88 protein-coding genes and 6 pseudogenes (1 of these 94 cut by a window edge) are annotated in these 114,340 nt (G+C 72.7%); 41 read left to right on the top strand and 53 right to left on the bottom strand.

Going from position 1 to position 114,340, the window contains the following annotated elements; genetic code table 11:
• A protein-coding gene (locus ACFZDI_RS07525; RefSeq protein WP_391248460.1) for a right-handed parallel beta-helix repeat-containing protein crosses the window boundary here: on the top strand, positions 1-1,333 show its 3' portion. Its footprint begins 1,103 nt before the window's first position; only the last 1,333 of its 2,436 coding nucleotides appear in the window; the start codon falls outside the window, past its left edge; its stop codon occupies positions 1,331-1,333.
• Positions 1,334-1,345: 12 nt separating this feature from the next.
• Here ACFZDI_RS07525 and ACFZDI_RS07520 read toward each other — a convergent pair whose 3' ends face one another.
• Positions 1,346-3,733 (bottom strand): hypothetical protein, encoded by a 2,388-nt coding sequence (locus ACFZDI_RS07520; protein ID WP_391248458.1) that lies wholly within the window; start codon positions 3,731-3,733, stop codon positions 1,346-1,348.
• 291 nt (positions 3,734-4,024) lie between these two features.
• Between ACFZDI_RS07520 and ACFZDI_RS07515 the strand changes: the two genes are divergently transcribed.
• A complete protein-coding gene (locus ACFZDI_RS07515) occupies positions 4,025-4,855 on the top strand; it encodes a DeoR/GlpR family DNA-binding transcription regulator (protein WP_234848770.1) in 831 nt (276 codons plus the stop codon).
• A gap of 39 nt (positions 4,856-4,894) precedes the next feature.
• Here ACFZDI_RS07515 and ACFZDI_RS07510 read toward each other — a convergent pair whose 3' ends face one another.
• A complete protein-coding gene (locus ACFZDI_RS07510) occupies positions 4,895-6,019 on the bottom strand; it encodes a pyridoxal-phosphate dependent enzyme (protein ID WP_391248457.1) in 1,125 nt (374 codons plus the stop codon).
• 506 nt (positions 6,020-6,525) lie between these two features.
• Between ACFZDI_RS07510 and ACFZDI_RS07505 the strand changes: the two genes are divergently transcribed.
• Both ACFZDI_RS07505 and ACFZDI_RS07500 read left to right on the top strand, forming a co-directional pair.
• Positions 6,526-6,849 carry a hypothetical protein gene (locus ACFZDI_RS07505; protein WP_391248456.1) on the top strand — a complete coding sequence of 108 codons (324 nt, stop codon included), beginning with the start codon at positions 6,526-6,528 and terminating at the stop codon, positions 6,847-6,849.
• A gap of 183 nt (positions 6,850-7,032) precedes the next feature.
• Positions 7,033-7,566, top strand: coding sequence for an ATP-binding protein (locus ACFZDI_RS07500; protein WP_391248454.1), 534 nt, complete (start codon positions 7,033-7,035; stop codon positions 7,564-7,566).
• Positions 7,567-7,729: 163 nt separating this feature from the next.
• Here the strand turns inward: ACFZDI_RS07500 and ACFZDI_RS07495 are convergent, their stop codons facing one another.
• On the bottom strand, positions 7,730-8,014 hold the full coding sequence (locus tag ACFZDI_RS07495; protein ID WP_391249482.1) for an SHOCT domain-containing protein: 285 nt from the start codon (positions 8,012-8,014) through the stop codon (positions 7,730-7,732).
• 162 nt (positions 8,015-8,176) lie between these two features.
• Between ACFZDI_RS07495 and ACFZDI_RS07490 the strand changes: the two genes are divergently transcribed.
• From ACFZDI_RS07490 to ACFZDI_RS07480, 3 genes are read left to right on the top strand one after another with little or no spacing between them, the layout of a single operon-like run.
• Complete coding sequence (locus ACFZDI_RS07490) at positions 8,177-8,755, top strand: TetR family transcriptional regulator C-terminal domain-containing protein (protein WP_391248452.1); 579 nt, start codon at positions 8,177-8,179, stop codon at positions 8,753-8,755.
• Between the two features lie 10 nt (positions 8,756-8,765).
• Positions 8,766-9,344, top strand: a complete 579-nt coding sequence (locus ACFZDI_RS07485; RefSeq protein WP_234848774.1) for a DUF4865 family protein — start codon at positions 8,766-8,768, stop codon at positions 9,342-9,344.
• Positions 9,341-10,249: a phosphotriesterase gene (locus ACFZDI_RS07480; RefSeq protein ID WP_391248449.1), complete on the top strand. Its 909-nt coding sequence runs from the start codon at positions 9,341-9,343 to the stop codon at positions 10,247-10,249. The genes ACFZDI_RS07485 and ACFZDI_RS07480 overlap by 4 nt, the downstream gene beginning before the upstream one ends.
• Before the next feature lie 18 nt (positions 10,250-10,267).
• On the opposite strand, the gene ACFZDI_RS07475 is transcribed toward ACFZDI_RS07480, so the two are convergent.
• The 4 genes from ACFZDI_RS07475 to ACFZDI_RS07460 are packed head-to-tail and all read right to left on the bottom strand — an operon-like array spanning position 10,268 to position 13,714.
• Positions 10,268-10,690, bottom strand: coding sequence for a PPOX class F420-dependent oxidoreductase (locus tag ACFZDI_RS07475; protein ID WP_234848775.1), 423 nt, complete (start codon positions 10,688-10,690; stop codon positions 10,268-10,270).
• A gap of 12 nt (positions 10,691-10,702) precedes the next feature.
• Positions 10,703-11,686, bottom strand: coding sequence for an NAD(P)-binding domain-containing protein (locus ACFZDI_RS07470; protein WP_391248446.1), 984 nt, complete (start codon positions 11,684-11,686; stop codon positions 10,703-10,705).
• A gap of 49 nt (positions 11,687-11,735) precedes the next feature.
• Complete coding sequence (locus tag ACFZDI_RS07465; RefSeq protein ID WP_234848777.1) at positions 11,736-12,983, bottom strand: ROK family protein; 1,248 nt, start codon at positions 12,981-12,983, stop codon at positions 11,736-11,738.
• The gene (locus ACFZDI_RS07460) at positions 12,980-13,714 is read right to left on the bottom strand and encodes an alpha-ketoglutarate-dependent dioxygenase AlkB (RefSeq protein WP_391248445.1); all 735 of its coding nucleotides are present in this window, start codon (positions 13,712-13,714) and stop codon (positions 12,980-12,982) included. Before ACFZDI_RS07460 ends, ACFZDI_RS07465 begins: the two co-directional genes overlap by 4 nt.
• 67 nt (positions 13,715-13,781) lie before the next feature.
• Here ACFZDI_RS07460 and ACFZDI_RS07455 point away from each other — a divergent pair, with 67 nt between their 5' ends.
• The gene (locus ACFZDI_RS07455) at positions 13,782-14,912 is read left to right on the top strand and encodes a methyltransferase (protein WP_391249480.1); all 1,131 of its coding nucleotides are present in this window, start codon (positions 13,782-13,784) and stop codon (positions 14,910-14,912) included.
• On the opposite strand, the gene ACFZDI_RS07450 is transcribed toward ACFZDI_RS07455, so the two are convergent.
• On the bottom strand, positions 14,902-15,762 hold the full coding sequence (locus ACFZDI_RS07450; RefSeq protein ID WP_391248443.1) for a ketose-bisphosphate aldolase: 861 nt from the start codon (positions 15,760-15,762) through the stop codon (positions 14,902-14,904). The two genes, ACFZDI_RS07455 and ACFZDI_RS07450, sit on opposite strands and share 11 nt — an antisense overlap.
• A gap of 13 nt (positions 15,763-15,775) precedes the next feature.
• Positions 15,776-16,657, bottom strand: coding sequence for an SIS domain-containing protein (locus ACFZDI_RS07445; RefSeq protein WP_391248442.1), 882 nt, complete (start codon positions 16,655-16,657; stop codon positions 15,776-15,778).
• 132 nt (positions 16,658-16,789) lie between these two features.
• Here ACFZDI_RS07445 and ACFZDI_RS07440 point away from each other — a divergent pair, with 132 nt between their 5' ends.
• Entirely contained in the window at positions 16,790-17,569 is a 780-nt protein-coding gene (locus tag ACFZDI_RS07440; RefSeq protein ID WP_391248440.1) for a DeoR family transcriptional regulator, read from the top strand.
• 441 nt (positions 17,570-18,010) lie between these two features.
• Entirely contained in the window at positions 18,011-19,846 is a 1,836-nt protein-coding gene (locus ACFZDI_RS07435; protein ID WP_372486665.1) for a glycoside hydrolase family 15 protein, read from the top strand.
• A 3-nt stretch (positions 19,847-19,849) separates the two neighbouring features.
• Here ACFZDI_RS07435 and ACFZDI_RS07430 read toward each other — a convergent pair whose 3' ends face one another.
• Positions 19,850-20,809, bottom strand: coding sequence for a hypothetical protein (locus ACFZDI_RS07430; RefSeq protein WP_391249479.1), 960 nt, complete (start codon positions 20,807-20,809; stop codon positions 19,850-19,852).
• Between the two features lie 201 nt (positions 20,810-21,010).
• On the opposite strand from ACFZDI_RS07430, the gene ACFZDI_RS07425 reads away from it, so the two are divergent.
• From ACFZDI_RS07425 to ACFZDI_RS07415, 3 genes are all read left to right on the top strand, one after another.
• Positions 21,011-21,223, top strand: a complete 213-nt coding sequence (locus tag ACFZDI_RS07425) for a heavy-metal-associated domain-containing protein (RefSeq protein ID WP_234848782.1) — start codon at positions 21,011-21,013, stop codon at positions 21,221-21,223.
• 3 nt (positions 21,224-21,226) lie between these two features.
• Positions 21,227-23,476 carry a heavy metal translocating P-type ATPase gene (locus tag ACFZDI_RS07420; protein ID WP_391248437.1) on the top strand — a complete coding sequence of 750 codons (2,250 nt, stop codon included), beginning with the start codon at positions 21,227-21,229 and terminating at the stop codon, positions 23,474-23,476.
• A 194-nt stretch (positions 23,477-23,670) separates the two neighbouring features.
• Positions 23,671-24,375, top strand: a complete 705-nt coding sequence (locus tag ACFZDI_RS07415; protein WP_234848784.1) for a phosphatase PAP2 family protein — start codon at positions 23,671-23,673, stop codon at positions 24,373-24,375.
• A gap of 85 nt (positions 24,376-24,460) precedes the next feature.
• Here ACFZDI_RS07415 and ACFZDI_RS07410 read toward each other — a convergent pair.
• From ACFZDI_RS07410 to ACFZDI_RS07390, 5 genes and pseudogenes are all read right to left on the bottom strand, one after another.
• Positions 24,461-24,866: pseudogene (locus ACFZDI_RS07410) on the bottom strand (transposase); the annotation flags it as partial.
• A complete protein-coding gene (locus ACFZDI_RS07405) occupies positions 24,845-26,401 on the bottom strand; it encodes a bifunctional 3-(3-hydroxy-phenyl)propionate/3-hydroxycinnamic acid hydroxylase (RefSeq protein ID WP_391248434.1) in 1,557 nt (518 codons plus the stop codon). The pseudogene ACFZDI_RS07410 and the gene ACFZDI_RS07405, both read right to left, overlap by 22 nt.
• Entirely contained in the window at positions 26,398-28,293 is a 1,896-nt protein-coding gene (locus ACFZDI_RS07400; protein ID WP_391248432.1) for an acyl-CoA synthetase, read from the bottom strand. Before ACFZDI_RS07400 ends, ACFZDI_RS07405 begins: the two co-directional genes overlap by 4 nt.
• Positions 28,290-29,231, bottom strand: a complete 942-nt coding sequence (locus ACFZDI_RS07395) for a fumarylacetoacetate hydrolase family protein (RefSeq protein WP_391248430.1) — start codon at positions 29,229-29,231, stop codon at positions 28,290-28,292. The genes ACFZDI_RS07400 and ACFZDI_RS07395 overlap by 4 nt, the downstream gene beginning before the upstream one ends.
• Entirely contained in the window at positions 29,228-30,373 is a 1,146-nt protein-coding gene (locus tag ACFZDI_RS07390) for a VOC family protein (protein WP_391248428.1), read from the bottom strand. Before ACFZDI_RS07390 ends, ACFZDI_RS07395 begins: the two co-directional genes overlap by 4 nt.
• A gap of 141 nt (positions 30,374-30,514) precedes the next feature.
• Between ACFZDI_RS07390 and ACFZDI_RS07385 the strand changes: the two genes are divergently transcribed.
• Positions 30,515-31,162, top strand: coding sequence for a TetR family transcriptional regulator (locus ACFZDI_RS07385; RefSeq protein WP_391248426.1), 648 nt, complete (start codon positions 30,515-30,517; stop codon positions 31,160-31,162).
• Positions 31,163-31,690: 528 nt separating this feature from the next.
• Here the strand turns inward: ACFZDI_RS07385 and ACFZDI_RS07380 are convergent.
• From ACFZDI_RS07380 to ACFZDI_RS07370, 3 genes and pseudogenes are all read right to left on the bottom strand, one after another.
• Positions 31,691-32,492: pseudogene (locus ACFZDI_RS07380) on the bottom strand (cupin domain-containing protein).
• The gene (locus ACFZDI_RS07375) at positions 32,486-33,409 is read right to left on the bottom strand and encodes a DUF6807 family protein (protein WP_391248424.1); all 924 of its coding nucleotides are present in this window, start codon (positions 33,407-33,409) and stop codon (positions 32,486-32,488) included. The pseudogene ACFZDI_RS07380 and the gene ACFZDI_RS07375 overlap by 7 nt, the downstream one beginning before the upstream one ends.
• Positions 33,406-34,521, bottom strand: a complete 1,116-nt coding sequence (locus ACFZDI_RS07370; protein ID WP_391248422.1) for a Gfo/Idh/MocA family oxidoreductase — start codon at positions 34,519-34,521, stop codon at positions 33,406-33,408. The genes ACFZDI_RS07375 and ACFZDI_RS07370 overlap by 4 nt, the downstream gene beginning before the upstream one ends.
• Positions 34,522-34,940: 419 nt before the next feature.
• Here ACFZDI_RS07370 and ACFZDI_RS07365 point away from each other — a divergent pair, with 419 nt between their 5' ends.
• Positions 34,941-35,828 carry a DUF4436 family protein gene (locus ACFZDI_RS07365; RefSeq protein WP_391248420.1) on the top strand — a complete coding sequence of 296 codons (888 nt, stop codon included), beginning with the start codon at positions 34,941-34,943 and terminating at the stop codon, positions 35,826-35,828.
• Positions 35,829-35,917: 89 nt separating this feature from the next.
• Here the strand turns inward: ACFZDI_RS07365 and ACFZDI_RS07360 are convergent, their stop codons facing one another.
• Positions 35,918-36,409, bottom strand: a complete 492-nt coding sequence (locus ACFZDI_RS07360) for a hemerythrin domain-containing protein (RefSeq protein WP_391248419.1) — start codon at positions 36,407-36,409, stop codon at positions 35,918-35,920.
• An 88-nt stretch (positions 36,410-36,497) separates the two neighbouring features.
• Positions 36,498-36,668: a DUF5670 family protein gene (locus tag ACFZDI_RS07355; RefSeq protein WP_031139394.1), complete on the bottom strand. Its 171-nt coding sequence runs from the start codon at positions 36,666-36,668 to the stop codon at positions 36,498-36,500.
• A gap of 127 nt (positions 36,669-36,795) precedes the next feature.
• Between ACFZDI_RS07355 and ACFZDI_RS07350 the strand changes: the two are divergent.
• The 4 genes and pseudogenes from ACFZDI_RS07350 to ACFZDI_RS07335 form a co-directional block, all read left to right on the top strand.
• Positions 36,796-37,119, top strand: a pseudogene (locus tag ACFZDI_RS07350) (hypothetical protein); the annotation flags it as partial.
• A 370-nt stretch (positions 37,120-37,489) separates the two neighbouring features.
• The gene (locus tag ACFZDI_RS07345) at positions 37,490-38,605 is read left to right on the top strand and encodes an acyltransferase family protein (protein ID WP_391248417.1); all 1,116 of its coding nucleotides are present in this window, start codon (positions 37,490-37,492) and stop codon (positions 38,603-38,605) included.
• On the top strand, positions 38,602-39,114 hold the full coding sequence (locus ACFZDI_RS07340) for a hypothetical protein (protein ID WP_391249558.1): 513 nt from the start codon (positions 38,602-38,604) through the stop codon (positions 39,112-39,114). The genes ACFZDI_RS07345 and ACFZDI_RS07340 overlap by 4 nt, the downstream gene beginning before the upstream one ends.
• Positions 39,102-39,353 (top strand): twin-arginine translocase TatA/TatE family subunit, encoded by a 252-nt coding sequence (locus tag ACFZDI_RS07335; RefSeq protein ID WP_234847629.1) that lies wholly within the window; start codon positions 39,102-39,104, stop codon positions 39,351-39,353. The genes ACFZDI_RS07340 and ACFZDI_RS07335 overlap by 13 nt, the downstream gene beginning before the upstream one ends.
• A gap of 21 nt (positions 39,354-39,374) precedes the next feature.
• Here ACFZDI_RS07335 and htpG read toward each other — a convergent pair whose 3' ends face one another.
• From htpG to ACFZDI_RS07315, 4 genes are all read right to left on the bottom strand, one after another.
• Positions 39,375-41,273 (bottom strand): molecular chaperone HtpG, encoded by a 1,899-nt coding sequence (htpG, locus tag ACFZDI_RS07330; protein WP_391248414.1) that lies wholly within the window; start codon positions 41,271-41,273, stop codon positions 39,375-39,377.
• Positions 41,274-41,359: 86 nt separating this feature from the next.
• A complete protein-coding gene (locus ACFZDI_RS07325; protein WP_234847631.1) occupies positions 41,360-42,064 on the bottom strand; it encodes a class F sortase in 705 nt (234 codons plus the stop codon).
• Between the two features lie 114 nt (positions 42,065-42,178).
• Positions 42,179-42,832 (bottom strand): hypothetical protein, encoded by a 654-nt coding sequence (locus ACFZDI_RS07320; protein WP_391248410.1) that lies wholly within the window; start codon positions 42,830-42,832, stop codon positions 42,179-42,181.
• Between the two features lie 194 nt (positions 42,833-43,026).
• The gene (locus ACFZDI_RS07315; RefSeq protein ID WP_234847633.1) at positions 43,027-43,314 is read right to left on the bottom strand and encodes a DUF3040 domain-containing protein; all 288 of its coding nucleotides are present in this window, start codon (positions 43,312-43,314) and stop codon (positions 43,027-43,029) included.
• 342 nt (positions 43,315-43,656) lie between these two features.
• On the opposite strand from ACFZDI_RS07315, the pseudogene ACFZDI_RS07310 reads away from it, so the two are divergent.
• Positions 43,657-43,899, top strand: a pseudogene (locus ACFZDI_RS07310) (DNA-binding response regulator); the annotation flags it as partial.
• 302 nt (positions 43,900-44,201) lie between these two features.
• On the opposite strand, the gene ACFZDI_RS07305 reads toward ACFZDI_RS07310, so the two are convergent.
• A complete protein-coding gene (locus ACFZDI_RS07305) occupies positions 44,202-45,665 on the bottom strand; it encodes an arabinose isomerase (RefSeq protein ID WP_391248408.1) in 1,464 nt (487 codons plus the stop codon).
• 87 nt (positions 45,666-45,752) lie between these two features.
• Entirely contained in the window at positions 45,753-47,009 is a 1,257-nt protein-coding gene (locus tag ACFZDI_RS07300) for an MFS transporter (RefSeq protein WP_391248406.1), read from the bottom strand.
• A gap of 208 nt (positions 47,010-47,217) precedes the next feature.
• Here ACFZDI_RS07300 and ACFZDI_RS07295 point away from each other — a divergent pair, with 208 nt between their 5' ends.
• Positions 47,218-51,180: a glycosyl hydrolase gene (locus tag ACFZDI_RS07295; protein ID WP_391248404.1), complete on the top strand. Its 3,963-nt coding sequence runs from the start codon at positions 47,218-47,220 to the stop codon at positions 51,178-51,180.
• 96 nt (positions 51,181-51,276) lie between these two features.
• Here the strand turns inward: ACFZDI_RS07295 and ACFZDI_RS07290 are convergent, their stop codons facing one another.
• Both ACFZDI_RS07290 and ACFZDI_RS07285 read right to left on the bottom strand, forming a co-directional pair.
• Entirely contained in the window at positions 51,277-52,296 is a 1,020-nt protein-coding gene (locus tag ACFZDI_RS07290; protein ID WP_234847637.1) for a LacI family DNA-binding transcriptional regulator, read from the bottom strand.
• Between the two features lie 138 nt (positions 52,297-52,434).
• On the bottom strand, positions 52,435-52,866 hold the full coding sequence (locus tag ACFZDI_RS07285) for a helix-turn-helix domain-containing protein (RefSeq protein ID WP_234847638.1): 432 nt from the start codon (positions 52,864-52,866) through the stop codon (positions 52,435-52,437).
• Between the two features lie 107 nt (positions 52,867-52,973).
• Between ACFZDI_RS07285 and ACFZDI_RS07280 the strand changes: the two genes are divergently transcribed.
• From ACFZDI_RS07280 to ACFZDI_RS07270, 3 genes are read left to right on the top strand one after another with little or no spacing between them, the layout of a single operon-like run.
• A complete protein-coding gene (locus ACFZDI_RS07280) occupies positions 52,974-53,825 on the top strand; it encodes a class I SAM-dependent methyltransferase (protein ID WP_234847639.1) in 852 nt (283 codons plus the stop codon).
• Positions 53,826-53,876: 51 nt separating this feature from the next.
• The gene (locus ACFZDI_RS07275) at positions 53,877-54,587 is read left to right on the top strand and encodes a ThuA domain-containing protein (protein WP_391248401.1); all 711 of its coding nucleotides are present in this window, start codon (positions 53,877-53,879) and stop codon (positions 54,585-54,587) included.
• Positions 54,557-55,666, top strand: a complete 1,110-nt coding sequence (locus ACFZDI_RS07270) for a Gfo/Idh/MocA family oxidoreductase (RefSeq protein WP_391248399.1) — start codon at positions 54,557-54,559, stop codon at positions 55,664-55,666. The genes ACFZDI_RS07275 and ACFZDI_RS07270 overlap by 31 nt, the downstream gene beginning before the upstream one ends.
• A 2-nt stretch (positions 55,667-55,668) precedes the next feature.
• Here the strand turns inward: ACFZDI_RS07270 and ACFZDI_RS07265 are convergent, their stop codons facing one another.
• Positions 55,669-57,147, bottom strand: a complete 1,479-nt coding sequence (locus ACFZDI_RS07265; protein ID WP_391248397.1) for a glutamate--cysteine ligase — start codon at positions 57,145-57,147, stop codon at positions 55,669-55,671.
• A gap of 142 nt (positions 57,148-57,289) precedes the next feature.
• Between ACFZDI_RS07265 and ACFZDI_RS07260 the strand changes: the two genes are divergently transcribed.
• The 3 genes from ACFZDI_RS07260 (at position 57,290) to ACFZDI_RS07250 (ending at position 60,246) form a co-directional block, all read left to right on the top strand.
• The gene (locus tag ACFZDI_RS07260) at positions 57,290-58,471 is read left to right on the top strand and encodes an MFS transporter (RefSeq protein ID WP_391248395.1); all 1,182 of its coding nucleotides are present in this window, start codon (positions 57,290-57,292) and stop codon (positions 58,469-58,471) included.
• A 101-nt stretch (positions 58,472-58,572) separates the two neighbouring features.
• The gene (locus ACFZDI_RS07255) at positions 58,573-59,451 is read left to right on the top strand and encodes an SDR family oxidoreductase (protein ID WP_234847644.1); all 879 of its coding nucleotides are present in this window, start codon (positions 58,573-58,575) and stop codon (positions 59,449-59,451) included.
• A gap of 66 nt (positions 59,452-59,517) precedes the next feature.
• Positions 59,518-60,246, top strand: coding sequence for a maleylpyruvate isomerase family mycothiol-dependent enzyme (locus ACFZDI_RS07250; protein ID WP_391248393.1), 729 nt, complete (start codon positions 59,518-59,520; stop codon positions 60,244-60,246).
• A 33-nt stretch (positions 60,247-60,279) separates the two neighbouring features.
• Here the strand turns inward: ACFZDI_RS07250 and ACFZDI_RS07245 are convergent, their stop codons facing one another.
• Positions 60,280-60,675, bottom strand: coding sequence for a MarR family transcriptional regulator (locus ACFZDI_RS07245; RefSeq protein WP_391248391.1), 396 nt, complete (start codon positions 60,673-60,675; stop codon positions 60,280-60,282).
• Positions 60,676-60,761: 86 nt separating this feature from the next.
• Here ACFZDI_RS07245 and ACFZDI_RS07240 point away from each other — a divergent pair, with 86 nt between their 5' ends.
• Positions 60,762-62,249, top strand: a complete 1,488-nt coding sequence (locus ACFZDI_RS07240; protein ID WP_391248389.1) for an MFS transporter — start codon at positions 60,762-60,764, stop codon at positions 62,247-62,249.
• 127 nt (positions 62,250-62,376) lie between these two features.
• Here the strand turns inward: ACFZDI_RS07240 and ACFZDI_RS07235 are convergent, their stop codons facing one another.
• The 3 genes from ACFZDI_RS07235 to ACFZDI_RS07225 form a co-directional block, all read right to left on the bottom strand.
• On the bottom strand, positions 62,377-63,042 hold the full coding sequence (locus ACFZDI_RS07235) for a response regulator (RefSeq protein WP_391248388.1): 666 nt from the start codon (positions 63,040-63,042) through the stop codon (positions 62,377-62,379).
• Positions 63,039-64,283: a histidine kinase gene (locus ACFZDI_RS07230; protein ID WP_391248386.1), complete on the bottom strand. Its 1,245-nt coding sequence runs from the start codon at positions 64,281-64,283 to the stop codon at positions 63,039-63,041. Before ACFZDI_RS07230 ends, ACFZDI_RS07235 begins: the two co-directional genes overlap by 4 nt.
• Before the next feature lie 169 nt (positions 64,284-64,452).
• The gene (locus ACFZDI_RS07225; RefSeq protein ID WP_234847650.1) at positions 64,453-65,145 is read right to left on the bottom strand and encodes a TetR/AcrR family transcriptional regulator; all 693 of its coding nucleotides are present in this window, start codon (positions 65,143-65,145) and stop codon (positions 64,453-64,455) included.
• Between the two features lie 169 nt (positions 65,146-65,314).
• On the opposite strand from ACFZDI_RS07225, the gene ACFZDI_RS07220 reads away from it, so the two are divergent.
• Positions 65,315-65,764, top strand: coding sequence for a nitroreductase family deazaflavin-dependent oxidoreductase (locus ACFZDI_RS07220; protein ID WP_361115435.1), 450 nt, complete (start codon positions 65,315-65,317; stop codon positions 65,762-65,764).
• Positions 65,765-65,816: 52 nt separating this feature from the next.
• Here the strand turns inward: ACFZDI_RS07220 and ACFZDI_RS07215 are convergent, their stop codons facing one another.
• Positions 65,817-67,058 carry a geranylgeranyl reductase family protein gene (locus ACFZDI_RS07215; protein ID WP_391248383.1) on the bottom strand — a complete coding sequence of 414 codons (1,242 nt, stop codon included), beginning with the start codon at positions 67,056-67,058 and terminating at the stop codon, positions 65,817-65,819.
• 190 nt (positions 67,059-67,248) lie between these two features.
• Here ACFZDI_RS07215 and ACFZDI_RS07210 point away from each other — a divergent pair, with 190 nt between their 5' ends.
• The 3 genes and pseudogenes from ACFZDI_RS07210 to argB all read left to right on the top strand — a co-directional run bounded on the left by ACFZDI_RS07210 (position 67,249) and on the right by argB (position 69,885).
• The gene (locus ACFZDI_RS07210; protein ID WP_391248381.1) at positions 67,249-68,604 is read left to right on the top strand and encodes a M20/M25/M40 family metallo-hydrolase; all 1,356 of its coding nucleotides are present in this window, start codon (positions 67,249-67,251) and stop codon (positions 68,602-68,604) included.
• A 61-nt stretch (positions 68,605-68,665) separates the two neighbouring features.
• Positions 68,666-68,791: pseudogene (locus ACFZDI_RS07205) on the top strand (CGNR zinc finger domain-containing protein); the annotation flags it as partial.
• Positions 68,792-69,096: 305 nt separating this feature from the next.
• Positions 69,097-69,885, top strand: coding sequence for an acetylglutamate kinase (gene argB, locus ACFZDI_RS07200; protein ID WP_391249477.1), 789 nt, complete (start codon positions 69,097-69,099; stop codon positions 69,883-69,885).
• Here argB and ACFZDI_RS07195 read toward each other — a convergent pair.
• Genes ACFZDI_RS07195 through ACFZDI_RS07185 form a run of 3 tightly spaced genes read right to left on the bottom strand, consistent with a single transcriptional unit; the run spans position 69,872 to position 72,222 of the window.
• Entirely contained in the window at positions 69,872-70,396 is a 525-nt protein-coding gene (locus ACFZDI_RS07195; protein ID WP_391248379.1) for a GNAT family N-acetyltransferase, read from the bottom strand. The two genes, argB and ACFZDI_RS07195, sit on opposite strands and share 14 nt — an antisense overlap.
• A gap of 31 nt (positions 70,397-70,427) precedes the next feature.
• Positions 70,428-72,002: an amidohydrolase family protein gene (locus ACFZDI_RS07190; RefSeq protein WP_391248377.1), complete on the bottom strand. Its 1,575-nt coding sequence runs from the start codon at positions 72,000-72,002 to the stop codon at positions 70,428-70,430.
• A 7-nt stretch (positions 72,003-72,009) separates the two neighbouring features.
• On the bottom strand, positions 72,010-72,222 hold the full coding sequence (locus ACFZDI_RS07185; RefSeq protein WP_234847656.1) for an MbtH family protein: 213 nt from the start codon (positions 72,220-72,222) through the stop codon (positions 72,010-72,012).
• A gap of 93 nt (positions 72,223-72,315) precedes the next feature.
• Between ACFZDI_RS07185 and ACFZDI_RS07180 the strand changes: the two genes are divergently transcribed.
• A complete protein-coding gene (locus ACFZDI_RS07180) occupies positions 72,316-73,422 on the top strand; it encodes an alpha/beta hydrolase-fold protein (RefSeq protein WP_391248375.1) in 1,107 nt (368 codons plus the stop codon).
• A 78-nt stretch (positions 73,423-73,500) separates the two neighbouring features.
• On the opposite strand, the gene ACFZDI_RS07175 is transcribed toward ACFZDI_RS07180, so the two are convergent.
• From ACFZDI_RS07175 to ACFZDI_RS07140, 8 genes are all read right to left on the bottom strand, one after another.
• On the bottom strand, positions 73,501-75,201 hold the full coding sequence (locus tag ACFZDI_RS07175; protein ID WP_391248373.1) for an ABC transporter transmembrane domain-containing protein: 1,701 nt from the start codon (positions 75,199-75,201) through the stop codon (positions 73,501-73,503).
• Complete coding sequence (locus ACFZDI_RS07170) at positions 75,191-86,092, bottom strand: amino acid adenylation domain-containing protein (protein WP_391248371.1); 10,902 nt, start codon at positions 86,090-86,092, stop codon at positions 75,191-75,193. Before ACFZDI_RS07170 ends, ACFZDI_RS07175 begins: the two co-directional genes overlap by 11 nt.
• A 53-nt stretch (positions 86,093-86,145) precedes the next feature.
• Complete coding sequence (locus ACFZDI_RS07165; RefSeq protein WP_391248369.1) at positions 86,146-87,933, bottom strand: ABC transporter transmembrane domain-containing protein; 1,788 nt, start codon at positions 87,931-87,933, stop codon at positions 86,146-86,148.
• Between the two features lie 3 nt (positions 87,934-87,936).
• Positions 87,937-88,995 carry an ABC transporter substrate-binding protein gene (locus ACFZDI_RS07160; protein ID WP_391248367.1) on the bottom strand — a complete coding sequence of 353 codons (1,059 nt, stop codon included), beginning with the start codon at positions 88,993-88,995 and terminating at the stop codon, positions 87,937-87,939.
• A 91-nt stretch (positions 88,996-89,086) separates the two neighbouring features.
• Positions 89,087-89,941: an ABC transporter ATP-binding protein gene (locus ACFZDI_RS07155; protein WP_234845384.1), complete on the bottom strand. Its 855-nt coding sequence runs from the start codon at positions 89,939-89,941 to the stop codon at positions 89,087-89,089.
• Positions 89,942-89,980: 39 nt separating this feature from the next.
• Positions 89,981-91,045, bottom strand: a complete 1,065-nt coding sequence (locus ACFZDI_RS07150; protein ID WP_391248364.1) for an iron chelate uptake ABC transporter family permease subunit — start codon at positions 91,043-91,045, stop codon at positions 89,981-89,983.
• Complete coding sequence (locus ACFZDI_RS07145) at positions 91,042-92,034, bottom strand: iron chelate uptake ABC transporter family permease subunit (RefSeq protein WP_391249475.1); 993 nt, start codon at positions 92,032-92,034, stop codon at positions 91,042-91,044. Before ACFZDI_RS07145 ends, ACFZDI_RS07150 begins: the two co-directional genes overlap by 4 nt.
• Positions 92,035-92,243: 209 nt before the next feature.
• Positions 92,244-93,599, bottom strand: a complete 1,356-nt coding sequence (locus ACFZDI_RS07140) for a SidA/IucD/PvdA family monooxygenase (RefSeq protein WP_391248362.1) — start codon at positions 93,597-93,599, stop codon at positions 92,244-92,246.
• 248 nt (positions 93,600-93,847) lie between these two features.
• Between ACFZDI_RS07140 and ACFZDI_RS07135 the strand changes: the two genes are divergently transcribed.
• Both ACFZDI_RS07135 and ACFZDI_RS07130 read left to right on the top strand, forming a co-directional pair.
• A complete protein-coding gene (locus ACFZDI_RS07135) occupies positions 93,848-94,795 on the top strand; it encodes a methionyl-tRNA formyltransferase (protein ID WP_234845388.1) in 948 nt (315 codons plus the stop codon).
• Between the two features lie 160 nt (positions 94,796-94,955).
• Positions 94,956-95,435, top strand: coding sequence for a MarR family winged helix-turn-helix transcriptional regulator (locus tag ACFZDI_RS07130; protein WP_391248360.1), 480 nt, complete (start codon positions 94,956-94,958; stop codon positions 95,433-95,435).
• On the opposite strand, the pseudogene ACFZDI_RS07125 reads toward ACFZDI_RS07130, so the two are convergent.
• The 3 genes and pseudogenes from ACFZDI_RS07125 to ACFZDI_RS07115 all read right to left on the bottom strand — a co-directional run.
• A pseudogene (locus ACFZDI_RS07125) lies at positions 95,417-95,632 on the bottom strand (two-component system response regulator); the annotation flags it as partial. The gene ACFZDI_RS07130 and the pseudogene ACFZDI_RS07125 overlap by 19 nt on opposite strands.
• A gap of 90 nt (positions 95,633-95,722) precedes the next feature.
• Positions 95,723-96,295: a hypothetical protein gene (locus ACFZDI_RS07120; RefSeq protein WP_391248358.1), complete on the bottom strand. Its 573-nt coding sequence runs from the start codon at positions 96,293-96,295 to the stop codon at positions 95,723-95,725.
• Between the two features lie 74 nt (positions 96,296-96,369).
• On the bottom strand, positions 96,370-98,265 hold the full coding sequence (locus ACFZDI_RS07115; protein WP_391249473.1) for an ABC transporter transmembrane domain-containing protein: 1,896 nt from the start codon (positions 98,263-98,265) through the stop codon (positions 96,370-96,372).
• Between the two features lie 216 nt (positions 98,266-98,481).
• Here ACFZDI_RS07115 and ACFZDI_RS07110 point away from each other — a divergent pair, with 216 nt between their 5' ends.
• Complete coding sequence (locus ACFZDI_RS07110; protein WP_391248356.1) at positions 98,482-99,465, top strand: lysylphosphatidylglycerol synthase domain-containing protein; 984 nt, start codon at positions 98,482-98,484, stop codon at positions 99,463-99,465.
• A 464-nt stretch (positions 99,466-99,929) separates the two neighbouring features.
• Positions 99,930-101,027: a mechanosensitive ion channel domain-containing protein gene (locus ACFZDI_RS07105; protein WP_391248354.1), complete on the top strand. Its 1,098-nt coding sequence runs from the start codon at positions 99,930-99,932 to the stop codon at positions 101,025-101,027.
• A gap of 10 nt (positions 101,028-101,037) precedes the next feature.
• Here ACFZDI_RS07105 and ACFZDI_RS07100 read toward each other — a convergent pair whose 3' ends face one another.
• Positions 101,038-102,582 (bottom strand): M1 family aminopeptidase, encoded by a 1,545-nt coding sequence (locus ACFZDI_RS07100; protein ID WP_391248351.1) that lies wholly within the window; start codon positions 102,580-102,582, stop codon positions 101,038-101,040.
• A 187-nt stretch (positions 102,583-102,769) separates the two neighbouring features.
• Between ACFZDI_RS07100 and ACFZDI_RS07095 the strand changes: the two genes are divergently transcribed.
• Both ACFZDI_RS07095 and ACFZDI_RS07090 read left to right on the top strand, forming a co-directional pair.
• A complete protein-coding gene (locus ACFZDI_RS07095) occupies positions 102,770-104,989 on the top strand; it encodes an NADP-dependent isocitrate dehydrogenase (RefSeq protein WP_391248349.1) in 2,220 nt (739 codons plus the stop codon).
• 142 nt (positions 104,990-105,131) lie between these two features.
• Complete coding sequence (locus ACFZDI_RS07090) at positions 105,132-105,920, top strand: N-formylglutamate amidohydrolase (RefSeq protein ID WP_391248347.1); 789 nt, start codon at positions 105,132-105,134, stop codon at positions 105,918-105,920.
• Positions 105,921-105,951: 31 nt separating this feature from the next.
• Here the strand turns inward: ACFZDI_RS07090 and ACFZDI_RS07085 are convergent, their stop codons facing one another.
• The 3 genes from ACFZDI_RS07085 to ACFZDI_RS07075 form a co-directional block, all read right to left on the bottom strand.
• Positions 105,952-106,449 (bottom strand): hypothetical protein, encoded by a 498-nt coding sequence (locus ACFZDI_RS07085; protein ID WP_391249471.1) that lies wholly within the window; start codon positions 106,447-106,449, stop codon positions 105,952-105,954.
• A gap of 5 nt (positions 106,450-106,454) precedes the next feature.
• Positions 106,455-107,030 (bottom strand): RNA polymerase sigma factor, encoded by a 576-nt coding sequence (locus ACFZDI_RS07080; protein WP_234845394.1) that lies wholly within the window; start codon positions 107,028-107,030, stop codon positions 106,455-106,457.
• Between the two features lie 62 nt (positions 107,031-107,092).
• The gene (locus tag ACFZDI_RS07075; protein WP_391248344.1) at positions 107,093-108,523 is read right to left on the bottom strand and encodes a S8 family serine peptidase; all 1,431 of its coding nucleotides are present in this window, start codon (positions 108,521-108,523) and stop codon (positions 107,093-107,095) included.
• Between the two features lie 170 nt (positions 108,524-108,693).
• On the opposite strand from ACFZDI_RS07075, the gene ACFZDI_RS07070 reads away from it, so the two are divergent.
• The gene (locus tag ACFZDI_RS07070; protein WP_391249469.1) at positions 108,694-111,261 is read left to right on the top strand and encodes a CHAT domain-containing protein; all 2,568 of its coding nucleotides are present in this window, start codon (positions 108,694-108,696) and stop codon (positions 111,259-111,261) included.
• Between the two features lie 117 nt (positions 111,262-111,378).
• On the opposite strand, the gene ACFZDI_RS07065 is transcribed toward ACFZDI_RS07070, so the two are convergent.
• A complete protein-coding gene (locus ACFZDI_RS07065) occupies positions 111,379-113,106 on the bottom strand; it encodes a LuxR C-terminal-related transcriptional regulator (RefSeq protein ID WP_391248342.1) in 1,728 nt (575 codons plus the stop codon).
• A gap of 99 nt (positions 113,107-113,205) precedes the next feature.
• On the opposite strand from ACFZDI_RS07065, the gene ACFZDI_RS07060 reads away from it, so the two are divergent.
• Positions 113,206-114,291 (top strand): M12 family metallopeptidase, encoded by a 1,086-nt coding sequence (locus ACFZDI_RS07060; RefSeq protein WP_391248340.1) that lies wholly within the window; start codon positions 113,206-113,208, stop codon positions 114,289-114,291.
• Positions 114,292-114,340: the final 49 nt, after the last annotated feature.

Raw genomic sequence — 114,340 nt, 5'->3', positions numbered from 1 at the left:
CGACTGCCGGATCCGCGACGCGGCGACGGGCGCCTGGTTCCGCGACCACGGCAGCGGCGGCACGCTCAGCGGCTGCACGGTGGACGGCACCCAGACCGGCGTGATCGTCACCAAGGGCGCCGACCCCACCGTGGAGCGCTGCACGATCGACTCCCCCGCGGAGGCCGGTGTCTACGTCTCGGCCGGTGGCCGGGGAAGTTTCCTGAACTGCCGGGTGACGGGCAGCGGCGGCTACGGCTTCCACGTCATCGACGGCAGCCGGACGACGCTGCGGAAGTGCCGCACGGAGCGGTGCGCGCGCGGGGGTTACGAGTTCGCCGACGGCGGCGCCGACGCGGCGTCCGGGGCGGGTCCGCTCGTCGAGGACTGCACGAGCGACGAGAGCGCGGGGCTGCGCGCGCCCGCGGCGCGGGAGACGGCCGTGCAGACGGTGAGCCACTCCGGGGGCCTGCTGGGCGGCGTGCCGGGACAGCGCATCGAACCGGCTCCCCCGGCGCCGGTCGCCGAGCCCGAGTCACCGGCCCGCTCCTCCAAGGACGTCCTCGGTGAACTCGACGCGCTCGTGGGCCTGGAGAGCGTCAAGCGCGAGGTGCGGGCCCTCACCGACATGATCGAGGTCGGCCGGCGCCGTCAGCAGGCCGGTCTGAAGGCCGCCTCGGTCAAGCGGCACCTGGTCTTCACCGGCTCCCCCGGCACCGGCAAGACGACGGTCGCGCGGCTCTACGGCGAGATCCTCGCCTCGCTCGGCGTGCTGGAGAAGGGCCACCTGGTCGAGGTGTCCCGGGTGGACCTGGTCGGCGAGCACATCGGCTCGACGGCGATCCGCACCCAGGAGGCCTTCGAGAAGGCGCGCGGGGGTGTGCTGTTCATCGACGAGGCGTACGCGCTGTCCCCGGAGGACGCGGGCCGCGACTTCGGCAAGGAGGCCATCGACACGCTGGTGAAGCTGATGGAGGACCACCGGGACGCGGTCGTGGTGATCGTCGCGGGCTACACGGCCGAGATGGAGCGGTTCCTGTCCGTCAACCCGGGTGTGGCGTCCCGCTTCTCCCGGACCATCACCTTCAGCGACTACGGCCCCGAGGACCTGCTGCGGATCGTGGAGCAGCAGGCGGAGGAGCACGAGTACCGGCTCGCGCCGGGCGCTTCGGAGGCCCTGCGGACGTACTTCACCGTGCTCCCCAAGGGCCCGGCGTTCGGCAACGGCCGCACCGCGCGGCAGACGTTCGAGGCCATGGTCGAGCGGCACGCGAGCCGGGTCGCCCAGCTCCCGGAGCCGAACAAGGACGACCTGACGCTGCTCTACGCCGAGGATCTGCCCGAGGTGGTGTGAGGAGGCGCCCGCCTATGCGGCGGGCGGTTCGGGCTCGTGCCGTGGTGACGGCACGTCCGGTGCCGCCGGGGTCTGCGACGGCTCCCCTTCGGCGGCATCCGGTGCCGTCGGCCGCAGCCGGGCCAGCAGGGTGCGGCGTTCCTCGGCGAAGACCGGGTCGGCCTGGTAGTCGGAGTGACCGAGGATCGGCGCGGGCAGCGGCAGCAGCGCGGTGCGGCCGTAGGCGAGGGGGTCCAGCAAAGGGGCGTGGTCGACCTGCGCTCCGGGCAGCCGCATCGGGCCGCCGATGGGGTCGGTGAGCCGGTACAGGTTGCGCCAGCAGTCGATGTCCCGGTGCAGGGAGCCGAGCGCGGCGGGTCCGAAGTGCGCCGGGAACCAGCGCCCGTAGAGGCGCTCCAGCGGGGAACCGTAGGTCAGGAGCGCGACACGTCTGCGTGCGGAGGGGGCGAGTTGCCAGGCCGCGGCGGCGGCGAGCACGCTGCCCTGCGAGTGCCCGGAGATGACCAGCCGGCCGCCGGTGGTCCTGGTCCAGGTCGCCATCCGCCAGGTCAGGTCGGGCACCGCGCGCTCGGCGTAGCAGGGCGGGGCGAAGGGGTGGGAGGCGCGCGGCCAGAACGTGCCGACGTCCCACAGGATGCCGATCGTGCGGCGGGCCGCGGCGTCCTTGTAGGCGCGCCGGCCCCAGGTGACGAAGAGTATGAAGCCGAGGCCGATCAGCCAGGAGCCGAGGGCCTGGGCGGTCTCGGCGGCGCCGTGGACGACGGGGTAGGTGCCCTGCGCGGCCTCGCCGGGGGTCTCGTCGGTGGCGAGGGCGCCCACGAGGGCCGCGGCGCCCAGCAGCAGAGTGACGCCGGAGGTGACGGCGACGACGCGGGGTCCGCGGTCGGTGAGCGAGGCCATCGCACGGGTGTAGGCGATACGGCGGGTGCGCGCACGGTCCTGTGCCTCGTCGGGGTAGTCGAGCGCGACGGCGGCGCGTTCGGCGCGGGCGAGCCGCCAGGCGCGGTGGGCCAGCCAGCCGAACAGCCCCAGCAGCACGACCAGCAGCGGCGGGATCACGGACGCCTGCCAGGTCAGCAGCACGGGCGGGCCCTCGATCGACGCCCCGGTGCCGTCCAGCCAGTCGGACACGCGCTGGGAGACGCCGCCGGACATCACCCCGCCGAGCGCGCAGGCCAGCATCGCCACCGCGGGTCCGCCCAGGCCCCGCAGCACGGCCCGCCGGTCGTGATCGGTGCGGTGCAGGACCTGGGCGACGACCCCGAGGACGATCACGAGCAGGCCCTGCACCAGGGCGATCGCGCCGAAGGTCGTGTCGCCCGGCAGCCGGCCCTCCGACCTCCAGCCGGGGCGCTCCCACCCGGCGTACACCACGGCGAGGGCGAGCAGGACGAGCGCGGCGAGCGGCAGGCGCCGTACGAAGCGCTCGTCGAGTGTGCGGTCCAGCCGTCTCTCGCTGCGGCCGCGGCGGCACACCACCCACACCACCGCGACCGCGCAGGCCGCGAGGGCCGCTTCCAGGAGCGTTCCCAGGGTGTCGAGTACGGCGGGGCCGCCGGGTCGGCGGTCGTGGCGGGCGGCGGCGCTGCCCACGGCGGCGGCGACCGTGATCAGGCCGGCGGCGGTGTGCGCGGCGCGCAGCCGGGCCACGAGCCGGCGCCCGTACCAGAACCCGGGCCGGCCGAGGGCGGTCGGGCCGCCGTCCCCCTCGGGCTCGGGCGCCCGTTCGATGGGCTGCTGGGACTCGTAGTCGCTCCACGTACGCCGGGACAGGTACCACAGCAGGACGGTCAGAGCGGTCGGGACGACGGCGGCCAGGGCGAGCCGGCGGCCGGGGGCGCTCCACCAGCCGCCGTCCGAGACGGTGGGTGAGAGGAAGCCCAGCCAGGAGTGGCGGTCGGCGCACGGGGCCGTGCCCGCGCACTGCCAGGCCGCCAGGTCGAGGGCGACCTCGCAGGCGGCCGCGACGAGAAGCACCGTCAGGGTGAGGCCCGCGAGCCGCACCAGGAGACCGTACAGGCGCACGGTGCGGCGGCGGCCGTGGGCGGTGGGGCGCATCCAGTGGGCGAGGTTGACGACCATGAACGGCAGCAGCAACAGCCACAGGGCGCGGGTGCCGTTGCCGGAGGTGAGGTTGCACCAGACGTAGGCCTCGGGCACGGGTCCGTCGCGGCGGCGGTCGTCGGGGCCGTGCTCGGCGTCGACGTCGTCGGCGCGCCGGAAGACGGCCGCGATGTGGTCGCCGGTGATCCGCACCGTCCGCGGATCGTTGAGCATCTCCTGCGGCGTGGTGCCGCCCACGCCGTGGACGAGGAGTTCCAGGGCGGTCCCGCTCTCGCCGCACCCCGCGGCGGGACCGTCCGGTCCGCCGGTCGCCGCGTGTTCCTGCGCGTGTTCCACTGCTTCGCACTTCCCCCATGACACGCCGTCGGCTCTGCCCGTGCGGGCCCAAGGATCTCCGTTTCCACGGCGCCGCACACCCCCTGTCACGGAATCTCCCCGATCTGTGATGAAACCGCAGCGCGAAGACGAACGCCGGGTGGCGGAAGTGCGACGAGCGGGCGGTGGCGCTGTCCGGCCCTCGACATGCAAGGATGGGGCGTCCTCGCACCGCGGCCGGGAGGAATGTCCCGGTAGGAGCCGGTGTGCGGGGTGTGTCGACGGCATTGAGGCGAAAGGACCGGAGCGTACGTGAGCGAGAATCAGAACCTCCTCGCGGAGCAGCGGCGATCCCTGATCCTCGACGAGGTCCGCCGCCGGGGCGGTGTCCGGGTCAACGAGCTGACCCGCAAGCTCGGCGTGTCGGACATGACGGTCCGCCGCGACCTCGACGCGCTCGCGCGCCAGGGCGTGCTGGAGAAGGTGCACGGCGGCGCGGTCCCGGTCGTCGAGGCGAGTACGCACGAACCGGGTTTCGAGGCCAAGTCCGGTCTGGAGCCGACCGCCAAGGAGGACATCGCACGCGCCGCGGCCAAGCTGGTCGCGCCGGGCGCGGCGATCGCCCTGTCGGGTGGTACGACGACGTTCGCTCTGGCGCACCAGCTGCAGGACGTGCCGGACCTCACGGTGGTCACCAACTCGGTGCGGGTGGCCGATGTCTTCCACGCGGCGCAGCGCACCTCGGGCCCGCGGCAGGGCGCGGCCACGGTGGTGCTGACGGGCGGGGTGCGTACGCCCTCCGACTCGCTGGTGGGGCCGGTCGCCGACCAGGCGATCGCGGCGCTCCACTTCGACCTGCTGTTCCTCGGGGTGCACGGCATATCGGTCGAGGCCGGTCTGTCGACGCCGAACCTCGCGGAGGCGGAGACGAACCGGCGGCTCGTGCAGTCGGCGCGCCGGGTGGTCGTGGTCGCGGACCACACCAAGTGGGGCAAGGTGGGCCTGAGTTCGTTCGCGGCGCTGGAGCGCGTGGACACACTCGTGACGGACGCCGGTCTGCCGGAGGAGGCGCGTGGCGTGGTCGCGGAGCATCTGCGGCGCCTGGTGGTGGCCGGGGAGCCCGAGGACGACGCGGACGCCTGACCGCGCCGGAGCGGCGGTCGAGGGCCCGGGTGACCGTGCTCAGTCGGGCCAGACGCCCGTCTCCAGGAGCGAGTCGATGGCGGCCGTGTAGGGCTCGATGTCCAGCCCCTGGTCGGCCAGCCAGGCGTCGGAGTAGTACTTGTCGAGGTACCGGTCCCCCGGGTCGCACAGCAGCGTCACGACACTGCCCTGCCGGCCCTCGGACACCATCTCGGCGACGATCTTCAGCGCGCCCCACAGCCCCGTCCCGGTCGAGCCGCCCGCCTTGCGGCCGATGGCGCGCTCCAGGGCCCGGACGGCAGCGACACTCGCCGCGTCGGGCACCTTCATCATCCGGTCGATCGCACCGGGCACGAAGCTGGGTTCCATACGGGGCCGGCCGATGCCCTCGATACGGGAGCCGCAGTCACAGGTGACGTCCGGATCGCCGGTGGTCCAGCCCTCGAAGAAGCACGAGTTCTCGGGGTCGGCCACGCAGACGCGGGTGTCGTACTGCATGTAGTGGACGTAGCGCGCGAGGGTCGCGGAGGTGCCGCCGGTGCCCGCCGTGGCGACGATCCACGCCGGCTCGGGGAACCGCTCCAGACGCAGCTGCCGGAAGATGGACTCGGCGATGTTGTTGTTCCCGCGCCAGTCCGTGGCCCGTTCGGCGTAGGTGAACTGGTCCATGTAGTGGCCGCCGGTCTCGGCCGCGAGGCGGGCGGACTCCTCGTACATCGTGCGGGGGTCGTCCACGAAGTGGCAGCGGCCGGCGTGGAACTCGATGAGGCGGATCTTCTCGGCGCTCGTCGTGCGCGGCATGACGGCGATGAAGGGCACGCCGATCAGCTTCGCGAAGTACGCCTCGGAGACGGCCGTCGAGCCGCTGGAGGCCTCGATGACGGGCCGGTCCGGCCGGATCCAGCCGTTGCAGAGGCCGTAGAGGAAGAGGGAACGGGCGAGGCGGTGCTTGAGGCTGCCGGTGGGGTGGGTCGACTCGTCCTTCAGGTACAGGTCGATGCCCCACCGCTGGGGCAGGGGGAAGTGCAGCAGGTGGGTGTCGGCCGAGCGGTTGGCGTCGGCCTGGACTCTGCGGACGGCTTCTTTGAGCCACGTCCGGTAGGCGGCGTCGCTGTGGTCGACGTCGAGGGTCACGCCGGTGCGGGTCTGCGGGGAAGTGCTCACGAGAGGCTCCTATCGCTGCGCGCCGACGACGCGTCGCGCGGCCGACACCTCCGATCATAAGCACCTAACGCACAGCTTCTCACCTGCATAAACGCATCTTTGAGCCCCCCAAAGCGCCCCCGGGAGCAGAGCCGGGGCAAGGGGGCGCGTGGTCCCGGGGGCGCATTCCCGGGCGTGCTGCGGGCGCCCCCCGGCGACGGGCTCGCGGACCCTGGTGCCGGGCGCCGAGCGGGGGCAGACTGCACGGCGGGACCAAGGCCCCGGACGGGTGCCCGCGGACCACGAGGAGAACGCCGGACAGCGACCGTCAGCAGGATCCGCCTTGCGGGCACGGGCATCACGCCCGGGACGGCGGACCGGCGGGCGGGCCGGAGTTCGGGCCGGGCGGCGCACCGTCCCGGTGCCGACCACGCCTCCGGACGGGGCACACTGGATCGGGACACGAGCCCGTACCGGGCATCGCGCGAGCGGGCCGGTACACCGAAGCGCACAAGGGGGCGGGTGGCATGGGAGAGCCGGAGTTCAGGGCCACGGGCGTGCGGATCGGGAAGCGGCTGCGTTCGCTCACCCGGGCCGGCCAGGTCCGGATCAGCGACGGCCGGCTCCAGCTGCTGACCAGCTACGGCAGTGAGATCGACAGCGCGCCGGTGCAGGCCGTGCGCGCCTCCAAGCCCTGGTTCGGCCCCGACGACCGGGCCACGGCGGATCTCAACGGCAAGCGGTACCTGCTCACCCTGGGCGATCACGATCCCGCCCCGGGAGAGCCGGGCCCGCCGGCCGCGCGGCGCTTCATCGAGGCCGTGCGCAGGGCAGCGGGGCGCGGCGACTGAGATGTCCGCGAGTTGCGGTACCTCACCCCCTGCGCCACTCTGGTCTCACGTCACTCTGGGTTTACCGGCGATTACGCTGCGAACCAGCCCGCCGGCCACGACAGCAGGCGGCAGTGTCACGCAGACGCCCTGCTGGATCCGAATCCCGTGTTCTTCCGGACCTCACGTCGGGGAGTCGCAGCCGTGATCAGCTACCCAAGCAGGCACTGCACGGTGGAGCTCCAAGCCCTGCCGTCGCGGATCGGCCAGGTCCGCAGAATCGTATCTGCGCAATTGCGCTACTGGCATCTGGATGCCCTGATCGACCGGGCCTCGCTCGGCGTGACGGAGCTGTTGTCCAACGTCCACCGGCATGCCCAGCCCGACAAGACGTGCACGGTCGAGATAGAGCTGCTGCTCGACCGGCTCACGGTCTCGGTGCGCGACGGCGACCCGCGGATGCCCGTGGTCGACGACGCCGAGCCGCTGGCGACCTGCGGGCGCGGGCTCGCGATGGTCGCCGCCATGAGCGAGAGCTGGGGTGTTCGGCCGGACGGCGAGTCCGGCAAGGTGGTGTGGTTCACCCTGCCGACGTCCGCCCCCGTGGTGACGGCACCGTCCCTTCGGTCGCGGCGCACGGTGCAGGAGAAACCCGCGCGCAGGTTCGCCGAGGTCGGGGCGTCCGCCGAGGCGCTCCGGACCGATCATGCTCCCGCCCGGTCCGCCGTTGCCGGCTGACCGGGCGGTGACCACCGTCCCCTCGGGGGCCTCGGGGGCGCACGCCTTCCGGTGTGCTCCCGGGGCGTACACGGCTGTCACTCCGGCGGGACGGTGCGCGGCACTTTCGCGCGCGCCGCACGCCGGGCCGGTCGCGGGCCCGCGCGGGGCCGGCCGCGCATGATCACGCCGTACCTCCCTTGTGGCCGAACTCCTCGTTCAGCACGGACAGTCGGCGCCAGTACTCGTCCTCGTCGATCTCGCCGGAGGCGAATCGACGGCCGAGGACGGCGAGGGGCGAGTCGCCCTCGACCGTGGGCCGCTCCCACGGGCGGCCACGCCGTCCGCGCCACAGCGTGCGGCGCAGCAGCGCGATGCCGCCGCCGATCACCAGCACCCAGATCAGCGGGAAGAACAGGATCCACGGGCCGGGCCCGCCGCCGTCGCCGAAGTCCGCCAGGGTCTGCATGTCGTCCAACTCCTCGGTCACTCATGTCCTATGTCGTTTTCGAGCGTCGCGCCGCGAGAGCCGCAGGTCGTCGTACACCCGGCGGCAGTCGGTCTACCGCGCGGGGAGTAGGCATCCGGTGCGCGGACGTCCCGTGGGGCCTCGACTTCTGTAACTACTGGTATGTACAGTGACGGCATGAGCACCCCGGAACGGCTGATCGAGTCCACCCGCGAGCTGCTGTGGGAGCGCGGCTACGTGGGCACCAGCCCCAAGGCGATCCTGGAGCGCGCGGACGCCGGGCAGGGCAGCATGTACCACCACTTCAAGGGCAAACCCGATCTCGCCCTGGCCGCGATCCGGCGGACCGCCGAGGAGATGCGGGCCACCGCGGCGGCGGTACTCGACGGGCCGGGCACGCCGTACGAGCGGATCGAGGCGTATCTGCGGCGCGAGCGGGACGTGCTGCGGGGCTGCCCGGTCGGCCGGCTGACGATGGACCCCGACGTGATCGCGAGCGCCGAGCTGCGCGCGCCGGTCGACGAGACGCTCGACTGGCTGCGCGGACGGATCGCCGGGATCGTCGAAGAGGGCATGGCGCAGGGCCAGTTCGCGGCCGGCCTCGACGCCGGGGAGATCGCGGCGGCGGTCGTCGCGACCGTCCAGGGCGGCTACGTCCTCGCCCGCGCCTCCGGCTCGCCCACCGCGTTCGACGCCGGGGTACGGGGCCTGCTCTCCCTGCTGGCACCACGGACCCCGTGAGGAGACTTCCATGCACGCCATGCAGTACGAACTCACCCTGCCCGCCGACTACGACATGGACATCATCCGTGACCGCGTCGCCGGGCGGGGGCATCTGCTCGACGACTGGGAGGGCCTCGGCCTCAAGGCCTATCTGATACGCGAGCGCGGTCTGCGCGGCTCGCCGGTCAACCAGTACGCGCCCTTCTACCTCTGGAACACCGTCCACGGCATGAACGCCTTCCTGTGGGGCGGCGGTTTCCAGGGCGTCGGTGACGACTTCGGGCGGCCGTCGGTACGCCAGTGGACGGGGCTCGCGTACGAGGAAGGGAGCGGCTCCCGCCCGCGGTTCGCCGTGCGGCGGCGTCAACCGGTGCCCGAGGACCGGATGTTGGCCGACGCCGTGGCGGACGCGGTGGGCGAGGCCGGGCGGCTGGCGGCGGCCGACGGAGCGCTCTTCGCCGCCGCGGCCGTCGACACCAGCCGCTGGGAGTCGGTGCACTTCTCCCTCTGGGAGCACGACACGCCCAAGGCGGACGGCGATCTCTTCCAGGTGCTGCACCTGTCCGCGCCGGGCCGGCACCGGCTGCTCCGGGGACGCCAGTGGTGAGCGCGGTCCGCACGGTGCTGGGGGACGTGGCCCCCTCGGACCTGGGGGTGTGTGACGCCCACGACCACCTGTTCTTCGGCGGTCCCCGGCTGCCCGGACAGGAGTTGCGCAGCGTGGCGGCGGCACGGGCCGAACTGGTCGCGTTCCGGGAGCAGGGCGGAGGGACCGTCGTGCAGTGGACGCCGTACGGCCTCGGGCGGCGGGCCGCCGATCTGCCGCCGCTGTCCCGGGAGACCGGCGTGCACGTGGTCGCGGCGACCGGTCTGCACCAGGCCGTGCACTACGACGAGGACACGCTCGCCGGGCTGCGGGGCCGGCTCGCCGAGGTCTTCGTCTCCGAACTCACCGAGGGCATCGGGACGTCGGGGGTGCGGGCGGGACTCGTCAAGGTCGCGGGCGGCTTCCACGCACTGGACGCGCACGCCCGCTGGACCATGACGGCGGCGGCCGAGGCGCATCACGCCACGGGTGCGACGATCACCGTGCACCTGGAGATGGGCACCGGCGCGCTGGACGTACTGGACCTGCTGTGCGGCAAGTCGGGGGTGCCGCCGCACCGGGTGGTGCTCGGGCACCTCAACCGCTCCCCCGACCTCGTGGTGCACCGGCAGGCGGCGGAGTACGGCTGCTATCTCGCGTTCGACGGGCCCTCCCTCGCCCATCACGCCACGGACTGGCGGATGCCGGAGGCCGTACGGGCCCTCGCCGACGCCGGGTTCGGCGACCGCGTGCTGCTGGGCGCGGACACCACCACGGCCGCCGCCCGCTCGGTGGACGGCGGCCCCGGGATGCCCTGTCTGCTGCGCCGGGTGCGGCCCCGGCTCGCGCACGCCGTGGGTGAGGAGCTGGTCGAGCGCATCCTCACGGAGAACCCGGGCCGGGCGTTCGGGACCGAGTGGCGCTGACCGGCCCGGCCGACGGGCTCAGCCGCCGGCCTGGTCGCTGTCCTTCAACGAGCCCCAGCCGTGCCAGCGGTCGACCTCGATCCAGGCGCTGACCCGACGGCGGTCGCGGTCCGGGTAGGGCTTGCCGATGTAGCGCCGGGCGAGGAGGTCGATGTCGGCCAGGTCCTCGTCGTCGTACATCTCGGTGACGCGGCCGACGAGGGTGACGTGGGTGTACCAGTTGTCGGCGTCGAGGACGGTCAGGGTGACGCGCGGGTCGCGGCGCAGGTGCTTCAGCCGTACCCGGCCCTCGTCGAGGTTGACCAGGACACGGCCGTCCTGCCACGCGTACCAGGTGGCGGCGGAGACGGGTGCGCCGTCGGAGCGCAGCGTGGCCATGACGCACGGGTTGGGGCGGCCGAGCAGGGCCTCGGCCTCGGGCGGCAGCGGCGGCTTCGACATGAGGGGAACCTCCTAGGAGTCGGACTTCTCGTCGAAGCTGGCGAAGTAGGCCGCGACCATGTCCTCGTCGGCGTGGCCCCCGGCGGCGGCTCGCTCCATGCGGGCGGCGGCCGCTTCGGCGACGTCCAGGCGGACACCATGGTCCAGGCCGGCTCGGACGATGAGCCGGGCGTCCTTGGCGGCGGTGCCCACCGCGAACTGGGGCGGTGTGAGCCTGTCCTCGAGGACGAGGTCGGACTTGGCGCGCAGATAGCCCATGTCGAGCGGGCCACCGGCGACGAGGTCGAAGAAGCCCTGAGGGTCGACGCCGAGGGCCTTGGACAGGGCGAGGGCCTCGCCGGCGGCCGCGGTGACGGCCAGGACCCAGCTGTTGGCCACCAGCTTGAGCCGGGTGGCACCGGCCAGCGCCCCGTCCTCGCCGTTCCACACGGTCCGGGCGCCGACGGCGTCGAAGACCGGCGTCACCCTGTCCCGGCCCTCGGTGGGGCCGGCCGCGAGCACGGTCAGCTTTCCGGCCTCGGCGGGCTCGCGGGTGCCGAGGACGGGGGCGTCGTAGAAGACCAGGCCGTGTTCGCCCGCGAAGGCGGCCAGTTCGGCGACGCCCTCGATGCCCGCGGTGGTCGACTGCACCCAGGCGGTGCCGGGCCGCAGGGCGGGGGCGGCCTCGCGCATGGTGTCCAGGGTGGCGGGGCCGTCGTGGAGCATGGTCAGGACGACGTCCGCGTCCTGCACCGCCTGCGCCGGGCTGTCGGCGATCCGTACCCCGTCGGCGGTCAGCGGCTCGGCCTTGGCCCGGGTGCGGTTCCAGGCACGGACGGTGTGTCCGGCCCGGGCAAGGTTGCGGGCCATGGCGGCGCCCATGATGCCGGTGCCCAGGACGCTCACGGTGAGCTTGCCGGTCATTGCCTCACCTTCCTCGGTGGTGCGGTGCGGGCGGACTGCCCCGGACCAGCCTGCCCGCTCAGCGGGTCGCCTTCCCGCGCGCGACGCGGACAAGCCTGATATCCGTGGGGTCACTCTGGCGGCCCTCTGTGCCGAGGACCTCTCACGCCGACGGGGCGAGCGCCCCGAGCGGGTCGTCCAGGACCGGCTGCCAGGCCAGTTCCGCGGCGCCGACCAGGCTGTTGTGGTCGAGGCTGCAGGGCAGGATGGGGACGCCGCCGCTCTGGCCCCACAGGCTGCGGTCGGCCACGACCGCGCGCAGCCTCCCGGGGTCGGCGTCTAGGAGGGTGCGGTGCAGGCCGCCGAGGATGATGCGGTCCGGGTTGAGGATGTTGACCAGGCCCGCGAGGCCGAGGCCGAGGCGGTCGATGAGGGCCTCGGTGGCGGTGCGGACGCCCGGGTCGTCGTAGTGGTGGCGGATCAGGTCGATGGACTGCTTCAGCAGGGACACCTCCGGGCCCGGTTCGCGTCCGGCCTCGGTGAGGAAGGCCAGCGGGTCGGTCTCCACGTCGAGACAGCCGCGGCTGCCGCAGTGGCAGGGGCGGCCCTCGGGGTGCACGGTGAGGTGCCCGACCTCCAGGGCGAGACCCGAACTGCCCCGGTGCAGGCGGCCGTCGAGGACGAGCGCGCCACCGACTCCGCGGTGGCCGGTGGCGACGCACAGCAGGTCGCGCGAGCCCCGGCCGGCGCCGTGCCGGTGCTCGGCGAGCGCGGCGAGGTTGACGTCGTTCGCGGTGAACGCGGGGCCTTCGATGCCGGCCGCGCGCACCTGCTCGGCGAAGATGTCCCGCACGGGCGCGCCCGCGGGCCAGGCCAGGTGGAGCGGGTTCAGCGCCAGTCCCCCGGGTTCGGCGACGGCGGACGGTACGGCGAGGCCCGCGCCCACACACCGCAGCCCTGTGGCGTGCAGCAGTTCGGCGCCGGCGGAGACGACCGAGGCCAGCACCTTGGCGGGGTCGGCGTCGACGATCTCGCAGCCGGGCGCGGTGGCGACGATCCGGCCGCCGAGTCCGACCAGGGCCGCCCGGAACCCGTCGGCGTGCACCTGTGCGGCCAGTGCGACGGGCCCGTCGTCGGCGACGGCCAGTCTGTGGGAGGGCCGGCCCTGCGACCCGGCGGCCGCGCCGGGCCGGGCGTCGACCCGGATCAGCCCGAGTGCCTCCAGTTCGACGGCGACCGCGCCGGCGGTCGCCCGTGTCACCCCGAGTTCGGCGGTGAGCACCGCCCGGGTCGGGGCGCGTCCGGTGTGCACGAGCTCCAGTGCGGGTCCGAGCGCTGCGCGCCCCCGGTCCAGCCGTGCCTTCGAGGTGCTCCCGTTCCCCGCCTGCCGGGGGTCCGCCTTCCCGCTCATGAGGGCGAGTCTCCCATGATCCGCGGGGATGGTGGCGGAGTGTGCCCGCCGGGCGCCGCCGGGCCGCCGGGGTCGTCGGCCGCCGGGGGGTGCAGGCCGCTGACCCGGAGCGTGATGTTGAGCCGGCCGGTCAGTCCCAGCGCGGGCGGTGCCGTGTCCGGGTGGACGCGTGGGACCCCGTGGTAGGCGAACCGGGACGGGCCGCCGAAGACGAACAGGTCACCGCTGCGTAGCTCGACGTCGGTCCAGGGCCTGGTGCGCGTCGCGGTGTTGCCGAAGCGGAACACGCAGGTGTCGCCGAGGCTGAGCGACACCACCGGCGCGTCGGACTTCTCGTCGCTGTCGCGGTGCATGCCCATGCGGGCGTCGGCGTCATAGAAGTTGATCAGCGCGATGTCGTAGTCCGGCGGGGGTCCGCCGAGGGTGTCGTGGACCGCCCGGCGGCCGAGTTCGCCGAGCCACCGCGGGAACGGTTTGACGGGGGCGCCGTCGCCGTCGGCGACCGTGCGGGCGTAGGCGTAGGGGTACCAGTGCCAGCCGAGGCAGACCTGCCGGGCGGTCATGGTGCCACCGCCGGGGGTGCGGACCGTGCGCAGCCCGGCGGGCGGCCGGGCCCAGGCGCGGCAGGCGGCGAGCAGCGCCGACTGGCGCTCCGCGTCCAGCCAGCCCGGCAGGTGCACGGCGCCGGGCGCGACCTGCGTACGGGCCCTGGGGAACAGCTCGCCGTCCATGCCTCCATGGTGCCCGACACGCCCTGAGCTGCGGCTCGGCTAGCCTGGTCGCACGATGGACGACCGTATGACGACGCCGTGGGGCGAGCCGGCTCTGACCCGTTTCCCCGTGGACCCGCGTGACCGGCTGCGCGCCTGGGACGCCTCCGACGAGTACCTGCTGCGGTATCTGGCCGAGGAGCGGGTGCCGCTGGACGGCACGATCGTGGTGCTCGGGGACCGCTGGGGGGCGCTGGTCACGGCGCTCGCGGCGCACCGTCCGGTGCAGATCACCGACTCCTACCTCGCGCAGGAGGCGACCCGGGCCAATCTCGCGCGGGCCGGAGTCGCGCCGGGCGCGGTGCGGCTGCTCACCACGCAGGACCCGCCGCCCGAGCGGATCGACGTGCTGCTGGTGCGGGTGCCCAAGAGCCTGGCGCTGCTGGAGGACCAGTTGCTGCGGCTGGCGCCGGCGGTGCACGCGGGGACGGTGGTCGTCGGTACGGGCATGGTGAAGGAGATCCACACCTCGACGCTGCGGTTGTTCGAGACGATCCTCGGTCCGACCCGCACCTCCCTCGCCGAGAAGAAGGCCCGGCTGATCTTCTGCACGCCGGACCCCGCCCTGGAACGGCCCGCCAACCCGTGGCCGTACGTCTACACGCTGCCGCACGGCATCGGCCCCGCCGCGCACGGCACCGTCGTCAACCACGCCGGGGTCTTCTGCGCCGACCGGCTGGACATCGGGACGCGGTTCTTCCTCGGGCACCTGCCCGCGGGGCGGGGCGGCCGGGTGGTGGACCTGGGGTGCGGCAACGGCGTGGTGGGGACGTCGGTGGCGCTGGCCGACCCGGGCTCCGAGGTGCTGTTCGTGGACGAGTCGTTCCAGGCGGTGGCCTCGGCGGAGGCGACGTACCAGGCGAACGGCGTGCCGGGGCACGCGGAGTTCCGGGTCGGGGACGGGCTGGCGGGCGTGCCGTCCGGCAGCGTCGACCTGGTCCTGAACAACCCGCCGTTCCACTCCCACCAGGCGACGACGGACGCCACGGCCTGGCGGATGTTCACCGGGGCACGGCGGGCGTTGCGGCCGGGCGGGGAGCTGTGGGTGGTCGGCAACCGGCACCTGGGCTACCACGTCAAGCTGCGCAAGCTGTTCGGCAACAGCCGGCTCGTGGCGAGCGACCCGAAGTTCGTGGTGCTGAAGGCCGTCAAGCGGTAGGGGCGCCGAGGGTCTTCAACATCCTCGCCACCGTTTGGGTCATCGCGTCCCGTGCGAGGGTCAGGTAGTCGCGCGGGTCGACCGCCTCGGTCCGCTCGGCGAGGAACTCCCGGACGGCTCCCGTCAGGGCGATGTTGAGGGCCGTACCGATGTTGACCTTGGTGATGCCGCCGGCCACGGCCGCCGTGAGCTCGTCGTCCGGGACGCCGGAGGAGCCGTGCAGGACCAGCGGGACGTCCAGTGCGGCCGACAGGCGGGCCAGCAGGTCGTGGTCGAGGGCGGCGGTGCGGGTGGTCATGGCGTGGGAGCTGCCGATAGCAACAGCCAAGGCGTCCACGCCCGAGTCGGCGACGAACGCCCGGGCCTCCTCGGGGTCGGTACGGGCGCCGGGGGCGTGCGCGTCCAGCGGCGGTCTGCCGTTCTTCCCGCCGATCTGCCCCAGCTCCGCCTCGATCCACAACCCCTGCGCGTGCGCCCGGGCGACCGCCGCCCGGGTCGCGGCGAGGTTCTGCGCGTAGGGCAGCCGGGCCGCGTCGTACATCACGGAGCTGAAGCCGGCGTCCGCGGCCTGGTGGAGCAGGGTGTCGCTCCGCACGTGGTCGAGGTGCAACGCGACGGGCACGGCGGCCTGTTCGGCCGCGGTGACGGCCGCACGGGCGAGCGGGAGGAGCTGCCCGCCGCGGAACTTCACCGCGTTCTCGCTGACTTGCAGCACGACGGGGGCGCTCATCGACTCGGCGCCCGCGATGACGGCCTCGACGTGCTCCAGCGTGATGACGTTGAAGGAGGCGACGGCCGAGCCCGTCGTGGCGGCCCGGGTGACGAGGTCGCCTGTGGTGGTGAGGGACACGGGGTCTCCAGGGTCAGGGTGCGAGGATCACCGAACGGGTGAGGTGGCGGGGGCTGTCGGGGTCCAGCCCCCGGGACGTGGCGACGGCGACCGCGAGGCGCTGGACGCGGATCAGTTCGGCGAGCGGGTCCAGCCGCCCCGCGACCCACAGCGCGCCCGTGCCCCGTACCTCTTCGGCGAGGCCGTCCGGCGCGTCGCCGAGCATCCAGGTCGCCGTGCCCGTGGTGCTGATGCTGATCGGGCCGTGCCGGTACTCCATGGCCGGGTAGGCCTCCGTCCAGGCCAGCGCGGCCTCGCGCATCTTCAGCCCCGCCTCGTTGGCCAGGCCGACCGTCCAGCCGCGCCCCAGGAACGTGAACTGCCCGCACTCCACCAGCCCTTCGGGCAGCGGCTGCGTCAGGGCGGTGCGCGCGTCGGTGACGGCGGTTGCCGGGAGCAGGCCGAGGTGGGCGCGGAACAGGGTGAGGGCGGTCGTCGCGAACCGGGTCTGGACGACGGAGCGTTCGTCCGCGAAGTCCAGGACGACGAGGTCGTCGGCGGCCGTCACCACGGGCGTGTCCGGATCGCCGGTGACCGCGGTGGTGCGGGTGCCGCCCTTCAACCGGTCCAGCAGGTCCAGGACTTCGGTCGTGGTGCCGGAGCGGGTGAGCGCGACGACCCGGTCGTAGCGGCGGCCGTGGGGGAACTCCGAGGCGGCGAACGCGTCGGTCTCGCCCTGGCCCGTGTCCTCGCGCAGGGCCGCGGCGGCCTGCGCCATGAAGTACGAGGTGCCGCAGCCGACGATCGCGACCCGCTCCCCCGGTGCCGGCAGCGCCTTCGCGTGCCGGGCCGCTTCCGACGCGGCACGTTCCCAGCACTCGGGTTGGCTCGTCAGTTCGTCCTCGACATGCGTCATCCCGCACCCTCCGCTTCATCACCCACGAACTGCTTGTTCCTGCAAGATATAGCCAGCTTTCGAGCATCATCAAGCATTCGAGCAAGGAGGGGGTGCGTTAGGGTCGCCGGAGATCGAGACGTGGAGGTGCGGATGTCGCGCGACGCCCGCTGGAAGGCACTGCTGGAGCTGCTCGTGGAGCGCGGCCGGCTGGACGTCGAGGACGCCGCGGCCGAGCTCGGGGTGTCGGCGGCGACTATCCGCCGTGACTTCGACGGGCTCGCCGAGCAGCAGATGCTGGTGCGCACGCGGGGTGGCGCGGTCGTGCACGGCGTGTCGTACGAGCTGCCACTGCGCTACAAGACGGCCCGTCACGCCTCCGAGAAGCAGCGCATCGCCACGGCGGTGGCGGATCTGGTGGCACCGGGTGAGGCGGTCGGACTGACCGGGGGGACGACCACGACCGAGGTGGCGCGGGCCTTGGCCGTGCGGGGGGACCTGACGTCCGGGTCGCCCGCGTTGACCGTGGTGACGAACGCGCTGAACATCGCCAACGAGCTGGTCGTGCGGCCCCAGTTCAAGATCGTGCTGACCGGCGGGGTGGCGCGGGCCCAGTCGTACGAGCTGGTCGGGCCGCTCGCGGACGGGGTGCTCGGGCAGATCACTGTCGACGTGGCGGTGCTCGGCGTCGTCGCCTTCGACGTGACGCATGGGGCGGCGGCGCACGACGAGGCGGAGGCGGCGGTCAACCGGCTGCTGTGCGAGCGGGCGGAGCGGGTGGTGGTCGCCGCCGACTCCAGCAAGCTCGGGCAGCGGGCGTTCGCCCGGATCTGCGCGGCCGAGGCGGTGGACACGCTGGTCACGGACACGGCAGCCGAGACGGAGATGGTGCGGCGCTTCGAGGAGGCCGGGGTGCGGGTCGTCATGGTCTGAGGGCTGGGTCCGGCGGCTCAGCGGTCCGGTGGCGGCGGGGCGGGGGCTCGGTCTGACGACGGCGGGCCGGGGGCTCCGTCCGGTGGCGACGGGCCGGGGGCTCGGTCTGGTGGCGACGGGCCGGGGGCTCGGTCCGGGGGCTCGGTCCGGTGGCGACGGGCCGGGGGCTCGGTCCGGGGGCTCCGTCCGGTGGCGACGGGCCGGGGGCTCGGTCCGGGGGCTCGGTCTGGTGGCGACGGGCCGGGGGCTCGGTCCGGTGGCGACGGGGCGGGCGGCGGTCTGACGGCGGCGGCTCGACAACCGCCGGCCGGCAACCGCCGGCCGGCAACCGCGGGCCGGCAGCCGCAGCCCGGACGCGGCCGTCCGTCGGCAGTCCGGCGGCGCGGCCTTCCCCCGGCGGTTCTACGCTGGGGCTGAGGCGCCTACCGGCAGGAGGCCGTCATGGGTGAAGGTGCGCAGGACCGGGGCATGCCGGGCGGCCGGCGCTATGTGCCGATCGCCGAGCACGGGCTGATCGGCGATCTGCGCAGTGTGGCCCTGGTGGGGACCGACGGCACCATCGACTGGTACTGCTGCCCGTCCTTCGACGCGCCGAGCGTGTTCGCCTCGATCCTGGACGTGGAGCGCGGGGGTTGCTTCGCGCTGGCGGCGTCGGTGCCGGCGCGGACCAAACAGTTCTACTTCCCCGACACCAATGTGCTGATCACCCGGTTCTTCACCGAGGACGGGGTCGGCGAGGTGCAGGACTTCATGCCGGTCGGCGGCGGACCGGCCGAGGCCGAGCGGCACCGGCTGATCCGGCGGGTGGTGTGCGTACGCGGCGCGATCCCGTTCCGGACGCGCGTGGCGCCCCGCTTCGACTACGGCTCCCTGCCGCACACCGTCCGGCTGTCCGGCGACACCGCGGTGTTCGAGGCCGACGGGCTGGCACTCGCGCTGACCGCGACCGTGCCGCTGGAGGCCGACGGGCCGGACGTGCGGGGCGAGTTCAAGCTGTCCGAGGGCGAGACGGCGGTGTTCGCGCTGGACAAGGTCGGCGGCGACGTGACGCCGCGCCGGTGTGCGCGTACGGAGGCCGAGGAGCAGTTCGCGGCGACGGTGGCGTACTGGCGGCACTGGCTGTCGGCGTCCCGGTACAAGGGCCGCTGGCGGGAGATGGTGCACCGCTCGGCGCTGACGCTGAAGCTGCTCACGTACGCGCCCACCGGGGCGATCGTGGCGGCGCCGACGACGAGCCTGCCCGAGGAGCTCGGCGGCGAGCGCAACTGGGACTACCGGTACGTGTGGGTGCGCGACGCGGCGTTCTGCGTCTACGCCCTGCTGCGGCTGGGCTTCACCGGGGAGGCCGAGGCCTTCATGGACTTCGTGACCCGGCACATCAGCCCGGGTGACGGCAAGGTCTCCGGGCCGCTTCAGATCATGTACGGCATCGACGGCCGCACCGAGCTGCCCGAGCGCACCCTCGGCCATCTGGAGGGCCACCACGGCTCGGCGCCGGTACGGGTCGGCAACGCGGCGGCCGACCAGCTCCAGCTCGACATCTACGGCGCGCTGATCGACTCGATCTACCTCTACGACAAGTGGGCCAAGCCCATCTCCAGCGGCCACTGGGACGACGTGTGCGCCCTGGTGGACTGGGTGTGCGCGCACTGGGACCAGCCCGACGAGGGGATCTGGGAGACGCGGGGCGGGCGCCGGAACTTCCTGTACTCGCGGCTGATGTGCTGGGTGGCGATCGAGCGGGCCATCCGGATGGCCAACCGGCGCGGCCTGCCCGCCGACCTGCCTCGCTGGCGGGAGTGCCGCGACACGATCTACCGGCGGATCATGAGCCGTGGCTGGTCCGAGGAGCGCGGGGCCTTCGTCCAGCACGAGGACGGCGACGTGCTGGACGCGGCGGTGCTGATGATGCCGCTGACGAAGTTCATCGCCCCCACCGACCCGAAGTGGCTGTCGACGCTGGACGTGCTCACCGAGGAGCTGGTGTCCGACTCGCTGGTGTACCGCTACGACCCCCGCTCCAGCCCCGACGGGCTGCGCGGCGACGAGGGCACGTTCTCCATCTGCTCGTTCTGGTACGTGGAGGCCATGGTGCACGCGGGCCGGATCGACGAGGCGCGGCTGGCCTTCGAGAAGATGCTGACGTACGCCAACCATCTCGGCCTCTACGCCGAGGAGATCAGCCACACCGGGGAGCAGCAGGGCAACTTCCCGCAGGCGTTCACGCACCTCGCGCTGATCAGTGCGGCCTTCAATCTGGACCGGGCGCTCGGCTGACACTCAGTGGCCGTGCTCCTCCGCCTCATGCCCCTCGGGGGTATCCGTCCCGGATGCCGCTCCCCCGGCGTGGACGGTGAACGCCGCCGTACGGACCGTGCCTTCGTGCTTGAAGTCGAGGAACAGGCGGTAGGAGCCGGAGCTGGGGGCCGTGGCCGTGAACGAGATTTCCGGGCCCGGCTCGGTCGCGCCGTCGCCGGGTTCGCCGTTCGGATGAACGTGCAGGTAGGCGAGGTCGCCGGAGCGCAGGGCGACCAGGTGGCCGTAGGCGCCGAGGTAGGGCTGGAGGTCGGTGACGGGCTCGCCGTCGCGGGAGACCTGGAGTGTCAGCTCGCTCGCCCGGCCCGGGCGCAGGGTGCCGGCCAGCTTCACGTCGTAGGCGCCGGCCCGGGCCGTGGTGCTCGCGGGCGGGAGCCGGCGTGCCTCGTAGGGGCCGGAGGCGGCGAGGTCCGTACCGAGGGTGAGGTTCCGGGCGTTCTTCTTCGCCGGGGTGAAGTCGGCGAAGACGCGGTAGCCGCCCGCGCGGGGCAGGTCCACGAAGGTGCTCCAGGTGCCGTCGGCGGCGCGGGTGGGGTGCAGGTGGCGGTAGGTGACCAGGTCGCGTGAGGCCACGACTAGGTGGAGTTCTTTGTCATGTTCGCGCTGGTAGGCGGTGAGCGCGCGGCCGGCGGCGTCCCGGACCGTGAAGCGCAGGTCGGCCCGCTCGCCCGCGGTCACGCGCGGGGTCTTCAGGTCGAGTGTGTAGCCGCCCTCGGAGATCTGCAGTCCGCCGGCCGGGGGCGTGTCGTGTCCGGCGTGACCGCCACCCTCCCCCTGCTCCGGTGTGGGCCCGGGGTGTTCGCCCTCGTGCTTCGGGGGGCTGTCGGCGACGACGGGGTCCATGCCCTGCCCGACTCCGTAGGCCGTGCCGAACGTCGCTGCCAGGGCGGCGGCGAAGGTGGTGATCCGCAGTGCGGTGTTCATGGCCGTCGACTCCTTCGGATACCGGGCCTCCCGCTCCACCGCGGAGGTACCCATGCATTTCACAATACCCCTAGGGGGTATGCAGTCAAGTCCTGCTCACGCTTGCATCGTATACCCCATAGGGGTATACGATGACCTCAGCGAGGGGATACCCCCGCCCCGTATCTCCGCTTCTGTCGGATCACCATCAGGAGGCACCCGATGCCCGCCACCACCTACGTCGTCTCCGGAATGTCCTGCGGCCACTGCAAGGCCACGCTGACCAAGGTCATCGGCGAGCTGGACGGCGTCAGCGGCGTGGAGGTCGACCTCGACACCGGCCGGGTCACCGTCACCACTGCCGCCGAGCCCGACGACGCCGCGGTCGCGGAGGTCGTCGACGAGGCCGGCTACGAGCTGACCGGGAGGGTCTGAGCCATGAGCACCGGTACGACGACCCGAAGCGAAGCCGAGGTGGAACTCACCATCGGCGGCATGACCTGCGCCTCCTGCGCGGCGCGCATCGAGAAGAAGCTCAACCGCATGGACGGGGTGAGCGCCACCGTCAACTACGCGACGGAGAAGGCCAAGGTCAGCTACTCCGACGGGGTCTCCGTCGGCGACCTCATCGCCACCGTCGAGGCGACCGGGTACACCGCGCAGGAACCCACTCCCGCCGCCGAGCGCGACGACACGAGCGAGAAGACCGACGAGCTGCGGCCGCTGCGCGAGCGGTTGGTAACGGCCGTGGTGCTCGCGGTCCCCGTCGTCGCCATGGCGATGATCCCGGCGCTGCAGTTCGAGTACTGGCAGTGGCTGTCGCTCACGCTGGCCGCGCCCGTCGTGACGTACGCGGCGTGGCCCTTCCACAAGGCGGCGTTCACCAACGCGCGGCACGGCGCGGCCACCATGGACACCCTCATCTCGGTGGGCACCTCGGCCGCGTTCCTCTGGTCCTTGTGGGCGCTGTTCCTCGGCACCGCGGGCACCCCGGGCATGACACATCCCTTCGAGCTGACCGTCGAGCGCACGGACGGCGCCGGGAACATCTACCTGGAGGCCGCCGCGGGCGTGACCGCCTTCATCCTGGCCGGGCGGTACTTCGAGGCCCGCGCCAAGCGCACGGCGGGCGCCGCGCTGCGGGCCCTGCTGGAGCTCGGCGCGAAGGACGTCACGGTGCTGCGTGCCGACGGCCGCGAACAGACCGTGCCGGTCACGGAGTTGACGGTCGGCGACCGTTTCCTGGTCCGGCCCGGCGAGAAGATCGCGACGGACGGGACGGTCGACGAAGGGTCCTCCGCCGTGGACGCCTCGATGCTCACCGGCGAGTCCGTCCCCGTGGAGGTGGGCGCGGGCGACCCGGTCACCGGCGCCACGATCAACGTCGGCGGACGGCTCGTCGTACGGGCCACGCGGGTCGGCGCCGACACCCAACTGGCCCGGATGGCCCGGCTGGTGGAGGAGGCGCAGAACGGCAAGGCCGCCGCGCAGCGGCTCGCGGACCGGATCTCCGCCGTGTTCGTGCCGGTGGTGATCGCCCTGGCGCTCGGCACCCTGGGTTTCTGGCTGGGCAACGGCGTCGGCCTGACGGCGGCCTTCACCGCCGCGGTCGCCGTCCTCGTCATCGCCTGCCCCTGCGCCCTGGGGCTGGCCACGCCGACCGCGCTGATGGTGGGCACCGGGCGGGGCGCCCAGCTCGGCATCCTGATCAAGGGCCCGGAGGTGCTGGAGTCCACGCGCCGGGTCGACACCGTGGTCCTCGACAAGACGGGCACGGTCACGACCGGCCGGATGACGCTGCTGGCCGTGCACCCCGTAGAGGGCACGGACGAGGCCGAAGTGCTGCGGCTGGCCGGGGCGTTGGAGCACTCCTCCGAGCATCCGATCGCCCGGGCCGTCGCCGACGGGGCGCTGGAGAAGCTGGGCGCCCTGCCCACGCCGGAGGACTTCGCCAACGTCCCCGGGCTCGGTGTGCAGGGCGTCGTCGACGGCCACGCGGTGCTCGTCGGCCGGGAGCGGCTGCTGGCCGACTGGGCGCTGGGGCTTCCCGAGGACCTGGCCAGGGCCCGGGCGGCGGCCGAGGACGCCGGGCGCACGGCCATCACCGTCGCGTGGGACGGCGAGGCGCGTGCGGTGCTGGAAGTGGCCGACGCGGTGAAGGACACCAGCGCGGAGGCGGTCGCACGGCTGCGGGTGCTCGGCCTCACGCCGATCCTGCTGACCGGCGACAACGAGGCGGTGGCCCGGTCCGTCGCCCGCGAGGTCGGCATCGAGGAGGTCATCGCCGAGGTCCTCCCGCAGGACAAGGTCGACGTCGTCGAACGGCTGCAGGCCGAGGGCCGGTCGGTGGCGATGGTCGGCGACGGGGTCAACGACGCGGCCGCCCTCGCCCGGGCCGATCTGGGCCTGGCCATGGGCACCGGCACGGACGCCGCGATCGAGGCCGGCGACCTGACCCTCGTACGGGGCGATCTGCGGGCCGCCGCCGACGCCATCCGGCTCGCCCGCCGCACGCTCGGCACCATCCGCTCGAACCTGTTCTGGGCCTTCGCCTACAACGTGGCGGCCCTGCCGCTGGCCGCGGCCGGTCTACTCACCCCGATGATCGCCGGGGCGGCGATGGCCTTCTCGTCGGTCTTCGTGGTCGCCAACTCGCTGCGCCTGCGCACGTTCCGGGCCACCGGCTGAGGCACCGGCACATGTCGGACGACGCGATCCCCGGCAGCCGGTCGGCGGACGTCCGCTCGCACCCGGTGTTCCGCCTCACCGGGGTGGCCGTCCGCCGTCCGGGCACTCGGGAGGTACCGGCTCGCAGGGGCGCCGAGCGTGCGCCGGGCGTGAGCCGGTACCTTGCTGGGGAAGGCCACTGCGGGGAGAAGCACATGACCGATCCGACGACCACAGACGCGGACGCCCCCCGTCCGCTCCGGAACACCCAGGACTCCGCGGGTGCACGCGGCCGGCGGCTGCTGGGCGCCGTGTTCGCCGATCTCAGGGCCGTGGACGGCGCCTTGTACGCGGCGGTGGCCGCGACCCCCACCCCGACCCTGGACCGGGCGCTGCGCCACCTGTCCCACGCGGCCGACCACTCCAAGATCTCGTTCGGCATCGCCGCGGCGTTGGCTCTCGCCGGCAAGCGACCGCGCAGAGCCGCGTTCGCCGGCGTCGGCGCGATCGCCGTGGCATCGGCCTCCGCGAACCTGCTCGGCAAGCGCCTGGTGCGCCGTGCGCGGCCGGACCGGGAGGCGGCCCGGGTGACGGTGGACCGGCACGTCAAGATGCCGACCTCGGCGTCGTTCCCGTCCGGGCACACGGCGTCGGCGGTCGCGTTCGCCACGGCCGTCGGCGTGGTCCTGCCCCCCGCGGCGGTCCCGCTCGGAGCACTGGCGAGCGCCGTCGGCTACTCCCGCGTCCACACCGGCGTGCACTACCCGGGCGACGTGGCGGCGGGAGCGGTGCTCGGCATCGCCAGCGCGGCAGCGGCCCTGGCGGCGGCAGCGGCCACCCCGTCGGCGAGGACCCAGGCCCTCCTCGCGTCGGCCCGCCAGTGGCCCCGCATCACCATCGGCGGCCTCGTACGCGGCTGAGCGGGGCGGCGCACGCGGCCGATCCCGGCCCGCCGGTGCGTTCCGCGCGGTCGGGGTTGCCCCACCAGGTGTACCGCAGCATCACTCTGCCGGCCGCCTGCGGACTCCCCGCTCGCATCTTGCAGTGCGCCCCGTCTGCAGCCCTCCTTTTGCGGGCGCCGGCCGAGTGCTGGTGGGCTCGGTTGAGGGTGGAGTCGACTGACACGGTCCAGTCCACCCGGCCCACCGCGTCGTCGCAAACCTGGAGGTGCTCCAGCAACGTCGCCCGGATCCCGACCACTTCCCAGCGGGCGAACCGCACGCCAGACGGTCTGCCATGGCCCGTGCCATTCGGGGAGATCGCGCCAGGGAGTCCCGGGCCGCAGCCGCCCCTGCACACCGTTGACCACTTGGCGGTGATCACGCCATGGACGGCCGCGTCCGCCCCGCTTCGGCAACAGCGGTCCAATCCGCTCCCATGCCGCGTCCGTCAACTCGCCTCGCACTGACACAGATCACCCTCCGAAACCCCCGCAGGAGCTCGGTGCGGCAGGAGCCCGCACAGGGCTTTCGGGTCAGGTGCGGTGCGCTGGACGGTGCCGTCGGGGCGGACCAGTGCCGCTGCGGTGTGGCCCCGGCGGAGCCAGCGGTGCAGGGCGGTGCCGGGCGGGGCGGTGACCAGGACACCGCCGCGGTCGTGGACCTCGGAGCGCAGTGCGGGCGTGACGGCTGCGGAGGTGACCAGCGCGTAGCGGCCCGCGGCCAGGTCGTCGAAGCGCCGGCCGTCCGGCAGCGGGGCGTTGGGACACAGACGTCCCGCGAGGCCGAGCCCGAGCCGTCCGCGGCCGACCAGGGCTGAGCGGTGCAGGGCCGGGGTCCGGCTGTCGAGAATGCGATTGCTCAGGCCGGGAAGCCGGTGCAGGTGGGGTGCGAGAAGACGGCGGAGGGCGCTGCCGGTGTCCCCGCCCGCGGTCATGGCGGTGCCGACCAGCTTGGCGAGGGTGATCATCGAGCGGGCGTGCGGCTTGCGTTCTGCCTCGTAGCTGTCCAGCACGTGTTCGGGGAGGCGGCCGTCGAGCACAGCGGCGAGCTTCCAGGTGAGGTTGGCGGCGTCGCGCAGGCCCGCGCCCATGCCCTGGCCGATGAAGGGCGGTGTGAGGTGGGCGGCGTCGCCGAGCAGGAAGAGACGCTGCTTGCGCCAGTGGTCGGCGATCTGGGCGCGGAAGGTGTACTCGGCCGTGCGCACGATCTCCAGCTGCTCCGCGTGGAGGTCGCCGGTCCAGGGCCGGACGAGGGGGTGCAGGCTGGTCATGTCGCGGTAGTCGTCGGCGTGTTCACCGGAGAGGAGCTGGAACTCCCAGCGGTGGCGGCGCTCGCCGATGCGCATGTAGGTGGCCGCACGCACGGGGTCGCAGACCTGGTGCACGCCCTCCCACTGGGCCAGGTCGGCGTCGGTGGCGAGGTCGACGACCAGCCAGCGTTGCGTGAAGGCCAGGTCCTGCATGGTGGCGCCGATCGTCTCGCGGGCCAGGCTGTTCGCGCCGTCGCAGCCGAGCACGTACCCGGCGGTCACGGTGCCTGTCTCGCCGGTGGTCCGGTCGGTGAGGCGGACTCGTACCGGCCCTCCGTCGGACTGCGCGATCGCGGTGATCTCCACGTTCCCGCGCAGGGTGACGCTCGGGTGCCGTTCGAGGTTGGCGCGCAGCAGCTCCTCCAGTTGGGGCTGGTCGAACATGTTGGCCTCGGGATGACCGTGGCGGCCCAGGTCGGCGCCGCGCCGGAACTCGGCCAGCACCCGCAGCTCGCGGTCCAGGAGCCGCAGGCCGTGGGCGGGGCGGGAGATGGCGGCGAACTCCTCGGCGACGCCGAGGCGGGCGAGCAGTCGGTAGATCTCGTCGTCCAGGTGGACCGCCCGCGGAAGTGGGTAAACCGATTCCCAGCGGTCCAGCACGAGTGTCTCGATGCCGTACTGGCCCAGCAGTGTCGCCGCGGCCAGCCCGGTGGGGCCGGCGCCGATGACGACGGCCGGGACGGCGCGGACGGTCATGACATCACCGGTCCGGGCGTCGGCCGGGACCAGGTCCAGCGCAGGGCGTACTGGTCGAGGACCGCGCTGATGGCTTCGCGGTCACCGGTGCCGGGGGTGACGGACACGAGGACGGAGCCGTCCTCGATCGCCGCGTCGACGTGGGAGTCGTGGCCGTGGCCGGCCAGGGCCTCCGCGACGGCGCGTCGGGTGGCGTCGGCCCGCAGGGCGAGTTTGTAGGGCTTGCCGACATCGGTGACCGGCAGCGCGGTGAGGACGGTGACGGTCTTCGGCGCTGCCGCGGCTTCCGGTACGTGTTCGGCGGCCCACCGGCGGAGCTCGTCCTCGCTCACGTCCGCTTCCGGCGCAAGGGTCACGTACGCCACCGGGACCTCGCCCGCGTGCGGGTCAGGGCGTCCGACCGCGCCGGCGCCGGTGACGTGCGGGTGGGCGAGCAGCGCGTCCTCGATGGCGGCCGGGTCGATGTTGTGGCCGCCGCGGATGATCAGGTCCTTGGCGCGGCCGGCCAGGTGGACGAACCCGTCCGAGTCGAGACGGGCCAGGTCGCCGGTGTCGAGCCAGCCGTCCACGAGCTTGCCGAGGCCGTCGAGGACCGGACGGCCTCGGTCGTCGCGGCCGGTGACGTAGCCGGCGAACACGGTCGGGCCGCCGATCACCAGCAGGCCGGTCTGCCCGGCGGGGAGCTCCGTCCACGAGTCCGGGTGGACGGCCTTCACGTGCTGGTAGGGCATGCGCTGCCCGACAGCGCCGGGGCGCGGCGCGTCGGGAAAGCTGCGGGCGCTGGCGCAGGTGGCCTCGGTCAGGCCATAGCCCTCGACCAGCGTCACCCCTGTGTGGGCCTCGAACGCGGTGCGGACGGCGTCGGGCAGCGGCGACGCGCCGACCATGGCGTGCCGCAGGCTGCTGATGTCCGCCGCGCCGACGGCGCACCGGGCGAGCACCTGGTAGACGGTCGGTACCGCGCTCATGGCGGTGATGCCGTAGTGCTCGACGATCGACCAGAACTCCCCGTACAGGGCCGGTTCGCGATAGCCGAGTGGTCCTGCCCACACCACCTGCTGGCCCTTGAACAGCGGCGCCAGCAGTGTCACGACGAGGGCGTTGACGTGGAACAGGGGCAGGGCGGCGAAGACGACGGCGTCGCCGTCGAGCATCGAGTTCGCGGCGATCATCCAGGCGTTGGCGACCTCGCCCGCGTGGGTGTGCGCCGCGAGCTTCGGGGTGCCCGTCGTGCCACCGGTGTGGAAGAACGCAGCCAGGTCACCCGCCGCGGGCGTCTCGCCCGCGAAGCCGGACGCATCGTCGCCCCGGGACAGCTCCGCCAGTTCGCCGACCAGGACACCGCCGAGTCTCGGCAGCGGAACCGAAGGGGCCTGCGCCTCCCTGGGGCGGAGCACCAGGACCGCGTCCAGGGCGCCGGTCAGCTCGGGGACCTTCGCCCACACCTCCGGGGCCAGCTCGGGTCCTGCGGCGATGAGGACCCGCGCGCCGGAGCGCCTCAGCAGCTCGCCCAGATGGCCCGGGGCGAGTGCGCCGTTGAGCGGCGCGGCGATCCCGGCGAGCTGGCCGGCCAGAGTGGCCGGTATGAGTTCCGCGCAGTTGGGCGACATCAGGGCTACGGCGTCGCCGCGCCGCACCCCGAGACGGTGCAGCAGGTTCGCGTAGCGGTGCACCCGATCCAGCAGGCGGGCGAACGTCAGCTGGGCCGGCCCGCGCCACTGGGCAGCGTCGGGCAGCACCGTCAGGGCGGTGCGGTCCGGCCAGGTGCTCGCCGCGCGCACGAGCAGGTCGTAGGTCGAGCCGGGCAGACCGCGCGCCTCCAGCGGGATCGCCTCGACCGAGGGCAGGTCGTCGGGGCCTCGGTAGCGGGGCCACAGCAGGTCCTCGGTCACCGCGCGTACCTCACCGTCGTGCGCTGGCAGCCCAGGTCGAGCCTGCGGTCGTCGGTGGCGACGGCCGCCTCCACCAGGTCGCCGTCACGCAGGTACTTGGGGTTCTTGGCCTGGGACTTGAAGAACAGCCGCCACTTGGTCGCGGCCGGCAGCAGCGAGCCCAGGATCTCGACCGGCTTGGGCGGCGCGCTGAGCGCGGTGCCGACCGGGGTACCGGTCAGCAGCAGATCGCCGGGGTCCAGCCGCTGGAAGCCGCTGAGTGCCCGAAGGGCTTCGAGCGGCCGGAAGATCATGTCGGCGGCGGGCATGTCCTGCCGAAGCTCGCCGTTGACCCACAGGCGCAGCCGCAGCTCGGCGAACCGGTCGAGGTCGCCCTCCTCCAGCAGCACCAACGCCGGTCCGGTGGGGGTGAAGGTGGGGTAGGACTTGGCCTCGTAGAACTGGGTCTTGGGCAGTTGCAGGTCCCGGGCGGAGACGTCGTTGGTGACCACGAGGGCGGCGACGTGGTCGGCGAGGTTCGCGGCGGAGACCTCGGTGCCGACCGGGAGCGATGCGCCGATGACGAGGCCGATCTCCACTTCGTAGTCGAGCAGCCGCACGTGGGCCGGCTTGACGATGTCCTCGTACGGGCCGCTGATCGACCCGGACGCCTTGCGGAAGAACGCGAGCGGGACGCTGTTCGGTGCAAGGCCCGCATCGGCCGCGTGCGAGGCGAAGTTCGCCATCTGGGCCACGACCCGGCACCCTGGGGTGACCGGGGAGAGCACCGCGAGGTCGGTGACCGGCACGCCGGCGGCGGTGCTGTGCGCGGCGGCGGTGACGGCCTCCCGGTCGGCCAGCAGTGCGGCGGTGGTGGCGGCCGCGGTCCGGACCCGGACGGCGCGCTGATCGCGGACGGCGTACCAGCCGTCGGCGGTGCGCAGGACGTTGACGCTCATCGGTTCATCGCTTTCATCAGGCCCAGCAGGCGGCCGGGGTCGATCTCGTTGTCGGCGCGCAGTGCGCGCACGACCTCGCGGATCAGGGCGGGGGTGGGGTGGGTGCCGAGGAAGTCGCGGGTGGCGGGCGGGCCCCACTGGGCCAGGCCGCTCGCGGACATCGGGGCCCAGCCGGGTTCCAGGTCGCAGTCGAACAGGTCGCCGTCGGCGAAGTGCTCGACCATCAGCCTGTCCGGGTCGCGCCAGTAGTCGAAGAGCTGGCTTCCCTGGATGTGCCGGCCGATGCCCCAGCTGCGCCGGTAGCCGCGCTCGGCGAGGTACTGCCCGCCGGCGGCGATCGCGTCGAGGTCGGTGACCTGGTAGGCGGAGTGGACGTAGCCGGTGCGCGGACCCAGGTGCATCGCGAGAGTGTGGTGGTCGACCGGCGTGCTGCCCTGGTCGCAGCGGATGAACGCCATCGTGGGCCCGCGGTCGCGCCGGCCGTCCAGGAACAGGAAGTCGCTGACGATCAGCCCGAGGGTGTCCAGGTACCAGTCCAGGGCCCGGGTGAACCTCGGCGTCTCCAGGACCACGTGGCCCAGCCGCTGGATCCGGGCGGGTTCGCGCGGCGGGCGCTGGGTGGTGTTGGTCCGGATGCGATGGCCGCCGAAGTTGAGCGGGAGCGGGGGCTGTTCGGGCAGGGCCGGGAGCTGCTCGGTGCCGTGGACGACACGGACCGGGAAGCCGGACGGGTCGGCCAGGTCCACGACCCGCCCACCGCCGAACTCCCCGAGTTCGCGGGCCGGATGGCCGGTGGCGCGGGCCAGGCGGTCCAGGTCCGCGCGCTCGGCGGCCCGGAACGCCGGGCCGAGGAACCGCGAGGTGCGGCCGTGGCGCACTACCACGCACGCCGAGCCGGGCAGGGTGCCGCGCAGATACAGCGCCCGGCTGGTGCGCTCGGCCACGGCGAAGCCGAAGTCGCGGGCGAACACTTCGGCGCGGACCAGGTCGGGTTTCTCGAATTCCAGCCAGGCCAGGTCCGCCACTTTGATCACGGGCTGCCGGGCGCGGCCGGGGTGTTCCCCGCGCAGCGGCCCGTGCTCGCTGTGCAGGTCCTGGTGTGCGGTGATGGGTCCGGGCGGGCGGGCACGGTCGTCCGACATGGGGGCTCCGTCAATGGTGGCTCGAACGGATGGGCTTCTGATGAGAAGCTCTTAATTGATAGAAGCATCAAACTTGAAGGCCCAATCGTCAAGTGCAGGAGTGATGGAATCATCAGATCTGAATCCGCCTAGACTGGTGCTATGCAGAACCAGCCCGACACCAGCGACGGCCCGGCGACCGCGAACCGCTTCGAACGCCGCCGGGCGCGCACCCGCCAGGCGCTCATCGGCGCCGCACGGCAGATCCTGGCCGAGACCGGCGAGACCTCAGCCAGCATCCAGGAGATCGCCGACCGCGCCGACGTGGGCTTCGGCACGTTCTACAACCACTTCGACACCAAGAACGACCTGTTCGACGCGGCGGTCGGCGACGCCCTGGAGGAGTACGGCCAACTGCTCGACAGTGTCACCGAGGACATCGACGACCCCGCCGCAGTCTTCGCCACCAGCATCCGCCTCACTCTGCGCCTGGCCGCCTCGCATCCCGAGATCACCCAGATCCTGCGCCTGCGCGGCCTGCCCCACATCAACGGCGCCACCGGGCTCGGCCCGCGCGCCCTCCGTGACCTGGAAGTCGGCAAGGCGTCCGGCCGCTTCACCTTCGAAGACCCGATCGTGGCCCTGTCGGCGGTCGGCGGCGCGCTGATCGGTCTGATCCAGCTCGACTCGGCGCGCGATCTCGACGCCGCGGCCGGTGAGCAGATGGCCGAGATGATCCTCCGCATGCTCGGACTCCCGGCGGACGAAGCCCACGAGATCTCCACCCGTCCACTGCCCGACCTGCCCTGACCTCGGCGGGCCCCGCCGGCCGAACGTCCGTCCAGACCCCCGCGCCGATGCCCGGCGCGGGGGCCCGCTGCACTTCCGGTCACACAGGGCAGAACGCGACCGACGGATGGACGACCGACGGATGATGCAGTTCACCTGGCGCTCCATGTTCGTCGCCAGTGCCATCACCGCCCTGGTCGCGGGGGGGGCTGCCGCGCCAGCACTGGCCCCCAACACCGAGGACCCCCACCCCACGACCCGACGTCATCGGCGCAACCTGCACGGCCCTCGCCATCGGCTGCCTGGTGTTCGCCATCGTCCAGGGCAACGAACAGGGCTGGACAGAACCCGCCGTCATCGTCCCAGGAACCGTCGGCTGCCGACCGGGTTCCGTGGCGTGAGCTCCCTGAAGGGCACGGGTTGTGCGAGCCCCTCTCCGAGCGAACATCTACCGCGAACGCTGAACGGCGCTCCACCTCAAGCAGCTCCGAACCGGCGCAACCCGGTCGACGAGCTCACTGACCGCCACCACGCCGGAGTCGTCCTGGCTCAAGGCTGTTCTGACTCCGTGAACCCACACGGTGATCGTTTGTCAGACAAGCCCTGGTACGGCAGCGTGGTGCCCGGCAGCGCGTACTCGTCACGCCGGCCGCACATGCCGAAGCCGCCGAGCCGGGTGGGCGCGGCCTCGTGGGCGGTGGCCTCGCCCAGGTAGGCGGGCTCGCCGGCGGCCAGGGCTTGGAGCTGGGCGCCGGTGCGCTCCGCGGTGGCCAGGGCGCCCTCCCGCCACAGCGCCTGCCAGCTTGTCGCGCACCAACCGGGCGGCGGCGCGCTGAAAGTCGCGGTACGGGCCGTTGTCGCCGGCGACGAGGGCTTCGCGCAGGACGAGGTAGCCCTCGACGGCGAGGTCCCTGCGGCGCCGGGCGGCCGCGGCCGTCTCCGGTCCGGTGCCGGGCGGCAGGGTGGCCGCGGCGGCGTACTTCTCCGGGTCGGCGAGCACCTCGGGCGGGAAGGTGAACACCGCGTCGCCGGCCTCGGGCAGGCCGCTGTTCTGCATCAGCACGATGATGCGCAGATCGCCGCCCTGCACCATGCGGTGCACGGTGCCCGGCGTGAACCAGGCGATCGAGCCGGCTTCGAGGGGGATGTCCCGGTAACCGTCGGGGCTCAGCGTCTGGACCGCGCCCCGGCCGCCGGTGACGACGTAGGCCTCCGTGCACACCAGGTGCAGGTGCGGGCTGCCGCCGCAGACGCCGTCGGCGGCCTCCCAGTCATAGGCGCTGAGACGGGACAGGCCGATCGCACCGGGCAGCGGGTGCGGAAGACTCGCCGGACCGGGTTCGCTCACCACGGCAGGGCCTCCAGGTGCGTGCCGACGCGGTCGCGGTCCCAGGCTCCGTCGGCGACGACGATGCGGTACCGGTAGCCGAAGGACTCCCCCGGCGGCAGCTCGAACTCCTCGAAGAACGCCCAGGAGAACGCGACCGTCGGGAAGGGCTCGGAGCGGACGAACCAGTGCGACTCGTGGATGGGGGACGTCCCGTCGAGGTTCTCGGGCGCGTGCGCGAAGACCAGGGTGGAGTGGCCGTCGACGTCGTCGTGCTCGGTGGTGAAAGCGATCCAGTGGCTCTGGGTGCCCATCAGTTTGCCCGCGTCGGCGTCGGTGTCCGGGGCGAAGACGCTGCCGCCGGTGAAGTCGCGCGGGCCGCGCCACTGGAGTCCGGTGTAGCCGGCCATGTCACGGCCCGCGGTGGTCGGGGAGCCGAACACCAGCGGTGCGGAGCGGGTGTTGGTGAGGTGGATCGACCAGTCCAGGGCCCAGGAACCGGCCTCCTCGTCCACCGAGTGGACGGTCAGGCCGCGCACCTCGCGCGCCCATTCCTCGCCGCCGTTCTCGATCCAGGTGAGGTTCTCGGTGAAGGCGAGGCGGTGTTCCTCGACAGTGAAGTCGGCGAAGCCGTCGTGCCGCATCGAGCCGACGCGCTCGGGCAGGGGGAGGTAGCCCTGGCCGTGGACGTAGCAGTTGCCGCCCCAGAAGTTCTGGCCGGACAGATGGCTCGCGGTCATCTGCAGACCCTTGTGCCAGCGGTGGTCGTTCGGGCGGTAGCCGGTGACGGTACGCCCCGAGAGGGTGCGCACGGGGTGGGCGTAGGGCTTGCGGGACTCGAAGGGATCCGGGTCGGGGCGGTAGACGTAGCGGAGGATCTCCGTGCCGCCTGCGGTGACGGCGATGTTCTCGCCGTGCGTGTGGGTGACGCGGATGGTCATGCGCGCTCCTTGGGGGCCCAGTCGGGGTACTCGCCGTGCATGGCCGCGTAGAACGGGTCGCCGGGGCCGATCTCCCCCGCGTGCACCGAGCGGCCGGTGAACGCCGCCTTGTACAGGGCGGCGGCGAACTCCAGGGTGGCGCGGGCGTCGTGTCCGCTGCCCGGTGGGCGGGTGCCGGCGTCGTAGGCGTCGAGGAGTGCGCCCAGCTGAGCGGTGTGCGAGCTGGGCACGTCGGCCGCGGGGGCGCGCCAGGCGGTGGTGCGCTCGGAGGGGACGTGGGGGGCCGGGGTGTAGGCCCAGCTGTCGTTGGTGTGGCCGTACAGGTGGGTGAGCTCGACCGTGGCGTCCGCGCAGTCGATGCGGATGCGGCTCACCTCGTCCGGGGAGAGGACGCTGTTGACGACGGTGGCGAGGGCGCCGCTCCGGAACCGCACCAGGGCGGTGGAGACGTCCTCGCTCTCGGTGTCGTGGACCAGGCGCGCGGCCATGGCCTGGATCTCCTCCCACGCACCGAGCAGGTGCAGCAGCAGGTCGTACTGGTGGATGCCGTGGCCCATGGTGGGGCCGCCGCCCTCACTGGCCCACTTCCCGCGCCACGGCACCCCGTAGTACGCCGCGTCCCGGTGCCAGGTGGTCTGGCAGTGCGCCACGAGCGGGGCTCCCAGCTCGCCGCCGGCGATCAGCTCGCGGGCATGCACGGCGCCGGATCCGTAGCGGTGCTGGAACACGACCGACGCGTACCCGCCGGAGGCCTCCTCGGCGGCGGCGATCTCGTCGTACTCGGCGAGCGACAGGGTGAGCGGCTTCTCGCACAGCACCCAGGCACCCGCCTTCAGCGCGGCGACGGTCTGGTCGCGGTGCAGGGACGGCGGTGTCCCGATGAGGACCAGGTCGGGCCGTACGGCGTCCAGCATCGCCTCCATCGTGGTGTACCCGGCGACCTGCGCACCGGCCAGCTCGCGGAAGGCGTCGAGGCGCTCCTGGTCGACATCGACGGCGGCCACCAGTTCCACCCGGTCGGCGTGGGCCCGGAGCGCGGACAGATGGCTGCCGCTGACGATGGCTCCGGTGCCGACGACGGCCACACGGCGGCGGGTGGGGGACAAGGACATGCGGCGCTCCTCGGACGGCCGGCGGACACACGCTTTGGAAAGCGCTTGCACTCGGAAGGGACCCTAGGCGCGAGAGAATGTCCGGACAACCCCCCTGTAGTGACCCGCACATGGCCTGCCCGAGCATTGCACCGGCCTGAAGGAGATACGGGTTGCCGCCCCCGCCATGGAAACGGCATTCCCCCGCCGTTTCGCCGGCGCCCGCCCCCACCGTGACGCGGCTCCCGACCCGAGTGACCGACGTGCGCATACCCGATGCCTCCGACCCCGCGCGGCGTGCCCGCATCGGCACAGCCCCTGACCGGCCGCCTCCGTGAAGTCGCGGCGCCCAGCACTTACAGTGGCTGCCTGTGATCGGAGGGTGACTTCCCGCCGGGCGGGACGAGCCCGTCGCCCTGCCCACCGCATCGGAGTCACCCATGGCCCCGCCCCCGCACGCTCCCCGCAAGCCGCGCTCCGGGCCGTCCGTCCTGCTGGTCCTGATCCCGCTCGCGGTCCTGATCCTGGTGGCCGTGTCGGTGGGGTCGTGGCTGCAGTACGCCGAGCGGCAGGCGAAGGACACGGTGCACACGGCCGGATCCCGGGCCGCCGACCGGGTGGACGTGGAGGCCACCGTCCAGAGCGTGGACGCCGCGGCCGGAGAGCTCGTCCTGCGCGTCCGGGTCAGGCCGCGCGGGAGCCTCGGCGAGCAGGACGGGACCGCCCCGGTGGCCGATCTGAGCCTCCAGACGTCCGTGGCGACGCTCAGCGACCTGGCGTTCGCGGCGCACGAGCGGCTCGCGCCCAAGGATGTACGGGTCGCGATCACGGGTGGCTCGATCAGCGACTACCCGTTCGACACCTACGACACCGACATCGAGTTCTGGGCCGTGCTGGGCGGCGAGCCCGTGCCGGCGCGGATGCTCTTCTCCAACGCCGACACGCTCTTCTCCGTCTCGGTGACACCCCCGCCCTCCGGGCAGGAGGCCGCCGTGGCACTGAAGCTGTCCCGGTCGGGCAGCCTGCTCACCTTCGCGGTCTTCATGATGGTGGCGATGTGGGCGCTGGCGTCGTCCGTGCTGCTCGGGGCCTGGTACCTGACGACCCGCAGGCAGGGCCTGGTCTGGCCCGCCCTCGCCTGGATGGCCGCCACGCTGTTCGCGCTCGCGGCGTTCCGCAACACCGCCCCCGGCACTCCGCCGATCGGCTGCGTGATGGACTGGTTCGCCTTCTTCTGGGCCGAGGCCGTCATCGCCGTGTGCCTGATCGTGGTGGTCACCTTCGGCATCCGCACCGCCTTGCGCGCGGCCGACGCACCACCCGTCTGAGGCCCGTCGGCGGCGGCGCGCCCACGACAGCGGCCGGCCCTGGTGGTCACCGCACGAGGGCGGTGACCACCAGGGCCGGCCTGGCCGAGTCAGGACTCGACGATCTTGCGTACGTTCTCCACGGAACCACACCCGGCCTTCAGCCGGCGCTCCCGCTCCCGCACGAACGCCGCACCGAGCTCCTCGCGCCGCTCCATCGCCACGTTCTCCCGCGCACCGTTGAGGATGGTGCGCTCCTCCTCGTCGGCGTGATGCGTGACGGCCTCGACCAGCTCCTCGAGCTTCGAGTCCCACTCGTCGGAGCCGACCTCCTCGACCTCGAGGAGCTCCAGGAGGGCCTCGTTGCCCTCGTCGTGCTCGTGCTCGCCGTGCTCGACCTCTTCGTCATCGATGTTCTTGTACCGCTTGAGCGCCGGGTAGACCTCGGCCTCCTCCGCCTGCGCGTGCGCGATCAGCAGGTCGGCGAACTCCCTCAGGGCACCCGCGCGGTCGTCCTCGACGCTCCGCATGCGGCGGAAGAGGTCCTCCATGCGCCGGTGGTCCTGAAGAATGAGTTCTACGACATCTTTCGTGTCGGCCATGGAAATGGAACGCCTTTCCCAGGAGAGAATCGGGTCACTTTCTTTTACCCCATTCCTGAAGCTTTTCTCGCCGCGGCTCTACGCCGGTCTACCAGCGGTACCAGCGGCCCCTACGGCCACCACTGTCCGCGCTGCGCAGGACGAAGCCCAGCAGCCAGAGCACCAGCACGATCACCGCGATCCACCACAGGGCCTTCAGCGCGAAACCCGCACCGAACAGAACCAGGGCCAGCAGCAGGACAAGAAGCAGGGGAACCATAGTTATCAACCTCCGCTGCTCCTGTTGCCCTGTCCGCGGACGAACACGCAGCCGAATTCCCTTGTTTCTTCACAGAAATCCCGGGAACTTGAATCGCTTTGGCCGGGCGGGGGGAGCATGTGACCGGATGGGGGATCATGTGGCCGGGCGAGTGAAGAAAGGGTCGAACGGGACCCGAAGTACCGAGCCGCACCCGAGGGAGTACGTGCCCGCGGAGAACGACTGGCGCGGGTGGGTCAACCCACCCCGCCAGGGGGTGCCCTACGGAAGCGGATGCCGGTCGCGGCGACCCGTACGCGCGTTCCTGAACCTCGCGCGTACGGGTCGCCGTTCGTGCCGCACCGACTGCGGGGTCGGCTACCGGGTGACGGGCAGCCGGCCCGGCGGATTCCAGGGCGAGGTCGTCCTGCGCGACACGGGCACGGCGGCGATCAACGGCTGGACGCTGCGCCGGACCTCCCCGGACGGCCGGCGCATCACCCACCTGTGGGACGGCACGGCGACCCAGGAGCGGCTCCGCGGTGAGCGTGGCGGCCGCCCCGTGCACCGCGTCGATCCCCGCGACGGGCTCGGTCACCCTCGGCTTCACCGCCGCCCGCCTGAACGGCGCCGACTGCTCCGTGAACTGCGAGGTGCCGCCGCTTCCCGGGCACGGCGGCACCACCGTCCGTGTGATCCGTGCTACAGCTATGCGGAAAGCGGTTTACGTCGCTCCGCTTCGGTGAGGCGGCGGGGATGTCGCACCGGCACCCCATCGCCGCATCTCCGGCAAGACGCGCATACACCCGTCCGGGTTCCCCACATGCCGCGCGGGAGGCGTGATGAGCGAGGACACCCTGCGCCTCCGCGCGGTCCGGGCCGACGGGACGGAGCGGGCGGCCCCGCCCGCGGTGGAACCGGCCGCCCGCCGGGACGCGTTCTTCGACAACGCGAAGTACCTGGCGATCGTGCTGGTGGCGATCGGGCACTCCTGGGAACCGCTGCGGGACGGCAGCCGGGCGGCCTCCGCGCTCTACATGGTCGTGTACGCCTTCCACATGCCGGCCTTCATCGTGGTCTCCGGCTACTTCTCGCGCTCCTTCGACGCGAGCCCCGGCCGAATCAAGCGCCTGGTCACGGGGCTCGTCGTGCCGTACGTCGTCTTCGAAACGGCGTACACCCTGTTCACCCGGTGGACGGACCAGGAACCGGACCGGCCGGTGAGCCTGCTGGACCCCCTCTACCTGACCTGGTTCCTGATCGCCCTGTTCATCTGGCGCCTGACCACGCCGATCTGGCAGCGCGTGCGGTGGCCGCTGCCGGTCGCCCTGGTCATCGCGATGCTGGCGACGCTCTCGCCGTCCGTCGGCAACGACCTCGATCTGCAGCGCACGCTGCAGTTCCTGCCGTACTTCGTCGTCGGTCTGCTGCTGCGGCCCGAGCACTTCCGGCTGGTGCGGCGCCGTGCGGCACGGATCCTCGCCGTGCCGGTCTTCGCCGGTGCGCTCGCCGTGGCCTACTGGGCAGTCCCGCGGATGAGCGGTGCCTGGTTCTACCACCGCGACAGCGCCGAGGAACTGGCCGCGCCCTCCTGGTACGGACCGGTCATGACGCTGGTGACGTTCGGCTGCTCGCTGGTCCTGGTCGCCTGCTTCCTCGCCTGGGTGCCCGGCCGCCGCACCTGGTTCACCGTGCTGGGCGCGGGCACGCTCTACGGCTACCTGCTGCACGGCTTCGTCGCACAGGCCTCCAAGTTCTGGGGCTGGTACGAGCCGGCGTGGGTGCACCGGCCGCCGGGCGAGCTCCTCGTCACGGTCGGCGCCGCGGTGCTCGTGACCGTGCTGTGCACCCCGCCCGTGCGGCGGGTGTTCCGCTGGGTGATGGAGCCCGACATGGCGTGGGCGTTCCGCCGGGACGCACGCGAGCAGGCACGGGAGCGGAACGCCGTCCGCGCGTGAGCGGACCGTCTCACGGCTCCTGGACGCCCTACCGCTCCTGCCTCGCCGTGCGCGGGGCGGCCCGGCACGAGGCCGCGGCGCCTGCCCGCACGGGCGAACTGCTGCCGGCCCTCGCGGCGCTCACCCCGCTCGTGGCCGGCACGTCCGCAGCGGCGCTGCTCCTGATCGGCGGCCTGCTGAACGTCGCCGACGCCCTCGGCCCCCTGCCCGGATCGCTCGTCGCGGCCGGCTGGACCCTGGCGCTCGTGGCGGCCCTGACCGGCCTCGCCGGCCTGGCCGGGCTGCTGTACACGGGCCTGCGCCGGCGCAGTGCGCCCCCGGCCGCCGACCAGGTGGAGCACACCCGGCTGGTCCGGCGGCAGGAACCGCTCGGCCGCGGGATGCTCCCCCACCTGCGCCAGCACCCGGGATCGCATCCCGGGACGGCGATCACGCCGGGCTCCCCGCCCGATACGCTCACGCCGTGCCCGGCCCGGGCCAGAGAGGACAGGACACCATGTTCGGACTGAGCGAACTCGCGATCATTCTCATCGTCGTCATAGCCGTCATCGGGATCAAGAAGCTCCCCGAGCTGACCCGCTCGGCCGGCAAGGCGGCCCGCATCCTCAAGGCCGAGGCCCGCGCGGCCAAGGACGAGGAGGCCGGGACAGCTCCGGCGCCGCGGGTGGTCCAGGGCGAGATCGTCCCGCCGGGCACCGGCACGCCCCCGCCCGGCACCCGGCCCGCGGGCACCCCGGACCACCCCTGACACGGCCTGCTCCGGCGCTGACTACAGCGTGCGCTCCAGGCGGTCGGCCACGAGCCTGACGAAGCGCGCCGGGTCCTTGGGCTGGCCGCCCTCGGCCAGCACCGCCAGGGTGTGCAGCAGCTCCGCGGACTCGGCGAGCTCCGTACGGTCCTCGCTCGCCTGGTACGCCTTATGCAGCCCCTTCACCAGCGGGTGGCCCGGGTTGAGCTCCAGGATCCGCTTGGTGCGGGGCACCTCCTGACCCATCGCCCGGTACATGTTCTCCAGAGCCGGGGTCAGGTCGTGCGCGTCGGAGACGATGCAGGCCGGGGAGACGGTGAGCCGCGTGGAGAGGCGGACCTCCTTGATGTCCTCCTCGAGCCGCTCCCGCATCCAGGCGAGCAGCCCGGCGTACTCCTCGGCCTGCTTCTCCCGCTCCTCGCCGGTCTTCTCCTCGCCCTCGGCGTCGAGGTCGATCTCGCCCTTGGTGACGGAGCGCAGCTTCTTGCCCTCGTACTCGCCGACGGCGTCGACCCAGACCTCGTCGACGGCGTCGGTGAGCAGCAGGACCTCGATGCCCTTGTCCCGGAACGCCTCCATGTGCGGGGAGTTCTCGATGCTCTGGCGGGACTCGCCGGTGATGAACCAGATGTCGTCCTGGCCGTCCTTCATCCGCTCCACGTACTGCGCGAGCGTGGTCGGCTCGTCGTCGGAGTGGGTGGTCGCGAACGAGGAGACGGCGAGGATGGCGTCGCGGTTCTCGGAGTCGGTGACCAGGCCCTCCTTCAGGGCGGTGCCGAACTCACGCCAGAAGGTGGCGTAGCGGTCGGCGTCCTTGGTCTTGATCTCCTTGACCGTGGACAGCACCTTCTTGGTCAGCCGGCGCTGCATCATCCGGATGTGCCGGTCCTGCTGGAGGATCTCCCGGGAGACGTTGAGCGAGAGATCCTGTGCGTCCACGACGCCCTTGACGAAGCGGAGGTACGGCGGCAGCAGCGCCTCGCAGTCGTCCATGATGAACACGCGCTTCACGTACAGCTGGACGCCGCGCTTGAAGTCCCGCGTGAACAGGTCGTGCGGGGCGTGCGAGGGGACGAAGAGCAGGGCCTGGTACTCGAAGGTGCCCTCGGCCTGGAGCCGGATCGTCTCCAGCGGCTCGCGCCAGTCGTGGCTGATGTGCTTGTACAGCTCGTGGTACTCGTCGTCGGACACCTCGTCGCGCGAGCGCGCCCACAGGGCCTTCATCGAGTTCAGCGTCTCGGGCTCGGGCGCGTCCTCGCCGTCCTTCGCCTCCGGGACCATCCGGATCGGCCAGGTGATGAAGTCCGAGTAGCGCTTGACGATCTCCCGGATCTTCCATTCCGAGGTGTAGTCGTGCAGCTGGTTCTCGGGGTCGGCGGGCTTGAGGTGGAGCGTGACGGACGTGCCCTGCGGCGCGTCGTCGACCCGCTCCAGGGTGTACGTGGCCTCGCCGCGCGACGTCCAGCGGGTCCCCTGGCGCTCGCCGGCCCGCCGGGTCACCAGCGTCACCTCGTCCGCCGCCATGAACCCGGAGTAGAAACCGACGCCGAACTGGCCGATGAGCCCCTCGGCCCCGCCTCCCTCCTTGGCCTCCTCCAGCTCCTTGAGGAAGGTGGCGGTGCCCGAGTTGGCGATGGTGCCGATGAGCTGTCCGACCTCGTCGTAGGACATGCCGATGCCGTTGTCCCGCACCGTGAGCGTGCGGGCCTCCTTGTCGACGTGGAGCTCGATGTGCAGGTCCGAGACGTCGGCGTCGAGGGAGTCGTCCCGCAGCTTCTCCAGACGCAGCTTGTCGAGCGCGTCGGAGGCGTTGGAGACGAGCTCCCGCAGGAAGACATCCTTGTTCGAGTAGACCGAGTGGATCATCAGCTGGAGCAGCTGACGCGCCTCTACCTGGAACTCAAACGTTTCGGTCGTCATGGTTCGCGAATCCCTCACAGGTCCCACAGTCGCCTGAACTGGTGACAGTCACTGTAAAACACCAAGTCAGGCCGGGGCCCCGGAAGTCAGACGAGGTGGGCGAAGACGACCAGGTTCTCGGTGTAGTCCCGGGCCTGGCGGTCGTAGGAACCCGAGCAGGTGATGAGCCGGACCTGAGCCCGTGGCGTGTCGCCGTACACGCGGTCGCTGGGGAAGGCGGCCTTGGCGAACGACTGGGCGGCGTCCACGGCGAAGGTCGCCTTGCTGCCGTCGGCCCGCACGACCTGGAACCGGTCGCCCTTCTTCAGCTCGCCGAGCCCGGCGAACACGGCCGGGGACGTCGCGGTGTCCACGTGCCCGGCGATGATCGCGGTGCCGGTCTCCCCCGGTGTGTGGCCCTTGGCGTACCAGCCGACCAGGTTGGTGTCGTTCGGCGGCGGGGGCTCCAGCTGACCCGACGGGTTGATGGCCAGGTCGGTGAAGGGCGCGTCGACCGAGATCTTGGGAATGAGCAGACGGACCGGCCGGGATCGCGGCAGGTGCGGGCCCTGGGGCCGGTCCGGCGCCGCGGACGTGCGCGTGTCGGGCAGGTCCGGGGCGGCCGAGGAGGCGGCCACGGCGGGCGGCGCGTGCGGTGGGCCGGCGTCGTCGGGCGACTCGCCACCGCCGCCCAGCAGCTTCACGGTCAGCACGAGGGCGGCCACCGACCAGACCACCGTCACGAAGGCGCGGAAGCGCCGCTTGGACGGTGCGGGGCCGAGGTCGGACAGGGTGGAGGGAGGGGCTGCCATCGAGAACCACCTCATTCGGGCACGGCAGCGGGTACGGCACGCGGGAGGACGAGCCGGGCCGCCGCGACGTGCGGGGCACGTGCGGCGGCCACGGCGGCTATACGGTCGGGCCGGTCACACGGCGCCCTGCGTGGCCTTCCGGCGGCGCAGCGCATACATACCGGTGCCGGCCACCGCCAGGGCGGCCAGCCCGCCGGCGGTCACGCCCGGCGCGGAGGCCAGACCGCCGCCACCGGTGTGCATGCCGCCGCGCGGCTTGTCGTGCTTGCCCTCCCAGGAGCCCTTGTCGTGCTTGTCGCTCCAGTCGCCCTTCTCGTGCTTCCCGGAGCCGCCCTCTTCCTGCTTGCCGCCCCAGGCGCCCTCGCCGGAGCTCTGCCAGTCGTCCGAGTTCACGGAGGCCAGGGCCCCGCCACCGGTGTGCACGCCACCGTGCGGCTTGTGGTGCTTGCCCTCCCAGCCCTTCTCCTCTCCGTCCTCCTTGCCGTGCTCCTCGTGCTTGCCCTCTTCGCCCTTGTCGCCCTTGTCCTCCTCGCCGGAGCCGTCCCAGTCGTCCGCGCTCACCGCGGCCAGCGCTCCGCCACCCGTGTGCACCCCACCGTGGGGCTTGTGGTGGTCGCCGTCCTTGTGGTGCTCCTTGTGGTGCTCCTTGCTGTAGGAAGTCGAGTCGTGGTCCCCGTCGCCCGTGGCGTCGGCGTAAGCGGCGGGTGCGGCGATCGCGAGGGCGGCCGTGGCGGTGGCCGTCGCGAGCATCATGCGGGCAGAGCGCATCGGTGAGTCCTTCCGTCGCGAGCCGGGCAGCTGACGCCTCGCCAGCTCACCAGACCCGGCCTCGACGTGAACCACCGTCAGTCGGGCCGGGCCGTCTCACCATCCGGGGCGTGCACATGGGTTACCAGAACACCCTGACGGCGCACACCACGGCGGCCCGCCGCCGTGTGAGGCACCCCGGAGGGCCGCCCGCGTCAGCGGCGCCCGAACCCCCGGTGGGTCATGCGGGCCGGGTCCGGATCCGCCAGCTGGGCCGCCATGCCGACGAGGACCAGCCCGCCCGCGATGAGCAGACCCTGGGCCCAGGCGATGCCGGAGACCAGCAGGGCGACTCCGAGCGCCAGCCCCCACCAGGCTCCGGTCCGACGGTACTCGCGGGGCCGGGCGGGGCGGCCGGAGCTCATCCCCCGCACGAACCGGGGGTCCTCCCGCTCGAGTCGTGCTTCGAGATCCACCAGACGGTGGTCTTCGGACGGGGGCACGGCTTCTCCTTCCCGGACCCGAGCGCTTCGAGGCAGGCGCGGCCAAGGTCATGACAAGTCCTGGGTGCGGGTCCTGTGGCGGTGCGCGGGGAGGCAGGCGACGGGTGCGGCTGTGCCGGGTGACGCGACCGCCTCACCAGGGCTTCAGCCTCTCCCCCCTCCGGCGGCTCGCACCATCGGGCCCCACCCCCATCCTTCCCGTTGACAGCGCCTGACGAACGCCGGACCGCGTGGGCGGGGTGTTCGCCCGGAAATGGGTGCCGTTCCGGATGGCGGCCGGGCCGGTCAGCGCACACGCTGGGGTGACGGTCCCGAGGCGGCGCCACGCGGTGCTCCCGTCCCAGCGCCCGGGAGCTGTCCCGGACCTGCCCGGAGACGGGGATCCTGATCCTGACCATTTACGACAACGAGCAGGACTACTTCGAGGCGCTCGGGGCGGGGGCCTCGGGTCATGTCCTCACGTCCGTCGCGGACCGCGACCTGGTCGAGGCGTGCCGGGTCACCATGCGGTGCGAGCCGTTCCTGTACCCCGGTGCGGTCGACGCGCTGATCCACGACCACCTCGACCGGGCCCGGGAGGGCGGCGCGGGGGCCCGCCCCGCCGGCGCTCGGCCTTGGCCGGCTGAGGAACGGACGGGGCGCCGTCGTCGGCAGGCTCGCCGTCGGCCGCGGGTGACCCTCCCGGCCGTCCATATCGGCTTTCGGTGACACGGCCCTCCCCGGGTGGGGCCCGGCGGGCCAACGCTGTGCTCGGGTGCGCGCGTCAGGCCAGGGGATCGGGGACGGGTTCGACCACCGTCGCCGGGCCCGCCCGGATCTCGTCCCGGCCGCGGTACGCCGACACGCCGCCCGCGGGGTGGAGGCAGACGGCCGCCTGCCGGTGGTTGTCAGACGTGCCGGTGGTCGATGCCCAGCAGGCTCGCGGCGGCCCGGAACTCGGCCGTGTGGTGGCCCACCGTGAGGGACCAGTGGTGGCCGACGCCCGTGGCGCTCCAGGCGTCGACCCATTCACCGGGGTCACGTCCGAAGTCGACGCGGCTGGTGGTGTTGCCGATCTCCAGCAGCGGCCCGGGTACGACGGTGCCCTCGGAGGTGACGAAGGACAGACTGCTGGCGGCGTCCTGGCCGAGGCCCAGCAGGGTGACGGGCCCGTGCCGGACGTCGAACTCGACGCTCACTCCCCATCCGCGTTTGCCGTGGTAGACACCGAGCCCGCGCAGCAGCGGGTCGCGGGCGCCGACCCCGAGGTGGGCGGGGCCGTCGTGGCCCATCTCCACCACGCCGTCCTCGAAGTTCAGGGCCTGGATCTCGGTGAAGGAACCTCCGGCGCCCACGCTCTGGGACGCCAACTGAGCCACTGACGTCCGCAGTTCGTACTCGCCGGCCGCGGGCACGCCCCGGGCGGTGAGCAGCGAGGCGCCGAGGATCATGCCCGCCCCGAGTCGCTCGTGCAGCTCACCGTCGAGGCCGCGGTGGTAGTACGCGAGGCTGTCGAGCCCGAAGTCCGCGACCAGCCGGTCCAGGGCGACGGACACGGTCGCGCCCCAGGCGAAGTCCTCCTCCACGACGCTCTCGTCCAGGGTGAAGATCTGCCGGGCGAGCGCCATCCGCTCCCGGGTCTCGGCCTCCGTCACCCGTTCCACCCGGTGCCGCAGGTCGTCGAACTCCAGGACCTCCACGTGGGAGCCGAACGTCGTGGCGAGCAGCGTCGGATCGGTCTGCACGTCGAGCATGCCGGGGTACACGTGCCCCATGAGACCGTGCCGGGCGTGCCGGAGCGCGGCACGGATGTGCGCGGCCCGGATCCACTGCTCGATGCGCCGCCAGGCGGACTCCTGGCGCAGCCAGCCCGACACCGACCGGAAGGGGATGCCGGCCCGCCGGAAGACGTTGCCGACCTCGGGGACGGGGCACTGCCCGCAGTAGGCCAGCCAGGCCCCCGTGTCGAAGGCGGCGTGGTTCATCCTCTCGGACGGCTGGAGGTCGATGACCAGGACCGGCGTGTGCGAGCGCTGGGCGATCGGCAGCACCATCGACGAGGTGAGGTAGGTCGTCAGGAACAGCACGATCAGGTCGCAGTCGGCCCGCCGCAGTTCCTCGGCGGCGCGGGCGCCTTCGCGGGCGTCGGAGACGAATCCGGCGTCGGTCACGTCGGTGTCCATCTCCCGGAAGCGTCCGGCGACATACGCGGCCGACTCGCGCAGGTGCGGAAGGAGGCCGGGGAACTGCGGCCAGTACGTGCCGAGTCCGCCGGCGACCAGTCCGATACGGGTGCGGCGCCGGGCGACCGGCGGGAGCAGGTCGTGCAGGGCGGCGGAACGTGCGGCCGTGCCGTCCGCGGTCGTTGCCATGGGCAGTGCTCCTTGTCGGTGTGCTGCGGCTCGGGTGCTCCGTGGCAGGGCGCTGCGGCCCGGGCGCTCTTGTCGGGGCGTTGCGGCTCAGGCGCTGGGGACGGGCAGGTCCGCTCGGCCCCGTACGGCGCGCGCGGAACGGGGGAGCAGGACGCGGATGATGAACACGCCCGCGAACGCCGCCGCCGTCATGCAGGCGGTGATCGTCCAGAGCAGGACGGTGGGGCTGTGGTCGGCCAGGGCGGGGGTGAAGAACGCGGCGACCGCGAAGACGCCCCTGGACAGGGCGTAGGTCAGGCCCTGGGTGGTGCCGCGGGTGTCCGCGGGCAGGGTGAGCTGGGACCACACCTTGTAGTTGGCCTCTCCGGCGAACGGGTAGGAGAGCTGGTAGAGCGCGAAGAAGACGAGCATGCCGACGAGAGCGCCCGCGGTGAGGGACGCGATGACGAAGGCGACGATCTGCACCACCGCGGCCACGTGGAACAGCCGGTCGCGCCAGGGGGTGTCGGCGACGCGCACGAAGGCGCAGGTGAGCAGCACGCCGATCGGGATGGCGGCCAGGTTGATACCGGTGGCCAGGCTCTGTGAGGCATCGCTGACGGTGACGAGCAGATAGGTTCCGAACTGGCCGAAGGTGTTGGCTCCGAGGCCCCAGGTCACGTAGAACACGAACGTCGCGGCCATCGGCAGCATCGCGGCGCGGGTCCACACGCTCTTCAGGGGGATGCCCTCGGGGACGCTTCCGGTGTCCGGGTGCGCGGGCGCGTCGGACAGCTTCAGCCGGGACCGCAGGGCCCAGGTGACGAGTGCGGCGACGGCCAGTTGCCCGGTGATGAGCCGGGCGCCGGTCATGCCCGTGGTGGACAGGACGAAGCCGAGGAAGATGGCGACGGCGATGCCCAGCATCCACATGACCTGGGTGAACGCCACCAGTCTCCCCCGGGCCCAGGAGGGTGCCGCGTCCGAGACCACGGCCAGGGACGTCGGCAGGTCGGCGCCGGCCGCGAGCCCCGCGACGAGCACACCGGCCAGCAGGGTGATGTCGTCCGGCGCCAGCGTGATGACGAGGGCGCCGATCGCGAAGCAGAAGAGGTCCCAGTTGTAGACGCGGCGGCGGCCGAAGAGGTCGGCGAGCCGTCCGCCGACGAGCGATCCGACGGCGATGCAGCCGGTGACGATCGCGCTGATCGCCCCGGCCATCCACACACCCATGTCGTAACTGTCGCGGTAGATGGCCAGGTTGACGGAGATGCTCACGATCAGCCCGGCGTCGAGATAGGAGGCCATGCCCGACAGGGCGGCGGCCTTCCAGAGCGGTCCGGGGATGGGACGGGTACCGGCCATGATGCGACTCCGTCGTCTGGTGACATCGCGGTTCCGGGGGCCTGGTCGCAGCGAATATAGGGGGAGAAAAACGTTGCAACAAGGTGTCGCGCACGCATCGCTGACACGGAGTCGGTTTCTCTGACCCCGGACGGGGGTGTGGCGTGACCGGGCCAGCTCACCTACGGTGAAGGCGGCCTGAAAACGTTTCAGGGGAAGGACCGCCTCCGTGATCTCCCCCGAGCTCCGGCGACTGTTCGACGACCCACCCCGTGGCTTCGGCCCCACTCCCCTGTGGTGGTGGTCGGGTGCGAAGGTCACCCGCGAGCGACTCGCCTGGCAGCTGCGGGCGTTCGCGGCGGGCGGCGTCCACAACCTCGTCGTCATCAACCTGGCCCCGGCCGGCCCGACGTTCGGAGCCCGGGCCGACGATCCGGCGTGGTTCGGTGAGGAGTGGTGGGCGCGCTTCACCGACGCCTGCGAGATCTCGGCGGAACTGGGCACGCGGCTGTGGTTCTACGACCAGATCGGATTCTCCGGAGCCAATGTGCAAGGCGGTGTGACGCGTCGTCACCCGGAGGCCAACGGACTGGCACTGCGCTGCCGCGACGTGCGGGTCGCCGCGGGCACGGTCGGCCCGGCTTACGCCGGGACACCGCTGGCCGCGTACACCCGGGAGGGGCGGCGGCTCGACCTCTCCGAGGACGGCCGGATCGCCGCCGCCGACGGGACCGGGGTCCGGCTCGTCACCGCCGTCCCCACGGCGTTCGACTACCTGGACCCGCACGCCGTGGGTCTGCTGATGGACGCCGTCCACCACGAGTACGACCGCCGCGTACCCGAGTACCTGGGCACCGTCATCGCGGGCAGTTTCCAGGACGAACTGCCCGGCACCAACGCCTGGAGCCACCGTTTCGCCGACGCGTTCCGCACCCGGCGCGGCTACGACCTGCTCGACCACCTGCCCGCCCTCTTCGGCACGGACGCCGGCGTCGCGGAGGGGAAGATCCGTGCCGACTACTACGCGGTCCGGGCGGAACTGACCGAGGAGGCCCTGTTCCGGCCGCTCGCCGCCTGGCACCGCGAGCGCGGCATGCTGCTGGGCAGCGACCAGAGCCACCCAGCCCGCGCGGGCTACCCGGCCCAGTCCACGCAGATCTACACCGACTACTTCCGCACCCACCGCTGGTACGGCGCCGCGGGCAGCGACCACCACGGCGACGCCAAGGTGCACTCCTCGATGGCCCACCTGTACGGCCACGAACGCGTCTGGATCGAGGCGTTCCACTCCTCCGGCTGGGGCGGCACGCTGGAGGACACCTACGACTGGCTGCTGCCGTTCCTGCGCAGCGGCGCCACCCTGTACAACCCGCACGCCAGTTACTTCGGCACGGCGGGAGGCTGGTTCGAGTGGGCACCGCCGTCCACCGACTGGCGCCAGCCCTACTGGAGGCAGTACCCGGCGTTCTCCCGGGCCGTGGCCCGGATCTGCTCGATCATGTCGTGGGGCGGATACGCGGCCGATGTGGCGGTGCTGCACCCGACCGCCACCATGCAGGCGCTCGTGCCGCTGGACGCACCGGTCCGGCACTTCGGCGACGGCCGGCTGGGCGAGGGCCACGCCCTCGCCGACGAGACCCAGCGGCACTACCTGGACCTGTGCGGCACCGACAACTGGCTCGGGCCGCACGCCGGTGCCCTGGACCGGCACGGGGTGTCCTTCGACATCGTCGACGACGCCTCGGTCCAGCGCGCCGGGGCCCTGGACGGCGCCCTGCGGATCAGGGACCTGGCGTACCGGGTGGTGCTGCTGCCCTCGGCGAGCGTGCTGGAGGAGGGCACGGCACGGCGGCTGTCCCAACTCCTGGACGCGGGCGGGCGGGTGGTGGTCGTGGGCCGTCCGCCCACGACGGCCGCCGGCCGGTCCGGTGACGACTCCGTCGTGACGGCGCTGCTCGCCCATCCCCGGCTGGAGCGGGTACGCGACCCGGAGGCCGCGGCCGTGGCGGTGGCGGACGCGGCCGGACACGCGACGGGCGACGTTCCGCTGCTCGTCCGGCGGAAGGGGAGCGAGGCGGTGGCACTGGTCACGGCGGCCTTCCCGGAGATCGGCGCGCATCCGCTGCGGACCGGTTCCACACCCGAGCCCGTGCACACCTCGTCCGTCACCGTCCGGGCCACCGTCGCGGAGGCCGAGGTCTGGAACCCGGCGACCGGCGCCTGCGCCCCGGCCCAAGTCACGGTCCTGGCGGACGGCGTCTCGTCGGCCGTCGGGGTGCCGTTGGAGGGCGCCCCGGCGGTCCTCGTCGTCTGGCGCGAGGGCCGTGCGGAACCGGCGCCGTCCCCGGAGGCCACGGCGGTCCGGGTACGGGACCTCTCGTCCGGCTGGCAGGGCCGGCTGGTGCCGACGATGGACAACACCTGGGGCGATCTCGCCCTGCCCCCGGGCGCGTCGGTGCGGGAGCCGCAGATCTGGACCATGGAGTGGACCGAGGGCACGGTGTGGGAGCGGGCCCGGGTCACCTACGGCAACCGGGTCCGTGTCCTGCCCCCGGTGCCGCTCGACCGGGCGCCCGAGCCGCTCGGCACCGGGGACGTGGAGCGGGTCCTGGCCGGTGAAGTGCCGCTGGTGCCGCCGGACTCGGCCTGGGACACAGGGGTGTACTCATCGAGCCGTGGCCACCCGGACCAGGGCGGCCTGCTGGGCACCAAGGGGCTGGTGAACGAGGAGTTCGCGCGTGTCCCGGTGCCGGCCGCCGGCACGGCCGCACGGGTCCGGGCGATCGTGGAGACCGGCCGTCGGGGCCCGGCCGAGCTTCACGTCGGCGCGGAGGCGGTCAAGCGGGTGTGGTGGAACGGCGAGCCGCTGAGCCCGTACGACGGCGGCTACCTGGCTTCGGCTCCGGTCACCGTGGACCGTGACCGCAACGTGCTCGAGTACGAACTGTCCGACGCCCAGGACCGGCCCGCGACGATCTCGGCCGTGGCCGACACCCCGCTCGGCAGCTTCTTCTGCCTGTCCGGGCCGGGCGGGCTCGGACCGCGCCCGCGCTTCATGCGTCCGCCGGACGGGGTCCGGCCCGACGGCCGGGTGATCTATCGGCGACGGCTCCCGGTCCCGGCCGGGGACGCGCGTGCGGTGCTCGTCGTCGGTGCCGCCTGCGCGGTGACGGTGCTGCTCGACGGGCACGCGCTGGCGCGGCAGGAGAAGGTGGAGTACTACGCGGCGGACTGGGGCGCCGTGCCGATGTTCTTCCGGCACGAGCGGGAACTCGGCGCGGGCGAGCACACGCTGGAGGTCGTGGCCGACAGCGCCGACGTCCGGGACGCGGTGTTCGTCGACCTGGTGGTGCGGTCCCCGTCCGGGGTGACGGCCCTGGTCAGCGGCGCCGGCTGGGATGCCCGGACGGGTTCGTGGCGGGGCGGGACCGTCGAGGACACCCGCAGGCGCGGCGAGGTGCAGCACTGTCACGCGGCAGTACGGCCGCACCCGCTCCCGAAGACCGCGTGGCTCAACGGCACGCCGGTGCTGGGCGGTGCCGTGTGGCCGTCGGGGTCCACCGATGACGTCCGGGCGGTGCCGCAGCGTTTCCGGTTCACGGTTCCGCCGGGGACGGTGTCGCTGGAGTTGCCGTTGGCGCTCGGTGCCACCGTGCGGGTCGGGGGCGGCGACGAACTGGGGGTGAAAGGCGATCGGGTGACGCTCCGTGAGCCGGTCCAGGACACCACCGCGGTCGAGGTGGTCACCGAGCCCACGGCCTTTCTGCGGGGCGGCTCGGCCTGGAGCGGACCGGTCCGGGTGCGGACCGTGCCGGCGCCGCTGGCACTGGGTGACTGGCGCGAGCTGGGGCTGGGTTCGTGGAGCGGGGGCGTGACGTACGCACGGGAGGTGGAGGTGCCGGCCGGGCCCGATCCGGTGCTGGATCTGGGGCGGGTGCGGGGCAGTGTGGAGATCGCGGTCGACGGGGAGTTCGCCGGTGAGGCGTTCTGTCCGCCGTACCGTTTCCCGCTGCGCGGTGTCGCGGGGCGTGCCGTCCGGCTGGAGGTGACGGTCCGGGGCACGCTGGCGCCCTATCTCGCGGAGGCCACGCCGACGGACTGGGCCTTTGCGTCCCAGCTGCCGTCGGGACTGTGGGGGCCGGTGACGCTGCGGATCCCGGCGGGGGGTCAGGGCCTGTCGTTTGGATCATGACGCAGACTCGGGGCTCACCGGCGTTCACAGGTGCTGCCGATGCCCTGCGCCATGATCAAGCCCGGCCAGTGTCAACAACGCTCGTGATCAATACACCTAGCCGCCGACGGACGGTCGGGTGGAGTCGCGCAGGACGAGGCCGGGGGCGAAGACGCGGGTCTCGTGGAGGTGGTCCGCGCGGGCCTCGATCTCGTCGAGCAGCATCTCCACGGCCGCCCGGCCCAGTTCCTCGACCGGTTGCCGGACCGTCGTCAGGGTCGTCGCCCCGAAGGTCGCGACGTCGAGGTCGCCGTAGCCGACGACCTGCACGTCCTCGGGGATGCGCACGCCCCGTTCGGCCAGGCCGCGGCACAGGCCCGCGGCGAGGAAGTCGTTGGTGCAGAACACCCCGTCGGGCAGGTCCGTCAGGCCCCGGGCGATCTCCGTGCCGTACGCGACGGTCATCCGCTCGGCGACGACCTGATCGAGCCGGGCCTCGCGGCGGCTGCGCACGGCCTGCCGGGCGCCCTGGTAGCGGTCCGCGCACTGGCGGATGCCGCGCTCGCCGTTGACGACGAGGATGTCACGGGCCCCGCTGTCCAGGAGGTGCTGTACGGCGATGCGGCCGCCGGCGATGTCGTCGACGGAGGCCGAGCAGCCCTCCCGGTCGGGCATCGCGCGGTCGGCCAGGACGAGCGGGATGCCCCGCTCGCGCAGTCGGGCCAGCCGGCCCGGGTCGGCGCTGAGCGGCACGACGACGACCCCGACGGCCCTCTGCCCGACGAGCATGCTGAAGTAGCCCTGCTCCCGTTCGGGGTCGTCCCCGCTGTGGCAGAGGACGAGGGAGTAGCCGTGGTCGTAGGCGGCGTCCGCGGCGCCGCGCGCGATGCGGGCGTAGAAGGAGTTGGTGACGTCGGGCAGGACGAGCCCGATCGCGCAGGAGTGGCCGGTGCGCAGGCCCGCCGCTCCCGGGTGGGGGACGTAGTCGAGCGCGGCGACGGCGATGCGGACGCGTTCGGCGGTCTGTGCGGTGACCCGCTCGGGCCGGTTGAGTACGTTGGACACCGTCGACACCGAGACCCCGGCGGCTGCGGCGACGTCCTGGATACGGGCGGGGCGTGCCGGAACGGCGTCCACCCCCCTCGCTGTTGCGGCCGCGCGACCAGGCACGACGATGGCCATCTCGGGCGCCGCACAGTATAACGCGGCGGGAGTTGGAACGTTTTTTCCGCGATGCGCGGGTGCGGTGGTGGTGGCCCGGCTTGACGCCTGCCCTCAACGGCGTTCCGGGGGCCGTCTTCCCGGGGCTGTGACGCCGCCGGACGCCGCCGCGTCGAGCAGTCGGCGGAAGGTGTCGCACTCCAGGTGGCTCGGCGCGGGGCACGCCGCGGCATGCCGCAGGGAGTCGCGCAGGACGCCCAGTTCGCGGATGGTCCGGTCCAGTTCCTCCGCCCTGGCCGACAGCATCCGCCGGTCGATGCGCGGTTGCCCGTCCGGCGCGAACATCCGCGCGATCTCGTCGAGTGAGAACCCGGCCGTCCGCCCCAGCGCGATCAGCGCCAGCCGCTCCAGCACCCCCGGGTCGTACTGGCGCCGCAGTCCGCGCCGGCCGGTGGGGGCGATCAGCCCCTTCTCCTCGTAGAAGCGCAGCGTCGAGGCGGGCACCCCGGCGCGGTGCGCCACCTCCGCTATGTCCAGGTCTGTCATTGTCTTGACCTCAAGTCGACTTGAAGTAGAACGCTGTCATCCCGTCCCGGCGAAGACAAGCGGGACGTGGACGAGCGGGACGAAGACGAGCCGAGGGAGAAACGACGATGAACGCCGCACGCAAGTCCTACGACGAGCAGGCCGCCCGCTGGAACGGGCCCGCCGGCCACGCCTGGGTGGATCTCCAGGAGGTGCTGAACGGGATGTTCAGCGGCATCGAGGAGCTGCTCGTCGACGCCGTGGCCGCCGAGCACCCGGCGAGCGTGCTCGACGTCGGCTGCGGCACCGGCGCCCTCACCCGGGCCGTCGCCCGCCGGGCCGGTCTGTGCGTCGGCGTCGACATCTCCGGCCCGATGATCGAGGCGGCCCGGGCGCAGGCCGAACAGGAGGGCGTGCCGGCGTCCTTCATCGAGGCCGACGCGCAGGAGTACGCCTTCGAACCCGCCGCCTTCGACGCGGTCGTCTCGCGCTTCGGCGTCATGTTCTTCAGCGACCCCGTGCGGGCCTTCAGCAATCTCCGCAGCACCATGAGGGACGGGGCCGGACTGCGGTGCGCGGTGTGGCGGGACGCCGAGGAGAACCCGTTCATGACGACGGCGGAACGCGCCGCGGCCCCGTACCTGCCGGAGCTTCCCGTGCGCCGGCCGGACGAGCCGGGCCAGTTCGCGTTCGCGGACCCGGAGCGCGTCCACCGCGTCCTGGCGGAGAGCGGCTGGGCCGGCATCGACATCCAGCCGGTCGACGTGCCGTGTGCCCTGCCCGAGAAGGACCTCGTCACGTACTTCAGCCGGCTCGGACCGCTCGGCACCGTGCTGCCCGATGCCGACGAGCGGACCCGGGCGGAGATCGTCGAGGTGGTCCGCCCCGCCTTCGAACCCTTCGTGCAGGGCACGGAGGTCCGCTACACCGCCGCGTGCTGGATGGTGTCGGCGCGGGCCGCGGGCGCGAAACTTTCGTGAGGTCCGGCCCCCTTTTCCGATCGCGGGCGACCGGCGCACAGTGAGATCACGATGACGCAGAAAAGAGCGCTGGTGGTCCGGGGCGGCTGGGAAGGTCATCAGCCGGTCGAGGCCACGGAACTGTTCCTGCCCTTCCTGCGCGGCAACGGATACGCCGTCCGGGTCGAGGAGTCGACCGGGATCTACGCGGACGGCGCCGAGATGGCCGCCACCGACCTCGTCGTGCAGTGCGTGACGATGTCGGAGATCACCCGCGAGCAACTGGCGGGCCTGACTGCGGCGGTCGAGGCGGGCACGGGCTTCACCGGCTGGCACGGCGGCATCGCCGACTCCTTCCGCGCCTCCTCGGACTATCTGCACCTGGTGGGCGGGCAGTTCGCCACGCACCCCGGCAAGGAGCCGTGCGAGCGCCGGGGCGAGGCGGCGGACAACTTCCTGCCGCACACCATCAGCCTCACGGAGGCCGGCCGTGCGCACCCGGTCACCGCCGGCATCGAGGACTTCACGCTGGACACCGAGCAGTACTGGGTGCTCCACGACGACCTCATCGACGTCCTGGCCACCACCACGCACCCCACCCGTCCGTGGCAGCCCTGGCACCGGCCGGTCACCTCCCCGGCGGTCTGGACCCGCCGGTGGGGTGCCGGACGGATCGTGGTGACGACGCCCGGGCACAGCGTCGACGTGCTGGAACACCCCGACGTCCGCACCATCGTCGAGAGGGGCATGCTGTGGGCGACGCGTACCGCGTCGGGGTCGTAGGGCTCGGCGTCATATCCCGGGCCTACCTGGACACGCTGTCGGGCCATCCCGCGGTGCGCGTCACCGCGGTCGCCGACCTCGACGCCTCCCGGTCGGCCGCGGCCGCCGCCGGACTGCCCGGTGCCCGTGCGCTGACGGTCGGGGAGCTGCTGAGCAGTCCGGTCGTGGACACGGTGCTGAACCTGACCACGCCGGCCGCCCACGCCGAGATCGCTCTCGGGGCGATCCGGCACGGCAAGAACGTCTACGGGGAGAAGCCGCTGGCCGCGGACCTGCCGGACGCCCGTGCCGTGCTGGAGGCCGCCGGGAAGGCGGGCGCCGGTGTGGGCTGCGCCCCGGACACCGTCCTGGGCACGGGAGTTCAGACCGCGCGGGCGGCCATGGAGGCGGGGACCATCGGACGCCCCCAGTTCGCCACGGCCGTGATGGTGACCCCGGGCCATGAACGCTGGCACCCCCATCCCGACTTCTACTACACGGCCGGTGGCGGCCCGCTGCTGGACATGGGGCCGTACTACCTGTCGTCGCTGGTCCATCTGCTGGGGCCGGTGCGCGCCGTGACCGGGGCGGCCGGGCGGCTGCGCGCCGAGCGCGTCATCGGGTCCGGCCCACGCGCGAATGAGCGCATACCCGTCGAGGTGGACAGCCATGTGTCCGGAGTGCTGGAGCATGTGAACGGGACGCTGACGACGCTGACGACCAGCTTCGACGGCGTGGCCACCACGGCCGCGCCGATCGAGGTGCACGGCGAGAGGGGAACCCTCTCCGTCCCCGACCCGAACCGCTTCGACGGCGAGGTGCGCGTCCACGCGCTCGGCGACACCGGCTGGCACACCCTCCCGGCGTCGGCGGGTTACGCGGACGGCGCCCGCGGCGTCGGCCTGCTGGACTTCCTCACCGCGGGCGGTGGGCGTGCGCCGCGCGCGAACGGTGAACTCGCCCTGCACGTACTGGAGACGATGACCGCGCTGCTGCGTTCGGCGGCCGAGGGGCGGCGGATCGAGCTGACGACGTCGGTGGAAGTGCCCGCGCCCGTGCCCCTGACGGCGGCGTCGCAGTGGCACGGCGGGAGGGGCTGACGTCAGTCCACGGGCCAGGTGTGCGCGGGAGCGTTCATGTGCATGTAGTCCATGTACGTCCTGGTCATCTGCCGCAGCGCCTCACGCCGGTCGGAGATGCCGGCCTTCTCCAGGTGGTGCACCGTCTCCGCCTGCCACAGGGCGCCGTTGCGGCCGGTGACGCAGCGCTGCTCGATGATGCCCAGCAGGGGCTCGCGCCACGCGGCGTCCATGCCGGTCAGCTCGAGGCCCCGGTGGGCCAGGGGCAGCAGCCGCCGCAACACCAGTTCGGTGACCGGCACCTCTCCCACACCGGGCCAGTACAGCCGGGCGTCGATGCCGTCCCGGGCCGCGGTGTGCAGGTTCTCCTCGGCGACCGAGAAGGACATCCGCGTCCACACCGGCCGGTCCTCGTCGACCAGGGCGCGGGTCAGGCCGTAGTAGAAGGCGCCGTTGGCGATGATGTCCGCGACGGTGGGGCCGGCGGGCAGCACCCGGTTCTCGATGCGCAGGTGCGGGCCGCTCTCGGTGACGGCGTAGATGGGGCGGTTCCAGCGGTAGATCGTGCCGTTGTGCAGGGTCAGTTCGCCCAGCTGGGGCACCCCGCCGCTGTCCAGCTCCCGCTGCGGATCCTCGTCCTCGCACAGCGGCAGCAGGGCCGGGAAGTAGCGCACGTTCTCCTCGAAGAGGTCGAAGACGCTGGTGATCCAGCGCTCCCCGAACCACACCCGGGGCCGTACACCCTGGGCCTTGATCTCCTCGGGACGGGTGTCGGTGGCCTGTTCGAACAAAGGGATGCGCGTCTCGCGCCACAGTTCCTTGCCGAACAGGAAAGGGGAGTTCGCCGCGAGGGCGATCTGCACGCCCGCGATGGCCTGGGCTGCGTTCCAGTAGTGCGGGAACTCCCTGGGGGCGACCTGGAGGTGGAACTGGGTGCTGGTGCAGGCCGCCTCCGGGGTGATGGTGTCGGCGTACGTCGACAGGCGCTCCACCCCGTCGACCTTGATCCGCAGGTCCTCACCGCGCGCCGCGAAGATCTGCTCGTTGAGGAGGCGGTACCTCGGGTCGCCGGAGAGCGCGGACCCGCTGACGTCCGACTCGCCCAGGGTCGGCAGGATGCCGACCATGATCAGGTGCGCCCCCACCGCCGCGGCGCGGTCCTCGGCGTGGTTGAGGGCGTCCCGGATCGCCTGCTCCCAGGAGCCGGGGCCGCCTGCCGTCAGCAGCCGGGGCGGGATGTTGATCTCCAGGTTGAAGCGGCCCAGCTCGCTCGACCAGGCGGGGTCGGCGATCGCCTGGAGCACGTCGGTGTTGCGCATCGCGGGCAGCCCGGAGTCGTCGACGAGGTTGAGCTCGATCTCCAGCCCGACCTGCGGGCGCTCGCTCTCGAACCCCGACTCGCGGAGCATCCGGGCGAGCACCTCGAGATCGGTGTGCATCTTCTCCCGGTACCGACGGCGGTCCTCCCGGGTGAACACCAGGGCCGGCACGTCACGTCCCATGCGCCCTCCTGCGCTCCTTCAGCGGATACGCCCGCTCCTCTGCGGACGGGGTCTCGTCCCAGAGTCGCACCTTGTCCTCCACCCCGCACCCACCTAGCCTGACTTTGTGCCGCAAATAAACAAAGCCCGAACGCACAAGGACGTGCCGGGCCACAGCAGCTCCTGGACCCCGCTCCGGATCGCCCTCACCGTCTTCTTCGCCCTCGACGGCTTCGTCTTCGCCGGCTGGGTCGTGCGCATCCCCGCCATCAAGGCGCAGACCGGCGCCTCCGCAAGCGCCCTGGGGCTCGCCCTGCTGGGCGTCTCCGCCGGGGCCGTCGTCACGATGACCCTCACGGGCCGGCTGTGCCGCCGCTACGGCAACCACCGGGTGACCGTCGTCTGCGCGGTCCTGCTCTCGCTCAGCGTCGCCCTGCCTCCGCTGACCCACTCGGCGCTCGCACTGGGCCTGGTCCTGCTGCTCTTCGGGGCCGCCTACGGCGGGATCAACGTGGCCTTCAACAGCGCGGCCGTGGAGCTCGTGGCCGCACTGCGGCGGCCGGTCATGCCGAGCTTCCACGCGGCGTTCAGTCTCGGCGGCATGGTCGGAGCCGGACTGGGCGGGCTGCTCGCGGGGGCCCTCTCACCCACGCGGCACCTGCTGCTGCTCACGGCCGTCGGTCTGCTCGTGACCGCCGCGGCGGGCCCCACCCTCCTGCGGCACGAGCCGCCGCTCCCCCCGCAACGGGACCGGCCCGCCGAGGGCACCGCGCGCCGCCCGGACCGCCGCACCCGGGCCCTGGTGATCGTCTTCGGCGTCATCGCGGGCTGCACCGCCTACGGCGAGGGGGCGCTGGCCGACTGGGGCGCCCTGCACCTCGAACAGGATCTGCACGCCTCGGCGGGTGCCGCGGCCGTGGGCTACTCCTGCTTCGCCCTGGCCATGACGGCGGGGCGGCTGACCGGCACGACGCTCCTGGAACGTCTGGGGCGGACCCGGACCGTCGTCGCCGGCGGCACGACCGCCGCGGCCGGAATGCTGCTCGGCTCCCTCGCCCCCTCCCTCTGGGCGGCCTTCCTGGGCTACGCGATCACGGGCCTCGGCCTCGCGAACCTGTTCCCGGTGGCGGTGGAACGCGCGGGCGCCCTGGCCGGCCCGGGCGGCGTCGCCACGGCCTCCACCCTGGGCTACGGGGGCATGCTCCTCGGCCCGCCCGCGATCGGCTTCATGGCGGACTGGTTCACGCTGCCGGCCGCCCTGACCAGTGTGGCGGTGCTGGCGGCGGTGGCCGCGGTCGTCGGTGCGCTGGTGGGCATGGCCGCCCGGCGGGCGGCCGGGGGCTGAGAGAGGGGCGGCTGCCAGGGGGGATGCCGGTGATCCTGGGTACCCGTGGCGGGCGCCCGTGGCAGCACGGGGCCGTACGCCAGGTACAAGGAGGCAGACCCGTGACCGAACAGCAGCACCCCGGCGAGCAGCACCCGACCCCGGAGTTTCCCTCCCAGGACCAGCCGCACCCCGGCTGGACGGGCCCGATGGACCCGCCCCCGGACCATGGTGAGGAGTCCTACCGGGGCAGTGGCAGGCTGGAGGGCCGCAAGGCCGTGATCACCGGTGGGGACTCCGGTATCGGCCGCGCGGTCGCCCTGGCGTTCGCGCGCGAGGGCGCGGACGTGCTGTTCACCCATCTGGATGCCGAGAAGGACGACGCCGCCGAGACGGCCCGGCTCGTCGAGGAGGCGGGCCGCCGCGCCGTGCCCGTATCGTGCGACGTACGCGAGGAGGAGAACTGCCGGGCGCTGATCGAGCGCGCCGTGGACGAGTTCGGCCGGATCGACGTGCTGGTGAACAACGCCGCGTACCAGATGTCCCAGCCGGACGGCATCGAGGCGATCACCACCGAGCAGTTCGACCGGGTGCTGCGCACCAACCTCTACGGCCTGTTCTGGCTGTGCAAGATGGCGCTGCCGCACATCCCGGAAGGCGGCAGCATCATCAACTCCACGTCGGTGCAGGCGTACAAGCCCAGTCCGCACCTGCTGGACTACGCGACGACGAAGGGCGCGATCGTCACCTTCACGCAGGGGCTCGCGCAGATGCTGATCGAGAAGGGCATCCGGGTCAACGCGGTCGCGCCGGGCCCGGTCTGGACGCCGCTGATCCCGGCGACCCTGCCGGACACGCAGTCGTTCGGCAAGCAGGCCCCCATCGGACGGCCCGCACAGCCGGCCGAGATGGCTCCGGCGTACGTCTTCCTCGCCTCGCAGGAGGCGTCGTACATCACCGCCGAGATCGTCAACGCGACCGGCGGGACGCCGCTTCCGTAGGCACGGCGGGCCGGCCTCCGGAAATCCCCGGACTCGGAGAGCGCTTCATGCGGCAGACTCGGCGCCATGGAGACCGCCGAGTTCCTTCAGACACTGGAGACGGAAGGCAGGCTGCTGGCCGCGGCAGCCGAGGAGGCCGGGACCGACGCCAAGGTGCCGACGTGCCCCGAGTGGCAGGTGCGCGACCTGCTGCGGCACACCGGCGCGGTGCACCGCTGGGCCGCCGCCTACGTCGCGGAGCAGCTCACCGAACGGCGCCCGCTGGCCGAACCCACCGAGCTCGACGGTGCGGAGCTCCTGGCCTGGTACCGCGACAGCCACCGGGATCTCGTCGGCACCCTGGCCGGCGCCTCGCCCGACGTGGAGTGCTTCACCTTCCTGCCCGCACCCTCCCCGCTGGCCTTCTGGGCGCGGCGGCAGGCGCACGAGACGGCGGTGCACCGGGTGGATGCGGAGTCCGCGCGCGGCGGTGCCCCGACGGGCGTCACCCCGGAGTTCGCGACCGACGGCATCGACGAGCTGCTGCGGGGCTTCCACGCCCGATCCAGGAGCCGGGTCCGCACCCCGGAGCCGCGTGTCCTGCGGATCCGTACGGAGGACACCGGCGCGGTGTGGACGGTACGGCTGTCGCCGGAGCCGCCCGTGACGACGCGGGACGCGTCCGGCGAGGCCGCGTGCGAACTGTCCGCACCGGCGGAGCAGTTGTACCTCGCGCTCTGGAACCGGGCCCCGCTGCCGGCCGCCACGGGCGACCGGGCGCTCGCCACGCTGTGGCGGGAGGCGTCCGCGATCTGAGCGGCCACCGACGGGAGCGCCCACCGGCGGCGGTCAGCCGTCGGTGAGCATCCTGGCCAGTACCGCGCGCTGCACGGGGAGCACCTCGCCGTGCAGCGCGCGCCCCTTCGCCGTGAGGCAGACCTTCACGCCGCGCCGGTCCTCGGAGCAGATGCCGCGCTCGACGAGTCCCTCCTTCTCCAGCCGGGCGATCAGCCGCGACAGCGCGCTCTGGCTCAGATGCACCCGCTCGGAGATCTCCTGCACGCGGTAGGACGGCGTGCCCTTCGGTGTCCGGCACCCGGCGAGGACGTCGAGCACCTCGAAGTCGCTGGCGCACAGGCCGTGGCCGTGCAGCGCGCGGTCGATTTCGCACTGGGTGCGCGCGTGCAGCGCCAGGATGTCCCGCCACCGTGTCACGAGCGCCTGCTCGGCCTGCTGAGCCGCCATGACGCGCACGGTAACAGAGAACCGAGATTGTTGCACCTGAATTAAATGCGTTTGCATCTCATGCATGCACATGTAGTGTCTTCGGCATGACCTCTCCGCTCATCTCCCCCACGTCCGAGGGGCGTTGGACGCCACGGCTCTGGGGCACCCTGCTCGTGCTCTGCGCCGCGATGTTCCTGGACGCCCTGGATGTGTCCATGGTCGGCGTCGCCCTGCCGTCCATCGGCGCCGACCTCGGCCTGTCGACCTCGGCGCTGCAATGGATCGTCAGCGGCTACATCCTGGGCTACGGCGGTCTGCTGCTGCTCGGCGGGCGCACCGCCGACCTGCTGGGCCGGCGCCAGGTGTTCCTGGCGGCCCTTGCCGTCTTCGCGCTCGCCTCACTGCTCGGCGGCCTCGTCGACTCGGGGCCCCTGCTCATCGCCAGCCGCTTCATCAAGGGCCTGAGCGCGGCCTTCACGGCACCCGCCGGCCTGTCGATCATCACCACGACGTTCCCCGAGGGCCCGCTGCGCAACCGCGCGCTCTCCATCTACACCACCTGCGCGGCCACCGGCTTCTCGATGGGCCTGGTGCTCTCGGGCCTGCTCACCGAGGCCAGTTGGCGCCTGACCATGCTGCTGCCCGCCCCCATCGCCCTGATCGCGCTCGTCGCCGGCTTGAAGCTGCTGCCGCGCAGCGAACGGGAGAAGGACCACAACGGCTACGACGTCCCCGGCGCCGTCCTCGGCACCGCCTCGATGCTGCTGCTGGTCTTCACCGTCGTCCAGGCACCGGAGGTCGGCTGGGCGTCGGCCCGCACCCTGCTGTCCTTCCTCGCGGTGGCCGCGCTGCTGACGGTGTTCGTCCTGGTGGAGCGGCGCTCGGCGGGTCCGTTGATCCGGCTCGGCGTGCTGCGCTCCGGCAGCCAGATCCGCGCCCAGCTCGGCGCGATGGCCTTCTTCGGCTCGTATGTCGGCTTCCAGTTCCTGGCGACGCTCTACATGCAGTCGCTGCTGGGCTGGTCGGCGCTGCACACGGCGCTCGCCTTCCTGCCCGCGGGCGCGCTGGTGGCGGTGTCGTCGACGATGGTGGGCGCGATCGTCGACCGGTTCGGCACCCAGCGGCTGATCGCGGGGGGTTTCGCGCTCATGGTCCTCGGCTACGCGCTGTTCCTGCGCGTCGACCTGGACCCGGTGTACGCCGCGGTGATCCTGCCGAGCATGCTGCTGATCGGCGCCGCCTGCGCTCTGGTCTTCCCGTCACTCAACATCCAGGCCACCAACGGCGTCGACGACCACGAGCAGGGCATGGTCTCCGGCCTGCTCAACACCTCCGTCCAGGTCGGCGGCGCGATCTTCCTGGCCGTCGTCACGGCCGTGGTGACCGCCGGCGCCCCCTCGGACCCCACTCCGCAGGCCGTCCTGGACAGCTACCGGCCCGGGTTCATGGTCGCCACGGGCATCGCCGTCGCCGGCCTGCTGATCACCCTCACCGGCCTGCGGCCCCGCCGCGGGAGGAAGTCCGCGGGACCGTCCGTCGTCGTCGCCAGGTCCATCCCCGAGGAGGCGGAGCGCGTCGCCGTGCGCGACTAGCGCGAGCGGGGGTACCGCCTCCCAGAGTGCGCCCGGCGGGCTGCCTTGCCCGCCGGGCGCACCCCTGTCCGACTCGCCGTATGACCCGATCACGGCGGACGGCTCACTCAGGCCGAACGGGACGCCGTCAGCCCAGCCAGCCCGGCCTTACCAGCCCCGACTCGTAGGCGAGCACGACCAGTTGGGCGCGGTCGCGGGCGCCGAGCTTCACCATCGTGCGGCTGACGTGCGTCTTGGCGGTGAGCGGGCTGACGACCAGGCGCCGGGCGATCTCCTCGTTGGACAGACCCATCCCCACCAGCGCCATCACCTCCCGCTCCCGCTCGGTGAGCCGGCCCAGCGCGCCGGCCGCTGCGGGTTCCTTGGAGCGGATGGCGAACTCGGAGATCAGCCGCCGCGTCACGCCCGGTGACAGCAGCGCGTCGCCCGCGACCACCGCCCGCACGGCGCGCAGGAGTTCCTCCGGCTCGGTGTCCTTGACCAGGAAGCCGGAGGCGCCGGAGCGGAGCGCCTCGAAGACGTACTCGTCGAGCTCGAAGGTGGTGAGCATGACGACCCTGACGTCCCGCAGGCCGGGATCGTCGGTGATCTGCCGGGTCGCGGCGAGGCCGTCGAGGACGGGCATGCGGATGTCCATCAGGACGACATCGGGCCGTAGTTCGCCGATCCGGCGCACGGCCTCCGCACCGTCGGCGGCCTCCGCGGCCACCTCGATGTCGGGCTGCGCGTCGAGCAGCGCCCGGAATCCCGCCCTCACCAGTGACTGGTCGTCGGCGAGCAGTACGCGGATCACCGGTCCTCCTGGGTCGGCCGGCCGGACGGGCCGTCGGACGCCGCCAGCGGCAGTACGGCGAGCACCCGGAACCCGCCGTCCGGTCGGGTGCCCGCCTCGATGGTGCCCCCCAGAGCGGCGGCCCGCTCCCGCATCCCGGCGAGCCCGTTGCCGCTGCCGCCCGCGTCGGCGCCGGTCGCCGGTCCGTCGTCGTCGACCCGCAGCCGGAGCAGGTCCCCCTCGTGCGTGAGGTGCACACGCGCGTGCCGCGAACCCGAGTGCCGCACGACGTTGGTGAGGGCCTCCTGAACGATCCGGAAGGCGGCCAGGTCCGCGCCGGGGGCGAGGCGCGGCGGCTTCCCCTCGACGTCCACCGTGAGGCCCGCGCTCGCGGCCTGCTCGACCAGTTCGGGCAGCCGGTCGAGTCCGGGCGCTGGGGCGCGCGGCGCGGCGCCGGGGGCGCGCAGGGTGTCGAGCACCTGCCGCACCTCGCCGAGCGCCTCCTTGCTCTGGTCCTTGATCGTGGTGAGAGCGCTGCGGGCCTGTTCGGGGTCGGTGTCGAGCAGGGTGAGGCCGACTCCCGCCTGCACGTTGATGACGGAGATGCTGTGCGCGATGACGTCGTGCAGCTCCCGTGCGATGCGCAGCCGCTCCTCGTCGGCCCGCCGTCGTGCGGCCTCGGCCCGCTCGGCCCGCTCCCGGGCCCACTGCTCGCGCCGGACGCGGAACAGCTCCGACACCGCCGCGACGGCCACCACCCAGGTGGCGACCACGATCTCCTCGCCCCAGGAGACGGCGGAGTCCCCGGGCGGCGGCAGCCATCGGAAGAGCCAGTGCGCCACCAGGACGTGCCCCGCCCAGAGCATGCCCATCGCGGCCCAGGCCGCCCGGCGGTGCCCGGCGACGATGGCGCTGAAGCAGGCCAGGGCGACGGTGAACAGCACCGGCCCGTAGGGATACCCGGCCCCCAGGTAGACCATGACGGCGGCCGCTGTCCCGAACACCACGGCCACCGGATGCCGCTTCCGCCACAGCAGCGCCCCGCAGGCCACCACCAGCAGCACCCGCGCGAAGGGATCCAGCTCCGCCCGCTCGCCCTGCTGCCCGTGGGCGGCGACGTTGGAGCCCACCAGGACGAACACGGTCACGAGGACCGTGGACCGCCAGGGCCACCGCGGCTCACGCCCCTCCCACCGGTCCCGCCCCGCGGGCCCGTGCCGCCACCACTGCGGCGGGCCTCCCCGCGCACGCTGCTCGTCCATACGGCCACGCTAGACGCCGCACTCCCGCGGCCGCGTCGCCCCGGCGCGGTGATCACGCGTACTCCCCGGGAAGTACGACCGTCCGCCGGGCCGGTGGCCCCGGGCCTCGCCCCATCTGCGTCCTCCGCAGGTTCCGATGGGTCCGAGCGGCCGAGCGGGTGCGACCGCCTCATACGGACCCGGGCATCAGCCCCACCCCCTCGGCCAGTTGCCCCGCAGCGTGCCGGAAGAACCCCTCCCGGTCCTCCACCACCCGGTTGAACTGGCCGAACAGCTCGAAGCCGACCAGTCCGTACAGCTGGGCCCAGGCCGCGACGAGTGCCGTCACGGTCTCCGGCGGGAGGTCGGGAGCGAGGTCGGCGGCCATCCGTTCGGCCTCCGGGCGGAGGTCGGCCGGCAGTGCGGGCCGGTCGAGCCCCTGACCCTCGTGGGCGTCGCGCGCGATGCCGATGAGCAGGAGGCCGACGCGGGCGGCGGGCGGGACGGTGGTGTCGGGGGCCGTGTAGCCGGGGACGGGCGATCCGTAGATCAGCGCGTACTCGTGCGGGTGGTCCAGCGCCCAGCCCCGCACCGCCGCGCAGACCGCGATCCAGCGTGCGTAGGGGTCGGCCGACGCCTGGTGGGCGGCCTCCGCGCTCTCGCCCAGGGAGTCGTAGGCGTCGATGATGAGTGCGGTCAGCAGGTCGTCACGGCTGGGGAAATAGCGGTACAGCGCGGAGGAGACCATGCCGAGCTCGCGGGCGACGGCCCGTAGGGAGAGCCGGGCGGCGCCCTCCGCCGCGAGCTGTCTGCGGGCCTCGTCCTTGATGGCCGCGGTGACTTCGATCCTGGCCCGGGCACGGGCGCCGTGTGCGGTGCTCATGACGGGGAGTCTCCCACGGAAGCGGAGCAGTGCACACAAAGAAGAGCAGTGAACAAAAAAGAGAGCAGTGCTCTTGCATGGGCGGTTCCACCTCATGCACACTGACAGCAGCAAGCGAGAGCAGTGCTCACAAAAGAGAGCACCGTGTCGCAACAGACGAGGGGCCCCCATGTCGACGCACGTCCGGAAGCCCGGCTGGTTCACCGTCAACGTCCTCAATCGCTTCGTGGCCTGGCTGACCCGCCGTGGCGTCAGCGTCTGGGGCTCCCGCGTCCTCGCCGTCCGCGGCCGCAAGAGCGGCCAGTGGCGCACCACGCCGGTCAATCTGCTCACCCTGGACGGCAGGCAGTACCTGGTCGCCCCCCGCGGCCATGTGCAGTGGACGCACAACATGCGCGCCGCGGGCGGCGGCGAACTGCACCTCGGCAAGCGGGTGGACGCCTTCACCGCGGCCGAGGTGGGCGACGACGACAAGACCCCGATCCTGCGCGCCTACCTCAAGCGCTGGAAGGCGGAGGTGGGGGTCTTCTTCGACGGCGTCGGCCCCGGCTCCCCGGACGACGAGCTGCGCCGCATCGCACCCGACCACCCGGTCTTCGAGATCACGACGAAGGGGTGACCACACACCGACCACGGTGAAGGGCCGATCGCAGAAAGGGGCGAGCGGCCGGTCACTCCGCCGGGCCGGCCTCACCACCGGTGGCCGGACGGCGGTCCAGCGCGGCGAGGACCCGCTGGGCCACCGGGTAGGTGCGGACGATCTCGCCCAGTGACGTCGAGCCCTGTGTGATCTCCTTGAACGCCCTCCACGCCGGGCGGAAACCCGTCAGCGCCGCGTGGAACACCCCGGGGCGGCGCTCGAACACCGTCAGCAGCCGCTTGCCGACGCTCATCTCCACCCCGAGGCCGGCCTTGACCGCGAACGCGTAGTTGAGAGCCTGCCGACGCGTGTCCACGGCGTCGTGCGCCTCGGCGATGCGCACCGCCCACTCCCCCGCGAGCCGGCCCGAGCGCAGCGCGAAGGAGATGCCCTCACGGGTCCACGGCTCCAACAGTCCCGCCGCGTCACCGCACACCAGCACCCGTCCGCGCGAGAGCGGGGAGTCGTCGGCGCGGCAGCGCGTCAGGTGGCCCGAGGAGATGCTCGGCTCGAACCCGGCAAGGCCCAGACGGCCGATGAACTCCTCCAAGTACCGCTTCGTCGCGGCGCCTTCGCCCCGGGCCGAGATCACTCCGACCGTCAGGGTGTCGCCCTTGGGGAAGACCCAGCCGTAACTGCCGGGCAGGGGGCCCCACTCGATGAGCACCCGGCCCTTCCAGTCCTCCGCGACGGTCTCCGGCACCGGGATCTCCGCCTCCAGACCGAGATCGACCTGGTCCAGCTTGACTCCGACGTGCGCCCCTATGCGGCTGGCGCTGCCGTCCGCCCCGACGACGGCCCGCGCCAGCACGACCTCGCCGTCCTGCAGGACCACGGCGACCGTGCGCCGGTCCGGCACCGCCGAGCCGTGCTGCTCGACCCGCTGGACCGTGACGCCCGTCCGCAGCTCGGCGCCGGCCTTCTGGGCGTGCTCGACCAGCTGCTGGTCGAACTCGGGCCGGTTGATCAGCCCGAAGAGCATCTGCCGGGAGCGGCGTGTGCGCGTGAAGCGGCCGTTGTTGGAGAACGTCACCGCGCGCACCCGGTCCCTGAGCGGCAGCTCGAAGCCGGGCGGCAGGGCGTCGCGCGAGGGGCCGATGATGCCACCGCCGCACGTCTTGTACCGCGGCAGCTCCGCCTTCTCCAGCAAGAGCACGCGTCTGCCGGCCACCGCCGCCGCGTACGCGGCCGAAGCGCCCGCGGGTCCCGCGCCCACCACGACGACGTCCCACACCTGCCGCACGTCGTCCGCCGAAGTGTTCTCGCTGCTCACGATGGTCCGTTGCTCCCGATCAAAGCCGCCTGCCGCTGTCTCCCGCATCCTACGGCGGCGGTCACCGCAGGCCGCTGTGGGAGGATCGGCGGTGTGGGTGACCCCTACAAGGGGACGCGCCCGCGCCACACGATCACGCGTACCGAAAGGTACGCATCCTGACAACGTCGCACCCACGAGGAGCGTGCCCATGTCGTCGAATCCGGTCGCCGAGACCGTCGCCTCGCTGATGCCCAGGGCGAAGGAGGAGCTCACCGAACTGGTGGCCTTCCGGTCGGTGGCGGACTTCGACCAGTTCCCGCGGAGCGAGAGCGAGGGTGCCGCCCGCTGGGTCGCCGACGCGCTCACCGCCGAGGGCTTCGAGGACGTGGCCCTGCTGGACACCCCCGACGGCACACAGTCGGTCTACGGCTACCTGCCCGGCCCCGAGGGCGCGAAGACCGTCCTGCTCTACGCCCACTACGACGTGCAGCCGCCGCTGGACGAGGCCGGCTGGACGACCCCGCCCTTCGAGCTGACCGAGCGGGACGGGCGCTGGTACGGGCGCGGGGCCGCCGACTGCAAGGGCGGCGTGGTCATGCACCTGCTGGCGCTGCGCGCGCTGAAGGCGAACGGCGGCGTGCCCGTCCACGTGAAGGTGATCGCCGAGGGCTCGGAGGAGATGGGCACCGGCGGCCTGGAGCGGTACGCGGAGGAGCACCCCGGGCTGCTGGAGGCGGACACGATCGTCATCGGCGACGCGGGCAACTTCCGCGTCGGCCTGCCGACCGTCACCTCCACCCTGCGCGGCATGACCATGCTGCGCCTCCAGGTCGACACGCTCGCCGGCAACCTGCACTCGGGCCAGTTCGGCGGTGCCGCGCCCGACGCGCTGGCCGCGCTGATCCGCGTGCTGGACTCGCTGCGCGCCGAGGACGGCTCGACGACCGTCGACGGGCTCTCGGCCGACGCGGGCTGGGAAGGGCTGCAGTACGACGAGGAGCAGTTCCGGCAGGACGCCAAGGTGCTGGACGGTGTCGGGCTGATCGGGTCCGGGACGGTCGCCGACCGCATCTGGGCGCGCCCCGCCGTCACGGTCCTCGGCATCGACTGCCCGCCCGTGGTCGGCGCCACTTCGTCGGTGCAGGCCAGTGCCCGTGCGCTGATCAGTCTGCGGGTGCCGCCGGGCGTGGACGCCGGCGAGGCGACCAAGCTGCTCCAGGCGCACCTGGAGTCGCACACGCCGTGGGGCGCGCGGGTGAGCACCGAGCAGATCGGCCAGGGCCAGGCGTTCCGCGCCGACACCACCAGCCCGGCGTACCAGGCCATGGCGGCCGCGATGGCCGTGGCCTACCCGGGCCAGGAGATGCAGTACGCAGGGCAGGGCGGCTCCATCCCGCTGTGCAACACGCTGGCCGCCCTCTACCCGCGTGCGGAGATCCTGCTCATCGGGCTGAGCGAGCCGGAGGCGCAGATCCACGCGGTGAACGAGAGCGTGTCCCCGGAGGAACTGGAGCGGCTGTCGGTGGCGGAGGCCCTGTTCCTGCGCAACTACGCCGCGAGCTGACCGCTCTGTCCCCAGCAGAAGGCCCTCGTCCCCGGACGGGGGCCTTTCCTGCGGATGTCGTCGAGCTGCTCCCCCTGACACCAGCCAGAGCCGGACCCGCAAGTGGTGCGACATGAACACGTGCGGGAACCGCCAGAAGAAGGCGCGCTACGCCGACAAGCACCAGAGCGCCGGGTCGGCACCGTAGTCGGCGGCTGACGGCGGTCGAGGGCCGGGAGCGATCCGCGCGAGCCGTGCGCTCCACGATGCACGCTCGGGCCGCGGTGAGAAGACAAGCAGAGCTTTTGCGCCAAGATCCCGCCCTCACCTCCAACTGAGGTTAGGCAAAGCTAAATTGAGCCTCCTGGCCCGGGCCTGCCCGGCACCGCCGTGAAAGGGAGTGACCGCGTGACCGTGACCGCCCCCCGAGAAGGGGAACCGTCCACCCCGGCACTTCCCTCGCCCCGGGAGCCGCGGGGCCGGGTGGTCGTCGTCAAGTTCGGCGGCAACGCCATGGTGGACGCGGATCTCCAACCGGCCTTCGCGCGGGACGTCGTGGAGCTGTGGCACGCGGGGCTGCGCCCGGTCGTCGTGCACGGCGGCGGGCCGCAGATCAGCGCGATGCTGGACCGGCTCGGGCTGGAGAGCCGCTTCGAGGCGGGGCTGCGCGTGACCACGCCCGAGACCATGGACGTGGTGCGCATGGTGCTGACGGGTCGGGTCCAACGGGAGCTGGTCGGTCACATCAACGCCCACGGTCCCTACGCGGTGGGTCTGACCGGGGAGGACGCGCACACGATGACCGCCGTACGGCGCACGGCCCGGGTCGACGGGCGCACGGTCGACATCGGTCTGGTCGGTGACGTGGTGGACGTCAACCCGGCCATGGTGCGCGCCCTGGTGGAGCAGGGGCACATCCCCGTCGTCTCCCCTGTCGCACGCGGCACGGACGGTCAGGTCTACAACGTGAACGCCGACCTGGCGGCCGCCGCCCTCGCCGTGGCCCTCGGCGCCGAGCGGCTGGTGATGCTCACCGACGTGGCGGGCCTGTACGCGGACTGGCCGCGCAGCACCGAGGTGATCGGGCGTCTGACGGCCTGTGACCTGGACGGCCTGCTGCCGGGACTGGCCGGCGGGATGGTGCCGAAGATGGAGGGCTGTCTGCGGGCCGTCCGCGGCGGGGTGCGCGCGGCGCACGTGGTGGACGGGCGTGTGCCGCACGCGGTGCTGCGCAGTGTGCTCACCGGGACGGGCACGGGCACGGGCACCACGGTGGTGCCCGATCTGGTCACCACGTCCTGATCAGGACCTGCGCGTCCCGCCGCGGATCAAGGGAGTCCGCCCAGATGCGCGGCGCCTGACGGGTCGTCGTGTGTGTGAATCCGTGGCGGTGGAACAGTCCGGCGCTGCCGGTGGTCGCCGTGAACAGGGCGTCGAGCGAGTGGGCCCGTGCCGTGGCCAGTACGGCGCGTAAGAGGCTCGCTCCCGCCCCGCTCCCCTGCCGGTGCGCCGCCACGCAGAAGTTGTAGACGACGCCCGGGCGTTCGCAGGCTTCGCGTCCCGCGTCGCCGGGGTACGCACGCAGGCCCACGCAGCCGTCGAGGGTGCCGTCCGCGGCTTCGAGCACCAGGAAGTCGGCAGCTCGGGCGGTGTAGAGGGAGACGGGGCGGTCGCGCAGCGCGCCCGAGCGGACGAAGGGACGGGACAGGGCGGCCAGGGCGGCGGCCTCGTCCGGACGGGCGGTGCGCACGGGGGGTGCCGGCGTGAGGAGGGCGTGCGGCAGCGTGGCGGGGCGCGGCGTGGCCGTGGACAAGGGGTTCCTTCCCTCAGGTGGCGGACCGGGATCAGCCGCGCGGACGGACCGGGCGGCCGTCCACGTACGTCTCCACGACCTCGATGTCGCCGATGCGCGAGGTGCCGACGCGCCGGGGGTCGTCGGCCAGGACGACCAGGTCGGCGAGCTTGCCCGGGGTGAGACTGCCCAGACGGTCCTCCCAGTGGCAGGCGTGGGCGCCGGCCACGGTGTACGCGTGCAGTGCCTGCTCGACGGTGACGGCCTCGTCGGGGCCGATGAGCTGTCCGGAGACGGAGGCGCGTTCGACCATGAACTGGACGGCGCGCAGGGGCGATCCGTCGGCGACCGGCCGGTCGGAGCTGCCGACCAGGGGGATGCCGTGATCCAGGAAGGCCCTGCCCCGGTACATCCAGGGCGCCCTCTCCGCGCCCATGACCGAGGCGTAGTCGTCGCCGAAGTACCGCAGAAAAGAGGGCTGGACGACCGCGCTGACGCCGAGTCGTGCGAGGCGCGGCAGCTGATCGGGGCGGATCAGCCCGGCGTGTTCGATGCGGTGGCGTGCCTCGGGGCGGGGCCGCAGACGCTGGGCGCGCTCGATCGCGTCCAGGGTGACGTCGGCCGCGCGGTCGCCGATCGCGTGCACGGCGAGCTGCCAGCCGGCCAGGTGGCCGTCCACGATCAGCTCCGTGAGGGCCTCCGGGTCCTCCTGCAACTGCCCGGCGTGGTCGAGCCCTTCGTAGGGGCTGGTGAGTGCGGCCGTACGGGCCATCATGCCGCCGTCGGTCCAGATCTTCAGCGCGCCCACGCTGAGCCGGTCGTCGCCGAGCCCGGTGCGCAGCCCGAGGTCGAGGGCGCGCGGGATACCGTCGGACTCGTGCGCGGTGACCGGGCGCAGCCGGTCCGCCGACACCATGAGCTGAACGCGCAGCGGCAACAGGTCCTTGTCGCGAGCGAGTTGGTAGGCGCCGAGTTCGACGGGGCTGTGGCCGAAGAGGGTGCCGCCGATGCCCGCCTCGGCGCAGGCGGTGACGCCCTCGGCGAGACAGGTGCGGGCCGCGCGGCCGATGGCCGCGGCCAGGTCCTCCTGGGAGTACGGAAGACGCAGGGCGCGGGCGGCGCCCATGGCCCGCTCGGCGAGGAAGCCGTTCTCGTGCGGGGTGCCGGCGGGCAGCAGTTCCAGCACCGCGGTGTTGACCACGCAGCCGTGCCCGGAGTCGTGGAGCAGGTAGAGCTTGCGTCCGTCACCGACCCGGTCCAGGTCGGCGGCGGTCAGATGGCGGCCCAGCGCCCGCTGATCGTACCCGGCGACGCTCACCCAGTCGCCCGGTGCGCGGGTGCGGGCGACGGCCTCGGCCACGACCGCGAGTGCGTCGTCGACGCGGGTGAGGCCGGCGATGCTCGGGGTGTTCTGCTTGAACCCCGTCCAGGCGAGGTGGACATGGGCGTCGATGAACCCCGGCAGCACCGTGGCGCCCTGGAGATCGACGACCTCCCGGGCGGGCAGGGAGGTCACGGCCTCGTCGAGGCCCGCGATCCTCCCCTGCCGGATGCCCAGGTCATGCGCGACCGGATGGTCCGGATCCATGGTGAGGAAACGGGCGTTGGTCAGCCTGGTGCACAGCATCGGCGGATCAGGCGTCCTGGGCGGTGGCCAGGGACCGGGGGCGCAGGTCCGTCCAGTGGGTCTCGACGTACTCCAGGCAGGCCTCGCGGGTGTTCTCGGCGAAGGCGACCGTCCAGCCCCCGGGTACCTCGGCGAAGGCCGGCCAGAGGGAGTGCTGGTCCTCGTCGTTCACCAGGACCAGGAAACGGCCTTCGTTGTCGTCGAAGGGGTTGGTGCTCATGCGTACTGCCTCCTCGGAGGGCCAAGATTAGGTTAGGCTCGCCTAATTGACGGAGCCTAGCCTTTGGCCCTTCCCTCTCACAAGGAGACGTTCATGCACGTGGCCGCGGCCGGCAGGGAGGACGTGTTCACCGGGTTCGGGTTGTCCGGGACGCCCGGCACGGACGGGTTCTGGGCCGGGGTGGGAGCGCCCGCGTCGGTGCCGGACGGTGAAGGCGGCTGGCGGACGCTGTTCCTGTGGCGCGGCCCGTCGCCGGTCACGATCGAGTTCGAGAGCTGGTCGGAGCCGGTGCCCCTGCGACGCTGGGCCGGCTCGGACTGCTGGTACGCCGAGGTGCGCCTGCCCGCGCGGCTGCGGGTGACGTACCGGTTCGTGGCGGGAGAGGGATGCCACGCCGACCCGTTCAACCCGGACGGCGCGGGTGGTGACCGGTCCGTCGCGGCGACCCCGGACGCCCCGGAGCAGCCGCACTGGCCCCTCGTCGCAGCCGATGCGGTGCTGCCCGTGCCGCGTGCGCGGATCCGCTGGGCGAGCGAGCGGCTGGGTGGGCGGCGTACGGTGCGGATCCATCCGGCGGGGGGTGGCGGGCCGGTGGTGCTGCTGCTCGACGGGGACGACTGGCTGTATCTGCATCCGGCCGTGACCGCGTTCGACTCGGCCGTGGCTGCGGGCGAGATGCCGCCGGTCACGCTGGTGTTCCTGCCGGCGAAGGACCGGGCCGCCGAGTTCACGTGCCGGCCCGAACTGTGGGAGGCCGTGCGCGACGAACTGCTGCCGTTGGTGGCGGAGTCGGGGGTGCCGGCCGACCCGGAGCGGCTGGTGGTCGCCGGGCAGAGTCTCGGGGGGCTGAGTGCGGTGTACGCGGCGCTTCAGTTTCCCGGTCTGGTGTCGCGGGTGGCGTGTCAGTCGGGGTCGTTCTGGTGGACGCCGGATGCTGTGAAGTCGTCCGATCCGCTGGGTGGGCCGGTCGGCGGGGCGATCGCCGGCCGGCTGCGGGAGGGTGCTGATCTGTCGGGGTTGCGCGTCGCGTTCGACGTGGGGGAACACGAGACGCGGATGCTGCCCCACTGCGGCCTGGTGGAGAGCTTGGCCGAGCAGTCGGGCGCGACCGTGCGGGTGTCCCGGTCCGCGTCGGGGCATGACCGGGCGGGGTGGCGTCATGCGCTGCTCAGGGATGTCGGCTGGGCCCTCGGTTCGTAGGCGGGTGGGGGTGCGCGGGGGCTGGTCGCGCCGTTCCCCGCGCCCCTGAGGGCATGTCCCCCTGGCCCCCTCCGGGCGTCACCGCGCGACCGCCAGGCAATAGGCCTCGTCGTGGGCCAGCAGGTTGCGGTGGGTGTCGTCCGCTGTGATCGTGCCGTCGTCCAGGACAAGCACCCGGTCCGCGGCGTCGAGGAACGCCGGGCTGCTGGTGATGACGATCGTGGTGCGGCCCCGGCGCAGCTTCGCCACGTTGCGGGCGATGAGCTGCTCGGTGACCGCGTCCACCGCCGTCGTCGGATCGTGCAGGACGAGCACGTCCGTGTCGGCGGCCAGGGCGCGGGCCAGGGAGAGGCGTTGGCGCTGGCCGCCCGAGAGGTTGGCGCCCCGGTCGCGGACGCCGTAGTCGAGGCCTTCGCGGTGCAGGGCGACGACATCGGTCAGCAGGGAGGCCTCGACCGCCTCGGGGACGGTCCGGCTGGTGCCCGCCGGGTCGATGTTCGTGCGCAGGGTGCCCGCGAAGATCTCCCCGTCGTACGGGTTGACCAACAGGTGCTGGCGGACCGCCTCGACGGACAGGTCCGCCAGTGCCCGGCCGCCGATCCGGACTGTGCCCTCGTGCGCGGTGGGCGGGACCCGTACGGCCAGGACGGCCGCCAGGTCGGCCGCCGCACGGGGCTGGTAGGCGGCGATGGCGACGAACTCGCCCGCCTTCACCTGGAACTTCAGGTCGGTGAGGGTGCCGTGGCGGACGCAGTCCAGCTCCAGGTCACTGCCCGCGGCGGGGCGTTCGGAGCCCGGCGTCATGACGGGCGGGGCCGACAGCACCAGCGCCATCCGCTCCGCCGAGGCCCGCGCGATCATCACGTACTTGGGCATCTCCGAGAACAGCTTGAGCGGTTCCATGATGAACTGCGCCAGTCCCACGGCCATGACCAGCTCACCGATGGTGATGCGGCCCTCGAACGCCAGCCAGCCGGCCGTCAGGGTCACGGCGCCGGCGAGGACCGCGTTGAGGGCCAGCGCGGTGCCCGCGTAGGCGCCGTTGACCTTGGCGACGGTGATCGACTGGTGCTTCGCCTCGGTGCTGACCTGCCGGTAGGACCGGAACGCCGCGTGATTGCCGCCGAAGCCGTGCAGCGGGCGCAGACCGGTGATCAGGTCCGCGACCTTCGCGCCCGCCCGCGCCACCCGGGCCTGCTGCTCCTGGGTGCTGCTGCCGATCCGCTTCGACATCACGCTGAGGACCGACAGGATCGCGACGGTGCCCACGATCACCAGCAGACCGAGCCGGACATCCGCCAGGCCCAGGGCGGCCGCCGCGACCAGCACCGCCACCAGTGAGCTGATCAGCAGCGGCACCACCTCGATGATGTCGGCGGTCTGGTCGGCGTCCTCGGTGGCGATGGTCAGCACCTCGCCGGACTTGAGATCGACGTCCCGGGCCACGGGCTGCAGGCCGCAGGCGGCGACCTTCACCCGCCAGCGGTGCGCCTCGGTCGTGTTGGCCTTCTGCAGGATCCGCATGCCGAAGCGCCACGACAGCGACACCGTCGTGATGATCACGGCCAGCGCGCCGATCGACAGGGCGAGCGCCTGGAGGCTGCGGCCGCCCCGCATCGTGTGCTCGACGATCAGGCCGAGCGCGATGGGGAAGGCCGTCTCCCCGGCCTGGTAGAGGCCCATGAGGAGGGTGCCCCAGGCCATGGCGCCGAGGTTGCGGCGCAGAGCGGTACGGAGGATGGCGGCCCCTCGGCGGGGCCGCTGCGTGTCAGTTGTCATCGAGGTGGCGGGCAATCGCTTCCGGGGTTCGCAGGGTGAACAGATCGCGGATGGTGATCACAGGACCGTACTCGCGGCGCAGCAGTCCGATGAGCCGTACCGCCAGCATGGAGTGTCCGCCCAGGGACACGAAGTCGCTCACCGCGCTCACCTCGTCGTCGTCCAGGTCCAGTGCCTCGGCGAAGTACTCGCACACGACGGTCTCGGTCCCGGTCCGCGGTCCCCGCTCCCCCGCCGTGGTCAACGCGCCCAGCGGTTTGGCCTCGGGCAGGGCCTTGGTGTCGGCCTTCCCGTTCACCGTCAGCGGGATGCGTTCGACCTGCGCGTAGTGCGTGGGCCGCAGGAAGTCGGGCAGTCCGGCGCCCACCTCGGCGGCGACGTCCGCCAGATCAGCGCCGTCCAGGACCAGGTAGGCGGCCAGCCGGTGGGCGCCGTCGACCTGCGGGTCCGGCTGGGCGACGGCGGCGACGAACCGCACCGCCGGGTGCGCCGCGAACACCGCCTCCACCTCGCCGAGTTCGACGCGGTGGCCGCGGATCTTGACCTGCTGGTCGGTGCGGCCCAGGTACATCAGGTTGCCGTCCGGCCTGCGCACCACCAGATCACCGGTGCGGTACATGCGCGCGCCGGGCTCGCCGAACGGGCAGGCGACGAAGCGGTGCGCGGTCTGGGCCGGCTGTCCCAGGTAGCCGCGCGCGATGCCGATGCCGGACACGTACAGCTCGCCGGGCACACCCACCGGCAGCGGCCTGAGCCAGGGGTCCAGGACGTACACGTCGGTGTTGTCGATGGGGACGCCCACCACCGGGTCCGCGCAGTCGAAGGTGCCCACGCCCAGGGTGTTGATGGTGTACTCGGTGGGCCCGTACAGGTTGTAGCCGACCGTGCCCTCGGTCTCGGCGAGCCGCTGCCACAGCGTCGGGGTGACGGCCTCGCCGCCCAGCAGCACCAGCGCGGGCCGCCGCGCCGGGTCGTCCAGCAGGCCCTCGGCCACCAGTTGCTGCGCGTAGGTCGGGGTCACGTTGACGACGTCGATCCCGTGGTCCATGCAGTACTCCACCAGGCGGGGCGCGTCCCGGCGCAACTCCTCGTCGCAGATGTGCACTTCATGGCCGTCGGCGAGCCACAGCAGCTCCTCCCACGACATGTCGAACGCGAACGACACGGTGTGGGCGATCCGGAAGACCCGGTGGCCGTGCTCGGCCAGCACCGGCTCGAAGATCCTTCGCTGGTGGTTGATCAGCATGTTGGTGAGCCCGGCGTACTCGGTCACCACGCCCTTGGGCTTCCCGGTGGAGCCGGAGGTGTAGATGGTGTACGCGGGGTGGCGCAGCCGGTCGGGGTGGTCCGGCGCGAACGTCCGGTACGGCTCGGCGTCCGGGAGCGGCCGGTCGAGTTCGATCAGCTCGCCGGTCAGCCGGGGCGACACGGCGCTCACGGTGAGGATCAGGTCCGGCCCGGCGTCCTCGACGATGGCGGCGATCCGCTCGTCCGGGTGGTCCAGCTCCAGCGGTACGTACGCGGCACCGACCCGCAGGACGGCGAACAGCGCCGCGACCCAGTCGAGGGAGCGGGGGATCGCGAGGCCCACGGTCCGCTCCGGGCCGATGCCGCGCGCGGCGAGCACGCCCGCCAGGGCCCGGCTGCGGTCGCGGAGTTCGGCGAACGTCATCGTGGAGCCGTGGGCGACGAGCGCCACCCGCTGCGGGTCGCGGTCCGCCGCCCGGTCGAACCGGTCGACGACGGTGTCCGTGCCGACGTGGGTGCGCGCGCCCGGTTGGGGTGCCGGTTCCAGTCCCTTGAGCGCGCCGAGGTGGCCGGTCGCCCGGGACAGCTCCTCGAGCACGCTCAGGTGGTCGTCGAGGAGACGTCGGGCGTTGCCGGTGTCGCCGTCGCGGTACTCCAGCTTGACCGTGAGCCGGTCTCCGGGCGTGACGACCCAGGTGAACGGATAGTGGGTGGAGTCGTCGGCCTTGACCGAGGTGATGCCGTGCCGGGCGTTCATCGCGGCGAACGCGTCCATGTCCAGGAAGTTCTGCAGGACGAAGAGGTTGTCGAACAGCGTGTCGTGCCCGGCGGCCCGCTGGATCTCGCCGAGTCCGAGGTGCTCGTGTTCCATCGCCTCGACCCGGGCCGCCTGGACGGCCGCCAGGTAGGCGCGGACGGTGTCGTCCGGGCGGGGCCGGGTCCACATCGGCACGGTGTTGAGCAGCACGCCGACGATGCCCGACAGGCCCTCCCCCTCGCGGCCGGACACGGTCACGCCGAACACGGCGTCGGCGCGGCCGGTGTGCGCGCCGAGCAGCAGGCCGAACGCGCCGGTCAGCACCGTGTTCAGGGTGACGCCGTGCACGCGGGCCGCTTTCCGCACCTGGTCGGACCGTTCGGCGGACAGGGTGTGCACGAGGGCCTTCGGCAGGTCGTCCGTGAAGGCCGGCGCGGGCCCGGCGAGCAGGGTCGGGCCGGGCAGGCCGGCGAGGTGCTCCGTCCAGAAGCGTTCCGACGCGGACGCGTCCCGGGCGGCGAGTGCGCGGGCGTACTCCTCGAAGCTCGGCGTGGCGGGCGTCGGGTCGAGCGGCTCGCCGGCGAGAACGGCGCTGTAGGCGTCGAACAGGTCGCGCAGGACGATCTCGCGGGACCAGCCGTCCCACAGCAGCAGGTGGTAGCTGAGCAGCAGGCCGTCCCGGTTCCCGGGCAGGTGGACGACGGTCAGCCGGATCAGGGGCGGCTCGCCCGTGTCGAAGCCGGTGTCGCGGTCCCGGGCGCGCAGGGCGTCGACCTCCGCGTCCGTCGCCAGGTCGACCGTACGGACGTCGACGCGCCGGCCCGCCTTGAGGACCTGCACCGGGTTGCCGTCGTCGTCGGTGCCGAAGCCGGCTCCGACGACCGGGTGCCGCGCGATCACGTGGGCCATCGCCTCGGCCAGCGCGCCGGTGTCCAGGCGGCGGTCGAAGGTGAACCAGTTCTGTGCGACGTAGTGTCCGGCCGAGCCCGCCATCTGGGCCTGGAAGAACAGGCCGCGCTGGAGCGGGGTGACCGGGACGGTGCGCTCGGCCGTCGTCGCGACGTCCGCGACGTGCCGGAGCGCGCCGCGCCAGTGCTCGGTGATCTCGCCGGGGACGCCCTCGGCGAGGACGAACTCGGCGAGCAGGCTCCCGGTGGCCTCGTCGGTCCACGCGTTGACCTCGACGGCGTACGGGCTGCCCTGGTAGCCCCCGGTGAGGTGCAGGGCCCGCGACTCGCTGCCCCGGCCGAGGTAGTTGAACAGCACCTGCGGCCGGGCCGTGAGCAGGGGGGCCGTCTGCGGGTTGAGGTACCTGAGCCGGCCGTAGGCCGCGTGCCCGTCCTCGTCCGGCTGGCGCTCGACGAGCTCGCGCGCGGCCGCGACCGGGTCGGTGTGCGGGGTGAGCCGTACGGGTGCGACGGCGGTGAACCAGCCGACCGTACGGCTGTAGTCGTGCTGTTCGAGGGCCGGGACGCGGCCGTGCCGTTCCAGATCGATCGCGAGGTCGGTGGGAGACGGCTGGATCCTGGTCAGCGCGGCGCGCAGGGCACCGCACAGCAGCTCGGTCGGACCGATGCCGAGTGCGGCGGGCGCGGTGCGGATGAGGCGCTCGCTCACGTCGGGGTCCAGGACGACCGTGGTCGCGCGCAGTGCGCCCGGGGCGGGCAGCGGTCGGGGCGCCTGGAGGGTCGTGATCCAGCGGTCGAGGTCGTGCGTGTACTGGGCCGATTGGAGCGTCAGGGCTTCGGCGTACTCGGCGTAGGACGTGGTGGGCGGGGCGAGGGGCTCGCCGCGCAGGGCCGCGGCCAGGTCGTCCAGGAGGATCAGCCAGGAGACCGCGTCGACGGCGAGGTGGTGGACGGTGACGACCAGGGTGCGGCTCGCCTCCAGCCACGCGAACGCGACGACGTCCCCTGATGCGGGGTCGAGCCGTTCGGCTGCGTCGTTCGCCACGGCCGTCGCGTCGGTGGTGTCCGGGCGTACGACGGTGATCTCGCGGGCGGGTTCGGTGCGGAGGGTCCACACGCCGTGCTCCGTACGGAGTCTCAGCCGCAGGGACGGGTGGGCGGCGACCACGGCGTTCGCGGCGCGCACGGCGTCGGTGAAGCCGGTGCCCTCGGGGGCCCGGAGGGTTCTGGCCTGGGCGAAGCGGGTGAGGGAGCCGCCGAGTTCGCGTTGGCGGAGGATGATCGGGGTGGGGGGCAGGGGGCCGTCCGTGCGGTGGGTGGTCTCCGCAGTGGCCCGGGGTGCGCTGGTTCCCAGGTGTTCGGCCAGTGCGCCGGGGGTTTTGAGCAGGAAGACGTCCCTCGGGGTGAAGGGCAGGCCCAGGGCCCGGGCCCTGTTCACGACCGTGATGGCGATGATGCTGTCGCCCCCGGCGCGGAAGAAGTCGGTGTCGGCGTCCACGGAGGTGCCGGGCAGTGTGTGAGTGAAGATTTCGATCAGCGTGGCAAGTGTGGTGTGTTCACCTGCGGGTGCGTCGTGGCTGGTTCGACAGTTCCCCGCGCCCCCTGGGGCGCGCCCCGCCAGGGCCGCTCTGTCCAGCTTGCCGTTGACCGTCAAGGGGAGGGCATCGATGGGCAGGACCCGACCCGGGATCATGTGCGCGGGCAGCCTCTCCGACAGCCGGCCCTCGACATCGTCCGCCACCCGGCCCACCACGTGCGCCACCAGGTGGTCCCCGGTGTCCGCCACCGTCACCGCCACGTCGGTCACGCCGTCCAGGGCCCTGATCGCGGACTCCACCTCGCCCAGCTCGATGCGGAAGCCCTTGAGCTGGACCTGGTCGTCGGCGCGGCCGGTGAAGACCAGTTCGCCGTCGAGGGTGCGGATCGCGAGGTCGCCCGTGTGGTACATGCGGGAGCCGTCGGCCGCGAACGGATCGGCCACGAAGCGGCCCGCCGTGAGTCCGGGCCTGCCCAGGTAGCCGAGCGACACCTGGTCGCCGGCGACGTAGATGGCGCCCTCGCGGCCGGGCGGCACGGGGCGGAGCCGGTCGTCGAGGAGGTAGGTGACCAGGCCGGGGATCGGGCCGCCGATGGGGCTGGCGTCGTCGCCGGGGGCGAAGTCCTCGTCGGTGAGCACCCGGTGGGTGACGTGGACGGTCGTCTCGGTGATGCCGTACATGTTGACCAGCTCGGGGGCGGTCGTGCCGTGCCGTTCGACCCAGCCGCGCAGCCGGGCGAGGTCCAGTGCCTCGCCGCCGAAGATGATCCGGCGCAGTGCGGGCAGCGGTTCTCCGGCCAGCCGGTCGGCCTCGATGAACTGGTAGAAGGCGGACGGGGTCTGGTTGAGCACCGTCACGCCGCGTTCGCGGACCAGGCGGTGGAAGTCGACCGGGGAGCGCGTCAGTGCGTACTCGGGCACCAGCAGCTCACCGCCGTGGGCCAGCGCGCCCCACAGCTCCCAGACGGCGAAGTCGAAGGAGGAGGAGTGGAACTGGACCCAGACGTCCCGCGGGCCGAAGTCCATGTCCGGCCGGGTGTTCGCCAGCAGCGACACCACGCTGGAGTGGGGGACGACGACGCCCTTGGGGCGGCCCGTGGACCCGGAGGTGTAGATGACGTAGGCGGGGGTGTGCCAGTCGGGCTCGGGGGCGGGCTCCGCGTGGGCGGCCGGGGGCTCTTCGCCCTGGACCAGCACCTGGGCCGGCACCCCCGCCCGGGCCAGGAGGTCCGTGAAGCGGTCGTGCTGGTCCCGGTCGACGAGGACGACCTGGGGGACCGCGTCGCCGAGGACGTACTCCAGCCGGTCGTCCGGGTAGGCCGGGTCGAGCGGGACGTACGCGCCGCCCGCCGCCACGATCGCGACCAGGGCGACGACCTGTTCCAGGGAGCGCGGGACGGCCACGGCGACCCGCTTGCCCGGGCCGGCCCCGGCCGCGCGCAGGGCCGCGGCCAGGTCGTTCTTCGCGGCGGACAGTTCGCCATAGGTGAGGGACCGGGTGGTGCCGTCGAGGGCGCACTGGGTGACGGCTGTCGCGGCCGGGTCGCGGCGGGCGGCGGTGTCGAAGAGTGCGCCCAGGGTGGTCGGGGTGACCGGCGCGGGACGCCGCTCGCCCTTGGGCGTCAGGTCGACGATCCGGGCGTCCGGGCGGGTGAGCAGGGCGCTCAGGGTCCGGGTGAAGGTGTGCAGGATGCCCCGGGCGGTCGGCACGCCGAGCAGTTCGCCGTCGTAGATGAGGTTGAAGCGCGGACGGCCGTCCGGGGCGCGCTCGACCACGAGCGTGAGCGGGTAGTGCGGGGCGCCCTCGTTGGTGAGGTCCGTGATGGTCAGGGTGTCGCCGGGACGCCGGAGCGACGTCACGTCGGTGGCCACGTCGAACACCACGAGCGTGTCGAAGAGCGGGCCGGAGCCGGCCTGGCGGCCGATGCGCGCCAGGGAGACGTGCTGGTGCGGCAGGACGGCGCTGTGATGGTCGCGTACGGCGCTCAGGAGGTCGTCCGCGGTGGTGCCGGGGGCCCAACGGGCCCGGACGGGGATGGTGTTGATGAAGAGGCCCACCATGTCGCCGATGCCGGGGACCTCGGCGTCGCGGCCGGAGACCGTGGAGCCGAACACGACGTCTCGGCTCTGGAGGATGCCGCCCAGGGTGACGGCCCAGGCGCTATGCACGGCGACGCTCAGCGGGACTCCGGTCTGGCGGGCAGCGGCGTCGAGGTCGGTCCCGGGTTCCACGGCGAGGTCGGCGAACCGGTCCGAGGGCGTGTGTCCCTCGGCCACCAGGGAGGGTCCGGGCAGTCCGGCGAGTTCCTCGCGCCAGACGCGGTCGCTCTCGTCGGCGTCGCGTCCGGCGAGCCAGTGCACGTAGTCGGGGAAGCCGCCGACCGGGTGGACGCTGCCCGGGGCGTGGTACTCGGCGAGCAGCGCGCGCAGCATCGGGGGCACGGACCAGCCGTCGGCGATGATGTGGTGCACGGTCTGGACCAGGACGTTCCGGCCGGAACCGGCACGGACGAGCGTGTACCGCATGAGGGGGCCGGTGGCCAGGTCGAAGCCGGCGCGGCGGTCCCGATCGGCGAGGTCGCGTATCTCCCCGTCGGTGATGCCGGGGCGGTCCAGCGTGGTGAACGGGGCTTCGGCGCCGTGCTCCAGGACGGAGACCACGCGGCCGTCGGCGAGGGCCGTGAAGCGGGCGGCCAGGTTGGGGAACAGGGTGAGCAGCCGGGTGGCGGCCGTCGCGAGCCGGTCGGCGTCCACCTCCCCTTCGAGGGTGAGCAGTTGCTGCTCCACGTAGGCGCCGGCGGAGTCGTCGTCGAAGACCGAGTGGAAGTAGAGGCCTTCCTGGAGCGGGGTCAGCGGGAGGATGTCCCGCAGTTCCGGCCCGTCCAGGGTGTCCACGTCGGACTGTGCGAGCGGGACGAGGGGGAAGTCGCTGGGCGAGTGGCCGCCCTGGTCGAGTGCGGCGAGTCCGGTCAGGGCCGTGCGGAAGTAGTCGCCGAGTGCGGTGATGTCGGCGTCGGTGAACAGGCCGTCGGGCCAGGAGATGGTGGTGACCAGCTCATAGGCGCCGGAGGCGGCGGGTTCGGCGATCGCGTTGAACTCCAGGGCGCGGGGCAGGCGCATGCGCGGGTCGCGCTTCTCGCCGAGCTGGCCGGTGGTACCGGCGAGTTGCCAGTCGCCGGGCGCGCCGGCGGCGAAGCGGCCGAGGTAGTTGAAGAGCACCTGGGGTGCGGGGGCGTCGAACTCGCTGTGGGTGAGGTAGCGCAGGGCCCCGTAGGAGATGCCGTTGTCCGGGACCCGGGCGAGGTCTTCCTTGACCGCCTTGAGGGCGGAGGTCAGGTACGCGGGGGTGGTGAAGTCCGTTGCCGTGCCGGGGTCGACGGTGACCGGGAAGAGGGTGGTGAACCAGCCCACCGTCCGGGACAGTTCCGGTTCGAAGCCGGCCGGGCCCGCCACGAACTGCCCTTCGCGGCCGTGGCCTTCGAGTTCGATGTGGGCGAAGGTCTGGTCCTGGCCGAGGTCACGGCGCCGGCGTGCGAGGGCGACGGCGAGGGCGGTGAGCAGGACGTCGTTGACGCCGGCGTGGAACTTCGCGGGGATCTCGCCCAGCAGCGCGGCGGTGGTCTCGGGGCCGACGGTGACGGTCCGCAGGCGTTCGCGGGCGACGGTGTCCGTCTCGGACAGGGCGCGGTGCGCCAGGGGCCGGTCCTCGCCGGGCAGGGGGCGCCGGTAGTACGAGCTGTCGGCGTCGAACGCGGCGCGCTCCAGCAGTTGCGTCCAGCGGCGGAACGACGTGCCCACCGGGGGGAGTTCGACGGGTTCACCGGCGGTGAACCGGCGCCAGGCGGTGGCCAGGTCCTCGATGAGGACGCGCCAGGAGACACCGTCGACGACCACGTGGTGGGCGGCCAGGACGAGTTGGCGTGCCTCGGGGCGCCACACGGCCCGGAGCATGACGCCCTGGTCGGGGTTCAGTCCGGCGGTGGCGAGGGCGACGCACTCGTCGAGCGGCCGGTCGCTGCGCTGCCAGCCGGGCGCGGCCCGGTCCGCCCCGGGGATGTCGAAGCTCCACCGGCTGCCGCGTACCAGCTTGGCGCGGAGCATGTCGTGCCGGGTGAGCAGGGCGGTGAGGAGCGCGTCGAGGGCGTCGCCGGTCAGCTCCGCGGGGGTGTTCAGGACGACGGACTGGACGAAGCCGTCGACGGCGTCGGTGGTCTCGCCGAGCCACTGCACGACGGGTGAGCCCACGACGGTGCCGGTGGCGACGTCGGCGTGGTCGACGGTGGTGACGTCCTCGCGGCTCGCGACCGCGGCCAGCGCGCCCACGGTGCTGTGCGTGAAGATCTGCCGTGCCGTGACGTGCAGGCCCTGTTCGCGCAGTGCGCTCAGCAGGGAGATCGCCAGGATGCTGTCGCCGCCGAGCTGGAAGAAGTCCTGGTCGACGCCCACCTCTTCGAGGCGCAGCACCTGCGCGACGGCCGCGCTCACGGCCCGTTCGTCGTCGGTGGCGGGGCGGACCGGCGAGCCCGTCCCGAGGGTGGGTTCGGGCAGGGCGTTGCGGTCGAGCTTGCCGTTGGCGGTGAGCGGGAACTCCTCCAGCACCACGATGTGGGCGGGCACCATGTACTCGACCATGTGCGCGCCGGCCCATGCCTTGACCTCGTCGGCCCGCAGGTCCTCGCTGCCGGCCGCGGGTATGACGTAGCCGATGAGGTAGGTGCCGCCGGCCGCGTTCTTCCGCGCGACGACGCAGGTGTGCCGGACCCGCGGGTGCTCGGCGAGACCGACCTCGACGTCCTCGATCTCCAGTCGCATGCCGCGGATCTTGATCTGGTTGTCGGCGCGGCCGAGGAAGTCCAGCGACCCGTCGGGGGCGAAGCGGGCCAGGTCGCCGGTGCGGTAGAGGCGGGAGCCGTCGTCGGCGAAGGGGTTGGCGACGAAGCGGGAGGCGGTCAGGCCGGGTGCGCCGACGTACCCGCGGCCCAGGAGGAAGCCACCGACGTAGAGTTCACCGCCGACGCCGACCGGGCACGGGCGCAGTTCGTCGTCCAGGACGTAGAGCTGGGTGTTGGGGTTGGCCTTGCCGATGGACGTCGACAGGCGTTCCGCGGCGCCCCGGTAGATCACGTGGGAGACGCCGATGGTCGTCTCGGCGGGGCCGTAGCCGTGGTACATGGGGATGTCGAGCTTGGCGCGGAAGCGCTCGTACAGCTCGGGGGTGAGGACCTCGCCGCCGCACCACACATGGCGCAGGCTGTCCAGGCGGCCGGAGTCGCCGGCCATCTCCAGCAGCACGTCCAGCATGGACGACACCAGGTACGTGAAGGTGACGCGCTGTTCGGCGATGACGCTCAGCAGGTGGTGCGGGTCGCGTTCACCGCCGGGCCGCAGGACGACGAGCCGGCCGCCCGAGACGAGCGGCAGGAAGATCTCGTTGATGGAGATGTCGAAGGACAGCGGCGCCTTGAAAAGGGAGGCGTCGTCGGTGCCGAAGCCGAGGATCTCGTTCACCTGCCACAGCAGGCGCTCGCTGATCGCCTCGTGCCGGATCATCGCGCCCTTGGGCCGTCCGGTCGATCCGGACGTGAAGATCACGTAGGCCAGGGCGTCGCCGAGGACGGTGACGCCGGGTCCCTCGGCGGGGTACGAGCCGTACTGCCAGTGGCCGAGGTCGACGGCCACGGCGTCCGGTTCGGCGGGGTCGTGCGTGCCGGAGGCGTTGAGCTGCACGGCGACCCGGGCGTCCTCGATGACGACGGCCCGGCGCGCGGCGGGCCACTGCGGGTCGAGCGGCACGAAGGCGCACCCGGCCTGGAGCACGGCCAGCAGCCCGACGACCATGTCGGCGGAGCGGGTCAGGGAGATGCCGACGACCTGTTCGGCGCGCAGCCCGCGGGCGCGCAGGTGATGGGCCAACTGGGACGCGTGTGCCGCGGTTTCACGGTAGGTCAGCGACCGGTGCTCGTCGACGACGGCCACGGCGTCCGGTCGTGCGCTCGCCTGTCGGAGGAACATCTCCACGAGGGTGGGGCGGTCCCGGTCGGCCCGGTTGTCGTTCCACTCGGCCAGGACCCGGAGTCTGTCCGCCACGCCGGAGGGGCCGATGGTGCCGAGCGGCCGGTCCGGGAAGTCGGCGAGGTCGTCGAGTGCCGCCTGCGCGTCCGCCAGGGGGACTCCGTCGGGGACGGTGACACCGCGGCCGTCCGGGGTGACGTCCCAACCGCCGGGCGGCGTACCGCCGTTGCCGGCCCAGCCGAGGACGTCGGCGAAGAGCGTGCCGGGCGTGAGCTCGATGCCCTCGGGGCTGGTGCCCGTCGCCCAGTACGACAGGCCGATGGCGCAGGCCCGGGTGAGGGTCCAGTCCGGGTGGTCGCCGATCCGCCGGCGCAGATCGGCCAGGCGCGTGGGGGAAAGCAGGGCGAGACGAGCGTGGGGTTCCATCAAGACTCAGCGTCCCTTCCAGAATATGGAGTTAGGCTAACCTAAATAAGGGTTGCCTAACTACCCTCTCGCCAGGCCCGCCACAGTCGTGCGTACCGGCCGCCCAGAGCCACCAGCTCCTCGTGCGTCCCTTGCTCGACGACCCGTCCGGCGTCGAGCACGGCGATCCGGTCCGCTGCCATCGCCTGGGTCAGCCGGTGCGCCACGAACAGCGTGGTCCGCCCCGCGCACGCGGCCAGTACGGCCCGTTCCAGCTCGGCGGCGCCCTCGCTGCCGGCCTCCGCGGTGGACTCGTCGAGAACCACGACGGGTGCCCGCCCCAGCACCAGTCGCGCCAGGGCGATCTGGGCGACCTTGGTGACGTCCAGGCGCTCACCCCCCTCACCGACGGGGGTGTTCAGACCGTCGGGGAACGCGCAGACCCAGCCCTCGGCCCCGACGGTGCGCAGGGCGTCCATCAGCTCGGCGTCGGTCGCTCCCGGGGCGGACAGCCGCAGGTCGTCGGCGAGCGGGCCGGAGAACACGTGGGTCTCCTGCGTCAGGATGCTCACCAGGGCCCGCGCCCCCGCCTCGTCCAGGTCGGCCAGGTCGGTCGTGCCGATGCGCACCGAACCGGCCTCGGGGGTGCCGATGCCGGCGATCAGCGCGGCGAGCGTCGTCTTGCCCGCGCCCGTGGCGCCCACCAGGGCGAGCGAACCGCCGGCGGGGATCGTCAGGTCGACGTCCCGCAGCACCGGCTCCTCGGAGCCCGGGTAACGGAACGTCAGCCCCTCGACCGTCACCGGGCACGCGCCCGCGTGGGCCACCGGGACGGACTCGTCGCCGACCAGCCGCTCCTCGGCAGACTCCCCCAGCACCCCCACCAGGCGGGTCAGGCTCGCGCCCGACTTCTGCGCCTCGTCGAAGGTGAACATGATGGCGCCGAGCGGCGTGAACAGCCGGTGGAACAGCAGCGGGGCCGCCGACACCTCGCCCAGCGTGGCCGCGTCCGCCTCCAGCAGCGCGTACCCGACCACGAGGATCAGGACCAGGCCGATGAACTCGGCGCGGTTCTCGCGGCCGACGAACCGGCCGAAGAACCGGAAGACCTCGATACCGAGTTCCCGCACCCGCCAGGACTCGGTGGTGACCTTCTCCCGGAAGGCACCCTCCAGACGGTAGGCCCGGACCGTGTCGATGCCGTTCAAGCCGCTGATGAACGCCTGCGCCCGGTCGGCCTGGGCGACGCGCTGCCTGCGGTACAGCGGGGCGGACCGGGGCAGGTACCAGCGCAGCGCCAGCGCGTACGCGGGCAGCGCGCCCGCGCCGGCCAGGCCCAGCCGCCAGTCCAGCCCGAACATGCCGAGGGTCGCGATGACGACGAGCACACCCGCCGAGAACACCGTGGGGACGGCTGTGCGGATGCCCTTGGAGATGACGGTCACGTCGTCCCCGACCCGGGAGAGCACGTCTCCCCGGCCGACCTGCTCGATCCGGGTGCTCGGCATGCCGAGCACCGCCCGTACGGTGCCCTCCCGCAGGCGCGCGAGCAGATCCGCGCCGAGCCGTCCGATCAGGTACGTCGACACCGCGGTGGCCGCCGCGCCGAGCAGCGCGGCGGCACCGATGAGCACCCCGATCGTGACCAGGACGGAACGGTCACCGCCCCCGACGACCGCGTCGACCACCCGGCCTAGCACAAGCACCGGGAGCACTTGGAGCGCCGCCCCCGCGACCGTGGTGAGCACGGTCGCGACGGTCAGGCCGGGCATCGCGCGGCAGTGGTCCGCGACCCATCGGGCGGCCTCGCGGCCGGTCGTCGTGCGCAGGGTCGCCGGGGCGACGCGCGTGTCGGTGGCGCCCACTCCCTACTCGACCGACTTGACGAGCTCGTCGATGGCGTACGGCATGGACAGCAGGGTGCCCTGGGAGATGGCCGCGCCGACCGCCGGTCCCTCACTGTCGAGCAGGTAGGACACGTTGCCCTTCTTCACCGCGTCGAGGTTGGCGAACAGCTTGAACTTCTTGAGCGCCTCGGTGTCGGCCGTGTCGTTGATGACGAAGATGCGGTCGACGTCGACCAGGTCGACACGCTCGGGCGAGAGCGTGGTGTAGAAGCTGCCGCCCGCGATCTTGTCGATCTCGGTCTGGTACGTGTAGCCGATGCCCGTGACGAGCCGGCCGCGCACGTCGGTGGAGGTGAAGGGCGCCACCGAGTCCTTGTACCAGGACAGCGCGACGGCGGTCTGCTTGCCGAGCTCGGGGTGCGCCTTCCTGGCCGCGTCCAGCTGCCCCTGGATGCCGTCGACCATCTTCCGGCCATCGTCGGCCCGGCCGAGGGCCTTGGCGATGTGCAGGGCGTTGTCCTGCCAGGGGGCGCTGAAGGGCTCCTTCTCGCCCTTGGTGCGGGCCACCGTGGGCGCGATCCTGGAGAGCTTGTCGTAGGCGGCCTTGTCGATCTCGGAGTACACCGCGACGATCAGGTCGGGCCGGAGGGCGGCGATCTTCTCGTAGTTGGGGCCGGAGTCGCCGTTCTTCATGACGACCTCGGGCTTGGTGTCACCCCACTGGTCCTTGACCCACGGCCACTGGGTGTTGATGTCGGGGCTCTTGCCGGGCGGGTTCGGGTACTGGTCGACCATGCCGACGGGCTTGATGCCGAAGGCCAGGACGGTCTGGTCGTCGGTGTAGCCGACGGAGACGACCCGCTGCGGCGCCTTCTCGACGGTGGTGGATCCGAACGCGTGCTCCACGGTGACCGGGAACTCACCGGCGGCCGCGGCCTGAGTGTTCTCGCCCTGGCCGCCCTTGTCGTCCGCCGAGCCGGAACCGCATCCCGCGAGGAGACCGACGCCGAGGGCGGCCGCGGACAGTGCCGCCGCCAGCCGCCGCCATGGCTTCCCGGGCGTCGTTCGATGGAGGAGCATCAACATCCCCTTGCTGTCGCGCCAGTTCGCTGCGCCCTTGCCTAAGGGCAGCCAAACCTTACCGCGACTTAATGAGGTTAGCCTAGCCTTACTAACTTCCCTGTGCCGGGAGGTGTCCCGGCTGTACGTGCGTCCGCCCAATCGGCACGATCAGCGGCCGGTCGCCGACCGGGTCGTCGATCACCCGTGCGCGCAACCCGAAGGCCTCGTGCAGGAGTTCGGCGGTGATGACGTCACGCGGATGCCCCTGCGCCAGGATCGAGCCGTCCCGCATCACCACGAGGTTGTCGCTGTAGCGGGTGGCCAGGTTGAGGTCGTGGAGAACCATCACGACGGTGCAGCCCGACTCGTGCAGGTCGTCCACCAGATCGAGGACGTCGAGGGCGTGCGCCAGGTCCAGATAGGTCGTCGGCTCGTCCAGCAGCAGCAGATCGGTGCCCTGAGCCAGCGTCATCGAGATCCAGACGCGCTGGCGCTGCCCGCCGGACAGCGCGTCGACCGGGCGGTCGGCGAGGTCGGAGACGCCGGTCATGGCCAGGGCGCGTTCCACCACGTCGGCGTCGTCGGACGACCACTGCCGCAGCCAGCTCTGGTGCGGATGGCGGCCCCTGGCGACCAGGTCGGCCACCGTCAGCCCCTCCGGGGCGACCGGTGTCTGCGGCAGCAGGCCGAGCTTCTTCGCCACGTCACGGGTCCTGAGCCTGCCGATGTCCTCGCCGTCCAGGACGACCGTCCCCCGGGCCGGCTTGAGCAGCCGGGACAGTGTCCGCAGCAGGGTGGACTTCCCGCAGCCGTTGGGGCCGATGATGGTGGTGATCACACCGGGCGGTATCGCCACGTCGAGCTCGTCGATGACGACCCGGCCGCCGTAGCCGACCGTGACACCTCGGGCTGCGAGCCTCGAAGCGCCGCCGACCTCGGCCTCGGTGACGGACTGTGCGACCACGGGTTCCCCCTTGCTCCGGTTCACCTGACTCTTGTACATCTAGCGCAGGTTCGCCCGCACCAGCAGATGGACGAGGAAGGGCCCGCCGATCGCGGCGGTGACCACGCCGACCGGGAGCGAGACCGGCAGCGCCGTGCGCGCGACGAGGTCCGAGCCGGTCAGCAGCAGCGCACCCGTCAGGCCCGAGGCCGCCAGCGGCGGTGTGGGGCAGCGCGCCAGACGCATCGCCACCTGCGGCGCCACCAGCGCCACGAACGGGACCGGGCCCGCCGCGCTCACCGCCACACCGGCCAGCAGCACCGCGCACAGCAGCAGCACCGCCCGCACCCTCCCGTACCGGACACCCAGGCCCGCGGCGACGTCGTCGCCGAAGTGCATCGGCCTGAACTGGAAGGCGACGCAGGAGACGACGACCAGGAGGGCGAGTCCGCACCACAGGGCCGTCCAGACCTCGCCCCACGAGCGGTCCTCCAGCGAACCGACCAGCCACGCCTGGGCCCGGGCCACGTCCCGGATGTCGGCCGTGACCAGCAGCCAGGTCGTGACGGCCTCCATCACGGCGCTCACCGAGATGCCGATGAGGATGAGCCGGAAACCGTCCACACCGCGCCGCCGCGCCAGGAAGTACACCAGCAGGCCGGTGCCGAGCCCGCCCGCGAGCGCCGCGGCCGACAGGCCCACCGAGTCGACGATCGCCGCGGCGGTCCCGCCCGAGACCGTCACCAGGAACACCGCGACGGCGCTGGCACCCGAGGTGATCCCCAGGACGTCCGGGCTGGCCAGCGGATTGCGCGCGATGGACTGCGTGATCGCCCCGGACACCCCGAGTGCGACGCCCACGACGACTCCGGCCAGGGCGCGCGGCATCCGCAGGTCCATGATGACGAACGCGTCGACCTGCTCGCCCCGCCCGAAGAGCGTGGCGACGACCTGCGGAAGACCGATCGGGAAGTCCCCGACGCCGATGGACACGCAGAACACCAGGAAGGTCGCCGCCGCGAGCAGCAGCGTGACGCACAGCGGCCAGGGCCGCCAGACGAACGACAGGCGGCGGCCGAGCCGCACGCCCGGCGGCAGGGAGGCCTTCATGTCGGTCACGTTCATGCCTGCCTGAACTTTCCACGCCACACGAGCGCCGCGAAGAAGGGGGCGCCGAGGAGCGCCACCAGGACGCCGGCGTCCAACTCGCCCGGCCGCACGACCAGTCGGCCGACCATGTCGCACAGCAGCAGCACGACGGCCCCGAGCAGTCCGGCGTACGGCACCAGCCAGCGGTAGTCCGGGCCGGTCACGTGCCGGGCCACGTGGGCGACCATCAGGCCGAGGAAGGCGATGGGACCGCATGCGGCTGTCGTGGCGCCCGCCAGCAGGGTGACGGCGGTGATGCCGACGGTCCGGCTCAGCGCGATGTTCACGCCCAGTCCCCTGGCCACGTCGTCCCCCAGGTTGAGCAGATTGAGGGAGGGCAGGGTGGTCAGGGCCAGCACCAGTCCGGCGCCGATGAACACGGTCACGGGCCAGATGACGTCGAATCCGACACCGGCGAGGGAGCCCGCGTTCCAGAACCGCAGGGCGTTCAGCGCGGCTTGGTCCGACAGCGCGACGGCGGTGGTCATCGCCGCGAGGAACACCGTGACGCCCTGGCCGGCCAGCGCCAGGGTCAGCGGGTTGCCCGCCCCGCGTCCGATGCTCGCCAGTCCGAAGACCACGACACCGGCGACGGCGGCCCCGGCGAACGCGAACCAGACGTACTGGAACGGATCGCCGAGCCCGAACACGGAGATCGCCACCACGACCGCGAACGAGGCGCCGGCGTTCACGCCCAGCAGGCCGGTGTCGGCGATGGGGTTGCGGGTGAACCCCTGGATCAGCGCCCCGCCGACCCCGAGGGCGATGCCCGCGACGATGCCGAGGACCGTGCGGGGCACCCGTACGGTCTCGACGATGAGCCTGATCTCCGTGAGGCGCCGGTCGGGGTCGGGGGCGTCGAACAGTCCGTGCCACACCTCGGCGGGACTCAACGCCCGTGCGCCGACGGCCAGCGACAGCACGGCGGCGATCACGAGGAAAGCCAAGAGGGCGGCCAGACCCATGAGCCGTCGCCGGCGGACCCGGGTCGAGCCCCTGGCCGGGGGGCGCTCCACGTACGTTATCCCTTGCGCGGTGGGCGAGTTGACAGATCGGTTCCCGCGACGCCCGACGGGGCGCGGGGAACCGCGCGGGCGGCCACGACGGGCGGTGGCCGTGGTGTCCCCTGGCGCGCCGGGACCGATCGGTGTCCCCGGTGCCCCAGGCGGAACGCCTAGCGGGCGGCGCTGCCCGTGCCGTCGGCGAGGGTGTGCCTGCGGTCCGCGGCGGCCTCGGCCCCGCGGCCGAGGAGGGAGTCCAGGATCTCGCCCACCCGGACGGCGGTGTTGGACAGCAGCGACGAGGTGATGCCGTGCGTGTGCTCCGTGCCGCCCTGGAGGTAGATGCCGCAGCGCAACGCGGGGTCGGTCGCGATGCGCCAGTCCCGCTCGACGCGGACGCGGCCCTCGTCGTCGCGCAGACAGTGGTCGGCGACCTCTCCGAGCAGGCTGGTGGGGTCGACGGGGCTGTAGCCGGTGGCGAGGACCACGACGTCCGCGTCCAGGTCGGTGTCCTCGCCGGTGACGAGGGAGGTCACCGTGGCGCGGACGCTCGACGGGGTCTCCTTGACGCCGGTGAGACGGGAGACGTTGAGGAACCGCAGCCGCTCGGTGCCCAGCACCTTCTCCTGGTAGGACTGCCGGTACAGGTCGTCGATCAGGTCGATGTCCACCACGGAGTAGTTGGTGTTGCCGTGGTAGTCCATCAGCTGTCGCTTGACGTCCTCGGGCGCGGCGAAGTACTGGTCGACGGCCTGCGGGTCGAAGATCCGGTTGGCGAAGCTGCTGTCGTCGGCGGGGCTGTAGCCGTAACGGGAGAAGACCGCGCAGACCTCGGCCCCGGGGAAGCGCCGGTGCAGGTAGGCGACGTTCTCGGCGGCGCTCTGCCCGGCGCCCACGACGACGAACCTCGAGGGCGAGGTGCCCTCCAACTCGTCTACTTTGGCGAGCAGTTCGGAGTTGTGCCAGACGCGTTCGCCCCGCTCCACGCCTTCGGGCACGAGGGGGCGCAGACCGGTGCCGATGACGAGGTTGCGGGCCCGGTGGATCTCGAGGCCGCCGCCCGACCGGACGGTCACCTCCAAGTGGTCGACGACGCCGTCCCGGGTCACGGGCGCGACGCCGACGACCTCGTGGCCGTAGGAGACCATGTCGTCGACCTGGGCCGCGGCCCACTCGAAGTAGTCGTGGAACTCCACGCGCAGCGGGAACAGGTTCTTGTGGTTGATGAAGTCGATCAGCCGGCCCTTGCTCTGCAGGTAGCAGAGGAAGCTGTACTCGCTGGCCGGGTTGCGCAGCGTCACCAGGTCCTTGAGGAAGGAGACCTGCATGGTGGCGTCGTCGATGAGCATGCCTCGGTGCCAGCCGAAGCGGGGCTGCTGCTCGAAGAAGTGAGCGGTGACGGCCTCCTGCCTGCCGACGCGGGCGTTGTGCTCGCGGAGCGCGATCGCCATGGCCACATTGGACGGCCCGAAGCCGATACCGATCAGGTCGTGGACCGGTGATGCGTCATCAGGAAGAACCTGCGACATGTCACTCCCATCGTGCGGGGCAGCCGCGCGTGTCAGGTGTGGGGAAGAGGAGGCGGGCATGCCGACGACGCGGCACCCCAACGAACTTAGGTGAGCCTAAGCTAAACCACTGGAGGTGTCGACAGGGCAAAACGGACACCCCCTCCAGGGTGACGCGTCAACTGATCAATCCTGCAAGGGTCGTTGCGCACTAAGGTAAGCCTTGCTTTACTTGCGTCGGCCACCACCGCGCTCTGAGGAGGAACCCCATGCGGGTCGTCATGTTCGGTTACCAGACCTGGGGGCATCGCACCCTGCAAGCCCTCCTGGAGTCCGAGCACGACGTGGTGCTGGTGGTGACCCACCCGAAGAGCGACCACGCCTACGAGAAGATCTGGAGCGACTCGGTCGCCGACCTCGCCGAGGAGCACGGCGTCCCGGTGCTCCTGCGCAACCGCCCTGACGACGACGAGCTGTTCGAACGCCTCCAGGAGGCCGACCCGGACATCATCGTGGCCAACAACTGGCGCACCTGGATCCCCCCGCGCATCTTCGGCCTGCCGCGCCACGGCACGCTGAACGTGCACGACTCGCTGCTGCCGAAGTACGCCGGGTTCTCCCCGCTGATCTGGGCGCTCATCAACGGCGAGCCGGAGGTCGGCGTCACGGCGCACATGATGAACGACGAACTCGACGCCGGTGACATCGTCCGGCAGGAGGCTGTGCCGGTCGGTCCCACGGACACCGCGACCGACCTCTTCCACAAGACCGTCGACCTCATCGCCCCCGTCACCATCGGCGCGCTCCGGCTGATCGCCTCAGGGCAGACCGAGTTCACCCGGCAGGACCGCTCCCAGGCGTCCTTCTTCCACAAGCGCGCCGACGAGGACAGCCGCATCGACTGGAGCTGGCCGGCCGAGGACCTGGAGCGCCTGGTGCGCGCCCAGTCCGAGCCGTACCCGAGCGCCTACACCTTCCACCGGGGCAAGCGGCTCGACGTTCTGGCCTCGTTCGTCTCCGAGGGCCGCTACGGCGGCACGCCCGGCCGGATCTTCTACCGCGAGGGCGAGGGCGTGGTGATCGTCGCCGGCGCCGACGCCCGGACGGGACGCAACCACGGCCTGGCCATCACCCGCGTGCGCACCGAGGACGGCCGGGAGCTGCCCGCGACCGAGTACTTCACCTCCATGGGCGGCTACCTCACCACGCGTCCCTGACCCGTCGGCCCCGGTACGGTCCCGGGGCCCGCCCGCGACGCCGCCGCACGGACCAACGTCCGCGCGGCGGCGCTCGTGTGCCCTCGTGCCCTGCTTCCCTCAAGTCACGTATTTTTGGGACGAGTTCACAAGCAGCGCACAGCCGGGCTACCGTTCACGCATGACGCCGCCCAGCGTGCTGAACCTCAGTGCGTACCTGATGTACGCGACGGGAAAGGCCGCCCGCCGCACCCTGTCGGACAAACTCGCGGCCCGCGGGCTGAGGCTGTGGCATCTGACCGTCCTCACCCTGGTCGCCGATCTCGGTCCGCAGCCCAAGGGCGTGCTGGCCGCCCGCCTGGACATGAACGCCGCCGACCTCGCGAGGGTCGTGAAAGACCTGGCCGACGCCGGGCAGGTCGACTGCGTCCGCAGCCTCACCGACCGCCGCCGCGTCGACGTCCGCATCACCCCGCAGGGCAGGACGGCCCTGGACCACCTCAACGCCGACATCGCATCCGCGGACGACGACCTCCTGACGCCGCTGAGCGAGTCCGAACGGGAGCAACTGGCCGCCCTGCTAAGGCGCGTGCACGCCCACCACGAGGAGAGGGGACCCGCGGGCGGGTTCCGTGTGACGGCTCAGGCCCGCCAGGTGTAGCGGCGTTCGGGCCGGCCGGCGGCGCCGTAGCGCAGGGACACCTCCGCACTGCCGATGCCGTGGAAGTACTCCAGGTAGCGGCGGGCGCTCACCCGGGAGACGCCGGTGGCGGCGGCGCACTCGGTGGCGGACAGGGTGCTCTCCGCCGCGCGCAGGGCCCGCTCCACGAGTTCGGCGGTCTCCACGCTCATGCCCTTTCAATCTGCGAGGCCGCCGCGGAGGGGGCGGCTCATGTGCCGAGCCGCACCATCATGACCTCCACCAGCCGAAACCGAAGAGAGCGGTCATCACCGCCCGGTCGGCGTGGGCCCGATGCCCCGGGGCTCCCCGCTCGGCGTGGGCCCGATGCCCCGTGACTGCCCGCCCGGCTCGGGACCGATGCCCCGCAGCTCCCTGATCGTGCCGCCGAGCTTCGCGCGGAAGGACTCCAGCAGCGCGGGTTTCACGCTGACCACCCAGCGCGTGCCGACGAGGTAGGTGCCTCCGTAGACGCGCGCCTCCTCCAGCCAGGTCTCCTTGAGCCTCTCCTCGGGGAACGTGGTGATGAGGTAGTCGGCCTTCTCGGTGTGGCACAGGCCCTGACGCAGCTCGTCGGCGTCGATGCGGATCTCCGCCTTGCAGCCGGTCAGCCCGGCGATCACCTCCACCTTGGCCGGTGCGACGACTCCGGCGGCGGGAGCGGCGGTCACGCTCGGCGCCGCCTTGCCGCCACCGTCGGCGCCCTTGCCGTCGCCACCGCCGCCGCAGGCCGTGACGAGGGGGAGGACCACCAGGGCGCCGGCCGCGGCGAGGGCGCGCGGCCCCGGGGCCCGGGACGGGGTGCGGCGGGTGGATCGTGCGGGCGGATACTGCTGGGACACGTCGCCTCTCCGGGTGCGGTCTTTCGCCAGGTGTTCGACAGGAGTACGCACGGGTCCGGGCGGGCGTTCACGCCTCAGGCGGCCTCCTCCACCGCCTCGCCCCGCGTCCCGTCGCCCCGTTCCGCGAACTGGGTGCGGTACAGCTCCGCGTACCGCCGCCCCGCCGCCAGGAGTTCCTCGTGCGTGCCCCGTTCCACGATCCGGCCGGCCTCGACGACCAGGATCTGGTCGGCCGCGCGGACGGTGGAGAGCCGGTGGGCGATCACGACGGCCGTGCGGCCTTCGAGTGCTGCGGTGAGTGCTTCCTGGACGGCGGCCTCGGAGGTGTTGTCGAGGTGGGCGGTGGCCTCGTCGAGGATGACCACGCGCTGGCGGGCCAGCAACAGCCGGGCGATGGTCATGCGCTGGCGTTCACCGCCGGACAGACGGTAACCACGCTCGCCGACCACGGTGTCCAGGCCGTCGGGCAGGGAGCGTACGAGGTCGTCGAGGCGGGCCCGGCGCAGGGCGTCCCACAGGTCGTCCTCCGTGGCCTCGGGCCGGGCGAGGAGCAGGTTGGCGCGGACGGTGTCGTGGAAGAGGTGGCCGTCCTGGGTGACCATGCCCAGGGTCTGCCGCAGCGACCGGGCCGTGAGGTCGCGGACGTCGACGCCGCCGATGCGTACCGCTCCCTCGTCGGTGTCGTACAGGCGCGGCATCAGCTGTGCGATGGTCGACTTGCCCGCGCCGGAGGAGCCGACGAGCGCCACGGTCTGACCGGGTTCGGCACGGAAGGACACTCCGTGCAGCACCTCGTCGCCGCCCCGGCCGTCCAGGGACGCGACCTCCTCCAGGGAGGCGAGGGAGACCTTGTCGGCCGCCGGGTAGCCGAAGCGGACGTTGTCGAACTCGACCGCGACGGGCCCCTCGGGCACCGCACGCGCGTCCGCCTTCTCCTCGATGAGAGGCCTGAGGTCGAGCACCTCGAAGACCCGCTCGAAACTGACCAGGGCGCTCATCACCTCGACGCGCGCCCCCGCGAGCGCCGTCAGCGGCGCGTAGAGCCGGGTCAGGAGCAGCGCGAGCGACACGACCGCGCCGGGCTCCAGGGCACCGCGCAGGGCGAACCAGCCACCGAGCCCGTAGACCAGGGCCAGGGCGAGGGCGGAGACCAGGGTGAGCGCGGTGATGAAGGCCGCCTGGGCGGTCGCCGTGCGGATCCCGATGTCCGCGACCCGGCGGGCGCGCTCGGCGAACTCCCGCGACTCCTCCTCCGGTCGTCCGAACAGCTTGACGAGGGTTGCTCCGGGGGCGGAGAACCGCTCGGTCATGCGGGTGCCCATCGCGGCGTTCAGCGTCGCCGCCTCCCGCTGCATCGTGGCCATGCGACGGCCCATGCGGCGGGCCGGGATCACGAACACCGGCAGCAGCACCAGCGCGAGCAGGGTGATCTGCCAGGACAGCGTGAGCATCACCGCGAGCGTGAGCAGCAGCGTGACGAGGTTGCCGACCACTCCGGAGAGGGTGGTGCTGAACGCGCGCTGGGCGCCGATGACGTCGTTGTTGAGCCGGGAGACGAGGGCGCCCGTACGTGTGCGTGTGAAGAACGCGACCGGCATGCGCTGCACATGGTCGAAGACGGCGGTCCGCAGATCGAGGATCAGATGCTCCCCGAGCGTCGCCGACAGTCTCCGGCCGAGGATGCCCAGGGCCGCCTCCGCCACCGCGATCAGCGCGATGAGCAGGGCGAGACGTACGACTTCGTCCTCGTCCCCGTGGGACACGATCGTGTCCACGACCGACCCGGCCAGGACGGGTGTCGCCACGGCCAGCAGGGCGGTGCCCACGCCCAGCAGGACGAAGAGGGCGATGCGGCGCCGGTGCGGGCGGGCGAAGGCGCCGATGCGGCGCAGGGTCGCCAATGCGAAGGGGCGGCGCTCCTGTTCGGCGTTGATCACGCTGTGCAGCTGTGTCCACGCGGTGGTCTCCATGCTCATGAGGGCGACCGTAGAACCTCAAGCAACCTTGAGGTCAAGGAAGCTCGCGCATTGCCCCGACATCCCGCACAATCAGCCCGATCCCCCTCTTCCCCGTCCCTTCGCGCAAAGGCCCCGATGACGCTCCCCACGCAGCCGCTTCCCGCGCGCAATCCCCGGTCCCCGCTCCCGCAACCCGCAGTTGGCACGGCCTGGACAGCCTCTGGAGACGTGACAGCGGTACAACTCCCCGAACTCCGCCCGGGACGACTCCCCCGTCGCGTCCCGGTCCGCCGTCTGCGGCAGCTCCTGTGTCTGCTCCCGCTCCTGCTCGTCACCGTGGTCGCGGTGCGGCACCGGTCGGTGCTGGCCGACGGTTTCGCGCATCTGGGCACCGCCGAGTGGCCCTGGTTGCTGGCGGCGGTCGGCGCGACCTGCCTGACCTGGGTCGCCGCCGCCTGCACACGGCAGGGCGCGGTCGTCGAGCGGCTGCCCCGACGGCGGCTGCTGGCCACGCAGTTCGCGGCCGGAGCGGCCAACCACCTGCTGCCGACCGGGCTGGGCGCGAGCGCGGTCAACCTGCGGTTCATGACCGTGTGCGGGCTGCCGCTCGCCCGTTCCTCGGCCGCCCTCGGCCTGTACCTGCTCGCTGAGAGCGCCGGCCGGGTGCTGCTGCTGGGCGCCCTGTTCGTCGCCTTCCCCGACGCGCTGCGCCTCGGCACGCTGGTGCCGGAGACGGCGTTCGGCCCGTTGCTGGCCGGTGTCGCGGTGGCGCTGGTGATCGCCGCGACCGTGCTCGCCCTGGTCCGGCGGCTGCGTTCGGCCCTGGTGTCCTTCCTGCGGACGGCGCTCGGCGAGGCCCGCTCGGTGCACACCCGGCCGGCCCGGGCCCTCGCGCTGTGGGGCGGCTCCTTCGCCTTCCCGGCGTTGCAGGCGTCCGTACTGGTGCTGGTGGGGCGGGCGCTGGGGCTGGACGTCCCGGCCGCGCACATGGCGGTGGCCTACCTGGCGGCGACGGTCGCCGTCGCGCTGGTGCCCACCCCGGGCGGCATCGGCTCGGTCGAGGCGGCGCTGGTGGTGGCGCTGGTGGCGGCGGGCGGCCCGGCCGCGGTGGCCACCGCCGTGGTGCTGGCGTTCCGGGTGATCACCGTCTGGCTGCCGCTGGTGCCGGGCGCGCTGACGCTGGCGGCGCTGGTGCGGCTGAAGGTGATCTGACCCGGGGCCGGGCCCGGGCCGCGGCCGAGGAACCGGGCGCGGAGATCGCCCGGTTCCCGCAGTCCTGCCTGCGCTCCGACCGGCCCTCCGTGCTGGACCAGGAGGGCCTCGATGACCGGCCGCGCTGCGCGCCGAGTTCCGGCACGGCACCGGTGTGCCGGCCGAGAGCCTGCGGGGAGCGGCCCGATTCGTCTCCGGCGAGGGCAGGCACGGTCTTCCCGGACCTGTGAGCGAGCCCGGCGTGACCCTGCGTCATGTGCAGCAACTCACCCTCCGCCCACCCCCGTCTCCGGTACGGAACCCTGCACGGGATACGGCAGGATGAACGATCGTGCCGACCGCAGGTCAGGGCGGTCGGGCACCTTCTGACATCCCGGAAGACGAGCAGGTGACGACGTGATGAGACTTCACATCCGGCCGCAGGTGGCGGCGTTCGCCGCGGTTCCCCGCCCCGGAGGTGACCGGTGAACCGGGCGCTGACCGTGGACGATCTGCTGTTCGCCGGCATCGCCCTCGGCTCGGGCCTGCTGGCGGCGTTCGCACTGCGCGTCCTGCTGCGCTGGCTGGGCCGGCACGCCGACCGCACCCGCTGGAGCGGCGACGACGTGATCGTGCACGCGCTGCGGGCCGTGGTGCCCTGGGGGGCGGTCGTGGGCGGAGTGGCGGGCGCGGCGGCGGTGCTGCCGCTGACCCGGACGGTGCAGCACACCACGAACCAGGTGCTCACCGTGCTGCTGATCTTCGTGGCGACCGTGTCGGTGGCCCGGGTCGTGACGGGGCTGGTGCGCACGGTCACCCAGTCCCGCTCCGGGGTCGCCGGATCGGCCACGATCTTCGTCAACATCACCCGGATCCTGGTCCTGGCGATCGGCTTCCTGGTGGTGCTCCAGACCCTGGGCATCTCGATAGCGCCGCTGCTCACCGCCCTCGGCGTCGGCGGTCTGGCCGTCGCGCTGGCCCTGCAGGACACCCTCGCCAACCTCTTCGCGGGCATCCACATCCTCGCCTCGAAGACCGTCCAGCCCGGTGACTACATCCGGCTCAGCAGCGGCGAGGAGGGCTACGTCGAGGACATCAACTGGCGGCAGACGACGATCCGCAACCTGTCGAACAACCTGGTCGTGATCCCCAACGGCCAGCTCGCCAAGGCGAACATGACCAACTTCATGCGCCCGGAGGAGCAGCTGACCGTCCTGGTCCAGGTCGGGGTGGCCTACGACAGCGACCTGGAGCAGGTGGAGCGGGTCACCAACGAGGTCATCGCCGAGACGATGGCCGAGGTGGACGGCGCCGTGGCGGACCACGAGCCGATCATCCGGTTCCACACCTTCGGCGACTCCCGCATCGGCTTCACCGTCATCCTGGGCGTCGGCGAGTTCAGCGACCAGTACCGGATCAAGCACGAGTTCATCAAGCGCCTGCACAAGCGCTACCGCGCGGAGGGCATCCGCATCCCCGCCCCGGCGCGCACGGTGGCGCTCCAGCAGGGCGGGGTCGTCATCCCGCAGCAGCGGACCGGCGAGATCGAGCCGGGCGGTCTGAGCTCCGCCCGGTTCGACTAGGGGCCGCTCGTCACAGCGTCGCGGAGTTGTCGTGGTGGTGGCTGTCCCTCCGGTCGCGCGGTGCCGCGAGGGACGCCTTCACCGGCGTCACCGTCCAGTCCGGGTGCCCCGGCATCCGCGGCGTCTTCGTGCCGTACAGCCAGTCCCGCAGGAAGCCGGTGACGTCCTGCCCCGAGATCTCCGAGGCGAGGGCGATGTAGTCCTCGGTGGAGGCGGTGGAGTCGCGGTACCGCTCCAGGAACGTGCGCTCCAGGGCCGTGAAGGCCGCCTCCCCGACCTGCTGCCGCAGCGCGTACAGCACGAGCACCCCGCCCAGGTAGCGCTGGCTGTCGAACAGGTTGGCCGCGTTGGGCGCCGCCACCGGCCCGGAGTCGCGGCGCCACTGGTCGCCCTGCGCATAGGTGTGCTTCATACGCGCTTCCAGCGTGGTCATGCCAAGCGAATCGGCCCAGCCGCGCTCGTAGCGGTACAGCAGGCCGTAGAAGTCGGCGTGGCCCTCGTTCAGCCACAGATCGGCCCAGGTGGCGGGGCTGACGCTGTTGCCGAAGTAGGAGTGGACCAGCTCGTGCATCATGTGCGAGCCGATCTTGCTCTCCTCCTGGAGGAGGTAGTTCGGCTTGTAGAGCGTGAGGGTCTGGGTCTCCAGGCCGGTGAAGTCGAAGGCGTTCGAGGCGTCGTTGTTGCAGGGCAGCAGGCCGTACGTCTCGAAGGGGTACGCGCCCAGCCGCTGCTCGACCCACGCCACCAGGCCCGGGGTGAGCGCCAGCGCCGGTTCCAGGGCGGTGGCCCGGGCCACCGGGACGACGTCGCGCAGCGGCAGTCCGTGCGGACCCTGCCGCTCCTTGATCACGTAGTCGCCGACGGTGATCTGCACCACCTCGGTGGCGATCGGCGAGCGGGAGCGGTACGTGTACGCGGTCAGGCCGCCGGACAGCTGCTCGGTGCGCACCAGTGTGCCGCTGGCGACGCCCCGCAGCCCGTCGGGCACGGTGATCCGGAAGGTGAAATCGGCCTTGTCGGAGGGGTGGTCGTTGCAGGGGAAGACGGTGTGCGCCAGGTCCGGCTGGCAGCACACCGCGAATCCGTCCGGGGTGGCCACCCAGCCGCCGGCGGGCGGCGGGGTCCGGCGGGGGTCGGCGCCGTAGGCCACCACGACCTTGGCCCGGGCCCTCGCCGGGAGCGGGCGGGCGGGGGTGATCCGCAACTTCTCGGCCACCTGCTCGAAGGCGGCGGCGCGGCCGTCGACCCGGACGGAGCGTATGTCCAGGCCGCGCGCGTCCAGGGAGAAGCGGCTCAGGGCCTGGGTGGTGCAGACGGTCAGGGTCGTGGTGGCCTCGACGAGCTTGGTCGTGGCGTCGTAGGCGACGTCGAGGTGGTAGGCCGAGACGTGGTATCCGCCGTTGCCGAGGGCGGGGTAGACGGAGTCACCGAGGGTCTCGGCGCCGGGTGTGGCGCCGGTCCCGGGGGCGGCCTGGGCGGGGATCCCCGTACCGAGTGCCGCCGCGGTGCCGATCAGGGCGGCCGCGGGGGCCGTCACTCTGGTGCGATATCTCATGGTCCGCTTTCGCTCGGACGGCCGGGTGGTCAGGTCCGGCCGTGGCTTGGAGTGAGTGATCTCTCTCCAGGACACGCGAAGCGGTCGATCGGTTGCACAAAACCGGTCGCGGACCCCTGTCGAGACGAGGTCGATCACGAGATATCTTGATGTCGAGCAATGTTGCAGACGTGGAGCGGAGCACCCGGTGACTGACTCGACCATCATCTATACGCACACTGACGAGGCCCCCGCCCTGGCGACGTATTCCTTCCTGCCGGTGGTCCGGGCCTACGCATCGCAGGCGGGTGTCCCCGTGGAGACCCGCGACATCTCGCTGGCCGGACGCATCATCGCCGTGTTCCCGGAGTACCTGACCGAGGACCAGCGCATCCCGGACGCCCTCGCGGAGCTCGGCGAGCTGGCCAAGACGCCCGCCGCCAACATCATCAAGCTGCCGAACATCTCGGCGTCCATCCCGCAGCTCAAGGCCGCCGTGGCGGAGCTGCAGGGCCAGGGCTACGCGCTGCCGGACTACCCGGACGACCCGAAGACCGACGAGGAGCGCGAGATCCGCGCCCGCTACGACAAGGTCAAGGGCTCCGCCGTGAACCCGGTCCTGCGTGAGGGCAACTCCGACCGGCGCGCCCCCGCCTCGGTCAAGAACTACGCCAAGTCCCACCCGCACCGCATGGGCGCCTGGATCCCGGAGTCCAAGACCAACGTGGCGACCATGGGCCAGAACGACTTCCGCTCCACCGAGAAGTCGGTCGTGATCGCCGAGGACGGCACGCTGCGCATCGAGCTCGTCGGCGACGACGGCACGACCACCGTGCTGCGCGAGTCCGTACCGGTGCTCGCCGGTGAGGTCGTCGACGCCTCCGTGATGCGCGTCGCCGCGCTGCGCGAGTTCCTGACCGCGCAGGTCGCCCGTGCCAAGGCCGAGGGTGTGCTGTTCTCGGTGCACCTGAAGGCGACGATGATGAAGGTCTCCGACCCGATCGTCTTCGGCCACGTGGTGCGCGCCTTCTTCCCGAAGACGTTCGCGCAGTACGGCGACAAGCTCGCCGCGGCCGGCCTGACCCCGAACGACGGTCTGGGCGGCATCTGGAAGGGCCTGGACGCCCTGCCGGAGGGCGCCGAGATCAAGGCCTCCTTCGACGCCGAGCTCGCCGAGGGCCCGGAGCTGGCCATGGTCGACTCCGACAAGGGCATCACGAACCTGCACGTCCCCTCGGACGTCATCGTCGACGCCTCCATGCCGGCCATGATCCGCACCTCGGGCCACATGTGGGGCCCGGACGGCCAGGAGCACGACACCCTCGCGGTCCTGCCGGACTCCTCCTACGCGGGCGTCTACCAGGCCGTGATCGACGACTGCCGGGCCAACGGCGCCTACGACCCGTCCACCATGGGCTCGGTGCCGAACGTCGGCCTCATGGCGCAGAAGGCCGAGGAGTACGGCAGCCACGACAAGACCTTCGAGATCCCCACCACGGGCACCGTCCGTCTCGTCGACGGCAACGGCACCGCCCTGATCGAGCAGACCGTCTCGGCCGGCGACATCTTCCGCGCCTGCCAGACGAAGGACGCGCCGATCAAGGACTGGGTGAAGCTGGCCGTCACCCGCGCCCGCGCCACCGGCGACCCGGCCGTGTTCTGGCTGGACGAGACCCGCGCGCACGACGCCAACCTGATCGCCAAGGTCAACACCTACCTCGCCGAGCACGACACCGAGGGCCTGGACATCCGGATCCTCAACCCGGTCGAGGCGACGAAGCTGTCGGTGGAGCGCATCCGCCGCGGCGAGAACACGATCTCGGTCACCGGCAACGTCCTGCGCGACTACCTGACCGACCTGTTCCCGATCCTTGAGCTGGGCACCAGCGCCAAGATGCTGTCGGTCGTCCCGCTGATGGCGGGCGGCGGCCTGTTCGAGACGGGCGCCGGCGGTTCCGCGCCGAAGCACGTCCAGCAGCTGGTCAAGGAGAACTACCTGCGCTGGGACTCCCTGGGTGAGTTCTTCGCCCTGGTGCCGTCCCTGGAGCAGTACGCCAAGGTGACGGGCAACGCCCGCGCCCAGGTGCTGGCCGACACCCTCGACCGCGCCACGGCGACCTTCCTCAACGAGGACAAGTCCCCGACCCGTCGCGTCGGCGGCATCGACAACCGCGGCAGCCACTTCTACCTGTCCCTGTACTGGGCGCAGGAGCTGGCCGGGCAGACCGAGGACGCGGACCTGGCGAAGGCCTTCGCCCCGCTCGCCGAGACGCTCGCCGCGAACGAGCAGAAGATCGTCGACGAGCTGGTCGGCGCCCAGGGCAAGCCCGTCGACATCGGCGGGTACTACCAGCCCGACCCGGCGAAGGCCGCGGAGGTCATGCGCCCGTCCACCACGTGGAACGAGGTCCTGGCGTCCCTGAGCTGACGCCCCGGGCCGCATCGGCCCTCCGACTCCGCCCCGGCCGGCCGCGCGCCCGGCCGGGGCGGAGCCGTATCCGCCCTCACACGGCCTTCCGAGGCACCTCGATCCTGCCGCACACCACCGATCCACGTCCTGGAGCCGCCCCGTGACCGACGCCCCGCCGCCCTTCGAGCTGCTGCCCGGGGCCGGGCAGTCCCCGGTGATCCTTCATGTGCCGCACTCCGCGCGGGAGATACCGGACGTCGTGCGGGAGCGGATCGTGCTCGGTGACGAGGAGCTGGAGCGGGAGCTCGACCACATCACCGACGCGCACACCGCGGAGATCGCCGAGACGGCGGCCGGGCTGGCCGGCCTCACACCATGGCGTTGCGTCAACCGGCTGTCGCGGCTGGTCGTCGATCCGGAACGGTTCCCGGACGAGCGGGAGGAGATGCTGGCCGTCGGAATGGGGGCGGTCTACACCCGGACCACGCACGGCGGGGTGCTACGGCCCGACGACACCGACGCCGGCCCGCTCGTCGAGCGGTACTTCGAGCCGTACGCGCGGGCGATGACACGGGCCGTGGCGGACCGGCTGGACGCCACGGGGCGGGCCGTGATCATCGACGTGCACTCCTACCCGAGCCGGAGACTGCCCTACGAGCTGCACGGGGACGGGCCCCGCCCGGCGGTCTGTCTCGGCACCGACTCCTTCCACACGCCTCCCGCGCTGCTGGACGCCGCCCGGGAAGCTTTCGGGGAGACGGAACTCGACACCCCGTTCAGCGGGACCTACGTGCCTGTGGAGTTCCACGGGAAGCGGCCCGAGGTGAGCGCGCTCATGGTGGAGGTCCGCCGGGACACCTACATGACCGAACCGGGCGGCCCCGCCGGGCCCGGGCTGGAGCGGCTCGGCAGGGCACTGGCCGCCCTGGTGGACGCCGTGTCCCGCTGAACCGCCCGACGGTGACCCGTGATCAATACACCTAGGCCCGCAGCCACTCCGTCACCACCACGTCCCCGCCCGTGCGCAGCCGCAGGGCGAACGGGCCGGACAGCGGTACGTCGGTGGTGAAGCGGCCCAGGTCGTCGGCCGTGAGCGGGAAGCCGGGCCGCGGTCCGCCGAGCACCTCGATCCGGGCCGGCTGCGGCGGCAGCACCTGGCCCATCAGCCCCCGCTCGGTCACCTCGACGTCCACGGTCACCCCACCCGCCCGGAACGTCAGCATCCGGGGCACGTCGGCGACACCCCTGACCGGGAGGGCGTCGACCAGCGAGTCGAAGGTCAGCTCGGCCACGCGCGTGTCCAGGTCGTGCAGCGCGTAGGCGTCGACCGCGATCTGCTGGAGGACCGCCGGAACCGGGTCGAGGACGGCGGCGGCCCGCCGCAGCTCCTCCTCCAGCAGATCGTCGTCGAACTCCCGGTCGTCGAAGTCCTCCTCGCCGAACAGGTCGTCGTCGTCCATGCCGTGCATGCCGTTCATGTCGCTCACATCGCCCCCCGTGCCTCGAGCCGGGCCCGCAGGCGCCGCAGACAGCGCTGGCGCAGCGGCCCGATGCTGCCGACCGCGATCCCCAGCGCGGCGGACACGTCGTGGTAGCTGGGCGGCGGCGTCGCCATCAGCACGCGCAGCAACTGCCGGCACCGCTCGCCCAGTTCCTCGAACTCCTGCCACAACCGCCGGACACGTTCGCTCTGCGCGGCGGCCTCCTCGGAGTCGAGCAGCGACTGTTCCGGCGTACCGTCCTCGCTGACCCGGTCCAGCATCCGCGGATCGTCCGTGAGGGTCAGCCGCTGCGCACTGCGGATGACCTTCAGGCACTCGTGGCGCGCGGTGCTCGCCAGCCACGCGCCGGCCTTGCCGGGCTCGCGGATCCGCCCGAGGTGCTGGGCGAAGCGGAACCAGGCTGTCTGGTACACCTCGTGCGCGTCGGCGTCGGAGAGCCTGTGGGCCCGGACGACGGACCACACCAGGGGGCTCAGCCCCTCCACGAGCGCCTTCCAGGCCGCCGCGTCACCGTCGGCGGCCGCCTGGACGAGCGCGCCGGCATCAGTACGGTCCACGGCAGCCCCACCCCTCGAGTACGGCACGTCATCGTACGCCGTGGAGGGGGCGGCTTCGGCCGTCACAGTCCGGGGCCGAGGCGCACGACGGGCACCGGGCGCCAGGTGGGCGGACGAAGCGCCGGAACGTGCGCACCGCGCACTTCCGCGAACCCCGTGTTCATTTGCAGGAGCTGCTCCCGGGCCGCGCGCGGGTCGGTCTCCTTGTGCGCCGTCATGTGCGCGGCGACCAGGCCGGCGGTCACCGGGGTGGCGAAGGAGGTGCCGCTCCACTGCGCGTAGCCCTCGAACATCACCTGGTCCGGCTTGGCGGCGACGCCCTCGTCACTCAGCACGCCGCTGTGCCGGGGGTGGCTGCACGTGCAGCCGTAGGAGAAGCCGTAGCGGCAGGCGTCGTAGGTGGAGTGCTGGTAGACGTACGGGACCGGGGAGTCGAAGCCGGTGAGGGCGCTGGTGAGACGCTCCCCGGGGGCGTAGACCTTCACCCAGGGGCCGTGGTTGGTGAAGCAGGCGCCGAACTCGCCGTCGCTGCGCAGGGCGCCGACCGAGAGCACGGAGTCCTCCCAGCCGGGCAGATCGGCGTAGGCGGCGGGCCAGAACGGCGTCGCGCCGGCGTTGTTTCCCGCGGCGGCGACCAGCAGGGTGCGCTGCTCGCGCAGTTCCCGCATGAAGTTCTCGACGCCCAGCAGGCCGTCGGTGCGGCCGTTGGCGGTGCCGGCGGAGAGGCTGAGGACGTCGGGCCAGCCGCCCGCGTCGACGGCCTCGAAGAGCCTCTCGCCGAACTCCGACTCCAGGATGGCGCCCGCGTCGTTGAGGGTGCCGCGCACGGTGATGTCGGTGTTGGGCGCCACGGCCGCCACCAGCCCGGCGATGAACGTGCCGTGGCCGACGTACTGCCGGAGGACCCCCTGGTCGTCGCACTCCCGCTCCTGGGCGTCGCCGCCGGTGTGGGCCAGCAGGCCGCAGGAGCGGTAGTCGTGCGTGAGGCCGGTGTCGACGACGAGGACGGCGACGGCGGTGTCCGGGTCGTGGGGCGTGTCGGCGGCGGCCGGGTTGGGTGGTTCGCTGAGCGGTACGGGGACGGGTTCGTCGCCGGGGCAGGCGTTGACGGCGATGTGCACCACGTGATTGCGGGCGACCATCCGGTGCCCGGCCCGGGACTCGTGCTCGCGTACCGAGCGCAAGGCGTGGGCGACGGCACGGTCGGCGCCCCGGCCGCCCTCGCCGGGGTCGCCGACCCGGATGCGGGTGATGCCGCTGCGGTTGGTCTGCGGGCCCGCGCGCCGGACCTGCTCCTGGTCGAGGTCGGGTGCCGCCGTGAAGTGCGCCCGTACCGTGTCCTCGACGACCCGGGCCTCCTCGCCGTCGCGGACGAGGACCACGCCCTTCTCGTACATGAACTCCGCCGAGTCGTCCGGGCCCATCGCCAGGGGGACGTCCGGCATCGAGCGCTGGATGTGGTCGAACTGCTCGTGGAATCGCTGAGGTGCCATGGCGGGTCCTCCCGTTGGTGCGACGGCGTCGTCCGGCGGCGCTGAGCGGTCGTCAACAAGAGCCGCCGGGCCGTCCCTTGATACAGCTCCACACCTGTGGGACGTGCTCCGGGACCACTACCATCCGAGGAGTGACAGCGGGAAGCGACTCGGTGACCGAACTGCTGCCGATGGTGTTCGCCGACCCGGGCGAGGCCCTCGCGAGGGCCCGGGCGCTGCTCGGCGCCGGCCCCTCCCCGCTGGACGCCTCCGTGGCCCACCAGGTGATCGGCATCTGGCAGCGGGACTTCGGCGATCTGCGGCTCGCGCTGCACCATCTGCGACGGGCCCGGCAGTGCGCGGCGCGCGCCGACTCGGCCGACCGCGAGGCGGATGTGCTGGCCACGCTGGGCGTGGCGCTGGTGCACGCGGGCCGCACCCGGGACGGCCTGGCCGCGTTCGAGCGGGGGGTGGCACGGGGCGGCGGGCACACCAGGGCGCGGGTGCTGTACCGGCGGGCGTACGTGTGGTGGGTGCTCGGTCACCATCGCGAGGCGCTGGAGGACGTGCGCCGGGCGGTGCCCGTGCTGCGGCAGGCGGACGACGTGATCTGGACGGCGCGGGCGCTGACCCTGCGGGCCACCGTGCATCTGGCGCTGGGATCGGTGGAGCGGGCGGACGCGGACTTCGCTGCGGCCGAGGCGCTGTGGGACACCACCGGCCAGGAGCACGACAAGGCCGACGCGGTGGAGAGCCGGGGCCTGGCCGCGTTCCGGTCGGGGGACGTGCCGGCGGCGCTGCGGCTGCTGGACGAGGCGGAGGAGCGGTACGCCCGGCTCGGCACGCCGACCTTCATGCTGAACATCCGGCGCTGCGAGGTGCTGATGGCGGCCGGTCTGGCGCCGGAGGCGCTGGCCGAGGCGGACGCGGCGACCGGGCGGCTGGACGGGATCGGCGGGCAGTCCACCCGCAAGGCGGAGCTGCTGCTGGCCGCGGCGCGGGCCGCCCGGCTCGCGGGCGATCCGCACACGGCGATCGCCCGCGCGGCCCTCGCGGTACGGCTGTTCGCCGGACAGCGGCGCACCTGGTGGGAGACGCACGCCCGGCTGGTGCTGACCGAGGCGCGGCACGCGGCCGGGCGTGGCTCGGGGCGGCTGGTCGCCGACGCGGCGGCGTTGGCCGGGAGGCTGGCGTCCTTCGGTTCCCCGGCCGCGCCGGAGGCGTCGCTGCTCGCGGGCCGGATCGCGCTGGACCTGGGCTGGACCGCGGACGCGGAGCGGCACCTGGCCGTGGCGGCGCGCAGCCGGCGCAGCGGTCCGCCGCTGGCGCGGTTGACGGGCTGGGCGGCGCAGGCGCTGCGGGCACGGGCCGCCGGATCGTCCCGGGGTGTGCTGGAGGCCTGCCGGCGGGGACTGGACGTGCTGGACGACCACCGGATGACCCTGGGCGCCTCGGAACTGCGGGCGCGTGCCACCGAACAGGGCGCGGAACTGGCGGCGTTGGCGCAGCGGGTCAGTCTGGTCTCCGGCGGACCGCGGCGGCTGCTGGTGTGGAGCGAGCGCTGGCGGGCCACCGTGCTGTCCACACCGCCGACCCGGCCGCCCGCCGACCCGGAGCTGCTCAGCGGTATGACGGCCTTCCGCGAGATCGCCGCGCGTGCGGAGGCGGCCCGGATGGAGGGCCGGCCGGTCGTGGCGCTGGAGCGCGAACAGCGGCGCCTGGAGCGGGAGATCCGCTCCCGGACGCTGCACATGCGGGGCGAGGCGCCCGGGGACGGGGACCGGTTCGACGTCGGCCGGCTGCTGGAACGGCTGGGCCACGAGGTGCTGTTGGTGGAGCTGGCCGTCGTCGACGGGCGGGTGCAGGTGCTGCTGTGCGGGCAGGGGCGGGTGCGCCGGTTCGGGGCCGGGCTGCTCACCGAGGCGGAGACCGAGGCCGAGTACGTGCAGGCCGGCCTGCGGCGGCTGGCCCACCCTGGGGCCGAGGCCCGGCTCGCGGTGGTGGAGGCGGCGGGGCGGCGGCTGGAGGAACTGCTGCTCGGACCGGCCGCGGCGCATCTGGGCCGCGGGCCGGTGGTGATCGTGCCGCCGGCGCGGCTGCACCGGGTGCCGTGGGCGCTGCTGCCGTCGCTGCGGGAGCGGGTGCTCAGCGTGTCGCCGTCGGCGGGCAGCTGGCTGCGGGCCCGGGAGACCGCGCCGCCGCCGGACGGCCGTCATGTGCTGGTGCGCGGCCCTGGTCTGGCGACGGGCGGTGCCGAGGTGCCCGAGCTGGCCGGCCGGTACGGCGGTGCGACGGTCCTGGAGGAGGACCGGGCGCGGGTGCCGCGGGTGCTGGAGGAGCTGGACGGGGCGGCGCTGGCGCACATCGCGGCGCACGGCACGTTCCGTGCGGACAGTCCGCTGTTCTCGTCCCTGCGGATGGCGGACGGGCCGATCGTCGTGCACGACTTCGAGCGGCTGGACCGCAGCCCGTACCGGATCATCCTGTCCTGCTGCGACACCGCCCGCCTCGCCTCCGTCGGAGCCGACGAACTGCTGGGCCTGGTCACGGCGTTGCTGCCGCTGGGCACGGCCGAAGTGGTGGCGTGCAGCGCGCCCGTGAACGACGCCGCGGTGGTGCCGCTGATGCTGGCGCTGCACAAGGGACTCGACGCCGGTCTGTCCCTGGCGGAGGCGCTGCGCGACGCCCGGGCCGCGCTGCCGGGCGACGCGCTGCACCAGGCCACGGGGTGGGCGTTCGCCGCGTTCGGGGCGGCCTGACCCGTCCCCTGTGCGGGTCAGGCCGCCTGTCCTGGTGCCGGCCGGGCCGGCTGTCCTGGTACCGGTTCGAGCCGGTCGTGTCCTGGTGCCTGGGCAGGCCGGCTGTCAGGTTCCGGTTCAGGCCGGCTGGGCCTGCGGTGTCCGGTCCAGCCACGGCAGGGCTCCGCGGTCGTTCGCGCCGAGGCGGGCGTAGGCGCTGTACAGGTGGTTGCCGACGGTGCGGACGGACAGGGTGAGGCGTTCGGCGATCTGCCGGTTGGTCAGGCCGGCCGCCGCGAGGGTGACGATCTGCCGCTGTCTGGCGGTGAGTTCACCGAGGACCAGTCCGGACAGGGCGGGCGTCCGGGCGCCCTGGCAGCGCCGGGCCAGCGCGACGGCCCGGGTGCGCGAGTGCCGGGCGGCGCGCGGATCGCGGTGGGCGCCCACGGCCTGGGCATGGGCCTCGGCGGCGAACAGCAGGAAGCCCCGCCGCTCCAGTTCCCCGGCCACCTCGTCCAGTCGCGGGCCGTCGGCGCGGCTGAGCGCGTCGGCGTGGCGGGCGAAGACGCCGGCGAGCCGGTCGACGGCCTTCCCGGGGGCACCGAGACGGACGGCGTCGTAGGGGTCGGTGAGGCACGCCGGATCCAGGCCGGGGCCGCCGGGGCTGTCCACCGCCGCGACGGCCAGGTCGAGTTCCGCCCGGCAGAACGCGTCGGCGGGATCGCCCCGCAGGCCTTCCCGCGCCCAGGCCGCCGCCTCCCGCACCTCTCCGCGCAGCCGGGCGAACCGGGCGCGCAGCGCGGCGTACCCGGCCGGCACCGGGCCGCCCTCGGCCACCAGCCACTCCCCCACCGGTGTGGCCGTCGCCCGTACGTCGGCCCGGTCGATGCGGTGGGCCAGGGCGGCCGACTCGGCGTCGAGGGCGGCGGCGTAGGCGTCCGGCGTCCCGGCCAGCCTGCGGGCCCGCAGCCGGCCCGCCGCGGCCCGCAGCACCGGCCCGTACAGGGGGTGCGCGAGACGGACGGCACCGCGGTCGTCGACCTCGATCAGACCGTCGGACTCCAGCACTTCGAGGACGCCGAGATCCAGGTCGTCCTGGTCCGGCGGCAGGGGTTCGGCGAAGGCGAGCCGGTCGAGGGTCTCGCGCTCCGGGGGGCAGGTCCGGCCGAGGACGGCAGCGGCACGTTCGCGGACCGCCGGGGTCAGCGGGACCGGGCCCCGCCACGCCCGTTCTCCGGTGCCGGGGACGGGGGTCAGCAGCCCGCGCACCGCCCCCAGCAGGTCACGCAGCAGCCGCAGGTCGCCCCGGCTCAGACGGCGCAGCCGGTTCGCGGTGAGTGCGTCGAGGGGACCGGCACCTGCCGTGAGCAGGGCGTCGGTCTCCTCCTCGGGCAGCGGCTCCAGCGCGAGCCGCGGCAGGAGTTCACCGGTCCACAGCCGGGAGATCGCGCCGGGCACGCGGAAGCCGCCCGTGGTGACGACCAGCAGCCGGGTGCGCCCGTGCACGGCGAGCTGGTGGACCAGGGCGGCGGAGGCGTCGTCGAGGAGGTGCGCGTCGTCCACCAGCAGGGTGCGCACACCCGACAGCGACCGGACCGCGCCGTGCAGCGTGACCGGCTCGGGCAGCAGGTGGGCGAACGCCGCGAACGGGGTGGTCCGGCTCTCGGGGGTGCCGGCCGCCCGGGCGCAGTCGGTGCCGCGGATCGCCTCGGCGACCAGGCGGGTCTTGCCGCAGCCCGCCGGGCCCGTCACCACCATGCCGCGTCGTGCGCCGGTCAGGGACCGGCGGACCAGCTCCCGTTCGTCCTCCCGGCCGGTGAACGGCCAGGGCAGCTCCAGCGTCGTCGCGTCCGTCTCGTAAGTCATCACACAGACATGAGCGCGGCTACTCACTTCTGATACAGGGCGACTTGAGTAGCCCCCGACTCAGGCGCCGGGGACGGGCCGCACGGCAGGCTGTGGCCCATGACCGCACGCTACTGCTCGCTGGCACGGACGCCGGCGCCCGCCTTCGCACGGGGGCCGGCGGCCGAGCGGCCGAGCGCGCTCGCGAGCGGGCGGCGGAAGTGGGTCAACGGCACCGTCCTGCACTACTGGTTCTTCGGCGGCGACTCCGACGCGTCCGTCATCCCCGTGCCGGGGAGGGGGATGACGCGACGGGTGTCGTGGGCCGGTGCCGAGGAGCAGCGGGACGTGGTGCGCGCGGGCTTCCGGGAGTGGCAGGACCTCGGTATCGGGATCGTCTTCGCCGAGGTCGCCGACCGTTCGGAGGCCGAACTGCGCATCGGCTTCCAGGCCGGTGACGGCTCCTGGTCGGCGGTGGGCCGGGAAGCGCTGCGGGCCGGGCGGCACGAGCGCACCATGAACTTCGGATGGGACTTGACCGCGCCCGGGGAGCGCGCGACGGCCCTGCACCAGATCGGTCACGCGCTCGGCCTGCTGCACGAGCACCAGAGCCCGTTCGCCGGCCTCCACTGGGACGACGAGGCGGTGTACGCCGAACTGGCGGGTCCGCCCCACCACTGGAGCCGGGAGCGGACGCACTACAACATCCTGCGCAAGCTGGGACCCGACGAGGTCGACGCCCCCGTCTGGGACCCTCAGTCGATCATGGGGTTCCCTTTCCCATCGGGGCTGATCCTGGAACCGGAGCAGTACCGCGGTGGCTTGAACCCGCCCGGCACCCTGTCCGTCGCCGACAAGGAGGCGGTGCTCCGCTGGTATCCGCCGGCGCATCCGCAGGGTTCGCCCGCGCTGGTGCCGTTCCGTTCGGTGCCGCTCGGGCTCGGCCCGGGCGAGCAGGCGGACTTCCGCATCGATCCGCCGGAGAGCCGCACCTACACGCTGGGCACCTTCGGCGACTGCGACGCCGTCGTCGTGGTCTTCGAGGAGCGGGACGGGGAGCCCCGCTATCTCGTCGGCCGGGACGACGGGGGAACCCCGCACAACATCACGATCCGCGCCCGGCTCGTCAAGGGCCGCCGCTACGTCGTCCGCGTCCGTCTGTACTCCGCCCGGGGATGCGGCGAGACGGCGGTGATGTGCTGGTGACGGCACGGATCCGCGGAACGGGCACCTGAGCCACAGTCCGGCACCGGGG

This window comes from Streptomyces sp. NPDC007907, from assembly GCF_042959365.1.
In the GTDB taxonomy this organism is placed as follows: domain Bacteria; phylum Actinomycetota; class Actinomycetes; order Streptomycetales; family Streptomycetaceae; genus Streptomyces; species Streptomyces indiaensis.
The sequence above is the reverse complement of the archived record's forward strand: the minus strand, read 5'-3'. Positions and strand labels throughout refer to the sequence as shown.

Excerpts from the sequence above, each read along its gene's own strand:
- ACFZDI_RS07505 (WP_391248456.1), top strand. The coding sequence starts at position 6,526 with ATGGGAGAGCCGGAGTTCAGGGCCACGGGCGTGCGGATCGGGAAGCGG.
- ACFZDI_RS07495 (WP_391249482.1), bottom strand. The coding sequence starts at position 8,014 with ATGCAGACCCTGGCGGACTTCGGCGACGGCGGCGGGCCCGGCCCGTGG.
- ACFZDI_RS07490 (WP_391248452.1), top strand. The coding sequence starts at position 8,177 with ATGTACAGTGACGGCATGAGCACCCCGGAACGGCTGATCGAGTCCACC.
- ACFZDI_RS07485 (WP_234848774.1), top strand. The coding sequence starts at position 8,766 with ATGCACGCCATGCAGTACGAACTCACCCTGCCCGCCGACTACGACATG.
- ACFZDI_RS07475 (WP_234848775.1), bottom strand. The coding sequence starts at position 10,690 with ATGTCGAAGCCGCCGCTGCCGCCCGAGGCCGAGGCCCTGCTCGGCCGC.
- ACFZDI_RS07465 (WP_234848777.1), bottom strand. The coding sequence starts at position 12,983 with ATGAGCGGGAAGGCGGACCCCCGGCAGGCGGGGAACGGGAGCACCTCG.
- ACFZDI_RS07460 (WP_391248445.1), bottom strand. The coding sequence starts at position 13,714 with ATGGACGGCGAGCTGTTCCCCAGGGCCCGTACGCAGGTCGCGCCCGGC.
- ACFZDI_RS07455 (WP_391249480.1), top strand. The coding sequence starts at position 13,782 with ATGACGACGCCGTGGGGCGAGCCGGCTCTGACCCGTTTCCCCGTGGAC.
- ACFZDI_RS07445 (WP_391248442.1), bottom strand. The coding sequence starts at position 16,657 with ATGACGCATGTCGAGGACGAACTGACGAGCCAACCCGAGTGCTGGGAA.
- ACFZDI_RS07440 (WP_391248440.1), top strand. The coding sequence starts at position 16,790 with ATGTCGCGCGACGCCCGCTGGAAGGCACTGCTGGAGCTGCTCGTGGAG.
- ACFZDI_RS07435 (WP_372486665.1), top strand. The coding sequence starts at position 18,011 with ATGGGTGAAGGTGCGCAGGACCGGGGCATGCCGGGCGGCCGGCGCTAT.
- ACFZDI_RS07430 (WP_391249479.1), bottom strand. The coding sequence starts at position 20,809 with ATGAACACCGCACTGCGGATCACCACCTTCGCCGCCGCCCTGGCAGCG.
- ACFZDI_RS07425 (WP_234848782.1), top strand. The coding sequence starts at position 21,011 with ATGCCCGCCACCACCTACGTCGTCTCCGGAATGTCCTGCGGCCACTGC.
- ACFZDI_RS07420 (WP_391248437.1), top strand. The coding sequence starts at position 21,227 with ATGAGCACCGGTACGACGACCCGAAGCGAAGCCGAGGTGGAACTCACC.
- ACFZDI_RS07415 (WP_234848784.1), top strand. The coding sequence starts at position 23,671 with ATGACCGATCCGACGACCACAGACGCGGACGCCCCCCGTCCGCTCCGG.
- ACFZDI_RS07405 (WP_391248434.1), bottom strand. The coding sequence starts at position 26,401 with ATGACCGTCCGCGCCGTCCCGGCCGTCGTCATCGGCGCCGGCCCCACC.
- ACFZDI_RS07395 (WP_391248430.1), bottom strand. The coding sequence starts at position 29,231 with ATGAGCGTCAACGTCCTGCGCACCGCCGACGGCTGGTACGCCGTCCGC.
- ACFZDI_RS07390 (WP_391248428.1), bottom strand. The coding sequence starts at position 30,373 with ATGTCGGACGACCGTGCCCGCCCGCCCGGACCCATCACCGCACACCAG.
- ACFZDI_RS07385 (WP_391248426.1), top strand. The coding sequence starts at position 30,515 with ATGCAGAACCAGCCCGACACCAGCGACGGCCCGGCGACCGCGAACCGC.
- ACFZDI_RS07375 (WP_391248424.1), bottom strand. The coding sequence starts at position 33,409 with ATGACCATCCGCGTCACCCACACGCACGGCGAGAACATCGCCGTCACC.
- ACFZDI_RS07370 (WP_391248422.1), bottom strand. The coding sequence starts at position 34,521 with ATGTCCTTGTCCCCCACCCGCCGCCGTGTGGCCGTCGTCGGCACCGGA.
- ACFZDI_RS07365 (WP_391248420.1), top strand. The coding sequence starts at position 34,941 with ATGGCCCCGCCCCCGCACGCTCCCCGCAAGCCGCGCTCCGGGCCGTCC.
- ACFZDI_RS07360 (WP_391248419.1), bottom strand. The coding sequence starts at position 36,409 with ATGGCCGACACGAAAGATGTCGTAGAACTCATTCTTCAGGACCACCGG.
- ACFZDI_RS07355 (WP_031139394.1), bottom strand. The coding sequence starts at position 36,668 with ATGGTTCCCCTGCTTCTTGTCCTGCTGCTGGCCCTGGTTCTGTTCGGT.
- ACFZDI_RS07345 (WP_391248417.1), top strand. The coding sequence starts at position 37,490 with ATGAGCGAGGACACCCTGCGCCTCCGCGCGGTCCGGGCCGACGGGACG.
- ACFZDI_RS07335 (WP_234847629.1), top strand. The coding sequence starts at position 39,102 with ATGTTCGGACTGAGCGAACTCGCGATCATTCTCATCGTCGTCATAGCC.
- htpG (WP_391248414.1), bottom strand. The coding sequence starts at position 41,273 with ATGACGACCGAAACGTTTGAGTTCCAGGTAGAGGCGCGTCAGCTGCTC.
- ACFZDI_RS07325 (WP_234847631.1), bottom strand. The coding sequence starts at position 42,064 with ATGGCAGCCCCTCCCTCCACCCTGTCCGACCTCGGCCCCGCACCGTCC.
- ACFZDI_RS07320 (WP_391248410.1), bottom strand. The coding sequence starts at position 42,832 with ATGCGCTCTGCCCGCATGATGCTCGCGACGGCCACCGCCACGGCCGCC.
- ACFZDI_RS07305 (WP_391248408.1), bottom strand. The coding sequence starts at position 45,665 with ATGGCAACGACCGCGGACGGCACGGCCGCACGTTCCGCCGCCCTGCAC.
- ACFZDI_RS07300 (WP_391248406.1), bottom strand. The coding sequence starts at position 47,009 with ATGGCCGGTACCCGTCCCATCCCCGGACCGCTCTGGAAGGCCGCCGCC.
- ACFZDI_RS07285 (WP_234847638.1), bottom strand. The coding sequence starts at position 52,866 with ATGACAGACCTGGACATAGCGGAGGTGGCGCACCGCGCCGGGGTGCCC.
- ACFZDI_RS07280 (WP_234847639.1), top strand. The coding sequence starts at position 52,974 with ATGAACGCCGCACGCAAGTCCTACGACGAGCAGGCCGCCCGCTGGAAC.
- ACFZDI_RS07275 (WP_391248401.1), top strand. The coding sequence starts at position 53,877 with ATGACGCAGAAAAGAGCGCTGGTGGTCCGGGGCGGCTGGGAAGGTCAT.
- ACFZDI_RS07265 (WP_391248397.1), bottom strand. The coding sequence starts at position 57,147 with ATGGGACGTGACGTGCCGGCCCTGGTGTTCACCCGGGAGGACCGCCGT.
- ACFZDI_RS07250 (WP_391248393.1), top strand. The coding sequence starts at position 59,518 with ATGGAGACCGCCGAGTTCCTTCAGACACTGGAGACGGAAGGCAGGCTG.
- ACFZDI_RS07245 (WP_391248391.1), bottom strand. The coding sequence starts at position 60,675 with ATGGCGGCTCAGCAGGCCGAGCAGGCGCTCGTGACACGGTGGCGGGAC.
- ACFZDI_RS07240 (WP_391248389.1), top strand. The coding sequence starts at position 60,762 with ATGACCTCTCCGCTCATCTCCCCCACGTCCGAGGGGCGTTGGACGCCA.
- ACFZDI_RS07230 (WP_391248386.1), bottom strand. The coding sequence starts at position 64,283 with ATGGACGAGCAGCGTGCGCGGGGAGGCCCGCCGCAGTGGTGGCGGCAC.
- ACFZDI_RS07225 (WP_234847650.1), bottom strand. The coding sequence starts at position 65,145 with ATGAGCACCGCACACGGCGCCCGTGCCCGGGCCAGGATCGAAGTCACC.
- ACFZDI_RS07220 (WP_361115435.1), top strand. The coding sequence starts at position 65,315 with ATGTCGACGCACGTCCGGAAGCCCGGCTGGTTCACCGTCAACGTCCTC.
- ACFZDI_RS07210 (WP_391248381.1), top strand. The coding sequence starts at position 67,249 with ATGTCGTCGAATCCGGTCGCCGAGACCGTCGCCTCGCTGATGCCCAGG.
- argB (WP_391249477.1), top strand. The coding sequence starts at position 69,097 with ATGGTGGACGCGGATCTCCAACCGGCCTTCGCGCGGGACGTCGTGGAG.
- ACFZDI_RS07190 (WP_391248377.1), bottom strand. The coding sequence starts at position 72,002 with ATGCTGTGCACCAGGCTGACCAACGCCCGTTTCCTCACCATGGATCCG.
- ACFZDI_RS07185 (WP_234847656.1), bottom strand. The coding sequence starts at position 72,222 with ATGAGCACCAACCCCTTCGACGACAACGAAGGCCGTTTCCTGGTCCTG.
- ACFZDI_RS07180 (WP_391248375.1), top strand. The coding sequence starts at position 72,316 with ATGCACGTGGCCGCGGCCGGCAGGGAGGACGTGTTCACCGGGTTCGGG.
- ACFZDI_RS07175 (WP_391248373.1), bottom strand. The coding sequence starts at position 75,201 with ATGACAACTGACACGCAGCGGCCCCGCCGAGGGGCCGCCATCCTCCGT.
- ACFZDI_RS07160 (WP_391248367.1), bottom strand. The coding sequence starts at position 88,995 with ATGCTCCTCCATCGAACGACGCCCGGGAAGCCATGGCGGCGGCTGGCG.
- ACFZDI_RS07150 (WP_391248364.1), bottom strand. The coding sequence starts at position 91,045 with ATGAACGTGACCGACATGAAGGCCTCCCTGCCGCCGGGCGTGCGGCTC.
- ACFZDI_RS07145 (WP_391249475.1), bottom strand. The coding sequence starts at position 92,034 with ATGGGTCTGGCCGCCCTCTTGGCTTTCCTCGTGATCGCCGCCGTGCTG.
- ACFZDI_RS07140 (WP_391248362.1), bottom strand. The coding sequence starts at position 93,599 with ATGTCGCAGGTTCTTCCTGATGACGCATCACCGGTCCACGACCTGATC.
- ACFZDI_RS07135 (WP_234845388.1), top strand. The coding sequence starts at position 93,848 with ATGCGGGTCGTCATGTTCGGTTACCAGACCTGGGGGCATCGCACCCTG.
- ACFZDI_RS07130 (WP_391248360.1), top strand. The coding sequence starts at position 94,956 with ATGACGCCGCCCAGCGTGCTGAACCTCAGTGCGTACCTGATGTACGCG.
- ACFZDI_RS07115 (WP_391249473.1), bottom strand. The coding sequence starts at position 98,265 with ATGGAGACCACCGCGTGGACACAGCTGCACAGCGTGATCAACGCCGAA.
- ACFZDI_RS07100 (WP_391248351.1), bottom strand. The coding sequence starts at position 102,582 with ATGAGATATCGCACCAGAGTGACGGCCCCCGCGGCCGCCCTGATCGGC.
- ACFZDI_RS07085 (WP_391249471.1), bottom strand. The coding sequence starts at position 106,449 with ATGAACGGCATGCACGGCATGGACGACGACGACCTGTTCGGCGAGGAG.
- ACFZDI_RS07075 (WP_391248344.1), bottom strand. The coding sequence starts at position 108,523 with ATGGCACCTCAGCGATTCCACGAGCAGTTCGACCACATCCAGCGCTCG.
- ACFZDI_RS07070 (WP_391249469.1), top strand. The coding sequence starts at position 108,694 with ATGGTGTTCGCCGACCCGGGCGAGGCCCTCGCGAGGGCCCGGGCGCTG.
- ACFZDI_RS07065 (WP_391248342.1), bottom strand. The coding sequence starts at position 113,106 with ATGACTTACGAGACGGACGCGACGACGCTGGAGCTGCCCTGGCCGTTC.
- ACFZDI_RS07060 (WP_391248340.1), top strand. The coding sequence starts at position 113,206 with ATGACCGCACGCTACTGCTCGCTGGCACGGACGCCGGCGCCCGCCTTC.